Raw genomic sequence first — 96,501 nt, 5'->3', positions numbered from 1 at the left:
CGCCCCCCCGCCCCGCCCCCCCCGGGGGGCGCGCCCCCCCCCCCCCGGGGGGGGCCCCCCCCCCGGGGGGCCCCCCCCCCCCGGGGGGGGGGGGCGCCCGCCCCCCCCCCCCCCCCCCGCGGGGGGGGGGGGGGCCCCCCCCGCCGCTCATCACCGCGCGTGACGTCACCGCGCCCCCGATCTGTTCTGTGCTGCCTAGAAAGGGCTGCGCTCATGGCGAAGAAGACCAAGCCCATCCTCGTGCTCGGCGCGACCGGCAAGACCGGCCGCAGGCTCGTGCCGCTGCTGCGGGACAAGGGCCTCCAGGTGCGGGCCGCGAGCCGCACCGGCGACGTCCGCTTCGACTGGGACGACGAGACCACCTGGGGCCGGGCGTTGACCGGCGTCGGCGCGGTGTACGTCGTCGACCAGCAGGACAAGCCCGGCCAGTGGGACGCCGAGGGGATGATCGCCCGGTTCTACGACAAGGCCGTCGACCTCGGCGTGACCCGGATCGTCGCGCTCCAGGCCAGGCCCGCGGGCCTGATCGGCGGCAAGGACCTGCACGCCGGCACCGAGGCGGCACGCGCGTCCGGTGTCGAGTGGACGGTGCTGCGCCCCTGCTGGTTCAACCAGAACTTCGACGAGGGCGTGCTGCTGGACAGCATCCGGGCCGGCGAGCTGCCGCTGCCCGCGGGCACGGGCGCCGAGGCGTTCATCGACGTGGCCGACGTCGCCGAGGTGGCCGCCGCCGCGCTGACCGAGGACGGTCACTCCGGGCGCGTCTACAACCTCAGCGGCCGGGTCGCGCTGACCTTCGCCGAGGCCGTCGACATCATCGGTCACGCCATCGGCCGCGAGGTGAAGTACGTGCCCGTGTCGCAGGAGGACTACGAGGCCGAGCTGGTCGAGTTCGGCGTGCCCACCGACTACGCCCGGTTCATCGGCGAGCTGACCGCGCGGATCGACCACGGCACCAGCGGTGCCGTCACGTTCACCGTCGAGCAGGTGACGGGCCACCAGCCGATCGCGTTCGAGGACTTCGTGAAGGACGCGGCGAGCCGCGGCGTGTGGAACCCCGCCTGAGGGGTGGCTGGGCGAGGCCCGACGCCGGATCGCCGACGCGCGGGGGAGGGACGCCGATGACCGGCAGCCCTTCCCCGCGCGTCGGCGATCTCGGGCGACCACGAGCCGGTCCGGGTGGCGCGGCGGTCCCGGTGCCGCACGACGAGAACGGGCCTTGCCCCCTGGGTAACGGGGACAAGGCCCATCTGCCGTGCACTAGAGCGTCGACGCGGGCTCCGACAGCTCCGCCGGTTCCGGCGCCTGCCAGAACACGCTGCTCAGGTCCATCCCGCGCAACACCTGGACGCGCCACGGGATGAGCTTGATCAGGCCGAACTTGGGATCGGTGTGGTCGCCGCGCCAGAAGTTCGCCGGGTCGTAGCCGACGCCGGGCGGGCTGCCCTTCTTGTAGAGGTCCCAGATCTCGCGCCGGACGTCCTGGTCCTCGTCGATCCACTCGGCCGTGCAGTCGGCGAACACCGCGTTCTGCTTGGGGCTCCAGTAGGAGATCGTGGTGTGCGGGTTCCGCCGCAGGTGGGCCACCTTCACCGGCGTCTTGTACGCCGCGATCCACCCGACCGGCAGGCCGTCGCGGACCTCCCAGATCGGCAGCAGAACCCTCGAACGGGGCCGGTTCTTGCTGTCCACCGTGGTCATCGTGGCGTAGACGATGTCCTGGATGTAGGCGAGGAAAGGCTCCTGAAGGTCTGAGAACGACTTGACCGTCCTCATCGTGCCCCCTTGTTGCGCGGTGCTGTCGTGACAGCGTTGACATGCGTTTCGATCAATACTGGCGGGCATCGGGACGCTCGGTAAGGACGCACTTTGAAGTTACCGAGGCACTTCCCGATGCCGTACCCCGCCGCAATGCCCTGATCGAGTGACAAGGCGACGTCCGCGCCGCGGCTCCGGGTCACAGCGGCGTGTTGCCGTGCTTGCGCCGCGGCGCCTCGGCGCGCTTGTCGCGCAGCATGGTCAGCCCCCGGGCGATCGCGGCCCGCGTCTCCGCCGGGTCGATGACGTCGTCGACCAGCCCGTGCTCGGCGGCGTGGTAGGGGTGCATCAGCTCGGCCTGGTAGTCGGCGACCAGCGCCGCGCGCAGCCGGACGGGGTCGTCGGCCGCGGCGAGCTCGCGGCGGTGCAGCAGGTTGACCGCGCCCTCGGGGCCCATGACGGCGATCTCGTTGGTCGGCCAGGCCAAGGACAGGTCCGTGCCGACCGAGCGCGAGTCCATGACGATGTAGGCGCCGCCGTAGGCTTTGCGCAGGATGACCTGGATGCGCGGCACGGTGGCCTCGCAGTAGGCGTAGAGCAGCTTCGCGCCGTGCCGGATGGCGCCGCCGAGCTCCTGCTCGCTGCCGGGCAGGAACCCGGGCACGTCGACCAGCGACACGAGGGGGATGCCGAAGGCGTCGCAGAACCGCACGAACCTGGCGGCCTTCTGCGACGCGGTGGTGTCGAGCACGCCGGCCAGCACGACGGGCTGGTTGCCGACCACGCCGACGACCTGCCCGTCGACGCGGGCGAGCGCGCACACGACGTTGCGCGCCCAGTGCTCGTGGACCTCCAGGTACTCGCCGTCGTCCACGATCTCGGCCAGCACGGCCCGGATGTCGTAGGGCTTGTTCGGCTCGACGGGGACGATGTCGGCCAGGCGCGGTCGGTGGTCGGTGTGCGCGCCGCGGGAGGGCAGCGCCGGCGGCGGTTCCAGGTTGTTCGACGGCAGCAGGGCGAGCAGTTCGCGCACGCCGTCCAGGCAGTCGACCTCGTCGTCGTAGACGAAGGAGGCCACGCCGGAGCGCGAGCCGTGCACGTCGGCGCCGCCGAGGTCGGCGTGGCTGACCCGCTCGCCGGTGACCTGCGCGACGATGTCGGGACCGGTCAGGTACATCTGCGCGGTGTCGCGGACCATGAAGGTGAAGTCGGCCAGGGCGGGGGAGTAGGCCGCGCCGCCCGCGGACGGCCCGAGGACGACGGCGATCTGCGGCACCACGCCCGAGGCGCGGACCTGCCGCTGGAAGATGCCGCCGTAGCCGTGCAGCGCCAGCACGCCCTCCTGGATGCGTGCGCCGCCGCTGTCGTTGAGCCCGACCACGGGCGAGCCGGTCGAGACCGCGAGGTCCATCACCTTCTGGATCTTGGCCGCGTGCGCCGCGCCGAGCGAGCCGCCGGAGATGGTGAAGTCCTGCGCGTAGACGAACACGCGGCGGCCGTCGACCGTGCCGCACCCGGCGACCACGCCGTCGGTGTGCGCGCCGGTCGTGCCCCGCCGGTAGAGGTCGACCTCGACGAACGAGCCGACGTCCAGCAGCAGGTCGAGCCGTTCCCGGGCGGTGCGCTTGCCCAGCTTGTGCTGCCGGGCCACCGCTTCGGGGCGTCCCGCCGCGATCCGCGAGCGCTGCCTGTCGTGCGCCTCGCGCAAGCCCGCCATCGACCGCCCGGACGCCGGGGCGGCGCTCTCGGGGGCGGGTTCGGCGTCCGACGTGAGGCGGACGGGCACGAAGTCGAGTTCCGAGGTGCTCACCCGGACACCACCTCGTGGAAGCCGCCCTGGTAGAACAGCAGGGCGCGGTCGCCGACGCCGTTCTCGCACGCCAGCACGCGGCCGAGGAACAGCGAGTGGTCGCCCGCCACGTGCACGTCCAGCACCTCGCACTCCAGCCACGCCAGCGCGCCGGTGAGCAGCGGCGCGCCGGTCTGCGGGCCCTCGACCCAGTCGACGGCGTCGAACTGCGCCGGGCCGAGCGGGCGCTTGCGGTCGGCGAAGTAGCGGACCAGGCCCTCCTGGTCCGCGCCCATGATCGACACGCCGAACCGGCCCGATCCGCTCAGCGCGCTGTGCATGACCGCCGAGTGCGCGATGCAGCAGTGGACGATCGGCGGCTCCAGCGAGATCGAGCCGAACGCGTTGGCGGTCATGCCGTGGACGTGGTCACCACCCACGGTGATCACCACCACGCCGGTCGCGAACCGGCCCATGACCGAGCGCAGGCTCGAAGGCGTCACGGCGTCGGGCGTGGCCAGGTCGCGGTCCGCACGATCTACGACCTGTGGAGGGACGTGCACTCTCTCGGACATCTGCGGCTATCCCCTCGTCTCGGCGCGGTGCGCTCGTGCGCTGCCGGAGTCCACAAAGGACTTGATCTGGGTCCGGATGGTCCGAATGTAGCCGTGGCCGGTCGTGCTGCCTCCACCAGCGAGTAACAGCACTCTCACGCAGCGCGGCAAGAGTGTCCGGTTACCGCCCGCGACCTACCTTCCGCTGGGAACACAAGCGAACCATCGGTCAGCTGGGTCAGGAAAGGCGGTCGCCGCATGGACCACCCCACAACCGGGCACCTGTCGGCGCCGGGCGGGCACCAGGAAGCCGTCGCGGTCATCGGGATGGCGGTCCGCCTGCCGGGAGCGGACGGGCCACCGGCGTTCTGGGACCTCTTGCGCGACGGCCGCGACGCCATCACCACCGCCCCCGAGGGGCGGTGGGACCAGGCCGCTCCGGGCATCGACCGCGGCGGCTTCCTGGAGGCGGTCGCGGACTTCGACGCCGGGTTCTTCGGCATCTCGCCGCGCGAGGCCGCGGCGCTGGACCCGCAGCAGCGGCTGGTGCTGGAGCTCGCCTGGGAAGCCGTCGAGGACGCCCGCATCGTCCCGGCCCACCTGCGGGGCAGCCGCACGGCGGTGTTCGTCGGCAGCATCCGCGACGACTACGCCGGCCTGCTGTACCAGCACGGCACCTCGGCGATCACCCAGCACACGGTGACCGGCACGCACCGCGGCATCATCGCCAACCGCGTGTCCTACGCCTTCGACCTGCGCGGACCCAGCGCCACGGTGGACGCCGCGCAGGCGTCGTCGCTGGTCGCGGTCCACCTGGCGGCGGAGAGCCTGCGCGACGGGACGGTGGACCTGGCGCTGGCGGCGGGCGTGAACCTGAACCTGCTCGGCGAGCAGACCGTCAGCCTGGAGCGGTTCGGCGCCCTGTCACCCGACGGCCGCAGCTACACCTTCGACGCGCGGGCCAACGGCTACGTGCGCGGCGAGGGCGGCGCCGTGGTCGTGCTCAAGCGGCTCAGCCAGGCCATCGCCGACGGCGACCCGGTGTACGCGGTGGTGCTCGGCAGCGCCGTCAACAACGACGGGGCCACCGAAGGGCTCACGGTGCCCAGCGAGCACGCGCAGGCCGAGGTGATCCGGGAGGCGTTCGCCGACGCGGGCGTGGACCCGGCGCGGGCGCAGTACGTGGAGCTGCACGGCACCGGCACGCCGGTGGGCGACCCGATCGAGGCCCGCGCGCTCGGCGCGGTCATGGCCGGGCGCACCGACCCGCTGCTGGTCGGCTCCGCCAAGACCAACGTCGGCCACCTGGAGGGCGCGGCGGGCATCGTCGGCTTCGTCAAGGCGGCGCTGGCGATCCGCCACCGGGCCCTGCCGCCGAGCCTGAACTTCGAGACGCCGAACCCCGACATCCCGCTCGACGAGCTCAAGCTGCGCGTGCACACCGAGCTCTCGCCGTGGCCGCGCCCGGAGGAGCCGCTGGTCGCGGGCGTCAGCTCGTGGGGCATGGGCGGCACGAACGCCCACGTGGTGCTCGCCGAGGGGCCGCGCGTGCCCGAAGTAGAGACCCCGGCCACCGACCAGGTGGTGCCGTGGCTGCTGTCCGGCCGCAGCCGGTCCGCCCTGACCGGTCAGGCGCAGGCGTTGGCCCGGCACCTCACCGATGAGCGGGCGGTGGACGTGGCGTGGTCGCTGGCCACCACCCGTGCCGCGTTCGAGCACCGCGCCGTCATCGTCGGCTCGACCCGGGAGGAGCTGGACGCCGGGCTGGCCGCGCTGGCGGCGGGCGAGGCGACGGCCGACGCCGTGCAGGGCGCGGTGGGCGACCCCGGTCGCAGCGTGCTCGTCTTCCCCGGCCAGGGCTCGCAGTGGGCGGGCATGGCCGTGGAGCTGGCGGAGTCCTCGCCGGTGTTCGCCCGCGCCCTCGGCGAGTGCGCCGAGGCACTGTCCGAGTTCACCGACTGGTCGCTGCTCGACGTGCTCCGCGGGGTGGAGGGCGCTCCCGGCTTCGACCGGGTGGACGTGGTCCAGCCCGCCCTGTTCGCCGTGATGGTGTCGTTGGCGAAGCTGTGGCGGCACAACGGCCTGCGGGTCGACGCCGTCATCGGCCACTCCCAGGGCGAGATCGCCGCCGCGCACGTCGCCGGCGCGCTCACGCTGACCGACGCGGCACGCGTGGTCGCGTTGCGCAGCAAGGCGATCCGGGCGCTGGCGGGCACCGGCGGGATGGCGGCGGTGTCGCTGCCCGCGGACCGGGTGGCCGAGCGGGTCGCCGAGCACGGTGGCCGCGTCTCGGTGGCCGCGGTGAACAGCCCCACGAACACGGTCATCGCCGGCGACCCCGCGGCCCTGGCCGAGATCGTCGCCGAGTACCAGGCGCAGGACGTGCGCGCCTCGGTCATCGCGGTGGACTACGCCTCCCACTCGGCGGACGTGGAGAGCCTGAAGGAGGAACTGCTCGACGTCCTCGCCGCCGTGCGGCCCAGGACCTCGGAGATCCCGTTCTACTCCACGCTCACCGGTGGGCTGGTCGACACCGCGTCGATGGACGCGGGCTACTGGTTCTCCAACCTGCGCCACCAGGTCCGCTTCCACGAGACGGTGCAGGTGCTGCTGGCCGACGGGCACCGGACGTTCGTCGAGGCGAGCCCGCACCCCGTGCTGACGCACGCGATCAGCGACACGATCGACGCCGAGGAGGTCGACGGCGCGGCGTTCGGGTCGCTGCGCCGCGACGACGGCGGTCCGCGCCGGTTCCTGCTGTCGATGGGCGCGGTGCACGCCCACGGCGTGCCGTTGGACTGGGCGTCGGTGTTCGACGGCGCGGACCCCCGCGTGGTCGACCTGCCGACCTACGCGTTCCAGCGCCGCCACTACTGGTTCACCGGCTCCGGCTTCACGCCCAAGGAGGCGTCGGGCACGCCCCGCCCGGTCGAGCTGGAGGAGGGCGACGACGCCACGGTGGAGCTGCGCGCGAGGCTGGCCGGCCTGCCGGACCGCGAGCGGCTGCGCGTGCTGGTGGACGTGGTGCGCGCGCAGGTCGCGCCGGTGCTGGGCTTCGACGGCGCGTCCGCGGTGGAGACCGACAGGACGTTCAAGGAGCTCGGCCTGGACTCGGTCACCTCGGTCGAGTTCCGCAACCGGCTCAGCGCCGCCACCGGCCTGAAGCTGCCCGCCGCCCTGACGTTCAACCAGCCGACGCCGCAGGCGCTGGCCCGCTACCTCGACGGCGAGCTCACCGGCGGGGCGGCGCAGGTCGCCCCGGTGACCACCCGCCCGGTGGCGGCGTTGGACGAGCCGATCGCGGTGGTCGGCATGGCGTGCCGCTTCCCGGGCGGGGTGCGCTCGCCGGAGCAGCTGTGGGAGCTGGTGCGCGACGGCGTGGACGCCATCTCGGAGTTCCCGACCAACCGCGGCTGGGACACCGCCGCGCTCTACGACCCGGACCCGGACAAGCAGGGCTCGACCAACGCCCGCTACGGCGGCTTCCTGCACGACGCCGACGAGTTCGACGCCGCGTTCTTCGGCATCAGCCCGCGCGAGGCGACCGCGATGGACCCGCAGCAGCGCCTGTTGCTGCAAGTGGCGTGGGAGGCGTTCGAGCGGGCCGGGATCGACCCCGAGACGTTGCGGGGAAGCAACACCGGTGTGTTCGTCGGCGCGATGACCCAGGACTACGGGCCGCGCCTGCACCAGGGCGCGGACGGCTACGACGGCTACCTGCTCACCGGCAACCAGGTGAGCGTCGCCTCCGGCCGGTTGGCCTACACCTTCGGGCTCGAAGGCCCGGCGCTCACCGTCGACACGGCGTGCTCGTCGTCGTTGGTCGCGGTGCACCTGGCCGGCCAGGCGCTGGCCCGCGGCGAGGCGTCGATCGCGCTGGCCGGTGGCGTGACCGTGATGTCCACGCCCGGCATCTTCGTGGAGTTCTCGCGGCAGCGCGGCCTGTCGCCCGACGGCCGGTGCAAGGCGTTCTCCGCGGACGCGGACGGGACGGGCTGGTCGGAGGGCGCGGGCCTGCTGGTGCTGGAGCGGCTGTCGGACGCCAAGCGCAACGGCCACCCCGTGCTGGCCGTGATCCGCGCGTCCGCGGTGAACCAGGACGGCGCGTCCAACGGCCTGACCGCGCCCAACGGGCCGTCGCAGGAGCGGGTCATCCGGCAGGCGCTGGGCAAGGCCGGCCTCTCCCCGGCCGACGTCGACCTGGTGGAGGCGCACGGCACGGGCACGACGCTGGGCGACCCGATCGAGGCCCAGGCCCTGCTGTCGACCTACGGCCGGGACCGCGAGCAGCCGCTGTACCTGGGCTCGCTGAAGTCCAACATCGGCCACACCCAGGCCGCGGCCGGTGTCGCGGGCATCATCAAGAGCATCGAGGCGATCCGGCACGCCACCGTGCCGCGGACCCTGCACGCGGACGAGCCGTCACCGCACGTGGACTGGACGAGCGGCGCCGTGCGGCTGGCCACCGAGACCGCGCCGTGGCCGGAGCTGGACCGGCCGCGCCGCGCGGGCGTGTCCTCGTTCGGCATCAGCGGCACCAACGCCCACGTGATCATCGAGCAGGCGCCCGAGGCGGCGACGACCCCGGCCCCCGAGCGGGTGGTTCCGGCCACGCCGCTGCCGTGGGTGCTGTCCGGTCGGGGCGCCGGCTCGCTCGCCGCGCAGGCGTCCCGGCTGCGCGAGTTCGCCGAGTCCGGTGTGGACCCGCTGGACGTCGGCTGGTCGCTGGCCACCACGCGAGCCGCGCTCGACCACCGCGCGGTGGTGTGGGGCGACGACCACGAGGCGCTGCTGGCCGCGCTCGACACCGTGGCCGCCGGGAAGTCCGGCCCGACCGCGGTCACCGGCCTGGCCTCCGCCGTGCGCTCGGCGTTCCTGTTCACCGGTCAGGGTGCGCAGCGGGTCGGCATGGGTCTGGCGCTGGCCGAGGCGTTCCCGGTGTTCGCGGAGGCGTTCGAGGAGGTGTGCGCGGCGCTGGACCCGATGCTGGACCGGCCGCTGCGCGAGGTGATCGCCGACGGCGTCGACCTGGACGAGACCGGCTACACCCAGCCCGCGCTGTTCGCCGTCGAGGTCGCCCTGTTCCGGCTGGTCGACTCCTGGGGCGTGCGACCGGACTTCCTGGCCGGGCACTCCATCGGCGAACTGGCCGCCGCGCACGTCGCGGGCGTGTTCTCCCTGGTCGACGCGGCACGCCTGGTCGCCGCGCGCGGCCGGCTCATGCAGGCCCTGCCCCGCACCGGCGCCATGGTCGCGATCGAGGCCACCGAAGAGGAGGTGCGGGCCGAGCTGGTCGACGGCGTCGACATCGCCGGGATCAACGGCCCCACCGCGATCGTCGTCGCCGGCGAGACCGCCGCCGCCGAGGCGCTCGCCGCCGCCTTCTCCGCCCGCGGCCGGCGCACCAAGCGGCTGGAGGTGAGCCACGCGTTCCACTCGCCGCTCATCGAGCCGATGCTGGAGGAGTTCGCCGCGGTCGCCGAGGGCGTGCTGTACTCCGCGCCCCGGGTGCCGATCGTGTCCACGGTGACCGGCCGGCTCGCCGACGCGGCCGAGCTCACCACCCCGGGCTACTGGGTGCGGCAGGCGCGGGCCGCGGTGCGGTTCGCCGACGCCGTGCGCACGCTGCTGGACGAGGGCGTGACCGCGCTGCTGGAGCTGGGCCCGACGGGCGTGCTGTCGGCGCTGGTCCCGGCCATCGCCGCCGAGGTCGAGGGCGTGGTGGCGGTGCCGCTGCTGCGCGCCGACCGGGACGAGCCGCGCTCGGCGCTCACCGCGCTGGCGCAGGTGTTCACGGCGGGCACGGGCGTCGACTGGGCCGCGCTGTACGAGGGCACGAACGCGCGGCGCGTCGAGCTGCCGACCTACGCGTTCCAGCCCAAGCGGTTCTGGCTCACCGCGCCCACCGGTGGCGACGTGTCCGAGGCCGGCCTCGTCTCGGCCGACCACCCGCTGCTGGGCGCGGCGGTCGACCTGGCGGGCGGCGACCGGCTCGTGCTGACCGGTCGGCTCGGCCTGCACTCGCACGGCTGGCTCGCCGACCACGCCATCGCGGGCTCGGCCGTGCTGCCCGGCACCGCCTACCTGGAGCTGGCGCTGTCGGCCGGCGAACGGGTCGGCGCGGACCGCGTGGTGGAGCTGACCCTGGCCGCGCCGCTGGTGCTGCCCGCGCAGGGCGCCGTCCACGTGCAGGTCGTGGTGGACGAGCCGGACGAGCTGGGCTACCGGTCCTTGCGGGTGTACGCGCGCCGCGAGGAGGAGGGCGCCGAGTGGGTCGAGCACGCCACCGGTGTGCTCGCCGCGGCCGACGACACCGCCGCGGTGGACCTCGGACCGTGGCCGCCGACCGGCACCGAGGTCGACCTGACCGACGTCTACCCGCGGCTCACCGGGCACGGCTACGGCTACGGGCCCGCGTTCCAGGGCCTGACGAAGCTGTGGCGCTCGGGTGACGACCTGTACGCCGAGGTCGCGCTGCCCGCCGACCAGCGTGCGGCGGCCGGGTCGTTCGTGCTGCACCCGGCCCTGCTCGACGCCGCGCTGCACCCGCTGCTGCCGGGCGTCGCGGACGAGGGCAGCGGCACGTTCCTGCCGTTCGCCTGGTCCGGGGTGAGCGTGCGGGCGGCGGGCGCGCGGACGCTGCGCGTGCGGCACCGCGTGACCCGGCCCGACCCGGACACGGTGGTGGTGGCGGTCGACGCGGTCGACGGCGCGGGCGCTCCCGTGCTGACGGCCGAGTCGCTGGTGCTGCGGCCGGTGTCGCCGGAGGCGTTGCGCGACAACGGGCCCGGCAAGCTGCTGCGCCTGGAGTGGACGCCGGGCGCGACCGGCGAGCCGGTGCCGTGGACGGCGGTCGGCGCGGACGGGTTCGAGGACGTCTTCAGCCTGCCCGCCGACGCGGCGCCCCACCGCACCTACCTCGACCTGCCCGACCTGGCGCAGGCGCTGACCGGCGACGACGTGCCGCGTCACGTCGTGGCGCTGCTGCCCGAGCCGGGCGACCGGCCGGTGGACAGCGCGCACCGCGTCACCAGGTCGGTGCTGGAACTGCTCCAGCTGTGGCTCGCCGACGACCGGCTGGCGGGCGCGACGCTCGTCGTCCTCACCCGCGGCGGCAGCGGCGCTCCCGGCGCCGACCACCTGCACCACGCCGGCGCCTGGGGTCTGGTGCGCAGCGCCCAGTCCGAGAACCCCGGCCGGTTCGTCCTGGTCGACCACGACGGCCACCCCGACTCGTGGCAGGCGCTGCCCGCGGCGCTGTCCTCCGGCGAACCGCAGCTGGCGCTGCGCGAGGGCGCGGTGCTGCTGCCGCGCCTGGCGAAGGCCGCGGCCGGTGACGCGACGGTCGACTGGGCCGGCGGCACGGTCCTGATCACCGGCGGCACGGGCGCCCTCGGCGCGCTGGCCGCCAAGCACCTGGTCCGCGAGCACGGCGCACGCGACCTCCTGCTGGTCAGCCGCCGCGGCCCGGACGCCCCGGGCGCGGCCGAACTGGTCGCCGAGCTGGAGGCCGAGGGCGCACGCGTCGCGGTCGCCGCCGTCGCCGTGGAGAACCGCAAGGCGCTGGCCGCGCTGCTCGCCGACCACCCCGTCAAGAGCGTCGTGCACACCGCCGGCGTGGTGGACGACGGCGTGGTCACCTCCCTCGACGGCCGCCGCCTCGACGCGGTGCTCAAGCCCAAGGTCGACGCCGCCTGGCACCTGCACGAGCTGGTCGGCGACGTGGCCGCGTTCGTCCTGTACTCCTCGGTGGCAGGCACGTTCGGCAACCCGGGGCAGGGCAACTACGCGGCGGGCAACGCGTTCCTCGACGCCTTGGCGCACCACCGCCGCGCGCAGGGCCTGCCCGCCACGTCGGTGGCGTGGGGCCTGTGGGAGGAGACCAGCGGCATCACCGGCACGCTCAGCGAGACCGACCGGCAGCGCCTGGCCCGCAACGGCGTGCTGCCGCTGCCCGGCGCGGACGGCCTGGCGCTGTTCGACGCCGCCGTCGCCTCGGACGAGGCCGCGGTGACCGCCGCCGTGCTGGACCACGCCGCGCTGCGCGCCCAGGGCGAGCGGATGCCCGCCGTGCTGCGCGGCCTGGTCGGCACGACGCCCGCGGCACGGCGTGCGGCGGCCGAGGAGGCCGCGCCGGGCGACGGGTCGCAGCTGACGCAGCGGCTGGCCGGGCTGTCGGCCGCCGAGCGCGAGACCGCGGTGGGCGAGCTGGTGCGCGCCACCGTGGCCCAGGTGCTCGGGCACGCCGACGACTCCGGCGTGGACATGGCTGCGGCGTTCAAGGAGCTGGGCTTCGACTCGCTGACCGCGGTCGAGCTGCGCAACCACCTGACCGCCTCGACCGGGCTGCGGCTGCCCAGCACGCTGATCTTCGACTACCCGTCACCCGCCGCGGTGGCCGGCTACCTGGCGGGCCAGGTGTCCCCGGTCGAGCAGGCCGCCGAGCGGACGGCGGCGCGCGTCGACGCCGACACCGACGACGACCTGATCGCCGTGGTCGGCATGGCCTGCCGGTTCCCCGGCGGCGTGCGGTCGCCCGAGGAGCTGTGGGCGCTGGTGCGCGACGAGGTCGACGCGGTGAGCGAGTTCCCGGCCGACCGCGGCTGGGACATCGCGAACCTGTTCGACCCCGACCCCGACCAGGCGGGCAAGACCTACACCCGCAACGGCGGCTTCCTGCACGACGCCTACGACTTCGACCCGGAGTTCTTCGGCATGTCGCCGCGCGAGGCGCTGGCCACCGACCCCCAGCAGCGCCTGCTGCTGGAGGTGGCGTGGGAGGCGTTCGAGCGGGCGGGCATCGACCCGGCCTCGCTGCGGGGCAGCCAGACCGGCGTGTTCGCGGGCGTCATGTACACCGACTACACCGAGCAGTCGGGGCAGCTGCCGGCCGAGCTGGAGGGCTACCTGGCCAGCGGCACGGCGGGCAGCGTGGCGTCCGGCCGCCTGGCCTACACCTTCGGGCTCGAAGGCCCGGCGCTGACCATCGACACGGCCTGCTCGTCGTCGTTGGTCGCGGTGCACCTGGCCGGCCAGGCGCTGCGGTCCGGTGAGACGGACCTGGCGCTCGCGGGCGGCGTCACGGTGATGTCGACGCCGAACCCGTTCATCGAGTTCTCGCGGCAGCGCGGCCTGTCGCCCGACGGCCGGTGCAAGGCGTTCTCGGCCTCGGCCGACGGCACGGGCTGGTCGGAGGGCGCGGCGCTGCTGGTGCTGGAGCGGCTGTCGGACGCCAAGCGCAACGGCCACCCGGTGCTGGCGATCGTCAAGGGCAGCGCGGTCAACCAGGACGGCGCGTCCAACGGCCTGACCGCGCCCAACGGGCCGTCGCAGGAGCGGGTGATCCGGCAGGCGCTGGGCAAGGCGGGCCTGTCGCCCGCCGACGTGGACCTGGTGGAGGCGCACGGCACGGGCACGACGCTGGGCGACCCGATCGAGGCCCAGGCCCTGCTCGCCACCTACGGCCAGGGCCGCGACCCGGAACGCCCGCTGCGCCTGGGCTCGCTCAAGTCCAACATCGGCCACACCCAGGCCGCGGCCGGTGTCGCGGGCATCATCAAGACCATCGAGGCCATGCGCCACGGCGTGATGCCCAGGACGCTGCACGTCACCGAGCCGTCCCTGCACGTCTACTGGGACGCGGGCGCGGTGTCGCTGCTGACCGAGGCGACGCCGTGGCCGGAGCTGGACCGGCCGCGCCGCGCGGGCGTGTCCTCGTTCGGCATCAGCGGCACCAACGCCCACGTCATCATCGAACAGGCCCCGGCCGCCGAGCAGTCGCCCGCGCCGCAGTCGGCCCCGGTGGTGCCGTGGTTGCTGTCGGGCAAGACGCCGCAGGCGTTGCTGGCGCAGGCGGAGTCCTTCCGCGGGTTCCTGGCCGACCACCCGGAGGTCACCCCGGCCGACGTCGCGTTCACCCTCCTCACCCGCCGCACCACGCTGGAGCGCCACGCGGTGCTCGTCGGTTCCGACCTCGGCGACTTCGAGGCGCAGCTGGCCGCGGTCGACCCCGAGCGGGCCGGGCGCACCACCGGCGGTGGCCGGCTCGGGTTCCTGTTCACCGGTCAGGGTGCGCAGCGGGTCGGCATGGGTCTGGCGCTGGCCGAGGCGTTCCCGGTGTTCGCGGAGGTGTTCGAGGAGGTGTGCGCGGCGCTGGACCCGATGCTGGACCGGCCGCTGCGCGAGGTGATCGCCGACGGCGTGGGTCTGGACGAGACCGGCTTCACCCAGCCCGCGCTGTTCGCGGTGGAGGTGGCCCTGTTCCGGCTGCTGGAGTCGTGGGGCGTGCGGCCGGACTTCCTGGCCGGGCACTCCATCGGCGAGCTGGCCGCCGCGCACGTGGCCGGGGTGTTCTCCCTCTCGGACGCGGCCCGGTTGGTCGCCGCGCGCGGCCGGCTGATGCAGGCCCTGCCGCGCACCGGCGCGATGGTCGCGGTCGAGGCCACCGAGGAGGAAGTGCGGGCCGAGCTGGACGGCCTGGTCGGCGTGGTGGACGTGGCCGCGGTCAACGGCCCGCGCGCCGTCGTCCTGGCCGGCGAGGAGGAAGCCACCCTGCTGGCGGCCAAGCAGTGGGAGAACCGCAACCGGCGCACCCGCCGGCTCACGGTCAGCCACGCGTTCCACTCGCCGCTGATGGAGCCGATGCTCGGCGAGTTCGCCGACATCGCCCGCTCCGTCGACTACCAGCGGCCGCGCCTGCCGATCGTGTCCACCGCGACCGGCGTGCTCGCCACCGACGAGCTGGCCACACCCGGCTACTGGGTGCGGCACGTGCGCGGCACGGTCCGCTTCGACCAGGCCGTGCGGACCCTGGCCGCCCAGGGCGTGACCACCTTCCTGGAGGTCGGGCCGGACGGCGTGCTCACCGCGATGGCCGCCTCGGTGCTCGACGCCCTGGCCGACAACCGCGACCGGGCGGTGCTGGCGTCCGTGCGGCGCGATCGGCCGGAGGCGGAGACCGCGGTCGGGGCCCTGGCCGGGCTGCACACCCGCGGCGTGGCCGTGGACTGGTCGGCGTTCTTCGCCGGCACCGGCGCGCGGGCGGTCGACCTGCCGACCTACGCGTTCCAGCGGCAGCGGTACGCGCTGGTGGTGAACAACGCGGCCAACCAGGCGGCGGCCGCGGCGGCGTGGCAGCCGGTGACCCTCGACGCCTCCGCCGCCGAGGTCGCCGTGCTCGACCTCGGCCACGGCGTCGCCGACCTCGCCGGCGCGGCGGTGGTCACCGCGGTCGACGCCGTGCCCGCCGACGCGGAGGTGGTCGTGCTGCCGCTCGCGGTGCACGTCACGCCCGCCGAGGACGAGTCCGCCGACGACCGCTACGCCCGCACCCGCGAGACCCTCGACCTGATCCAGGGCTGGGACCTGCGCGACACCCGCCTGGTCGTGACCACCACGGGCGTGGCGCCCGCGAGGCCGACCGACGAGGCGCCCGGTGACGGCAGGCTCGCGTGGAACCTGCTGCGGGCCGCCCAGGCCGAGAACCCGGACCGCGTGCTGCTGGTCGACTTCGACACCGAGCGCGCCGACCTGGCCGCGGTGACCGCCCTGGTGGCGGCCGACGTGCGGCTGGCGGCGGTGCGCGACGGCGCGGTCCTCGTGCCGCCGCGCGTCGAGGAGCCCGCCACCGGCTCCGAGCCGCGGACCACCGAGCTGCTGTCGGCGCTCGCCGCGGCGCCCCCGGCGGGGCACCGGCCGATCGTGCTGGCCGCGGTGCGCGCGCAGATCGCGTCGGTGCTGGCCCTGCCGGACCCGGCGGCCGTCGAGGAGGACCGGGCGTTCCAGGAGCTCGGCTTCGACTCGCTGACCGCGGTGGACCTGCGCAACCGGCTCAGCACGGCCACCGGCGAGAAGCTGTCGGCGACGGTGGTGTTCGACCACCCGACGCTGGGCGCGCTCACCGATCACCTGCTCGACCTGGTCGCCCCCGCCGCGACGGACCCGACCGTCCCGCTGCACGCCGAGCTGGACCGGCTGGAGCACCTGCTGGCGGGCGTGCCCCGCGGCGGGGACGGCGACGGCGTGGCGGACCGCCTGCGCACGATCCTGGCCCGCCTCACCGAAGCGGACGCCTCCGCCACCGACACGCCGGACGCGGCCGAGCAACTGGCCGACGCCTCCGCCGACGACCTGTTCGCGTTCATCGACAACGAACTCGGCAGTCCTGGCCTGGGCCGCACCGCGGGCTGACCGCCCGACCGACGACATCCCGGAGAACCCGCATGTCCAACGAAGAGAAGTTGGTCGAGTACCTGAAGAGGGTCACGGTCGACTTGCAGAAGGCGCGTCAGCGGCTCGCCGAGCTGGAGTCCGGCCGCGAGGAGCCGGTGGCGATCGTGGCCATGGCCTGCCGGTTCCCCGGCGGTGTGTCCTCACCCGAGGACCTGTGGCGGCTGGTGTCCGACGGCGAGGACGCCATCACGCCGTTCCCGGACGACCGGGGCTGGGACGTGGACGCCCTCTACGACCCCGAACCCGGTCTGCCCGGCAAGTCCTACTCCAAGCACAGCGGGTTCATCGCCGACGCGACGAGGTTCGACGCCGAGTTCTTCGGCATCAGCCCGCGCGAAGCCCTGGCGATGGACCCCCAGCAGCGGGTGCTGCTGGAGGTGGCGTGGGAGGCGTTGGAGCGCGCCCACCTCGACCCGGCGGCGTTGAAGGGCACGAAGACCGGCGTGTTCGCGGGCATCGTGACCCAGAGCTACCTCGGGTTGGGCGGGCCGACCGAGCTGGAGGGCTACCTCACCACGGGCAGCCTCGGCAGCGTCGCGTCCGGCCGCGTCGCCTACTCGCTCGGGCTCGAGGGCCCGGCGGTGTCGGTGGACACGGCGTGCTCCTCCTCGCTGGTCGCCCTGCACCTGGCGATGCAGTCGCTGCGCCAGGGCGAGTCCACGCTCGCCCTGGCGGGCGGCACCACCGTGTACGGCAACCCGTCGGCGTTCGTCGACTTCTCCCGCCAGCGCGGGCTCGCCCCCGACGGCCGGTGCAAGTCGTTCGCCGAGGCGGCCGACGGCACGACCTGGTCCGAGGGCGTGGGCGTGGTCGTGCTGGAACTGCTGTCCGAGGCCCGCCGCAACGGCCACCAGGTGCTCGCGGTCATCCGGGGCTCGGCCGTCAACCAGGACGGCGCGTCCAACGGCCTCACCGCGCCCAACGGACCGTCCCAGCAGCGGGTGATCCGGGCGGCGCTGGCCAACGCCCGGCTCTCCGCCGGTGACGTCGACCTCATCGAGGCGCACGGCACCGGCACCCGGTTGGGCGACCCGATCGAGGCGCAGGCGCTGCTCGCCACCTACGGGCAGAACCGCACCCGCCCCGCGTGGTTGGGCTCGCTCAAGTCCAACATCGGCCACACCGTGGCGGCGGCGGGAATCGCGGGCGTCATCAAGTCGGTGCTCGCGATCCGGCACGGCGTGATGCCCAAGACCCTGCACGTCGACCGGCCGACCCCGGTCGTGGACTGGTCGGCCGGCTCCGTGGAGCTGCTGACCGAGGCGCGGCCGTGGCCCGAGACCGGGCAGCCGCGCCGGGCCGCGGTGTCGGCGTTCGGCGTGAGCGGCACCAACGCGCACGTCATCCTGGAGGAGGCGCCGGCGTTCGACGAGCCGGAACGCGAGGTCCACCCGCCGCTGCCGCTGCACGCGGTGCCGGTGTCGGCGCGGTCGTCGTCGGCGCTGACCGCCCGGGCGACCGGCCTGCTCGACTGGTGGGCCGAGCGGCCCGAGGTCGACGCCGCCGCGCTGGCCCGGTCGGCGGCCACCACCCGTTCCGCCCTGTCGCACCGCGCGGTGGTGCTCGGCGACTCCCGCGCCGAACTGGAGGAGGGGCTGCGCGCCCTGGCCTCCGGCACGCCCCACCCGCTGGTGGTCACCGGGTCGCCGGTGACCGGCAAGTCGGCGTTCCTCTTCACCGGTCAGGGCGCGCAGCGGCCCGGCATGGGCGTGCGCGCGGCGGCGGCGTTCCCGGTGTTCGCCGAGGCGCTGGCCGAGGTCGAGCAGGCGCTGCGGCCGCACGTCGACCTGCCGATCCGGCAGGTGATGGCCGGCGACGACCCCGCCGTGCTGCGCGACACCGGTTACGCCCAGCCCGCGCTGTTCGCGCTGGAGGTGGCGCTGTTCCGGCTGCTGGAGTCGTGGGGCGTGCGACCGGACTTCCTGGCCGGGCACTCCATCGGCGAGATCGCCGCCGCGCACGTCGCCGGGGTGCTGTCCCTGGACGACGCGGCGGCCCTCGTCGGCGCCCGCGCCCGGCTCATGTCCGCCCTGCCCGCCGGCGGGACGATGGTGGCCGTGCGCGCCTCCGAGGACGAGGTGCTGCCCCTGCTCGCCGGCCACGAGGCGGCCGTCGGCCTGGCCGCCGTCAACGGACCGGACTCCGTGGTGCTCTCCGGTGACGCCGAGGCCGTCGCCGCCATCGCCGACGCGCTCGCCGCTCGTGGCCGCAAGACCAAGCCGCTCACCGTCAGCCACGCCTTCCACTCGCCGCTGATGGACCCGATGCTGGCCGAGTTCGGCCGGGTCGCGGAGTCGCTGACCTACCACGAGGCGACCGTCCCGATCGTCTCCACGGTGACCGGCGCGCTGGTCACGGACGAACTGCGCGACCCGCGGTACTGGGTGCGGCACGTCGCCCGGACCGTGCGGTTCGCCGACGGCGTGCGCGCCCTGCACGAGCTGGGCGTGACCACGTTCGTCGAACTCGGTCCCGAAGGCGTGCTCAGCGCCCTGGTGCAGAACGTGCTGGACGCCGACGTGGCCGTGCCGACCATGCGCGGCGACCGCGACGAGTCGCACACCGTCGTCGGCGCGGTCGGACGCCTGCACACCCGCGGTGTCGCCGTGGACTGGCACCGGTTCCTCGGTGGCGCGGCCGACGTGCCGGACCTGCCGACCTACCCGTTCCAGCGGCAGCGGTTCTGGCTGGAGCACAGCGGCGTCGACGCCGACGTGTCGGTGCTGGGCCTCACGCCGGTGGACCACCCGCTGCTGGGCGCGGCGATCCCCATCGCGGGCACGGGCGAACTCGTGGTGACCAGCCACGTGTCCGTGCGCACCCACCCGTGGCTCGCCGACCACGCGGTGGACGGCGTGGCCGCCCTGCCGAGCGCCGTGCTGGTCGAGCTGGCCGGCCGGGCGGGCGACGAGCTGGGCTGCACCCGGTTGGACGAGCTGACCGCCACCGGGCCGCTGCGCCTGGCCCTGGACAGCGGCCTGGCGATGCAGCTGACGATCGGCGCGGCCGGTCCCGACGGCACCCGTGCCCTGACCGTGCACACGCGGTCGGGTGGCCCGGATGCCGAGTGGGAGCCCGTGGCGCGCGGCGCGTTGGGCGTCGAGCGGTTCTCCGCCGCCGTCGAGCCGGTCGGCGACGGGGTGACCGTGTCGCTGCCGGACTCGCTCCAGGCCGACGCGGCGGCCTACAACCTGCACCCCGTGCTGCTCGACGCGGCGGTGCGGGCGGTGGGCGGCGGCCTGGTGGCGGGGGACTGGCGCGGCATCCGGCTGCACGCGGTCGGGGCCACGACGGTCGTGGTGCGTAGCGTGCGCGAGGACGACCGGCTGGCGCTGCACCTGACCGACCTGGCCGGTCAGGTCGTGGCGACCGTCGACTCGGTGACGCTGCGGCCCCCGTCGATCCCGGTGCTCGACCGTGCGGCGACGGCGTTGTTCGACGTGGCCTGGGAACCGGTGGACCTGCCGGCGGCGACGGTGCCGCTCGCGGTGCTGGACATCGGGCTGGGGTTGCCGGAGCTGGACGTCCCCGTGGTGACCTCGCTGGACGCCGTGTCCGGGGTGGACGCCGTGGTGGTGCCGTTCCTCGGGACCACCGAGGACCCGCTGGACCGGGTGTTCACCGACACCCGTGCGGCGCTCGACCTGGCGCAGCGCTGGCTGGCCGACGACCGCTTCACCACCACCCGCCTGGTCGTGCTGACGTCGGGGGCCACGCCGGCGCACGCGCAGACCTCGGTGCACACCGCGCCGGTGTGGGGGCTGCTCAAGTCGGCGCAGGCGGAGAACCCGGGCCGGATCACGCTGGTGGACGCGACGGGCCCGGTCACGGCCGCCGCGCTGTCCACCGCGATCGCCTCCGGCGAGCCGATGGTGGCCCTGGGCCCGGACGTCCGCGTGCCGCGCCTGGTCCGCGTGTCGAAGGGGTCGTCGGGTGGTCGAGCGCACGCCTCGGCCCACGGCAACGGCGCGCTGCCGTTCGACGGTCCGGCGTCCGCGAACGGCCTGGGCCACGCGAACGGCTCGGTCGCCGGTAACGGCTCCGGCCACGCGAACGGCTCGTCGTCCGCGACCGGCTCGGGGTTGTCCACAGGTAACCGGCCGGGAACCCCGGAATTGTCGGACCCCGCCGGTACCATCAAGACAGGGGTCCCCTGGCGGGGACGCCTGCGCAGCGCCGGCTCGGTGCTGATCACCGGTGGCACGGGCGCGCTCGGCGCGTTGTTCGCCCACCACCTGGTCGCCGAGCACGGGGTCCGCGAGCTGGTCCTCGTCAGCCGACGTGGCCCGCAGGCACCCGGTGCGACCGAGCTCGAAGCCCGGTTGGCGACCCTCGGCGCGGTGGTCGAGGTGGTGGCGGCCGACGTCACCGACGCCGAGGCGCTGGCCCGCGTCGTGGCGGACCGCGGGATCGACCTGGTCCTGCACACCGCCGGCGTGCTGGACGACACCGCGCTCCCGACGCTCACCCCGGAACGGCTCGACGCGGTCCTCCTGCCCAAGGTCACCACGGCCTGGCACCTGCACCGCCTGCTGCCCGACGCCCACCACGTCCACTTCTCCTCCATCGCGGCCACCATCGGCGGCCCAGGGCAGGCGAACTACGCGGCGGCCAACACGTTCCTCGACGCCGTCGCGCACCTGCGGGCGGGACAGGGCAGGCGCACCACGTCGATCGCCTGGGGCCTGTGGTCCATGCCCACCGGCATGGGCGGCGGCCTGTCCGAAGTGGACCTGGCCCGCATCGCCCGGTCCGGGTTCCGGGCCATCACCGAGCAGGACGGGCCCGCCCTGCTGGACGCCGCGCTGGACACCGGCCGCCCGACCGTGGTCGTCACCCCGCTCGACCTCGCGGCCATCCGCGCCTCCGGGCAGGTCCAGCCGCTGTTCTCCGGGCTGGTCCGCACCCCGGTCCGCCGCCGCGCGGGCAACGAGGCGGCGACCGCGCCGGCGATCGACCGGCTGGCGGCGCTCAGCCCGCGCGACCGGTACGCCCTGCTGCTGGAACGGGTCGGTGCGGAGGTCGTCGCGGTCCTCGGCCTCGACGCGCCGCCCGAGCCCACCAGGCCGTTCCCGGAGCTGGGCTTCGACTCGCTGACCTCGGTGGAGCTGCGCAACCGGCTCATCGCCACGATCGGCGCGCCGCTGCCCGCGACCCTGGTGTTCGACCACCCCACGCCGCACGCGGTCGCCGAGTTCCTCCGCGACACCCTCGTGCCGACCGCCGACGCGCCGGTCCGCGCCGAGGTGGACTTCGAGGCGGAGGTGCGCCTGGCGGACGACGTGCGCCCCGCGCCGACCGTCGCCACGTTCGCCGACGACCCGCGCGAGGTCCTGCTCACCGGCGCGACCGGCTTCCTGGGCGCGTTCCTGCTCCGCGACGTCCTGCGCACCACCCGGGCCCGCGTGCACGCCGTGGTGCGCGCCGACGACCCGGCGCAGGGCCTGCTGCGGATCGCGGAGAACCTGCGGTGGTACCGGCTCGACGGCGAGGTCGACCTGACCCGCGTCGTCGTGCACCCCGGCGACCTGGCCCTGCCGAAGCTCGGCCTGTCCGACGAGGTGTACGACGAGCTGTCCCGCACCGCGGACGTGGTGTTCCACGCCGGCGCCACGGTGAACTGGTTGCAGCCCTACACCGCGCTCAAGCCCGCGAACGTCACCGGCACCGAGGAGGTGCTCAGGCTCGCCGCCGCGCACCGCACCGTGCCGGTGCACTTCATCTCCTCCACGGGCGTGTTCGACCAGCCGGTGACGGCGGGCGTGCCGCTGGGGGTGGACGACATCCCCGGCCCGCCGGAGGTGCTGTCCAACGGCTACCGCCAGTCCAAGTGGGTGGCCGAGCGGATCATCGACCTGGCCCGCGACCGGGGCCTGCCGGTGTCGGTGCACCGGGTCGACGTGGTGTCCGGCGACCAGGTCAACGGCGCCTGCCAGACCAAGGACTTCGTGTGGCTCGGGCTGAAGGGCATCCTGCAGAGCCGCGCCGTCCCCGCGGACCTGGCGGGCCTGTTCCACCTGGTGCCGGTCGACTACGCGAGCGCGGCGATCACGCACCTGGCGACGCGCCCGGAGGCGGCGGGCCGGACGTTCCACCTGTCCAACCCCCACACCGTCACCTACCGGCAGATGATCGACCACCTGCGCGACCTGGGCCACGCGCTGGAGGAGCTGCCGTGGCCGGAGTGGAGCGCCCGCGTGCGCGCCGACCGGGACAACGCCCTGCAACCGCTGCTCGACTCGTTCGAGGCGATCGCGGCGATGGGCGAGGGCGCGTACCCCGACTTCGACGTCTCCGACACCCGGGCGGCGCTGGAGGGCAGCGGCATCACGTGCCCGCCGATGACCGCGGAGCTGTTCGCCAAGTACGTCGGATTCTTCACCGACGCGGGTTACTTCCCCCGCGCGGACGCCGAGAACCTGCGTTAGGAGAGACCGTGGGCAAGATCAAAGTCCTGTTGACCGGCGGGCCGCCGACCCTGCGCGAAGCCGACCGCATCCACTTCGTCGCCGACCTGGGGGACAAGGTCAAGCTCCCCTCCGGCAACGGCTACGAGCACTTCAGCGCGAACGGTGAGTCGCTCACCGTCGACAACCTCGAACTGCCGGTGTTCGCCTGGTGCGGCCGGACGAAGATCGCCGAGTAGGAGCCCTCGATGAACGAACCGCTGCGGGTGCACGACATCCCCACCGACGACCTGACCAAGCAGACCGAGCTGTTCCTGCGCGCGTTCAACTCCGGTGACCACGCCACGATCGAGCGCATGTACAGCCCGGACGCGGTGTCGGTCTGGAAGCCGGGCGAGGAACCGGTGGCCGGCGACGCGCGGCGCGCCAACGTCGCGGAGTTCCTGGCGTTCGGCGTGCCGATGAAGGCCCGCACCAAGGGCATCTACGTGAACGGCGACATCGCGCTGCTCATCGTGGACTGGGCCATCCAGGGCACGTCCCGCACGGGTGAGCCGATCGACCTCTCCGGCACCGGCACCGACGTGATGCGCCGGGGCCGGGACGGTCGGTGGCGCTACGTCATTGACAACGCCTATGGGGGCTCGGACGCCTGACCGGAGCGCCGGCGTCGCGGGCTGCCTCAGCTGTCCGCGACGCCGGCCCGTGCGGCCGAACGGCCTGGTGCGCGGCAGCCACCGGGACGGTCCGCGGCGCCGATTCGCGCAGCGGCACGCGTGAAGCCGGACGAATGCCGGGGATTGACAGTTGACCGGTGCGCGCACGGGTTTTACCGGCCCGCGGACGTCACCGCACCCGCGGCCCGGAATTCGGGATAAGATTTAGCTATTACCTCCGCGCGCGAGGGTCCGGCCCGGTGTCGTTTTAGTCCGCCCGACACTCCGGGGGGTGCCGCGAGCACCGCGCCGACCTGTGGCCCGATTGACCACGGAGTGTGATGTCACGGATATTGTTCGCCCTTCCGGTGGGGCGGTCTGCCACGCTAAGTAATTACAACGTGCGAGCTTGCGGATTTCCGTATGTCCGGATCGGGAGGTTTGCTCCCGGGCTCCGACCAGCCCGGCCGGTCCCGGTCACGGGCCCTACCACGGCGTTTCCCCGTCTGCGCCGGTGGGCGCGCCCGTCGGGCCCCCGCCGGCCGCCGGTCTTCGGGCAAACACGCGCTCCGGTGTTGTGCGGAGCACTCTCGCTTTCCTCAAGGGCGGTGGCTATCATCACGTCGGGTAACATTGTTGGCTAAGCCATCTGAATAGCCTCGTGGCGCAGCGAAGATACCGTGAAGAATCAGACGGTCGTGAAGCGGAGGTGGCGTGTCGGGGCAACACGACACCTTCGACGTTGTTCGCTCGCAATGGGTCGCACTTCCACCGCCAGGGCCGGCACGAACGGCGTCCGCGTTCCGCGGCGGCGCCGGTATCGGGGCCGGCACCGGGTGAGTCGCCGGTGAGCGAACAACGCGCGGCGGGGTACGCAGGCGCCCGGTTGCCGGCACGTGGTCGCGCGGTGACCACGGCCCGCCGTGGCGCCTGTCACACTCCGCTGGATTTTCCGTGGCAGGTCGGGACTGCCGTGTCCCGCCGCGGTGACGGATGAATAGGAGCTGGGGGACGGTATGCGGTTTCGGATGTTAGGGCCATTAGAAGTCTTAGACGGGGACCGGGCGGTCGGGCTCGGCGGCACGCGGCAGCGGGCCACACTGGGATTCCTGCTGCTGCACCTGAACCGGGTGGTGGCCACGAGCCAGCTGCTCGACGCGCTCTGGGCGGACGAGGCGCCGGTGTCGGCGCGCAAAATACTGCAGAACGCGATCTGGGGACTGCGGGGCGCGCTGTCCTCGTCGGGCCGCACGTCGGAGTCGGCGGCCCTGATCACGCAGATGCCCGGCTACATGCTGAGCACCGATCCGTCGCAGGTGGACCTGCACGGGTTCCACCGGCTGGCCGAGCAGGGCCAGGCGCTGCTCGCCTCGCGCAACTTCGAGGAGGCCAGCCGGGTGCTGAACCAGGCGCTCGGCCTGTGGCGCGGTCCCGCGCTGGCCGACCTGGTGGAGACCGGCCTGGCGTGGCCGGAGCTCAACGTCCTGGAGAACCTGCGGCTGGACGTGCTGGAGGACTACTTCGAGGCCGAGCTGTCGTGCGGCCGGCACCACCTCGTGCTGGGCAAGCTGGAGCGGACGGTCGAGGCGAAGCCGCTGCGCGAGCGGTCGTGCGGCCAGCTGATGCTCGCGCTGTACCGGTGCGGGCGGCAGGCCGACGCCCTGAACCTGTTCAGCCGGGTGCGCTCGGCGCTGGTGGAGGAGCTCGGCCTGGAGCCGTGCCGCGAGCTCCAGATGCTCCAGCACGCCATCCTCACCCACGACGAGACGCTGACCTTCACCTCCGTGGGCCTGCGCGAGGCGATCCCGCTCCAGGTGAACCGCCGCGCCCTGCAACAGGTGCCGGAGGCGGTCGGCGTCGGCGCCCACGTGGCGTCGTCGCACCACGGCACGTCCTCGTTGCTGCTGGAGACGCCGCCGGTGCTGGTCGAACCGGTGACCGCACTCGAACCCCTGACCCCGCCGGAGCCGGAGCCGGTGGAGCGGTCGGTGCCGTTGCAGCCGTTCGCCTCGTCCGCGGTGCCCGCCCAGCGCAAGCAGGTCAGCGTGCTCATGGTGCACACGTCGGTGGAACTGGGGGTCGAGCGCAGCCGGTTCGCCGTGCTCGACGGCATCGCCGACACCGTCCGGGAAGGCGTGGAGTACTTCGGCGGCACGGTCGCGGCGTCCATCGGGTCCGTGACCATGGCCCTGTTCGACGTGCCGCGCCAGATCGACAACAGCGTGGAGCGGGCCGTGCGGGCGGCCTTGGCGATCAGGGACTGCCTGGACGCCCAGCTGGAGGCGGTGGCGGGCGCGCAGGTCGTGGTGCGGGCCGCGGTGACGACCGGTGAGGCGCTGGTGCGGTACCAGGCCACCGAGACGGGCGCGCCGCTCAGCGTGAACGGCGAGCCGGTCGAGGAGTGCCAGGCGGTGCTCAACCACGTGCCCAGCGGCGAGACGTGGATCTCCGACTCGGCGCGGAGCGAGACCCTGCTGACCGTGCTGTGCCACCAGATCGCGGAGCACCCGCAGCTGTGGCAGGTGGACGGCGTTCGGCCGGAGTCGATCCCGCACCACAGCGTGCCGGTGGTGGACCGGGAGCCGGAACTGGAGTTGCTGCGCGGCCTCATGGACCGCACCATGCACCGCGCCACGCCGCACCTGGTCACGGTGCTGGGTGACGCCGGGGTGGGCAAGACGCGGTTCCTGGTGGAGTTCCAGCGGCGCGTCGTCGGCCACCCGACGGCCGGGCAGTTCGTGCTGGCGCACGCGTACTGGCCCGACCAGGACGGGATCCGGGCGTTGCAGGCGGAGAGCGTGGCCTCGTGCTGCGGCATCGGCCCGCGCGACGACTCCTCGACGATCCGCGACAAGCTGGGCGCCACGGCGAAGCGGCACCTGCCGCCGAACCGGGCGCAAGCCGTGTGGGACATGCTCATGTGGCTCGTCGCCCCCGAGTGCCCGACCACCGCCGCGACGATGACCGACGAGATCACCGCGGCGTGGCGCGAGCTCATGGGCGCCGTGGCGCGGGACCGCGGCATGGTGCTGGTCATCGACGACGTGCAGTGCGCCGACGACCGGTTGCTCGCGTTCATCGAGGGCATCGCCGGGTCGTTCGCCGGGTCGCGGCTGCTGGTGCTCGCGGCGGCCCGGTCCGACCTCCTCGAACGGCGCCCCGAGTGGGGTGGTGGGCTGACGCACGCCACGACGTTCACGCTGGACCCGCTGTCGGACGAGGCGATAGACCGCCTCCTGGAGCTGCTGCTGACCCACGGGGAGTCCGGGCCCGACGGGTCGCCGGACGCGCCGGCCCTGCTCACCCCGGTCAGCGGCCACGAGCGGGACGCCCGACGTGAGCACGTCAGGATGCTGCTGTGCCTCGACCGCCGGATGCTGACCGATTCGGCGGCGCAGATCAGGTCGAGCTGACGGTGGTCCGCCGCCGGTAACCGGCGACTCACCGGTCCGGCGGCGCGGCTCGATTACCGTGCCGTTCCCAGCTGATTATTATCGTTTGGTTAGCATTGTCCCGACCGGATTATTTCCGCTCCGCCCCGATGCCGGAAAAATTGCGAGGACGGCAATGACCACATCAGCGATCGAATTAGCCGAACCGACGATGCTCGGCTGGTTGACCGATTACGGCCTCGACGCCGAGTACGTGCGGTCGAGTGGTAACACGCTGTTCGCGAGGCTGGCGGACGGCTCGGAGAGGCCGGTCCTCGACCTCGCGGGAGGGTACGGGTCGGTGCTGCTGGGGCACAACAACCCGGACCTGGTGGCGCTCGCCCGGGAACTGTTCGAGCAGCAGACGCCCATTCACGCGCAGTTCTCCCGCCACCCGTACGCGAACGAGTTGGTGAACCGGCTCAACACCGTGCTGCACCGCGAGTTCGGGGTGGCCGAGCCGTATTACGGGGTCTTCGCGAATTCCGGCGCGGAGGCGATCGAGGCGGCCGTCAAGCACGCCGAGCTCGACCGCGTGCTCAAGGTGCAGGCCGCGGTCGAGGCGGTGGAGGAGTCGCTGAACCGGGCGCGGGAGGCCGTCGCCGGCGGGGCGACCGTCGCGGAGGACGCCTACCGGGCGCTGGGCGTGCCGGTGGGCGACTTCGAGGCGCTGGCGGCCGAGCTGAGCCGCGTGACCGCGGAGAAGGCGGCGCGGCAACCGGTCTTCCTGGCCTTGGAGAGCGGCTTCCACGGCAAGCTCGTCGGCAGCATCCAGCTCACCCACAACCCCGTCTACCGCACGCCCTTCACCGCGCTGGCGCGGCCGTCGCGGTTCGTGGCGTTCAACCAGCCGGGCGCGGTGCGCAAGATCCTCGACGAGGAACGCGTGCAGCTGACCGAACTGGTGGTCGAGGGCGGCGTGGTGCGGCCGGCCGAGCGCGAGCTGCCGGTGGTGACCGCGTTCCTGCTGGAGCCGATCCAGGGCGAGGGCGGCATCCAGGAGGTCAGCGCGGAGTTCGCGCGGGAGATCGCGACCGCCTGCGAGGAGGCGGGCGTGCCGGTCGTCATCGACGAGATCCAGAGCGGCATGGGCCGGTCCGGCGCGTTCTTCGCCAGCTCGCAGATCGGGCTGCGTGGCGACTACTACGCGTTGTCGAAGAGCCTGGGCGGCGGCGTCGCGAAGGCCGCGGTGATGCTGGTGCGGGAGAAGTTCTACCGGGGTGACTTCGAGCTGGTGCACAGCTCGACCTTTGCCAAGGACAGCTTCTCGTGCACGATCGCGCTCAAGGCGCTGGACCTGCTGGAGGCCGACGGCGGCCGTGCCTACCGGCAGGCGTCGGAGCTGGGCGCCAAGCTCAAGGCCGTGCTGGAGTCGATCCGGTCCGACCACCCGGACCTGGTCAAGGACGTCCGCGGCCGGGGCCTGATGCTGGGCCTGGAGTTCCACGACCAGTCGGCCAACCCGATCCCGGCGGTCGCCGAGCAGGCCAAGGCGGGGATGCTCGGCTACGCCCTGGCCGGGTACCTGCTGCGGGAGCACGCCATCCGCATCTTCCCCACCGCCAGCGCGACCAACACGCTGCGCTTCGAGCCGTCGCTCTTCCTGACCGACGCGGAGATCGCGCAGGTGGACGTCGGTCTGCGCGCGGCGATCGCGGTCCTGCGCGACCCGTCGAAGCGGCTGGTGTGACGATGGCGATCGACTTCGAGGAGGCGCTGTCCCGGGTCCGCGAGTTCGTCCGCGACGAGCTGGTGACCACCCCGCCCGAGCTGGACGCGCTGGCCGAGATGCCGCTGCCGCTGTACCAGGGGTTCGCCAAGACGGGCCTGGCGAACTGGTGGCTGCACCCCGACCTGGGCGGGCACGGCATCCCGCTGGAGCAGAGCGTCGACCTGGTGTCCGAGTTGGCCTACGGCGACGCGGGCGTGGCGTTCACCCTGTTCATCTCGATCATGGCGACCAACATGGTGTGGCTGTACGGCTCGGACGAGCTCAAGCAGCGCTACCTCAAGCCGCTGGCCGAGAACGGCGGGTTCGGCGCGACGCTGGGCAGCGAGGAGGAGGCCGGCAGCGAGCTGGGCCGCACCTCCACCGAGGCCGTCCGCGACGGCGCGGAGCTCGTGCTCACCGGCGAGAAGTGGTTCTCCACGAACACCGCGTTCGCCGACTTCCTGGTGGTGATCGCGAAGTCGGCCGACCACCCGTCCGGGCACGTCGCGGTCGTCGTGCCGAAGGACACCCCCGGCGTGCGGGTCGTGAAGAGGTGGGACGTGCTGGGCCTGCGCGCCTCCGGGACCTACCAGGTGTCGCTCGACGGCGCCAGGGTGCCGGTGTCGCACGCCCTCAACGGGCCGGGCCTGCGCATCCTGGAGGTGGGGCTCAACGCCAGCCGCGTCCTCATCGCCACCACCGCCATCGGCATCTCCAGGCGCATCCGCGACCTGTCCATCGAGTACGCCAAGACCAAGTCGCTGCGCGGGTCGACCCTGCTCAACAACGCGGTCTTCGCGGCGAAGATCGGGCAGATGGAGATGGCCATCGGCGTGATGCGCAACCAGTGCGCCGCCGCCGGGCGGGACTTCGACGCCATCATGGCGACCGGGCCGTCCGCGGGCGCCGAGTTCCTGCGCCAGGGCACGCTCAAGTCGGCGCTGGCGTCGAAGATGTTCACCGGCCAGGCCGGCTGGCAGATCGCCACGGTGGGCTCGGAGCTGTTCGGCGCCCTCGGCTACACCGGTGACGCGTTGATCGGCAAGCTGGTGCGCGACATGCGGTACGTGTCGATCGTGGAAGGCGGCGACGACGTGCTGCGGGACCTGATGTTCAACCGGTACGCGCTGCCGGAGGGCAAGCGCTACTGAGCGACCCGGCGGGGAAGCGAGCGGTGCGCCGGCCGGCTCACGCGACCAGCGTCGCCGGGCCGAGGCGGAGCAGCCCGTCGTCCAGCGGGACGCACCGCTTGCCACCCCGGCCGCGCAGCGCCTTCATCGCGCCGGGTGCGATCACGGCGTCCATCCACCCGCACGGGTTGGCGGGCCGGTGCGTGCGGAACCGCACCGGCCCGTCACCCGTGTCCAGGGTGAACACGGCGTCGCGGGCGAGCCCGTCCACGTCGAAGCCGCGCAGCGCGATGTTGCGCCGCACGACCAGCGGGCTCGGCGTGACGTCCAGGCCGAGCCCGTCGGCGACCTGCTCCAACGCCTCGACGGCGAAGACCGTGACGGCGGCAGTGCGGTGCGCGGGGTGGTTGAAGTAGCGGTCGCCGACCAGCCCCAGGCCCGCCCGGACCACGACGTGGTCACGCGAGACCGGCCCGGGGTCGGGTCGTGGTCCGTCGGCGGGCCGTCCCTCGTAGGCGTGCACCGGTGAGACGTGCAGCGCCACGACCTCGACGGCGGTGGTCACCGCTCGCCGAGCTGCCACTCGGGTCGGACGTAGTGGCAGGTGTAGCCGTTCGGGTAGCGCTCCAGGTAGTCCTGGTGCTCCGGCTCCGCCTCCCAGAAGTCACCCAGTTGGGCGACCTCGGTGACGACCTTGCCCGGCCACTTGCCGGACGCGTCGACGTCGGCGATCGTCGCCTCCGCGACCCGCTTCTGCTCGTCGTCGGTGTAGAAGATCGCCGAGCGGTAGCTGGTGCCGATGTCGTTGCCCTGGCGGTTGGGCGTCGTCGGGTCGTGGACCTGGAAGAAGAACTCCAGGATCTGCCGGTAGCTCAGCTGGGCGGGGTCGAAGACGATCTCGATCGCCTCGGCGTGGCTGCCGTGGTTGTAGTAGGTCGCGTGGGGGACGTCGCCGCCGCTGTAGCCGACGCGGGTCGAGACGACGCCGGGGTGACGGCGGAACAGGTCCTGCATGCCCCAGAAGCAGCCGCCCGCGAGGACGGCCTTCTCGGTCACGGTAGCCATGTGGTCGCTCCGCTCCTCGGTCCGATGGATGTGCACCTGGGTGAACGCTCTCACGTCCCGATGTCATCCCGGTACCGCTGTGAGCCACGGCTCGGGCCCGGTGCGCAGGCTCGTCGACCTGCGCACCGGGCCCGTGGGGTGATCCGCGCGACTACCTGGCCGCGCAGGTCGGCGTCATCCCGGAGCCGCTGCCGGTGGCCTGGTAGCCGAACTCGGTCGACTGGCCGGCGGCGAGGTTGCCGTTGAAGCTGACGTTGGTGAAGTCGACCGCGCCGGTGTTGCCGCTGCGGTTGACGTTCCACGCGTTGGTGATGGTGGCGCCCGACGGCAGGGTCATGGCCACGGTCCAGCCGGTGACCGGCGAGGAGCCCGCGGTGACCTTCACCGTGGCTACGAAGCCGCCCGTCCACTGGTTCAGCGACACCGTCGCCGTGCAGCCACCGGGCTGCTGCGACGTCGTGGTGGTCGTGGTCGTCGTGCTGGTGGTGGTGGTCGTGGTCGTGTCACCGGTGGTGGTGGTCGTGGTGGTGGTGGTGGGGCTGTCGGTGAGTGTGGGTGTGGTCCAGTCGCGCCATTGGGTGAGGTTGCCGGTGGCTTTGGTGTGCATGGTGATGGTGCCGGTGTGGTTGCCGGTTCTGGTGAGGTATTTCTGCACGGTTTGGGTGATGTGGGTGCGCCATTCGGTTCGGTTGGCGCAGTGGTTGCCGTCGGTGACGTTGGAGTGGTAGGTGATGTTCGCGCCGGCGCCCAGCGCCTTGTACACCTCGGCGCCGCCCAGTGCCGCCACGCTCGCCGACCGGGGGCCGAGGTTGGCGATGTGGGGGTTGTCCATGATGAGCAGGCCGCGTGGGGCGACCATGGCGACCAGGGAGTGGGTGTCGATCGGGGTGGCGTTGGGGTTGGCGGTGTAGGGGCTGAAGGCGTCGCCGAACCAGGGCTGTTCGCCGTAGGCGCTGGCCAGGGTCTGGCCGCCTTCGGCGTTGACGCCGCGGTAGATCGGCACGCCGGCGGTGCCGGACTCGATCGGCATGGTCAGGGCGACGCGTTGGTCGAACACGCCGGCGGCGAACGCGCCCTTGCCGAACCGGGAGCAGCCGGTCACGCCGATGTCGGCACGCAGGACATTGCCGCCGGAGGCTTCGATGACGTCGATGATCCGTGACACGCCCCACGCCCACGCCATCAGCAGCCCGGTCGGGCTGGTGTTGCCGTACAGGGTATAGAACGCGCCCTGCTTGTTGGTGCGCGGCGTGCCCTCACGTCCCACCGAGTACGGGTCGAAGCTGATGATCGCCGCGCCCGCGGCGCGGATGGTGGCCGTGTCACCGCCGAACCCGCCGTAGACGATCACCGCCGGGAACGGGCCCGAACCCGACGGCAGCTGCACGCTCGCCGAGAAACTCGCGCTACGGCCGTTGTGCGACACGTTCACCGTGACGCTACTGGCCGTCACCGTGCCCGTCACCGACGCCGGTTTCGCCGGCTTGTCGCCGAACACGTGCCGCTCCGCCAACTCGCGGATCTCCGCCCGACGACAACGCCACTCCGACCGCGACCCGACCCGCTGACCGTTGAGCTTCGTGAACGGGTCCGGCAGACGCGAGTTCGACGGGAACGACCCAGGGAGACTCACCGGGCAATCCGCCCCGTCGTCCTCCACACCCGCCAACGCCACCACACCACCCGCCGCGGCGTCGGCGGCCGTGGATCGCGCCACCGCGGTCAACGTCCCGGCCAGCGCCAACGCCGCGACCGCCAACACGAGCACCGCCGAACGAACTTTCAAGCGGCCTGAACTGATGATCACCAGGGCTCTCCTTTGAGACAGGGTGGTGGAGACGGCGACACCGCACGACGACCGGTACCGGGTCGCCTAAAGTTTCGATTAGGATCTCGAAACGTGTCAATGAATCCGCGGGGTCCGGTTCAGGTCGCGGTCTCACTTGGCGATCGGACCAACGCCGGCGGGACGGGTCCGCCGCCGCGCTCAGCTCCGGCCGGTGAGCAGGTAGCGGAGGTAGCGGCGGTAGGTGATCGGGCGGAACGCGTCGGCCCGCGTGACGCCCTCCGCCTCGGCCCGCTCGGCCCGCTCCCGGCGCACCTCGGCTTCGGTGACCGCGCGTTCGTGGTCGACGCGGGTGCGGGCGGTGCGGGTGTTCGCGCTCTTCATCTCGTCCGCGAGAGCGACCTGTTCGGCCCGGAGTGTCGCCCGCAGGTCCCGGATCGCCGCCTCGGCGTCGGCCAGCACCCGCTGGTGCTCGGCGTCGAGCCTGGCCCGCTCCGCGGCGAACCAGGACTGGAGCGCCTGCTGCTCCACCGGCGTCAGCGTGGTCGGCCGATCGGCCTCGATCTCGGCGGTCAGGCGTTCCCGCCACTGGTCGATGAGCACCGCCGACACCTCGCCGACGCCCGCCGCGCTCACCCCGCGCCCGTCCACGAGCACGAAGATCGCCACGCGGTCGAGGCCGTCCGGCTCGTAGCGGACGCCGACGAAGTCGGCCGCGGTGCGGATGCCGACGGCCTGGAGGTTGGCGACCTGCCGAGGTCCCACGCCTTCGATGTCGGCAATCGCGAGGCGGAACTTCCCCAGCTGCCCGCGCAGGTGCGCCTTCTGCCGCCGGACGAGCAGCCGCTGCTCCTCCAGCCGCGTGCGGGTCGCCGCCGCCTGCCGGTCCCGCTCGATCCGGTCCAGCTCCAGCTTCACGGTCCGCTGGTGCGCGCGCAGGCGCTCGTCGTGCCGGTGCTGGAGGTCGCGCCGCCGGCGCTCCTGCTCCGCCTTGGCCACCTCGGTCGCGGCGGCGATCGACCGGGCCTCGCGGTCGACCCGCGCGGCCTCGTCGGCGGCGGCCTGGCGGGCGTCGCCGAGCCGTTTGCGCTCGTCCCGCGCGGCACGGGCCTGCTCGCGTTCGGGTTGGCGGCGGTAGCCCGCGGCCGTGGCCGCCACCCACGCCAGCACCGCCGACACGTCCGCGACCGCGATGACCTCGTCCACGAGGACCGCCGCCGGCACGCCGAGCGGCAGCAGCACGGCCAGCGCCCACGTGAGCGCGGTCAGCACCGGACCGCGCCGGCCGAACCGCACCAGCGGCGGTGCCGCGGGCCGGTGCGGCTCCACGCGGTCGACCATCCACGACGGCAGACCGGGAGCCCGCGCCCCGGCGCCGGAATGCTCCACGCCGTCGGATGGCTCCACGCCGGTGAGCGGTTCAAGCGGCGGGGGAGCGGCGCGGTGGTGGAGCAGGACGTCCTGGAAGCGCTCGGCGAGACCGCGCAGCCGCGCGTCCGGGTGGCCGGTCAGCGTGGCCAACCGGAACGAGCCCGCCGGGTCGGCGAAGTCGGGTTCGGCGAGCACCAGGTGCTCGGCGTCCTCGTCGCGCAACTGCCGCCACAGCGCGGGGTCGGTCGCGAAGGCCACCAGCGACAGGTAGATCACCCAGGACGAGAACCGGTCGACCTCCGGGCCGAAGTCGGCCGCGGTGCGGTCGGGCGACTGGTAGTTGCGGTGCCCGGTCTCGGCGGCGGGCAGCCCGGCCAGCGCGGGCACGTACATGCCGTCGTAGTCCACCAGCTTCAGCGAGCCGTCGGCGGTGACCAGGAGGTTGCCGTGCTGGAGGTCGCCGTGCCCGACGCCCGCCGCGGCGAGCCGGTCGACCAGGTGCGCGAACCGCTCGGCCATGCCCGCAACGGCGCGCGAATCGTCCACGTGCCGGTCGAGCCAGCGCAGGAGGTTGACCGCCTCCACCCACTCCATCCGCAGCACCGGGTGCCGGACGCCGTCCACGAGGATGCCCTGGTCGAGGTAGTCGAAGCCGACGGTCCAGTCGTCGTCCAGCCCGGCCAGGTGCGCGCCGACGGCGCGGTAGCGGGTGGCCTGCTCGGGCGCCTCGCGGGTGAAGCACTTGATCGCGTAGCGGGTGCCGTCGGCGACGGTCAACGAGAAGACGCTGGCGAAGTTGCCCGAGATGGCGCGCGGACGCCCCAACGCGTCGACCCGCACCTCCGCCCCGGCGAGGTCGGTGTCCCGGAAGCACAGCGCGGTGTCCTGCAACGCCTCGACGTAGGTCGCGCCGGAGGGTAACGGGCGGGCGGGGTCGTCACCCGAGGTCGACGTGGACGACGGTGACGTCGTCATTGCGCATCAACCCCTCCGATCGCGCGGTCGCCAACCACGCGGTGAACCCGTCGACATCACCGGATCGCGTGAATTCAGCCAGCACCTGCCACGGTCGGTCACCCCGTTCCGCCGCCCGCAGGAACCACGCGGCGAGCGCGTCCGTGCAGAGGAAGAACCGGTCGCCGGGCACCGCCGCGCCCGACGCCGTCCGCACGTGCCGCGCCAGCAGTTCCCGGTCGCGGTTGAACGCGTTGACCAGCCCCGGCGCGTTGTCGAACGCCTCCGCCGACTCGATCGGGAACGCCTGGAGCAGCCGGTCGTCCCGGGTGTGGAACAGGCAGCTGTCACCCAGCGCGGCGACGTCCCACCGGGTCCGCCCGGACTCGCCGGTGTCGAACCGCGCCGCCAGCACCGTGGCGTGCGGACCCCGGTCCAGCTTGGGCTGCTCGTACCACGCGATCGGACGCCCGTCCGCTTCGCGCTCGGCCACGTAGCCGTCCAGCCACTCGCGCCACGCCTCCCCGGCGCGCACCAGAGCCGACGCGAAGGCGTCCACGTCACGCAGGACCGAGTCGTCCCGCGCGGCGTCGGCGACGGTCCTCGCCAGCAGCTCGGCCCACTCGCCCGCGAGCAGGCTCTCCGACGCGCCGTCGGCCACGGCCGCCAGCACGGGCCCGTCGGGCACGACGTGGGCGGCGTCCTCGCACTCGCGCGCGGTGTTGCCCTGCTTGGGCACCCGGAGGGTGAAGATGGCCATGCCGCTGCTCAGCGCAGGTCCGTCGCACGGGTCCCGATGTCCAGGAACTGCACGACCGAGGTGATGTCGGCGTTGTAGACGAACCCGCGCGCCAGGTCCTCGGCCGGCACGCCCTGCTGGAGCGCGTAGAAGCGCATGTGCGGCGGCAGCAGGCTGGACATGCTGAACAGGGTTCGCGCGTAGGTGTCCGGGAGCGCCACGTCCGTGTCGGGGAACGTCACCGGCACCGCGGTGGCGGCGGACACGTGCAGGTTGAACAGCAGGGCCGCGCCGTCGGCGGTCACGTGCGTCTGCACGGCCCAGGCCGCGCCGGCCGGGTCGCCGTCGGTGGACTCGCCGTCGGTCAGGTTGAGCACGATCGGCGGGAAGCTGTCGGGGTGCCGCGCCACCCAGTCCGACACCAGCGACTCGGCCGAGGCCAGCGCCCGGCACATCGGCGTGGCCCCGTGCGCGACCGGGTCGACCCACACCGGGAACCGGGTCGTGGTCTCCACCAGCCCGCCCGCGCCGTCCGGGACCTTCTTCGTCCGCTTCTCCACCCGCGCGGGCTGCTCCGCGACCTGGCTGAGCGGCACGAGGTCGCGTCCGGCGAGCGGCCCGGTGAACGCCGACCCGACGGCGTGCCCGTAGCCGATGACCGCGACGTGGAAGTAGTCGCGGACGCCCTCCTCCTTCGCGCACTTCACGCTGAGCTCGGCGAGCAGCCGGTTCAGCGCGTCGGCGACCACGTCCGCCTTGCGCTGACGCCCGCCGCCGATCGGGTCGTTCATCGACGCCGACTGGTCGACCAGGAACACGAAGCAGGACGGGTTGGCACGGCTGATCTCGGCTGCGTAGGTCACGAAGGGTGTCCGCCTCTCCTGCGGAACGGCGTGTGGATCACCCGAAAGGCTAGCGTGGACAGCGGCGGCCTCACGGACCGTCCGGTCATTACGGCGGGATCCCCCCGGCGGAACGGCTCGACGCCGACGACGTGCCGCCCACGACGTGCGCGCCGTCGAGGTCACCCGCATGGGTGTCACCTGCGGCGAGCCGTCCGGGTCGAGCGAGGCCGGGTGCCGGGTGCCGGCGGTTCGGGGCCGGACCTCCGCGTCCGACTCCACCACCGACCTCCCGCCTCAGGCCGCGAAGTGCGCCTTCACGCTCGCGATCTCCTGGGCGAAGAGGGCTTCGAGGTCGTCCAGGAAGCCGTCCGGCGCGCCCGGCACCAGGCGGAACTCCCGGTGCCAGTCGACGAAGCTGCGGCCGGGCTCGTCGGTCACCGGCCGCACCCGGTAGGTCGCCAGGTAGTCGACGATGAACAGCACCTGCTCGACCGAGCGGTAGGTGAGCGAGCGGTCGGTCTCCGAGCGGCCGACGACCTCCTCGCGGGCCACGTCGTGGTTCGGCAGGAGGGTGAACTCGAACCGCGACGGGACCTTCTTCGCCGAACCGCCGTGCGTCCAGTGCGCGTTCTCGACGCCCGCGCCGAACACCACGTCGAGCAGCACCATCATGTCCCGGACCTGCGCCCACACCTCGTCGGGGTCGGCGTCGACGACGGCGGAGTGGTAGACGGAGTACTTCGGCGACAGCGCCATGGTCGGGCCCCTCCCGCTGCGTTCGGGCCGCACGTGGTCGCGCGCCCCACTGCACCAGGTCGCCCCGTGCCGGGGTCGTGTTACCGGCGTCGTGCTCAGTTCACGCAGTCGACTGGCCGGTCCGGGCCCGGGTCGGCCACCGCCGGGCAGTGGACCCGGGTGCGGGCGGGGCTCATCGTCCAGGTGGTCGTCGCGGGCCAGTACCCCATGCCGCCGCCGTCCTCGGTCGCGAAGAGCACGTCGTCGTCGACGGGGACCATGCGGAACCCACCGCCCTCGGTGACGCCGACCTCGACGCGGTAGGCGAACGGGCCGGTCGTGCCCGTCAGGTCGACCAGCACGTCGAACGCGGCGTCGGCGTCGGGCCCGACCTGGCGCCGCTCGCCGAAGGTCACCGGCCGGGGGTCGTCGTGGACCCGGAAGTCGACGTCGGCCGGGTTCGGGAACGCGGGTACGGCACCGGCGTGGGGCAGGCACCGGAGCCGGACGACGGGGGCGCCGGCGTCGGCGGGGTAGGGCGTCGGATCGGGGACGACCCGCACGTACGTGCTCTCGATCGCCGTCACGCGGTCGGTCGAGAGCGTGATGGTGTGCGCGGCCACGCCGACCGGGAGCGCGCCTTCCCGCAACGCCCAGGCGTGCAGGGCGCGGCAGTCCGCGACGTCCTCGGGCGGGGTCCGCCGGGCGAGGACCTCCGACGCCATCAGCAGCCACCCCCGGTCGGTGTCGCGGTCGCCGACCTCGACGCGGACCCGGACGACCGGCTCCGCCGGGACCTCGGGCACGGACCGCCGCCACACCAGCAGACCCGCGACGAGACCGGCTGCGCAGCACGCGGCGACCACAGCGGCCGTTCGCCCGTTCACCGGATCACCTCCTCCGGCGCTGGTCACGGCCGGGAGTACTCCGACATCATGTCGCCGACCCGTTCGGCCCGCCCGGTCACCGCTCGCCGCATATCGCCGGCATATCGAAAACCGCATACGTGCCGGCAACACCGCCTGGTTTTGGCTTGCGGCATGACCGACCGCGAACCGGCAGGACTGTCGGCCCGCCGCACCCGATCGCCGGCACCCTGGTCCACCCCGATCGGCCCGACAACGGGCATCACGGTGTACGGCTGCGAACCGGACGAAGCCGCCCTGTTCCGGGAGATGGCACCTCGCTTCGGCGTCGTGCCGGCCACCACCGAGGAGGCGGTGTCCGAGGCCACCGCCGGGCTCGCCGCGGGGAACCGGTGCGTCAGCGTCGGCCACAAGACCCGGATCGCCGATTCCACCCTCCTCGCGCTCAGCCGGGTCGGCGTGGAGTACATCTCCACGCGCAGCGTCGGCTGCGACCACCTCGACGTGGCGTACGCCAAGAGCGTCGGCATCTCCGTCGGCACCGTCGACTACTCGCCCGACAGCGTGGCCGACTACACCCTGATGTTGGTGCTGATGGCGTTGCGAAACGCCAAATCCGTCCTCAGGCGTGCGGACGTCCACGACTACCGGTCGCCCGACGTGCGCGGCCGGGAGCTGCGGGACCTGACCGTCGGCGTGGTCGGCACGGGTCGGATCGGCGCCGCGGTGATCGACCGGCTGCGGGGTTTCGGCTGCCGGAAGCTCGCCCACGACCTGCGTCCCAGGACCTCCGCCGACTACGTCCCCCTCGACGAACTGCTCCAGCAGAGCGACATCGTCACGCTGCACACGCCGCTCACCGCGGACACCCACCACCTGTTGAACCGCCGGCGCATCGAGCAGCTGAAGCACGGTGCGTTCGTCGTCAACACCGGACGAGGTGCGCTGGTCGACACCGGTGCCCTCGTCGAGGCCCTGGAGAGCGGCCGGCTGGGCGGTGCGGCGCTGGACGTCCTCGAAGGGGAGGAGGGGACGTTCTACGCCGACTGCGGGAACCGGGTCGGCCCCGACCTGCTGTCGCGGTTGCAGCGGCTCCCGAACGTGATCATCAGCCCGCACATCGCCTACTACACGGACCACGCCCTGCACGACGTCGTCGAGAACTCCATCGTCAACTGCCGCGAATTCGACCGCAGAAAGCAGCACTGGGTATGAAGATCGGTATTCTGTTCGGCGGGCGCTCCGAAGAGCACTCCGTCTCCGTCAAGTCCGCGCAAGAGGTGGCGAAGCACCTCGACCCGGACAAGTACGAACCGTTCTACATCGGCATCACGAAGAGCGGCGCCTGGCGACTCTGCGACGGTCCCGGCGCGGGGTGGGAGAACGGCCCACTCCGGCCGGTCGCGCTGTCGCCGGATCCCGGCGTGGGCGGGCTGCTCGTGCTGGAGCAGGGCCGGTACGGGACGATCGGCCTGGACGTCGTGCTGCCCGTCCTGCACGGCAAGCTCGGCGAGGACGGCGCGGTGCAGGGCCTGCTGGAGCTCTCCGGCATCCCCTACGCGGGCTGCGACGTCCAGAGCTCCGCGCTGTGCATGGACAAGTCCCTGGCGTACGTCGTCGCGCGCAGCGCGGGGATCGCCACGCCGAACTTCCGGATCGTCACCGCGGACGAGCAGGTCGACCCCGACGGGCTGACCTACCCCGTCTTCGTGAAGCCGGCCCGTTCGGGCTCGTCCTTCGGCGTCGGCAAGGTGACCCGGGCCGAGGAGCTGGCGGGCGCGGTCGAGGTGGCCCGGCAGTACGACTCGAAGGTGTTGATCGAAGAGGCCGTGGTCGGCAGCGAGGTCGGCTGCGCCGTCCTGGGCGACGAGCTCGACCTGGTCACCGGCGAGGTGGACCGGATCGCGCTGTCGCACGGCTTCTTCCGCATCCACCAGGAGGACGCGCCGGAAACCGGCTCCGAGAACTCCACGCCGATCGTCCCCGCCGACATCCCGGCCGAGTCGCGCTCGCTGGTGCAGCAGACCGCGAAGGCCGTCTACCGCGCCCTCGGCTGCCGGGGCCTCGCGCGGGTGGACCTGTTCCTGCTGGCCGACGGGACGGTGGTGCTCAACGAGGTCAACACGTTGCCCGGCCTGACCTCGTACAGCCGGTACCCGAGGATGATGGCGGCCGCGGGGTTGTCGCTCGGCGACGTGATCGACCGGGTCGTGACGCTGGCCGTGACCGGGAAGGTCCGATGAACGGCGACTTCGTCTTCCTGGACGAGCTCGTGCCCGGCATCCGCTGGGACGCCAAGTACGCGACCTGGGACAACTTCACCGGCCGACCCGTGGACGGCTACGCGGCCAACAGGGTGCTCGGCACGAGGGCGCTGTGCGAGGCTTTGGCCGACGTGCGGGAGAAGGCCGCGGCCAGGGGCTTCGGCCTGCTAGTCTGGGACGGTTACCGACCCCGGCGCGCCGTGGACCGCTTCCTGCGGTGGTCACGTGAGCCGGAGGACGGCCGGACCAAACGGCGGCACTACCCGAACATCGACCGCGCCGAGATGGTCGAGAAGGGGTACGTGGCCGCCCGGTCGGGCCACAGCCGGGGCAGCACGGTCGACCTGACCCTCTACCACCTCGATACCGGGGAACTCGCCGCCATGGGCGGTGACCACGACCTGATGGACCCGATCTCCCACCACGGCGCACCGGGCCTCACACGAGCCGAAGCGAGGAACCGCGGACACCTCCGCTCGGTCATGGAGGCTTGCGGTTTCCGCTCCTACGAGTACGAGTGGTGGCACTACACGCTGGAGGACGAACCGTACCCGGACACGTACTTCGACTTCCCGATCACGTCGAGCGCACCGCGGCACGACCCCTGAGCGGGCACCCGCGCGCCTCACTTGCCGGTGTGCCGCGGCGCGGCGCGCAGGGTCACGGTGATGCGAAGCCCGCCTTCGGCGCGCGGGGTCAGGGTGAGGGTCCCGTCGTGGGCCTGCACGATGCTCCGGACGATCGCCAGGCCGAGCCCGACGCCCGCGTGGTCGGTGCGCGTGCGTCGGGTGCCGCGCTGGAACGGTTCGGTGAACGTCGAGACGAGCTGGGGCGTGAGCTTCTCCCCGGTGTTCTCGACGGTGAGCACCGCCTTCCTGCGCTGCACGGCCGTCCTGACCCACACGGCCCCCTGCTCGGGCAGGTTGTGGACGATCGCGTTGTGCAGGAGGTTCGTCGCCATCTGGAGCAGGAGCGCGTGCGAGCCGGTGGTGGGGGTCATGTCGCCGGAGGTCTCGATGGTGAGCCCGCGCTTCTCCGCGAGGGGGAGGAGCGTTTCCGCGGCTTCTTCCGCGACGAGCGAGAGGTCCACGTGCTCGCGGGTGAAGGACCGCTGGTTGGCCCGGCTGAGCAGGAGCAGCGCCTCGGTCAGGTCGATCGCCCTGGTGTTGACGAAGTGGAGGCGGTCGACGAGCTCGCCTGCATCGCGGTCCGGGTCGCTGCGGGCGACGTCGAGGAGCGTCTGCGTGATCGCCAGCGGGGTGCGCAGCTCGTGGGACGCGTTCGCGGCGAACCTCTGCTGCTCGGCGTCGTGCGCTTCGAGCCGCGCGAGCATGGTGTCGAAGGCGTCGGCGAGTTCGCGGAACTCGTCCTGGCGGCCCTCCAGCCCGATCCGGTGGGAGAGCGAGCCGTTCGCGGCCAGGCGGGTGGCGTGGGTGATGCGGGTCAGCGGCGCGAGCATGCTGCCCGCGAGCAGCCACCCGCCCAGCAGGCCGAACAGGAGGAGGAACACCATCACCAGCGCCGCTTTCGGGACGAAGGCGTCCTCCAGGGCGTTGCGGTCGGGCATCGCCGGGCCCGGCCGCCAACTGTCCGGCGGCTCGATGTGGATGACCTCGGGCACGTAGCGCAGCAGGAACAGCCACACGACCGTGAGCAGCAGGCCGCCGGCGACCATGAGGAACCCGGCGTAGCTGAGGGTGAGCTTGAGGCGCACGCTCATCCCCGGCCGCCTATCCACGCCCGCGTCCCTCGCGCCCGGTGGTGGCCGCCGGGTCGATGCGGTAGCCGACGCCCGCCACGGTGGCGATGATCCACGGTTCACCGAGGCGTTTGCGCAGTGCCGACACGGTGATGCGCACGGCGTTGGTGAAGGGGTCGGCGTTCTCGTCCCACGCCCGTTCCAGCAGCTCCTCGGCGCTGACCACACCCCCTTCCGCGGCCACGAGGACTTCCAGCACGGCGAACTGCTTCCTGGTCAGGGCGACGTACCGGCCGTCCCGGTAGACCTCGCGGCGGAACGGGTCCAGCCGCAGCCCGGCGATCTCCCGCACGGGCGGCCGGTTGTGCGCGCGCCGGCGGTCCAGCGCCCGGAGCCGGAGCACGAGCTCCCGGAGCTCGAACGGCTTTGTGAGGTAGTCGTCGGCGCCGAGCTCGAACCCGGTGACCTTGTCGTCCAGCCGGTCGGCGGCGGTCAGCATCAGGATCGGCGTGCCGCTGCCGGACGCGACGATGCTCTCGGCCACCTCGTCGCCGGAGGGACCGGGGATGTCGCGGTCGAGCACGGCGATGTCGTAGGAGTTGACGCCCAGCAGCTCCAGCGCGGTGTCGCCGTCACCGGCGATGTCGGCGGCGATGGCCTCCAGCCGCAACCCGTCGCGGATCGCCTCTGCCAGATAGGGCTCGTCCTCGACGATCAGCACACGCATGCCCCGATGCTACGGGCGGCCCCATATCGCCGGCATATCGAAAAACGCGAACGCGCGGGCAACACCGCGTTGCGTTCAGTGGGGGCATGCGCTACAGCGAACCAACGCGAACCGCGGTCCGCCGTGCCTCATTGTCCGACTCCGCCGCCCGACGCGCGCACGGCGCCGTTCCGGTGCCCGTCACGGTTTTCGACGACGAGTCCGCCGCCGTGGTCAACCTGCGTCTTGACCTGCTCGGTGCCCTGCGCCGAGCTGCGGAGGACGCCGCGGTCGACGGGGTCGAGTTCCTCGTCAACGGCGGCTGGCGTTCACCGGAGTACCAGGAACGGCTATTCCGGGAAGCGGTCTCGAAATACGGCTCCGAAATGGCGGCTGCCCGCTGGGTGGCCACTCCCGACACTTCCGCCCACGTGTCCGGCGACGCCGTCGACATCGGGCCGGCGGCGGCGCGGGCGTGGTTGTCCGAGCACGGCGCCGGGTACGGGCTGTGCCAGATCTACCGCAACGAACCGTGGCACTTCGAACTGCGTCCGGAGGCCGTCCACCACGGCTGCCCGCCGCTGTACCCGGACCCCACGCACGACCCGCGGATGCGCCGGCGACCCGTGGACGCGGCGACCTCCTCCGGATGAGCCGGTGGTCACCTGCCGGCGCCGGTCAGGAGCGGTTCTGGCCGGAGGGGGCGGCGCGGATCGGCTTGGGGCGCAACGCGGTCAGGTAGGCGCGGAAGTTCGCGCTGTCCTCCTGCTGCTCCGCGCGCCAGCGGGCCAGGTCGTCGGCGGTCACCGGGCGGCCGGTCAACCGCGACAAGTGCTCGATGAGCACGCTGTCGTCGTCGGCCGCGTCGAACACCACCTTGTGCGCGGAGATCTCGAACTTCCGCATCAGGTCCATGCGCAGCGTCGAGTAGATGAAGGAGTCCTTGCCGAAGCGGTAGGTCTCGGGCATCTCCATGTGCGCCGACTGCGCGCTGTGGTACCACGACACGTACACCGACTCGTCCAGCATCACGTACCGGTAGACGGCGGTGTCGTCGTTGTAGAGCACCTCGACCGGGCAGAGCCTGCGGCAGTCGAACAGCGAGACGAGGTTCATCAGCAGCTCGTCCTCCAGCTCCCGCTCGACCTGCTCGATCGTCATCCCCGCCGACTTGGGCCACGACATCCGGTCCCACGCCCGGCGGCTGATGGCCCGCCGGTTGCCGGGGTTGATCATCGCGATCCGGATCTGCTGCGGGTGGTGGTGCGCCACCAGCAGCCGTGCCGCCACGTACCGGGCGCTGGGCCCGTAGAACGCGAAGAAGCCGCTCTCCTCCAGCTCCACGGTGAGGTCTTCGTTGTACTCGTCGCCGAAGCCGTCGGTCGGGTTGAGCGCGTCGTAATGCTTGGACGGCAGGAACAACCTGTTGGTGCGGGCCATGTTCTGCGTGATCCGCTCGGCGACGCCCTCCAGGCTCTCCGCGATCGTCTCCTGCGTGTGGCGGTCCTGGATCCAGTTGGCCAGCGCGGCGAACATGAGCGCGAACACCACGCTGGCGAACAGGTTGAGCCCGATGGACGAGGAGATGTCCGCCGCGGTCAGCGCGTCGTCCTGCATCACCAGGATGACGCTGATCAGCAGCCCGACACCGCACGCGGTGAAGAACGAGTAGCGGACCAGCGTCCGGCGCAGGCGGCCGGCGGGGGTGGGGCCGGTGCCCTGGTGGTCAGACGCCATGGCGCTCCCGGTCCGACCCGGTCAGCGCCCACCGGACGACCTCGGGCAGCCCGCGAGCCACCGGCACGCCCAACGCGCGCACCCGCTCGTGGCTGACCAGCGGTCGCTCCGCCGGGTGGTACAGCAGGGCGCGGACACCGCACGCCCGCGCGGCGTGCACGTCGTCCACGCTGTCCCCGACGACCAGCACGTGCGCCGGGTCGACGTCGAGCCGGTCCAGGTGCCGGCGCAGGTGCGGCTCCTTGCGCGGGCCCTCGTCCGCGCGCATGCCGTCCACGTGCGAGAAGAAGTGCGCGATGTCGGTGAACTGGGCGAGCGCGACCAGCCGGCCGTGCGGGAACATCGACAGCAGCGACTGGGTGCGGCCCGCGTCCCGCCACTCGGTCAACGCCGCCGCGGCCTGCGGGTGCACCGCGGCCTGCGCCAGGAAAGCCGTGTAGGAGTCGTGGAAGTGCCGGTCGAGGACGAGCTGCTCCGCGGCGGTGAGCACCCGGCCCGCCAACCGGTTGTAGAACTCGCTGATCGGGCGGGTGAAGTGCTGCTGGTAGGCGGTCAGCGTGACCTCCGACAGCCCGCTGCGCGCGAACGCGTCGACGGTGGCGCGCACCAACGCGTCACCGTCGTCGAACAGGGTCCCGTTCCAGTCCCACACGACGTGGTCGATCCGCATGCGCCCGGGCCTCTCCCCACCCGTCGAGCGTGAAGGTGCGCCGCCACTGAATCACGTCGCACGGGGCGGCGCGCGGCGTTCGGCGGGGTGGCGGGCCAACTTCACCCGACTGGCAGCGCCGTTTCCGCAGGTCTGCGATCATGGCCCGGTGCGGCGAGCGGGAGCGCGGGTGCTGGCGGCGAACCGGCGGCTGTACTCCGGCGACGAGGTGGCGGGCTACCTGCGCGACCCCTACCACCGGCGGCGGCTGGAGCTGGCCATCGGGTTGCTGCGCGCACGGCTGCCCGCCGGGTCCCTGGTGGTCGACCTCGGCGCGGGCGGGGGAGAGGTCGGCACGCTGCTCGCCGCGCGCGGGCTGCGGCCGGTCGCGTGCGACGCGGTCCTCGACGCGGGCCGGTCCGCCCTCGCCGCCGGGCTGCCCGCCGTGGCGCTGGACGTGGGCGACGAGCTGCCGTTCCGCGCGGCCTCGGTGGACGGCGTGTTCGCGGGCGAGATCATCGAGCACGTCTACGACCCGGCGTTGCTGCTGCGGGAGTGCCGGCGGGTGTTGCGGCCCGGCGGCGTCCTGGTGCTCACCACGCCGAACCTGGCCACCGCGCAGGACCGCCTGCGCTTCCTCGCGGGCCGCGCGCCGCGCCAGGTCGACCCGTTCCACGAGTACCTGCACGTGCACATCCGCCCGTTCACGCACGGGCTGCTGACCACCGGGCTGCGCGCGGCCGGCCTGGCGCCGACCGCGTTGCGCTCCAACTACGTCCTGTGGCGCACCCGGTTCGGCGAGGTGCGCTCGGCGTGGGCCGCCCGCCGCTGGCCCGCGCTCGGCGGCACGCTCGTCGTCGCGGCGGTCCGCCCGGCGGGCTAGCGGTCAGAACGGCTCGTCCAGCGGCACCGAGTGCACCCCGCTGAGGAACGCGTCCAGCTCGCCCACCTCGAACCGGCACAGGCCGATCACGTGCCAGAACTCGCTGCCCAGCGTGCCCTCGAACTTGTAGCGCCCGTGGGGGGTCAGCGCGGCCCACACCTCCGGCAGGCCGATCAGGGTCAGCCCGAGCCCCGGCCCGGACGGGCCGGCCAGGTCCCACAGCCGCGCGGTGCCGTCGTCGCCGCCGCTGGCCAGCCGCCGCCCGTCCGGGCTGAACGCGACCGACCAGATCCGCCGGGTGTGACCCGGCAGCACGTGCGTGCGCTCACCGGTGGCCACGTCCCACAGCGACACCACGGCGTCGTCGCCCGCCGTCGCCAGCGTCCGGCCGTCCGGGCTGAACGCGCCCGTCCACCACCGACCCCGCTGCGACCGCAGCACGTGCACCGGGTCACCGCTCGCCACGTCCCACAGGATCGCGGTGCCGTCGTTGCTCACGCTCGCCAGCCGCGTGCCGTCGGCGCCGAAGCCCACCTCGTACACGCGGTCGGTGTGGCCGAGGAGCGTGGCCAGGCACTCGCCGCTGTCCCGGTCGAACACGCGCACCTTCGAGTCGTCGCACCCGGTCGCCACCCGGCGGCCGTCCGGGCTGAACGCGATGGAGCGCACGCGGCCGCGGTGCTCGCGCAGGGTGACGACCTCGCGGCCGGTCGCCTGCCACCACAGCCGCACGGTGTCGTCGTCGTTCGCAGTGGCCAGCACGTGGCCGTCGGGCGAGAACGCGCTGGCCCACACGTAGTCCGTCTCGATGTCCAGCTCCAGGTCGGCCCGCCACGTCGACAGGTGCCACAGGTGCACGCCGCCGTCGTTGCTCGCGGTGGCCAGCAGCGGCGCGGCCGGGTTGAACGACGCCGAGATCAGCTGGTCGTCGACGCCGGTGAGCGCCCGCACCTGCCGACCGGTGCCGGGGTCCCAGATGCGCACCACGCCGTCGTTGCCGCTCGCGGCCAGCAGGTCGCCCGTCGGGTCGAAGGCCACCCGGGTCACGCGGCGGCCGTGCCCGCGCAGCTCGTGCCGCTGCCGACCGGTGACCGGGTCCCACAGCCGCAGCGTGCCGTCCCGTCCCGTGGTCGCGAGCTGCGCCGAGTCCGGGCGGAACGCCAGCGGCCACACCGGACCCCGGTGCGCGGCCAGCTCGTGGCGGTCCTGCCCGGTCCGCCCGTCCCACATCCGCACGGTGCCGTCGCTGTCGCCGCCGGCCAGCGTCGAGCCGTCCGGGCTGAACGCCAGGTGGTAGACGGCGGTGGCCTGCCGGTGCTGCAACGCCGTCCACGTCGGCCGCTCGTCGTCGGAGTCGGGCAGCCGCCACAGCCGCACGCCGCCGGTGGTGTCGCCGCTGGCGAGCAGCTTCCGGGTCGGGTGGAACGCGGTGGCGTACACGTGGCCGCCGTGCGCGTCCAGGTGGTGCCGGCACTCGCCGGTCACCGGGTCCCAGATCCGCAGGTCCGCGGCCTGCCCGCCGGCCGCCAACCGCGAGCCGTCCGGGCTGAACGAGAGGGTGTAGACGGCCGTGCCGCCCGGGTTGCGCAGCCGGTGGGTCTCCTGCCCGGTGGTGAGGTCCCAGATCCGCACCGCGCCGGACTCGTCCGCCGTCGCGAGCACCGGCACGTCCGGGTCGGGGTGGAAGGCCAGCGCCCACACCCGGTCGACGTGCCCGGACAACCGCCACCGCACCTCGCCGCCAGGCACGTCGCGCACCCACACCACACCCGCCGCGTCGCCGTAGGCCACCGAACGCCCGCGCGGGTCCAGCCGCAGCGGCCACACCGGCGCGGTGTGGTCGGTCAGCACCGCGCCGGGGTCACCGGTGAACGGGTCCCAGAACCGCACCGTCCCGTCGGCGGACGCCGTGACCAGGGAACTGTCCTCCGGTCCGAGGTCCACCGCGTAGACCCGGTCGAGGTGGCCGTTGAGGGTGCGCACGGCCACGCCCTTGCCCGTGTCGCACACCAGCACGCCGCCGTCGGCGCTGCCCACCACGAGCAGCGAGCCGTCCTCGCTGTAGGCCACCGGTCGCGGCAGCCTGCCGTCCTCGAAGCCGAACGGCACGCCCACGCCCGCGGGCGGCAGACCGGTGAGCACGGGCTGTCCCGGCGTGATCGCCGCGCCGGCCAGCTCCGGCGCCGACCACAGCACCCGGTCCGCGGCCACGTTGATCAGCGCGGCCCGCGCCCACCTGCTGCCGTCGACCCGGGCGCCGCGCAGGTCGGTCTCGGCCAGCCGGGCGCCGCTGAGGTCGGCGCCGGTCAGGTCCGCGTCGCGCAGCACGGCCTGGTCCAGCCGGGCCCGCCGCAGCCGTGCGTCGCGCAGCACCGCCCGGGACAGCTTGGCCCCGACCAGCAGGGCGTCGCCCAGGTCGGCGCCGGTCAGGTCCACGCCGCTGAAGTCCCGGTGCGACAGGTCCTCCCCGCGCAGGTCCGCGCCGCGCAGGTCGGACCGGACCGGCGCGCGCAGCCGCTTGCCGATCTTGAGCGCGTTGGTGTTGGCGACGTCGTCGGCCGCCCGCGCGGTCCACGCCTGCAACGCCGCCGGGTCGCCGAGGTCGCACAGGAAGTCGACGGTCAGCTGGGACAGCACGGTGCGGCTGAGCAGCGGCACGGACCGCTGCCCGGCGGCGAGCACGCGCGCGATCTCCTTGGCCACCAACCACTCCATCACCGAGCGGTGGATGAAGCCGAACATGTCGTTCTCGGTGCGGACCAGCAGGCTCCCGGCCCCGACGGCGTGCGTGGCCTGCGGCGGGGACAGCTGCGCCTCCGCCATGCCGCTCAACGCCTCGGCGACCTCGGCCACGTCGACCAGTTGCAGCAGCACCTCGTTCGACTCGAACATCCGCAGCGCCAGCGTGGTCACCGCGTGCCACAGGTCGTCCACGGACAGGCCGACCGGCGCGCCCGGCGGGTTCGCCCGCCGGTGCTCGTGCGCCAGCCACGACGACAGGATCTCCTCGTACAGCTCGGCCGCGCTCATCGCGTCCCGCGCCGCGACGGCCGCCAGCCGGTCCGCGTCGAGGTCGGCCACGAAGCTGAGCATGCGGGGGTTGCGGGACAGGCCGCCGAGGTCGTCGATGCCGTTGATCAGCCGGGCCCGCTCGTCGGCCACGGCCCGGTCCGGACCGAACCGGTTGCGCAGGTAGGCGTGGATCTGGTCCGGGGTGAAGTCCTCCAGCATCAGCACGCGCCGTTGCGGCAGCACGCCGACCCGCTCGCCCAGCGCCGTGCGCACCTGCGCGTCGTTCTGGAAGTGCTGGGTGCGGCTGGTGACCACGATCTTCGCCTTGCCCTCGGCCGCCTCCAGCAGCGTGTTGAGGTGGTCGGCGGCGCGGTCGTAGCTCACCCGGCTGGCCAGCTCGTCGAAGCCGTCGAACAGCAGCGCCAGCCTGCCCTGCCGCAGCAGGTACCGGAACGCGCTCAGGTCGATGCGGGACTCGCCGTGGTTGGCCAGGTGCGCGGCGACCAACCCCTCCACGGTGTGCGACTTGTCCAGCGCGTGCAGCTCGATCAGGATCGGGGTGACGCCGGGCAGCCGCGTGGGCAGCGTCATGGCCAGCGTGCGCATCGCGAACGTCTTGCCGCGCCCGAAGTCGCCCATCAGCAGGATGAACCGGCCCTCGTCCGCCGAGAGCAGCTCGACCAGCTCCGACACCACGTCGTCGCGGACCGCCGCGGACGCCGCCCCCGTCTCCCGGAAGCGCTGCGTCACGTACAGGTCCGGCGGGTACACGCGGTCCTGGCGCAGCCGCTCGGTCTGCGCCGCCACGTAGCCGCGCAGGTCCAGCAGGCCCTGGAACTCGGTGAAGCTGCGCACCCGCACGCCGTCGCGGGCCGCCTCCGCCGGCAGCGTCACGCCGGGGTGCGGCCCGAGGTAGACCAGCTCGGCGGCCAGCTCGTCGCCGTTGCGCCGGCGCAGCAGCACGAGGTCTTCCACGTCCGCGGCGGTGGGCGCGCCCACGTGCGCGGCGATCAGGAACTGCGGCACCGCGTCGCCGTCGGGGTAGCTGACGAGCAGGGCGGCGGGACGGCCGGGCAGCCGCCGGATCCGCGCGCCGGGGTGGCGGACCTCGCAGACCTCGGCGATGCGCCGCAGCAGCCGGTCGACCGGGTCGCGCGACTCCGGGTCGTCCTCGACCGGGCGGAGCCCGTCCACGATCAGCGGACCCGACCCGGTGGGCGCGGTGAACGGCCGGGAGTCCCGGGTCCAGGTCCGGCGCGCCCGCGTGGCGGCGGTCGCGTCGTCCGGGAGGGTCCAGCTGTCCAAGCCCTCGTGGGTGACGTGCACCAGGCGCGTGCCGCCCGACGCCGGCGCCACCAGGGCGGCACCGGACGGCAGCTCGCCGATGCCCTCCTCGGCCGCGTCACCGCCGCCCGACAGCACGAGGTCGAGGTGGTCGCCGAGCACCCGGTCGAGCGAAGCCGCGTCCGCCAGCGCCCAGCCCGCGTCCGCTCCGGGCGCGGGCACGTGGGCCACGACGCCGATCCGCAGGTGCCCGGCCCGGGTGAACGGGTCGAGGTGGCGGGCGAACCAGTCCACCTGCGACTCGCCGAGCACGCCGGGTTCGGCGAGCGTCAGGTGCGAGTGCGCGACGGTGGAGTTCAGACCCGCCACCACGACCCGCAGGTCCGGCACGGAGAACAGCGACCACGGCTGCCCCTGGTCGAAGCCCGGCCCGTCGATGTCGGGGTGCAGCTGCCCGAACAGCCGCGAGAAGTGCCGCCACTTGCGGAAGTACGGCGGTTCCGGCTCGATGCCGTCGGCCCGGCAGTCGGCGAAGTACGCCTCGCACGCCGGGGCGGTGATGTCGCCGACGCCGGGCACCACGACCACCCGGTCGCCTTCCAGGCCCAGCAACGACCGCAGGCCGGTGACGAACCCGACCACCTGGTCGAACTGGTCGGGCGTGCCGGACTCGGTGAGGCTGCCGCTGAGCACCACCAGCTCCGGCGCGGGCGGCCCGTCCCGCGTCACCTCGCCCAGCGCGGCCTCCAGCGCGGCGAGCCGCTCCACCGGCCCGGGTCGGCCGGGGCCGAAGCGCGGCGCGGCGATGTGCAGCAGGCCGAGCTCGTCGCGCGGGCGGGCGGACTGCGACACCGACGGCGGGTAGGCGACCGGGTCGCGCCGGGGCGCGGCGAACGTGCGCGGCGCGCGTGCGGGGGCGGTGAGGGTCGGCGTGGTGGCCTCGCCCGCGAGGGCTCCCGGGTAGTGCGGCGTGGCCTCGCTCGGCTTGGCGCGGCCGGTCAGCGCGTGCCCGAGCCGGTCGAGCAGCCGCTGCCTGGCCCGCGCGGGGTCGTCGATGCCGACCAGGTCCACGAACGTGATCGGCGCCAGCAGTCCTTCCGGGAACACGTTCTCGACGCGCACCGGGAGCAGCAGCTTCGTGCTCGGCTGGTCGTGCGCGGCCTGGAGGGCGGCCATCCACTCCAGCCTGCCGTAGCGCGAGGCGAGGTAGTTCCGCGACAGCACGGCGATGACGGCGCTGGACTCGCGGATGCCGCGGTCGATGAAGTCGAGGAAGTGCGTGCCGGGCACGAAGTCCCAGCTCTGGATCATCACGTCGTAGCCGGCGTCCTCCAGCTCGTGCGCGATCCAGACGGCCCACTCCACGTCCAGCAGCGAGTAGCTGATGAAGAAGTCGACCGGACCCGACCTCGGCGGCCGCGGACCCCGGGCCGGCGGCACGCTCTCGCCCTGCACCGGACCTGGGAGCTGTCGCACCGGGCCTCCTCGGCGGTTCGGTGTGAAAAGAAATAACCGTCGGGCACCCGGCGAAGCGCCGGCCGGTGTGCCCGCTGACCGGGAATACCCGCCGCGTTCCCGCTATTCCTCGGCGGCCGCGGCAGAGTGGCTGTAGAGCGTACCGGCCGCATTTCCGCCGCTCGATCCCCCGAACGGGGCGAGACCGTAGAGGGTGGTGCAAGTGCCGCACGGGCTCATCCCGTAAACGGCCAAACCCGGCAGCGTGCCGCGGAAACCGCTCGCCGCGGGCAGCCCGCCGAGGTCGACCCGGAAGCGCGGGTCCTCCGGCCAGGCGAGCGTGACGTGCGGGTTGAACCGGTCGTCGCCGACCGGCGGCCAGGTCTCGGTGACCTCGTCGTAGCCGAACCGGGACAGTTGGCGGCGGCGCGCCGGGTCCGCGCCAACGTCGGCGAGCACGTCGGCGATGCGCTCGCCGGCCGGGTCGACGTCGCGCAGCCGGCCCCGGCGCAGCGGCTCCACCGCGTCCAGCACCGCCCGTTGCAGCCCGATCCAGTCCGCAGTCCTGCGGAAATACAGCTCGGGCGCGCCGACCGGGTTGTGCCGGTACTCCTCGCCGACGGCCGTCAGCGCGGGCAGCCCCGCCGCCACGTCCCGGGTCGCGTCGACCACCGCCCCGATCTCGTCGGCGTCCACAGCGAGCATGAACAGCGACACGTGCGGCGCGCACGGTCCGGGCGGACCGCCGTCGAACGGCTCGCCGAGGCGGAAGCGGGACCGGTGGCCGCCCGCCCGCATGTCGCGGGCGAGCCGGTCGCTGAGTTCGAGCGCGATGTCGTTCAACCGCGGTGGCAGCAGCGCCACGACGTCCAGGGTTTCCCGCGTCATCGACGATTCCCTCTCGTTGCGCACAACGGGGTCGAACGAGAAGTCGTTCGCGCATTGTGCTCGACCGCCCGACAGCGTAGTGGTGCGTCCGGTGTTCGGGAATCGAATGCGACAACCCGAGGTGCGCATTCTTTCCATCGACGGGTGATGCATCCACCCGAATGGGGTACGCGAGATAAGGCCGATGGTGACTGTGGCAGCATTGCTCGCATGTCCGACGAGCGGCTCGAAGCCGGACGCGCCGACCCGACCCCGACCGACTCGGCCCCGCCGGAGGACCGCCGGTCGCGACGCCCGGCGCGGTGGCTCGCCCGGCTGCACCCGCTCGACCTGGTGGCGCTCGGCCTGCTGTTCGTCGGCCTGATCTGCGTCCTCGCGGGCGCGCTGCCGGTCGAGCAGGCGGGCGCGACGGTCGGCAGGCTGGTGCCGCTGCTGCTGTTCCTCGGCTCGGTGATCGTGCTGGCGGAGCTGACCGCCGAGGCCGAGGTGTTCAACGTCGTGGCGACCCGGCTGTCCATCCTGGCGCGCGGCCACTACTCGTTGCTGTTCCTGCTGTGCGTGGCCCTGGCGGCGGTCACCACCATGGGGCTCAACCTCGACACCACCGCCGTGCTGCTCACACCGGTGCTGCTCGCGCTGGCCGCCACCCTGCGCATCGCGCCCCTGCCGCTGGCGATGACCACGGTGTGGCTGGCGAACACGGCGAGCCTGCTGCTGCCCGTCTCCAACCTCACCAACCTGCTGGCCGCGGACCGGGTGGCGCTGGCGCCGGCGGAGTTCGCGGCCCGGATGTGGGCTCCCCAGGTGGCCGCGATCGTCGCGACCGGCGTGTTCCTGTGGGTGTTCTACTGGCGGCGCGGCCGGCGCGGCGGTGACGCCACCTACCTCCCGCCCGCGCGCCACCGGCCGGCGGACGCCGTGCTGTTCCGGGTGGCGGCGGTCGCGTGCCTGCTGTTCGTCGCCGGGATCGTGGTCGGCGTGCCGATCGGACTGGCGTCGGCGGTGTCGGCGGGGCTGCTGGTGCTCGCCTTCGCGGTGCGGCGGCGCGCGGCGCTGCGGCCGGGCCTGATCCCGTGGCGGCTGCTGGTGTTCGTGATCGGCCTGTTCCTGGTCGTGGAGACGGTCAACCGGCACGGCCTGGCCGGGATCGTGGGAGCGCTGATCGGTGTGGAGGACAGCGCGCTCGGCGCCATCCGGGCGGCGGGCACCGGTGCGGCGCTGTCGAACCTGGTCAACAACCTGCCCGCGTACGTGGCGGGTGAGTCGGTCGTGCCGACCGGGAACCACGGGCAGCTGCTGGCGCTGCTCATCGGGACGAACGTGGGGCCGATCATCACGCCGTGGGCGTCGCTGGCCACGTTGCTGTGGTACGAGCGGTGCGTGGCGAGCGGGGTCCGGGTGCCGATGGTCCGGTTCGTGTGGACCAGCGCCGGGCTGGCGGTCACCGCGCTGGCGGCCTCGATCGGGGCACTGCTGCTGGTCGGCTGAGGGAACGCCGGTCCGGGCGGTCGGCGGGTCGGTGGTTGGTGCTGCCGGGTGGTGTTGCGTTGCCGGTTGGTCGGCCCGGGTCACTCGCCCGCGCCGGCGGACTCCGTGACGCGGGTGCCGCCGAGCGCCGCCCGTGCCGCCCGCACCACCCGCGTGGCGACCTCCGGCGGGCACGACTCCCGCCGGGTCCGGTGGCGCGCGGTGTCCAGGCCGCCGAGGGAGAGGTCCGTGCCGCCGGGCGTGGTCAGGCCGAGGGCGACGGTGGCGACCAGGCCCTGCGGCTCGGGCACGAGCGTCTGGTGGAACACGCCGGCCCGCTGGGTGTAGCCCTCGCCCGCGCGGTGCGTGGTGACGGCGTCGACCTCGGTCCGGACGAGCCTCCCGGTCGGGTGCAGCACGTCGCCCTCGGCGGAGCTGCGCACCTCGAACACCTGGTGCGTCGGCGCGTCCGGGTCGTCCACGAGGCGGACCGTCTGGTTGCGCAGCACGCCGGTGAGGACCCAGCTGTCGAGGTCCCAGCTGTGGCAGTGCGTGGGTGAGGTGGTGAGCGTGGCGCGCCGCCACTGCGGGCCCCACAGGTGGAGGCACACGCCCTCGTCGCCGGACCGGTGCGCCGGGACGCACAGGAAGCCGAGGGGGTGGCTCACCACGGTGGTCGGGGCGGTTCCGGCGGCGATCCCGTCCAGCAGGGCGCGGGCCCAGTCGGTGATCGACTCGCCGTCGCCCCGCCCGATGGCCGCGGACAACTCGGAGTAGAGCGTCATGGCACGCCTCCGGCTGGGTTCGGGCAACTCAGAGTACCAACGCGCGGGCGGCGCAGGTAGATCACGCGTGCAGTCCCGATAACTGCGGACTGCGGGCCTGATGTGACAGTGCGCGTGGAATCTGTCGGTGGCACAATGGAGTTGCAAGGTCCACTGTGGATTTATCGAGTCCACATCGGACGGATTTGGTGATCGAACCCTGATCCGGGACGCCTGGTTGTCCCAGGTGGGCGAGCGACTACGCACTGCGCACGTCGGAGTGAGGCGTTAACGCGATCGGGTGATGGGCCGTAACTCCACCTGGAGCACGCGCGACCTCATCGGTAAGCGGCCCGCGGGGAGGGAGCCGCGTGTCCGAAACGAGTGGGTGAACCCATGTGGACGCGTTGATCGAGATCACGCAAGGCGGCCAGGACGCCGACTACCGGGTCGACCTGTACCTCGGCGACGACGGCGTGTGGCCGTCGGAGCCGACCGCCTCGGCCACCGTGGCGGCCGACCTGGGCCTGGGTGGGCTGCCCGCGCCGCTGGCCGGTGCCGCCGACGTGCCGGACGCCGTGGTCGGCTTCCTGCACGCGAACCCGGAGTCGCAGGCGTTCACCGACGTCGGGCTGCACCTCGGCGGACTGCTCCTGCCGCCCGCGGTGCGCGAGCACTGGTCGCGGTCCGGGGTCGGGCGCACGTTCCTGTGCCTGGACCAGGGGCTGCGTCGGCTGCCGTGGGAGTCGGCGAGGTCGGCCAGGGCCCTGTTCATCCAGCCCGACCACCCGTTCGTCCGGGTGCACCGCCGGGTGCCGGAGGACGACCCGATCGCCGACTCGCTGCCGATCCGCGTGCTGGTCGTGCGCGGCGATGACGACGACGACATCGGCGCGCGCGACGAGATCCGCGAGATCAAGAGGGTGGTCGGCGGCGCGCCGGGCCGGATCGAGGCGGAGTTCCTGTCCCGGCCGACCGAATCGGACCTCCAGTCGGCCTACGAGCGCGTCACGCCGCACGTGCTCCACTTCATCGGGCACGGCACGCGCAAGGCGAGCACCGGGCAACCGGCGTTGCGGATCTCGCCGCCCGGGCGCGAGGCGTGGCTGCTCACCCCGACCTACGTCGCGGACCTGCTGTGCCGTCCCGCGCCGCGCCTGGCGATCCTGAACGCCTGCCGCTCCGGGGAGACGGCGGACGCGATCGCGTTGACCGACGTGTTCCTCGACAGCGGGGCGGCGGCGGTCGTCGGCATGCAGGGCGACATCCGCGGCACGGCGGCGGCGCTGTTCGGCGGCGAGCTGTACCGGGCGCTGCTGGACAACGACCCGGTCGACCGGGCGGTGGCGAAGGCGCGTGACGCCGTCTACCACCACAGCGGCGTGTCGGAGGGCGCGCGGGACTGGATCCTGCCCAGCCTCACGACTCGGGCGCGGCCCGACGACGTGCTGCCCGACCTGTCCGCCACCGGCGCGCGTGCGGTCCGCATCGAGCAGCAGTTCGAGAACGAGGTCGGCGCGTTCGTCAACCGCGTGCACGAGCGCCACAAGCTGCTCAAGGGCGTGGACCCGGGCGCGGGCGAGCCGCTGGAACCGCTGCTGCTGGTGGTGGGCGAGTCCCAGGTCGGCAAGACGCGGCTGCTGAACTGGCTGCGGCGGCGCTGCGCGGTGCGCGGGCGGCGGGTCAAGTACGTCAGCTTCGACCGGCCCAACCCGGTGGACCTGCTCGGCGACCGGCCGGCGCGGTTCGACTTCCTGGAGGTGCTGTACGCGATCCGGGACGTCGCCGAGGACCTGCCGAACCCGCCGGAGGGCGTGGCGTCGGCGTTCGACCGGTTCAACCACGACGTGCTGCACCTGGCCGAGGGCCGGTTGCCGCCGGACCCGCCCGTGCCGACGCCGGAGCCGGCGCGGTGGCCGCGGATGACCGGTGGCACCTCGCACCACGTCGCGGCCACGTTCGAGTCGTTCCGGGCGTGCCTGGGCCGCGCCGCGCAGCCCGAGCCGCTGCTGCTGGTCTTCGACCACGTCGGCAACGTGCTGGACTCGGCGTTCCGGCAGCAGCTCTACGACCACCTGATCCGGCACGTCGCCGACGGCGAGGTGCCCAACCTGAGCCTGGTGGTCGTGATGACGAACGAGCAGTACGCCACGCACTGGCCGGAACGGGGCGGCGGCACGCGGGTCGACCTGGACCGCATCGAGGCCGAGGAGTTCAGCGCGCTGGCCGAGGACGTGGTGCTGGCGGTCGGCCGCTCGATCGGCGGCCCGCACCTGCAGCTGATCCAGGCCATCGGCGCGGGCGTGGCCACCGGCAAGTGGAGCCCGGCCGTGCTCGGCGACCTGGAGAACATCGTGAGGCGGATGGCATGAAGCCGATCGACGCCGAGCTGCTGCGCCGGCTCGCCCGGGGCGACTCCCTGGACGCGGTGCTGGCGTCGCTGCGCCCGGCCGAGCAGTGGGACGTGCTGCGGCGGTGCGCCGCGGTCCGCGCGTTCGACCGCGAGCTGTACGAGAAGGTGCTGGTCGCGGCGGTGGAGGGCGCGCCGCCGTTCGACGAGGTCGTCACCGCGTCGGAGGTCGAACCCGTCCCCGGCGCTCAGGGGGTGCACCGGCTGCGGTCGAGCGCGAGGTCCCGCTACTGGAACGGGTGGTGGCCCGACGGCACCGACCCGCGTGCCCTGCCGGACGACCTGCGCGCGCTGGCGACCCGCCTGGCCCGGTACTACCGGACCACGCACAAGCCCCTCGACCTGCTCGAACAGCTGGTGCTGATCGACCACCGCGCCGCCGTCGAGCTGTTCGTCCGGCTGTACGCCAAGGCCGACCACCGCCACGACCTGGCGCTGTGCCAGGCGCTGATCGACGTGCTCAGCGCCGAGGACCGGGCCCGGCTGATCGGGCCGGAGCTGGCCGCCCTGCGCAACGACCGGGCCGCCTACCTGCGCACCCGCGGGCTGTGGTCGACGGAGTACCTGCAATCGGCCACGTTCCTCGAGACGGCGGGCACGAAGGCGACCTACCAGCGGCTCGTCCGGGGCGACGGGCCGCGGGTCGTCGTGCTGCACGGCCCGTCGGGGCGCGGCAAGACGACGGAGCTGCGCTGGCTGGTGTCACGGGTGCTGGTGCCGAGGCGGGTCCCGTGCGCGCTGGGCGACTTCGAGGTGCTGGACCCGGTCAACGTGGCGCGCTACCCGTGGCTGCTGCTGGTGGAGGCCGCGGCGCAGCTGGACCAGCAACTGGCCGAGGCGCCGTTCACCGAGTTCCTGGAGCGGTACGCGTGGACCGGGTTGCTGTCGCGCCGCGAGGTGGCCGACCCGAGCCGGGCGGCGGCGGCGAGCAGGCGGTTGTGCGACGAGCGGCACCGGCTCGGCCCGAGCGTGACCAAGGACTTCGTGCGGACGCTGAACGGGGCGACGGCCGGCCGGCCCGCCGTGATGGTGCTCGACGCGCTGGACCGGGTGTACGCGAACCGGTCGCCCGAGGAGCTGGACGGTCTGCTCCGGCAGTTGTTCCGGCTGCACCACGACTGCCCGGCGGTGCGGTTCGTGCTGGCCGGCCGCTACCCGCTGACGGGACCGGTGCTGCCGCCCGCGGTGGCGCGGCACCTGGTCCCGTTCACGCCGGAGGACGCGTCGCGCTACCTGGCCGACCTGCGCCGCATCACGCGCGCCGACCTGCGGCAGGCGATCGTGGCCAAGGCCGGGGGAGAGCCGGTGGTGCTGGCCCGCCTGGCCGACCTGGTGCAGCAGCGGCCCGACATCACCCCGACCGAGGTCCGCGAGTACCGGGCGGACCTGACCGCGCTCGTGCTCCAGGTCCTGCGGCCGATCGACGACCCCGGGCTGCGGTGGCTGCTGCGGTACGGCATGGTGCCGCGGGCGCTGAGCCCCGACTTCGTGCGCGAGGTGGTGGAGCCGTGCCTGCGCGAGGCCCTGTCCGGCGGGTCCGACCTCGACGACCCGGGCGCGGACGTGGTGCCGGGCGGTGAGCCGGGGACGCTGTTCCCGCCCGTCGAACGGCTGGACGTCGACGGGCTGTGGGCGCGGCTGACCCGGTTCGCGGGCACCACGTCGTGGGTGGTGCCGGTGCCCGGCGAGCCGGACTCGCTGCGGTTCGCCGACGCCGTGGCCGAGCCCATGCGCCGGCTGATCCGGCCGCACCCAGTGCACGACCGGCTGCACGCCGACGCGGTGGCGTTCTTCGAGCGCAAGGCGGAAGCCGACCCCGACCGGTGGGACCGGTGGACGCGGGAAGCGGTCTACCACCGGTTCCGGCTGGAGGGTCCGGCCGCGGTGGGCTACTGGCGCGCCGCCCTGGACAAGGTGGAGCTGGGTGAGGCGCACCGGCGGGCGGCGCTGGCCGAGGAGGTGCTGGGCCCGGACTACGTCGACGCCGACGGCGACCCGCGACCGTGGGACGGGCACACGCCGATCGTGGCGCGGGACACCGTGGTGGAGGCCCGGTACGAGTTGGCCGCGGCGCTCACGCAGGTGGCCCGGGTGGGTGGCGCGGAAGCGGCGGACCAGCTGTGGAGCCGGGCCGAGGAGCACTTCGCCGCCGTCGTGCGCGACACCGCGGGTCCCGGCGCGGATGTCGTGCCCGACTGGCGGCTGGCGTACGTGCGCGCCGCGCTGGCGTTGAAGTCCGGTGACGTGACGACCGCGCGGGCGGAGCTGGAACGGGCGCTGCCGCGGTCCGCCGGCACCAAGGACGCCGTGCGGCTGCGCGTCCTGCTCGGCGACGTGCTGATGCTCCTGGGCGACCGGAACGCCCCCGACGAGTACCGCCGCGCGACCGAGGACGCCGTCCGGGTCGGCTCGCGCCGGTGGGAGCCGCCGCTCCGGCTGCGGGTCGTGAAGGCGTACCGGCACTTCGGCCGCTTGGACGAGGCGATCCGCGAGCTGATCGCCGCCCGGCGCGGCGGACCGCTCGACGCCGAGCAGCAGCGGCGCTGCGGCCTGCTCGCGGTCGAGCTGGGCTTGGCCGTGAACCGGTTGGGGTGGGCGGCCTACCACGCGCGCCGCGTCGCCGGGGCCGACCGCGACTGGGAGGGCCTGACCGGCGGTGCGAAGGTCGCGCTGGCCGCGCGAGCGCCGCTGCACGCACTCGACCTCGCCCACCGCGCCGAACGCGTCACCGACGACAGCGCCGCGAGCGCGCTGGGACGTGAACTGGCCGGTCTCGCCGAAGGCATGGTGGCGCACTACGGGAAAGCCCTGCACGCCCTGGAAACCGCGCGGTCCCGGTGGCGTCGCGAGGGTGACCGCGCGGCCGTCGCGCGGTGCCACGTGCACTCGGCGGTGCTGCTGATGCGCGAGGTCGGCAACCTGACCCTGGCCGAGCACCACCTGGCCGAGGCCGCGGAGCTGACCACCCGCGGCGGCGACGCCTGGTGCCGCGCCGAGCTGGCCCGGGTGGAGCTGCTGGGCCACACCGCCCGGCCGCACGAGGCGCTGGACGCGGTCACCGCCGTCGTCGAGGAGCTGCGCCGCCGCGAGCGCCCGCCCTGCCTGGTGGTACGCGCCGCCGTGGAAGGGCTGGCGATCGACCTGCCGGACGGGTTCCGGTGGCTGCTGGACGAGCTGGTGGCGCGGCTGCGCGAGATCACGCCCGCGTCCGCGCGGCTGGTCGTGCTCGACGAGCTGCGCCGCGTGCCCGACCCGCACGACGACGCCGGCCGTGAGGCGTGGCGCGAGGTCACGCCGCTGGTGTCGTCGGCGACGGACCGGCCGCGCGCCGCGGACCGCGCCCTGCTGCACCTGACGCCTGCGGAGCTGGACCGGCTGACCGGTGACCGGGCGGCGGCGGAGCGGAAGCTGGAGGTGGCACGGCCCGGCCCGTCGTTCGCGCTGCGGGAGTGGTCGCGTGCCGCGGACCGCCTGGGACTTCCGGTGCGAGCCGACGTGGAGCCGTTCCTCCGGGCGTTCGGCGGCCACCCGATGCTGTGCGCGGCCTTCCTGGTGGAACGGGCGGAGGCCCTGATCGCGCGGGACGAGCCGGACCGGGCCGACGCCGTGCTGCGCCGGGCGGAACCGCTGCTCGACGCCGCCGGCGAGCGGGAGACCCAGTGGCACGCCCGGCTGCACCACGCCCGCGGCGTGGTCGCGGAGAGGTCCAGCCGGGAACCGGAACCGGAGCTGGTGCGGGCCGGGGCCGCGTTCGCCGTGCTCGGTGACGCGCGCCGCGCGGCGGTCGCCTCCCGGTTCACCCGGGGCCGGATCAGCAGGTCGTTGAAGAGCTCGCGCGGACGTGTGCGGCTGGCCGTGGCGGACCGAGTCCTGGTGGCGCAGACGTCCGTGCCGCCGGACGCGGAGACCACCGTCCGCCACGACAACGCCCTGGTGGACGCGATCCTCGGCGCGCGCCGGGGACGGGTCGGCTCCGAACCGCTCGCCGAACGGCTGCGCGAGGACTGGCAGGCCACGTGCGCCGGGCTCGGGTCGCTGCTCCTGCCCGACCCGGCGTTGCGCGGGCTCGGCGCGGCGGGCCCGTTCGACCTGCGGTGCGACGTGGAGGACCGCCGGCTCGACCCGGTGCCGTGGGAGCTGGCCCTGCGACCGGACACGCGGCGGCTGGTCGCGCTGGACCCGGCGGTGGCCACGTTCTACCGGGCCGTCTCGCGGGAGGTCGCGTACTCCGACGAGATCAGGTTCGTCCAGGTCGGCCTGAACCGGGTGGTCGACGCGGGGCTGGCCGCCGACGGCGACCTCGGCCCGCGCACCGAGGACGCGGTGGCGCGGTACCAACGGGCACGGGGCCTCACCCCGGACGCCGACCTCGGCGCGGAGCTGCTGGACCGGTTGCAGCGCGACCTCGCCCCGGCGGCCCGGCCGCTGGTGGTGCTGGCCCAGCCGAGCGGGTCGTTGCAGATCACCTCCGCCCGCGGCCACCTGAACTCCGGCGTCGACCTGGCGCGCATGTACGGCCGGCACGGCTTCGACGTGGAGCAGGTGGAGAACCCGACGTTGGACCGGCTGGCCGGCGCGGTGGCCCGCTCGGTCCACAGCGGACGCACCCCGGCGGTGGTGCACCTGGCGGGCGGGCTGCGCGAGTCCGGCGGCGGGGCCGCGCTCACGTTCCTGGCCGGCGGGTGGGCGACGGAGGCGTTCAGCGCCACGCCCACCGCCGAGGAGATCCCGGTGACGGCGCTCAACCGGGTGCTCGCCGCCATGCCGCGCGACGAGTTCCGCCCGCTGGTCGTGCTCGACGTGAACCGGCCGTGGGGCTCGGAGGACGCGATCTCGTACCTAATGCTGCGCAACGCGTTCGCGGGCGACCTGTTCGCCCTCGGCCGGTGCGCGGGCGTGCTGGGCACCGGGCTGGCCGGCGACGGCGGGTACGAGCTGTGCGACGCCATGATCGCCGCCCTCGCGGCCGGCCGGGCGCTGGGTGACGTGGCCGCGGCGCTGCGCGCGCCCGCGCGGCACGCCACCGGGCTGGACCGGGTGCTGCCGTCCGCCGGCGTCGCCCTGCACACGCACCTGCCGTGGCTGCGGCTCGTGCCGGACCGGGAGGACGGCCATGACCACGGTTGACCGCAAGGTCGCCGAGCTGCGGCACAAGCTCGCGGGCATCGGCGCGGACTTCGCCCGGTGGCGCGCGGAGACCGAGCCGGGCCGGCCGCTGCGCAAGCACCACACGCAGGTCGTCCGGCTCACCGACCGGCTGGGCGGCGTGGTGCAGCGGATCGGTGAGGAGCTGGACGTCGTCGCGGCCGGCGGCCGCGACGACGTGCTGAGGGAGTGCCGCCGGCTCCAGCTGCGGATGCTCGAGGTGCACCGGCTGTGGGACTTCTACCGCTCCAAGCTGAACCTGCGGTACGTGGAGTGGTACCGACCGTTCCTCACCGCCGTGGACGAGTTCGCCTGGCTCTGCTACGCGCCCGCGGCGGCGGGCAGCGACCGCGAGGCTCCGCTGGTCCACCTCAGCGGCGAGTTCAGCCCGTTCACGCACCTGCGCGAGACGCCGTTCGTGGTCGAGGACGTCCCGGACGCGTTGAACACCGCGGACTTCCTCGGCGTGGTGACCAGGCTGCCGATCCCGGTCATCGGCCTGCCGTGGTACCAGCTCGTGCACCTGCCGGACGCGGCCGTGGTCGCGCACGAGGTCGGGCACGCGGTGGAACGCGACTTCGGGCTGCTCGGCACCGTGCGCGCGGTCACCCGGCCGGTGTTCCGCACCATGCCCGAAGCCCGGCGCGACGCGTGGGACACGTGGCTGCCGGAGGTCTTCGCCGACCTGTACGGCGTGCTCGCCGCCGGACCGGCGTTCGCCTCGACGCTGGCCGACCTGCTCGTGGTGGACGACGCCCGGATGGCCGCCGAACTGGCCGGGCCGGTGCAGGTGCACCCGCCGGCGGCGGTGCGGCTCGCGCTGGCCGCGCGGGCGTTGGCGGAGACGGGGTTCCCGGCCGAACCGGTGGCGTGCGGGCCGTTCGAGGACGACGTCGCCCCGATGACCGCGGCCCTGCTGGCCGGGCCGTACCCCGGGCTCGGCGACCGCCCGCTGCGCGAGGTGATCGCGTTCACCGCCGCGCAGCAGGCCAACGCCGTCACCGCCGCCGACGGGCTGGTGGACCACCAGCGGCCCGAGACCAGCGACGTGCGGTGCCTGGTCGCGGCGGCGCGGCTCGCGTTCGACCGGCGACCCGCCCTGTTCGCCCCGCCGCCGCCCGGCGAGGTCAACGCCCAGGACCTGGTCCTCGACAAGGTCGCCACGGCCGTCGGGGACAGCTCGCGCGCCGACCACGGGGACGAGGCGCCGGCGGCGGACGACCGGGCTGCGGGCATGCGGCTCTACGACCTGATCGACGAGATGATTGCGAAGGGCTCACGATGACCACCACCACCACCGAACGACCACAGGACCCCATGGCCGCCGTGGCGCAGCTCGCCCGAGCGGTCGCGGGCGACGACGAGCAGCGGTTCGCGCTGGTGTACCACGCGTTCGCCAACCAGGTCGACGGCTTCCTCACCGGCGACGGCGCCGACGGCTACCGGCTGGCCCGCTCGCTGCTGCGCCGCGGCGTGTCGCCGCTGACCAGGTCGGCCGTCGGCACCGAGCAGCCGGCCGACAGCATCTACACCGACCCGGTGTACCTGGCCAACATGCGCGCCGTGGTCGCCGACCGCGCCCGCATCATCGGCGGCGTGCCCACGTCGGACTTCCCGGACTGCGTGGCCGTCGGCAACGCCACCGGCTGGTGCTGCTCGGGCACGCTCGTCTCGCCGAACGTCGTGGTGACCGCCGGCCACTGCGTGCACGGCGGCTGCGCGGCCCGCGTGTTCACCGGCAAGGACGTGGGGTTCCCGGAGGACGGCGAGGTGATCCCGGTCCGGACCGCGCTCGCGCACCCCGAGTACCGCCCGCCCCGCCCGACCGGCGACCTCGCGGTCCTGGTGCTCGCCCGCCCCGCCGCGGTCGAGCCGCGCCCGATCGCGACGCCCGCCCAGGTCGCCGCCGCCACCTTCGTGCGGCTCGCCGGCTACGGCAACACCGACGTGCACAGCAGCGGCGGCTACGGGCGGCGGCGCGTGGTGGACGTGCCGATCGCGAGCGACGACCCCCGGTACGGGGCGGAGAAGGCCACGGAGTTCGTGGCCGGCGCGCCGTTCCTGGACCGGGACAGCTGCAACGGCGACAGCGGCGGGCCCGCGTACGTCCAGGCGGGTGGTCGGTGGTTCCTCGCCGGTGCGACGTCCCGGGCCACGGCGTCGTCACTGCGCCCGTGCGGCGACGGCGGCGTCTACACGCGCGTGGCGTCCTACGAGGAGTGGCTGTGGACGGTGCCGGGGGCCGTGCGACCGTAGATCACCCCGAACTATTGTGGGCGCATGGCGTCGGTCAAGCAGTTCCAGGTCACCTTCGACTGCGCGCGACCCGAGCGCGTCGGCCGGTTCTGGTGCGAGGTGCTGGGGTACGTGGTGAAGCCCCCGACGGGGTTCTCCACTTGGGACGACTACGAGCTCTCCCTGCCGCCCGAGCGCCGGGGCGAGTGGTTCGCCTGCGTCGACCCCACCGGCGTGGGGCCGCGGCTGTTCTTCCAGCGCGTCCCCGAGGGCAAGGTCGCCAAGAACCGGGTGCACCTCGACGTGCGCGTCGGCACCGGGCTCGTGGGTGCGGAGCGCCTCGCCGCGCTGCGGGCCGAGTCCGCGCGGCTGGTCGCGCTCGGGGCCACCGAGTTCCGGGTCCTGCTCGCGGACGAGGAGAACGAGTCGTGCATCGTGATGCAGGACGTCGAGGGCAACGAGTTCTGCGTGGACTGACCCCGTGCCGGGTCGCCGGTCCCGCCGCCCCGGTAATCCACTCGCCGCGCCGGCGGGAATGCCGCTGTAATCCAGGGTCATGCGGATCACCTCGGAAACCGTCGCCGACGGCGTTCGTGAACAGCTCTTCGCCATCGGGGACATCCCCGGGGTGCTCTGGACGCCCGCCGAGAGCTCCGGGCCGCGTCCCCTGGTCCTGATCGGGCACGGTGGCGGCGGGCACAAGAAGGGGTGGGACGTCGTCTCCCGGGCCTTCCCCTACGTCACCTCGTGCGGCTTCGCGGTCGCCGCGATCGACGCGCCGGGCACGGGGGACAGGCCCGCGCACCCCGAGATCCGGCGGCTCGTCGCGGCCATCGGGGAACGGGAGGCGGCAGGAGAGCCCTTCGGACCGGCGTGGCCCGCCCTCAACGACACGGTGGCGGCGGAACTCGTGCCCGACTGGCGGACCACGCTGGACGCGCTCCAGGAACTGGACTCCGTCGGCGAAGGCGGACCCGTGGGGTACTACGGCCTGTCCCAGGGCGGCGAGATGGGCATCCGCCTGATCGCGGCCGAGCCCCGGATCACGGCCGCGGTCCTCGGCCTCGTCGGGAGCGACTGGCTCGCCGACACCGCGGCGCGGATCACGATCCCGGTCGAGTTCCTGCTGCAGTGGGACGACGAGGGCACTCCGCGGGACTCCGTCCTTAAGCTGTTCGACGCGCTCGGCTCCGCCGAGAAGACCCTGCACGCCAACCCCGGCGGCCACTTCCGGGTCCCGGCCTTCGAGATCGACAGCTCGATCCGGTTCTTCACCCGGCACCTGCGTGGCCCCGGGGAGGTGAGCGGCTCCTGACGCGCTAGTAAGCGGAGGCGCGGACGGCGAACACCGAGCGGCTGCCCGCGTACTCGGTCAGCGACCAGAGCTGGCCCTTGGCGGGCCAGTACGAGAAGTCCTCCGGGCCGATCGGCAGCGCGTCGTAGTGCATCACGACCGAGCCGCCGGGCTTGAACGTGGCCAGGTCGCCCGCGTTCCCGCTGCCGTCGCTGGTGGACAGGTAGAACTTGCCGTTGATCGCGGTCGCGCCCTGCATGCTCTGCACCGACACGTCATAAGCCTCGCTCGCCCGGGCGTAGCCGTCCGAGGACGTGGTGAGCATCCGGGTCGTGTAGTCGATCGGGAAGCGGAACAGGCGGCTGCCCGCGCCGGGGTTGGCGTACTCGCCGACGACCACGCTGTCCGGGGTGCTGGTGCGGTCCAGGGAGGCGAACGAGAACCGGATGGCCGCCTGCCCGTTGGCGGTCGACTGGTTGTAGGCGAAGACCTGCGGCAGCACGTACTTGTAGCCGTAAGCCTGGTAGCTGCCGTCGGCCTGGCGGCCGATCGCGGAGCCGTTCGTGGTGCTGGTCTGCCAGAGGTGCCGCAGGTCGAACACCCGGAAACCGCTGCTCGTGGACGCGACGTACAGGTAGTGGCCGTACCAGAACATGCCGCCCGCGTGCAGGTTGATCGGCCGGAACGACGCCTGGCCCGCGCTGGTGGTGTACGGCTCGACCAGCAGCACGTGGCGGTAGGTCGGCGCGGACGGGGTGGAGTAGTCGACGAACGAGACCCGGATGCCCCGGTCGACCCCGTCGGTGCCGTTGTCGTACCAGCTGACCAGGATCGCGGTCACGCCCTCGTAGGTGGCCTCGCCGTACGCGTCCGCCGTGGTCGTGATGCCCTGCGGGATCCAGTAGGCGACGTCGTCGTCCCCGCTGTTCCAGCAGAACGCGGCGACGCGGTTGGCCGCGGCGGGCGAGCACGAGGTGGCGGCGCGGTTGCCGTCGCCGACGACGGTGGGCACGCTGACGTTGGGCAGCGCGGCGTCGAGGTCGTCGATCAGCCCCGAGTACGCGGTGGCCTTGAGCCGGAAGTCGGCCGCGGGCAACGTCGTGGCCGCGTGCGCGGCGGGCGTGATCGCCGTGAGCAGCGCTGCCACCAGACCGACGACCGCGATTCGGTACTTCCTCACCAGACCACCGCCACTGTTGGTTGAGTACTGACCAACCGTCATCATGGCGGTGCCCGGTCGGCGGGGCAATACCCCGCGGTGTGTGGGCTCAGACTCGCGGCTTGGCGTCCACGGGGACCCAGTCCGGGTACTTGCCGGTCGCGTCGTCACCGGAGGAGATGCCCCGGATCCGGCGGTTCACCCACGGCAGCACGTGCTCGCGGTAGTAGCGGGTCTCGACGCGCAGGCTGCGCCGGGCGGCCGGGGCCGGGTCGACGGCGTGCGCCTCGGTGGTGTGCCCGAGTGCCCGGAGCACGAGCGACGCGATCCGCCGGTGACCTGCGGCGTTGAGGTGCAGCCGGTCCGGCGACCAGTACTCGGCGCGGCGGACCTCCAGGTCGTTGAACCCGTCCACGAACAGCACGTCGTGCCGGGCGGCCAGGTTCGCGATGGCCGCGGTCAGCACCTCGCCGCGGCGGTGGATCATGCGGCCGAACGGCAGCCGCTGCGACGGGTCGGCCCCGCTGAGCAGCACCAACCGCACCCCGGCCGACAGGCAGCGGCGGACGGCCTGTTCGGTCAGGTCGACCAGTCGGCCCAGGTCGATGCCGGGCCGCATCATGTCGTTGCCGCCGCCGTTGAGCGTCAGCATCGTCGGCGCGGGCGAGAGGGCCAACGCCGCCTCGAGCTGGGTCGTGGCGATCGGTTCGAGCAGGCGACCCCGGACGGCCAGGTTGGCGTAGTGGACCGTCTCGCCGAGCGCCGCGGCGATCCCCTCCGCCACCAGGTCGGCCCACCCCCTGGGCGTGCCGTCGGGACGCTCGTCGCCGACCCCCTCGGTGAAGCTGTCGCCGATGGCCACGTATCGCACTGCCGGTGCCTCCCTGCTGGAACGTCACAGCCAGCATATGAGGCGTCCGCCGCGGCTCGGCCGAGGTGGCGTCCGACGTGACTCAGCACACCTGCTTGGCCGTGAGCACCCGGTGGACCGCCTCGTCCACGCGTGCGGCCGGCAGCGCGCCCGACGCCACCGCGCCCTCCAGGTGGGTCAGGACCTCCGCGACGCGACCGCCGGACGACCACAGCGCGATGTCCGCGCCGGCCGCGAGCGCCTGCGTGACGGCGTCCGGCAGGCCGACCCGGTCCGTCACCGCGCGCATCGCGCCCAGGTCGTCGGTCATCGCCGGACCCGTGAAGCCGAACTCGCCGCGCAGCAGCGCGTACGCGGCCGGGCTCAGCGTGGCGGGGACGCCGCCGGTGAGGCCGGGCACGTCGATGTGCCCCAGCATCACCACCACGTCGCCGAACTCGGGCAGGTGCCGGTACGGGACCAGGTCGGCGTCGCGCAGCGCGTCCAGCGGGGGAGAGGTGACCGCGCCGAGGTGCGAGTCGCCGGTCGTGTTGCCGTGCCCGGGGAAGTGCTTGACCACCGGCGTGACGCCCGCGTCGTGCAGCCCCCCGGCGAACGCCAGCGCGTAGCCCAGGGCGGTGTTCGGGTCGGGGCTGAACGAGCGGTCGCCGATGACCGTGCGGTCGGGCTGGCCGCTGGTGTCGAGCACCGGCGCCAGGTCGGTGGTGACGCCGCGCTCGCGCAGCGCGATCCCGCGCTTGCGCGCCACCGCGCGCACCTGCTCCGGCGACAGGTCGGCCGCCATCCGGCGGGCGCTCGGGATCGAGCCGTCGAGCGCGTCCAGCCGCTGCACGCGGCCACCCTCGTCGTCCACGGCGACCGTCAGCGGCAGGGCGGACGCGGCGTGCACGGGTGCCAGGGCGCCCGCGCTGAGCAGGCCGACGTCGTCACCCCCGATGAAGATGCCGCCCACCTGCTCGTTCTGCACGACGGCGAGGGCGTCGGCGGGTCCGCGCGGGTCCACGCCGACGACCACCAGCTGCGCGAGCCGGGCCCGCAGCGGCAACGCGGTGATCTTCGCCGCGCACGGGTCCACGGCCGGTGGCGGCGGCTCGACCGAGGTGGCGGACGAAGACGACGGCGACTGTGACGGGGACGGTTCGGAGGACGACGTCGGGGGCAGGGCCGCGGTGTCGCTCGTCCGGTCGGTGCCCACGGACGTCACCACCGCGCAGGACGCGGCGACCAGCGCCCCGAGCGCCACGAACAGCAGCAGCGTCGACGTGCCCACCCGTCGGGCGCGCCTCATCGGCGGTCGGTCCCGTCGTCCGACGGGTGCTGTCCCGCGTGCACCGTGCCCACTCCCACTTCCTCGCCCGGTCGGCGGTGAGTCGCCCATCGTGCGGGCGGCCTTCGCGCGCCGCAACCCCGGCGCGACCCGGCCCACATTTCCCATTCCGCGTCACGAAGCATCACGGACATGATATCCGCCGTCCGGATCGCGCGCGCCGAGCCGCCTTTACCGCGAGTCGGATTCGCCGAATGTGAATCTCCATCCGAAACATCACGGTCGGGTGATGTTTATCGCCGTCGCCGTCGATCAGCGGTGCCACCAGCGCCGTTTCCGGCGTGCGGCCGGAGCGGTCGGGACGTGCGCGAGAGCCGCCGCCAGGTCGTCCTCGCCGATCGCCGGCGGGTCGACCAGGGCCTGGCGGCCGATCAGGTCGCACGCCTGAGCGGCCCTGGGACTCACCGGCCCGTCGGCGGCGCACTGCGCGGCGCGGGTGCTTGGCGAGAGCTATTGCGCTGGAGTGCGCCCCTGGGGCCGATCCGCGCCACAGGCGCCCGAACGCGGCGTAGTCGCCCCGGGTGTCCTGTGCCCGGAACACCTCCGGCGGCACGCGCGCAGTGCGGACCAGCGGGAAGTCCTGCGGGAACCGGATGACCAGCGGCCGCGTCCGTCCGGCACGGCGCTCAGGCGGCACCACCGCGTCGCGCTCGTCCACCGCGACGAGGTCCTCGCCCTCACCGCGCCACAGGTCGTCCAGCCGGACGCAGCACCACCGCGGGCCGAGCGAGTGGGTCAGGGTCGCGGGACCGGACCAGCGCGCCGGGTCCGCGTCCGGGAGCCGTTCGCGCGGTTCGCGCCAGTCCACCGGGCCGGACAGCACCACGATTCCGTCCCGGCCGACGACGAGTTCCACCACCAGCCGGAACAACTCGAACGGCGGCGCCTGCCGGCGGCGCGCGGTGATCTCCGTGAGCGGGGTGGCCCGGCCCGGCAACGCCGAGTCCACCCGACGCGCGGCGAAACCGGAATCGCTCATTCACGCATGCCGGCGGCTGTGATTCCGGCCACGCGGGCGCGGTAATTGGGCAAGATTGTTCCGCCGCGCCGCGGTGAAACCGTTCCGATCACGACACTACTGTTCCGGCCATGACGAGAGGACGCGTCACCCGCGAGGACTGGACGATGGCGGCGCTGCGCGCCCTGGCCCGGGGCGGGGTGGCGGCGGTGTCCGTCGACGGCCTCGCCGGGGAGCTGGACATCACCCGCGGCAGCTTCTACTGGCACTTCAAGGACCGCGAGGCGCTGCTCGTGGCGGCCGTGGAGCTGTGGGAGCAGCGGACCACCGCCGACCTCATCGCCCGGCTCGCGTCCATCGAGGACCCGGAGGGGAAGCTGCGCGAGGGGCTGCGGACCGCGCTCGGCCCCGAGGTGGTCGCCGGGCTGGAGCCCGCGCTCGTGGCGCACGCCGACCACCCCGTGATCGCGCCCGTGCTGACGCGGGTGATCGAGCGTCGCGTCGCGTACCTGGCCGAGCTGTACGTCGAACTCGGGCTGACCCCGGCGGTGGCGCGGCGGCAGGCGGTCGTCGCCTACGCCGCCTACCTCGGGTGGGCCGAACTCCGCCGCGTCGCCACCGCCGTCGTGCCGGAGGTCTCCGCCGAAGGGCAACGCGGGCGCGCGGCGTTGAAGCACCTGATCGACCAGCTCACCTCGGTCACGTGACGGCGGGCGGTCGCGGCCACGACGTCGTCCGGCCCGATCGCGCACCGGATCGCCGTAACACGGGGGCGGATCCCGTGGATATGGCCGGGTGGTGCGACCGCGATCATGCCGCCGCGGTCAGTGAGGAAGTGCGTCAGTGGGGGCCACGACCCGTCGGGAACAGGGCGGTCGACGCGTCGGTCCGCGGGGTGCGGTCCGCGACTACGACGCGTTCCTCTTCTACAGCCACGTCGCGGACAACGCGGGTCGTGGTCGTGAGCGACCACGGCGAGGTCGACGTGCGCGCCTTCACCGACGGTGCCGTGCTGTCGAGCGCGCCCGGCGAACCTCACCCCGCCGACGGGAGCCGAGGGCTCCCGGCCATCAGCGCGGACCTGTCGCGCGTCGCCACCGTCCGCGCCGACGGCGAGGTGTGGCTGACCGAGACGGCGTCCGGGCGGCAGCACGGCCTGCAGGGCGCCACCGCGTCGGCGGTCGCCTACGTCGAGGACCGGTTGCTGCTCGCGCGCGTCGACAACAGCCTCGAGGTGTGGGACTCCGCTGGTGAGCGGCTGCTGCGCACCATCCCCGCCGACGCCGGCTACACCTCGGTCATGGTCGGGATCGAGGGGCGACGGCTCGTGGCCCGCCTCACCACCGTCGGCACCGTGGAGCTGTGGGACGTCGACACGGGAGACCACGTCGGCTCGCTCCCGCTGCCGGACAGCAGGACCGACCTCAACACGGCGCTGGCCGCCGGTGCCGACGGCCGGGAACTGCTCGCCGCCACCGGCAACGGCACGATCACCCGCTGGCGGCTCCACCCCGACGCCTGGATCGACGCCGCGTGCGCGAGCGCGGGCCGCGACCTGACGCCCGAGGAGTGGACGAGCACCGTGGGGACCGAGGCGCCCGAGGACATCGTCTGCGAGCGGTGACCGCACCGCCCACACGGCATTCGGCAGCCGACGCGACCGCGTGGAACGGAACTGGACCGGCGTTCATCCGTTGACCATGCACAGCTGTATGGTTCTTCCGTACAGCTGTGCATGGTCGACTCGGAGGGCGGTCGCAGCCGTGGCGCACGGGGCGTTGAGGGGTTTCCGGATCGGCGCGTGGGCGTGGGTCGTCACGGGTGTCGGCCACCTGGCCATCGCGGCGGCGATGGCGGCGCGGCCGGAGGATCCGGCGACGAGCCGTGCCCTCACGGCGATGCGGGAGCACGGCGTCGAGATCGCCGGCCTCCGGCGCAGCCTGCTCGACCTGGACCGCGGCATGTCGCTCGTGATGGCCGCGGCGCTGATCTTCGGCGGCGTGGTGTGCCTGCTCGTCGCGCGGTCCGCGCCCGACCTGGTCACCCGGGCGCGAGCGGTGAGCGGGCTGGGCGTGGCCGCGTCGGCGGTCGTCCTCGGCCTGTCGCTGTGGCTGCTGCCGGTGCCGCCCGTCGTCCTGTTCGCGGTCGCCGTCGTGGCGTTCGGCTCAGCCCTGGTCAAGGCCCGCCCGGAAGTTTCCGCGCAGCCCGCGTGACCACCCGAACGGGCCGCGGTCGCGTGTTATACCTGAAGTGCCACAAGGAGAACGACTCCGGCTGATCGAGGAGGCACTCGGCATGGTCGCGCACGTGGTCGTCATCGGTGCGGGTGTCTACGGCGCGGCGGTCGCCGCTTCGCTGACGCGCGGAGGGGCACGGGTCACCGTCGTGGACGCGGGCGCGCCCGCCGGCGGCACGTCCGGTGCGACGTTCTCGTGGACGAACTCCTGCGGCAAGCAGCCGCGGTCCTACCACGACTTCAGCGTCACGGGCATGCAAGCGCACCGGCGGCTGGCGGCCGACGTGCCGCACAGCGACTGGTACCACGAGACCGGCAACCTGGAGTGGGCCGACACCGACGCCGACCGGGAGGCGTTGAGCCGCAAGGTGGCCACCGTCCTCGCCTACGGCTACGAGGCCCGGTGGCTCGACCGGGCGGAGGCGCTGGAACTCGAACCCGACCTGGACCCCGCCGCGCTGCCCGACCACGGGATCGCCTACTTCCCGCGCGAGGGCTGGGTCGAGCCGACCCGCCTGGTCGCCCACCTGCTGGCCGCGGCGGTCGCGGCCGGCGCCGAGGTCGTGCGTGACGACGCGGTGACCGGCTTGGACGTGACCGGTGGCGGTGTGCGCGCGGTCCGGCTCGCCTCGGGGCGGCGGCTGGACACCGACGCGGTGGTGGACTGCGCCGGACCGCAGGCGGCGCGGATCGCCGCGCTGGCCGGGTTGGCGCTGCCGATGCGCAACACCCGCGGCGTGCTCGTCTACACCTCGCCGGTCGCGGTGGCGGTGGGCCGGGTCGTCCACGCACCGCGCGTCCACCTGCGCCCGGACGGCGGGGGACGGCTGCTGCTGCACACCCCGGAGGTGGACGACGCGGCCCGCGTGTCCGACACCGGGGAGGTCAGCGTCGACCGGGCGGCCGTGGACGTGGTGGTCGAGGCGGGCCGCGCGCTGTACCCGGGGGCCCGCGGGGCGACCGTGGAGAGCGTCCGGGTGGGCGAACGGCCCATTCCCGCCGACGGCCTGCCGGTGCTGGGCAGGGTGGCCGCACTGCCCAACTTCCACTTCGCCGTCTCGCACAGCGGCGCGACGCTGAGCCTGCACGCCGGCGACCTGGTCGCGGCCGAGGTGCTGGGCGAGGACCGCGGCGACGCGCTGGCCCCGTTCCGGTTCGAGCGGACCGCCGTCCACTGAGGACCGGGCGCTTCGGTCGGCCGTATCGGCGATCCTCGCGGTGATGGCGCGCGCACCCCGCGCCTGGCAGTGTCGCGCTGCCCGCGGATCGCGCGACCTGGAGAGTGCCTTGGCCGACCACGAGAACGGCGGGCTGCTCCGGCAGTTGACCAGCCGCCAGATCGGCATGATCTCGCTCGGCGGCGCCATCGGCACCGGGCTGTTCCTCGGTTCCGGCCTCGCGATCTCCCTGGCCGGACCGGCGGTGGTGCTGGTCTACCTGGTGGGCGCGGCGGCGGCGGTGGCGGTGGCCTACGCGGTGGCCGAGATGGTGGTGGCGCACCCGGAGGCGGGCGGGTTCGGCGCGCGGTACGCCGGGCCGATGGTCGGGTACGTGGTGCTACTGGGCCACGCAGGTGATCACGGTCGGCGGCGAGGTCGTCGCGGCCGGGCTCTACGTCCGGTACTGGTGGCCGCAGGTGCCGCTGTGGGCGTCGGTGTGCCTGTTCTCGCTGGCGATCCTGGGTGTCAACTTCGCGGCCGTGCGGCTGTTCGGCGAGGTCGAGTACTGGTTCGCGATGGTCAAGGTGACGGCGCTGGTCGTCTTCGTGGTGCTCGGCGGGCTGTACGTCGTGTTCGGCCTGCCGGGGCGTGACGCGGCCGGGTTGTCGGCGTGGACCGACCACGGCGGGTTCATGCCCCACGGCCTGGTGGGCGTGCTGCCGGCGGTGAGCGTAGTGACGTTCGGCTACGGCGGGGTGGAGTCGGTGGCGATGACGGCCGCCGAGTCGCGCGACCCGGCTCGCGACATCCCGCGCGCGGCCCGGCGGGTGGTGCTGAGGTTGGCGCTGTTCTACGTGCTGGCCACCGGGATCATCGTGGCGATCGTGCCGTGGACGGAGGCAGCGGCGGTCGACGGCGTCGCGGAGAGCCCGCTCGTGACGCTGTTCGCCTCGATCGGCGTGCCGGCCGCCGCGGGCGTGATGAACCTGGTCGTCCTCACCGCCGCGCTGTCGCCCGACGCGGCGTTCCCCGTGCTGCTCGGCATCGCGCTGTTCAGCGGCATGACGGCGTGGCTGCTGATCTTCGTGAGCCACCTGGCGTTCCGGCGCGCCCGCCGCGACCTGCCGCCGTCGCCGATCCGGCTGCCGGGCGCGCCGGTCACCGCCGTGCTGAGCCTGCTGTACGTGGTGCTGGTGCTGGTGGCCACGGCGTTCACCGAGGCGTTCGGCCCGGCGTGGCAGGTCGGTGTGCCGTTCGTGGCGCTGGTGCTGCTGTCCTACCCGGTGGTGCGGCGGCGCCGGTCGGCGCGCGACCGGCGGGCCGAGGACTACACCGAGTCGGTGTAGCCGTGCGCCACGATCCGCCGCGCGGACACGGCGTAGCCGTCGGTCTGGTCAGGCGCGAACGTGCCCAGGCCGTCGACGTACCGGTTGAACATGCAGAACGCCGCCGCGATCAGCACGGTGTCGTGGATCTCGACGTCGGTCGCGCCCTGCGCCCGCGCCGCGTCCACCAGTTCGGTGGTGACCGCGCGGCCCGACCGCTGCACGGCGGCCGCGATCCGCAGCAGCGCCCGCAGCTTCTCCGACACGGGCGCGGTGTCGAGGTCCGCCCGCACCTGGTGCACCAGGGTCATGCCCTCGTCCAGTTGCGCGGCGGCGAACGCCGAGTGCGAGTCGCGGCAGAAGCGGCACTCGTTCAACGCGGACACGGAGGCCGCGATCAGCTCGCGCTCACCCGCGGGCAGCGAGTTCGGCGCGCGCAGCAGCACCTCGGCCAGGGCGTTGAGCGGCTTGGCCGTCTCGGGCCGGAACTTCATCAGCCCGGTGATGCCGGGGAACAGGGTCTCGTCCAAGCCGAGGTCGATGTGCGCCATGGGAGCACGCTAGCCGTTCACCGACCACTCGGGGGGTGATCGGTGAACGGCCGCGCTGCGTGATCCCGCAGCGGGCGGCCCGGCCCCGCCGCGAGGGGTGCGGCGGGCACCGGGCGCTGTGGTTCTACTTGGCGTGGCCGCGCTGCATGAGCAGCACGGCACCGGTCGTCATGCCGAACCCGACCACGTGGCCGAACAGGCTGACCCACTGGGCGCCGCCGACCACGAGCACCATCTCGCTCATCATCGGGTCGGCGGTGACGCTCAACCACAGCGGCATGATGATCAGCGCGCCGAGCACCCACAGGACCGCGCCGTAGACCATGCTGGCGGCGTACACCGGCGGCACGGCACCGAGCTTGCGGGTCAGCAGGCCGAAGCCGGCGATGGCCGAGATGACCATGTGCACGAGAAGCCGACCACGGCGTTCTCAATGCCGATCAGCATGCCCACCACGGGCAGCATGCCGACGCCGGCCATCAGCAGGCCGAACACGAGGCCGCCGGCGAGTCCGGCCAGCGCCCCGGTGCGGACGGGGGACTGCGACCTGGTGGTCATCGGGACAGCGATTGTCGCGGACACGATCAGATCCTTCGTCAGTTGTAGGGCATCGTCGGGAACCAACCGAACCCGAAGATCGACGGGACCCGGACGTCCCAGTACACGAGCAGGAACACGCCGAGCGCGATCAGCAGCGCCGCGCTGACCGCGGCGGAGCGGCGGCCGTTCCCGCTGAACCACCGCAGGAAGCGGCCTCTGGTGCCCACGGCGAGGGCGGCGAACGCCGCCGTGACGAGCACGACGTTGCCGACCGACTGGAGCACGAACGTGCCCGCGCCGAACAGCGGGTTGCCCGAGTCGACGGCGGAGCGGAACAGCTTGATGAACATCGGGTACGGCCGGCCGATCAGGAACGCGCCGACCAGTGCGCCGAGCACGACGACCCGCGCCACGGGCCGGCCGCGGAACGGGTCGGGCAGCACGCCCAGGGCGGCCAGCCCGAGGTAGGCCATCGCCAGGCCCACCACGCCGAACACGATCGCCGACTGGAGCAGCCGCACCGGCATCGTGCCGACCATCGCGCTCGACAGCTGCGGCATGCCCGGACCGACCAGCACGCCGACCGCTCCGTAGACCGCCGACACCGCGACCATGCCCGCCGTGAAGAAGCCCAACGGGCGCAACAAGGACCGCGCCGTGCCCGTCGACGTCCCGCCGGCTTCGCTCATCGGCCCAACCGACGCCGCCATGGCGATGTTGCACGCGGTGAACGTGCCCGCCAGCCCCGAGACGAACGCGAACACCAGGCCCGCGGCGGTGCCGGCGATCGAGGCGGTCGCGGCTTCCTCGCCCAGCAGGGCGTTGGCGACGTTCGCGCCGATCACGTGGTCGACGAACTCGTAGGACCACAGCACGGACAGCAGCACGCCGGCGATGACGCTGCCGACGATCAGCCGTCCCGATCCGGTGGTGCGGTCGGTCCCGATGACGGGCCGGACGTGGGCCATGGGCGTTCACCTCGTTGCGAGTCGGAGCGCGCTTCGGTCGACTCAATGTCCTGGGCGACGCGCCCCTCCGACAACTTCCATGATGCTGTCCTGCGCGATGAGCCGAGGGGGCCGGCCCACCCACCGGCGGCGGGGCCGTTCGGCGCGCGGCGGACACCCGCTGGAACCAATAGGGTGAGCGCGAATGCCAGTGCCGCGGATACCGGGATCAGTACTGGTGCGCGTGTTGCCGGCGGTGGCGCGGCATTGAAGCCGAATCACGTCGCCGGTGCCAGTGGCACGATCGGAAACCCGATGCGCGGTCGGCGGAAAAGCGTTTCACCCGTAGCCGGGCCGCGCGTAACCGAGGTACGTTCGAGTCGTCTTCAACCGCTTTCCGGGGAACGACGCTCGACCGCGCGGTGGTCGTGGGCCGCACTGCTTTCGTCCGGGAACCGACTCGAATTCTCGCGAGCGGAAGAGGTGACCCGATGGGTGGGAAAATGGCGCGCGCGGACGACCGGATCGCGATCATCGGAATGTCCTGCCGGCTGCCCCAGGCGCCGGACCCGGCCGCGTTCTGGCGGCTGCTGCGCGACGGCCGTGACGCGATCACCACCCCGCCACCCGGACGCGCGGGCGAGCTGCCCGCGGGCTTCCTCGACGAGGTCGACGCGTTCGACGCGGCGTTCTTCGGCATCTCGCCCCGCGAGGCCGCCGCGATGGATCCGCAGCAGCGGCTGGCGCTGGAACTGGCGTGGGAGGCGTTGGAGGACGCGCGGGTCGTCCCCGGCGCGCACGCGGGCGGCCGGGTCGGCGTGTTCCTCGGCGCGACCTGGGACGACTACGCGACCCTCAGCTACCCGGCGCACGTCACCCCGCACACCATGACCGGCACGAACCGGGGTGTGATCGCCAACCGCGTGTCGCACTTCCTCGGCCTGCGCGGCCCCAGCCTGACCGTGGACGCGGCGCAGTCGTCCGCGCTGGTCGCGGTGCACCTGGCGGTGCAGAGCCTGCGCCGGGGCGAGTCGTCGCTGGCGCTGGCGGGCGGGGTGAACCTCAACCTGGCCGCGGGCCGCGAGGCGAGCGGGGTCGAGTTCGGCGGGCTGTCCCCGGACGGCCGCAGCCGCACCTTCGCCGCCGACGCCAACGGGTTCGGCCGCGGTGAGGGCGGCGGCGTGGTCGTGCTGAAACCGCTGGCCCAGGCCCTCGCGGACGGCGACCGGGTGCACGCGGTGATCCTCGGCAGCGCGCTGAACAACGACGGCCCCACCCGCAGCCTCACCGTGCCGAGCCCGGACGCGCAGGCGCAGGTCATCCGGGACGCCTTGGCCGACGCCGACGTCCGCCCGGACGAGGTGCAGTACGTGGAGCTGCACGGCACCGGCACGCCGGTCGGCGACCCGGTCGAAGCGGCCGGGCTGGGCGCCGCGCACGCCGGCCGCGCGACCGAGCTGCTGGTCGGGTCGGCGAAGACCAACGTCGGCCACCTGGAGGGCGCGGCGGGCGTCGTCGGCCTGCTGAAGGCCGTGCTGAGCATCCGCCACCGGGCCCTGCCCGCCAGCCTGCACCACGTCACGCCCCATCCGGACATCCCGTTCACCGAGCTGAAGCTGCGGGTCCAGACCGAGCTGACCGCGTGGCCGCGCGCCGACCGGCCGCTGATCGCCGGGGTGTCGGCCTTCGGGATGGGCGGCACGAACGCGCACGTGGTGGTCGCCGAAGCGCCGGACCGGAGCCAGGTCGGGCCGGCGGGCGGGTCGGGCGCAGGATCCGATGCCGGGTCGGGCGTGGCGTCCGGTGCAGCGTCGGGTGCGGCGTCAGATGCGGGGTCGGATGCGGGGTCAGGTGTGACCGGTGCGGCCTCCGGTGTGGTGCCGTGGGTGCTGTCGGGGAAGAGCGAGCAGGCGTTGCGCGCCCAGGCCCAGCGGCTGCGGGACCACCTGGGCGACCACCCCGGGCTGACCCCGGCCGAGGTCGGTCACGCGTTGGCGACCACGCGCACGCACTTCGCCCACCGCGCCGTGCTCCTGGGCCGGACGCCGCTGACCGCGCTCGCCGCGGGTCGTCCCGCGCCCGACCTGGTCACGGGCCGGGCCGCCGACCCGGGCCGGGCGGCGTTCGTGTTCCCAGGCCAAGGCGCGCAGTGGGTCGGCATGGGCCGCGAGCTCTACGCGTCCGAGCCGGTCTTCCGCGAGTCCATCGACGCTTGCGCCGCCGCGCTCGCGCCCCACACCGACTGGTCGCTGGTCGACGTGCTGCTAGGGGACGCGCTGGACCGGGTCGACGTGGTGCAGCCCGCGCTGTTCGCGGTGATGGTGTCGCTGGCGGCGCTGTGGCGGGCGCACGGCGTCGAACCGGACGCGGTGGTCGGCCATTCCCAAGGCGAAATCGCCGCCGCGCACGTCGCGGGCGCATTGTCGTTGGCCGACGCGGCCCGCGTGGTGGCGTTGCGCAGCCGTGCCCTGGTGGCCTTGGCCGGACAGGGCGGAATGATTTCGGTCACACTTCCGGTCGATGTGGCCGAGCAATTCGTGGCGCGCTGGGACGGCCGTTTGACCGTCGCGGTTGTGAATGCGCCCGGCGCGGTGGTGGTGTCCGGTTCACCGGCTGAGCTGGCCGAGTTGTCGGCCGCGTGCGCGGCGGAGGGCATTCGGGCGCGCGCCATTCCGGTGGATTACGCCGCCCATTCGGCGCAGGTGTCGGCCATTCGCCGACGGCTGCTGGACGACCTCGCCGACGTGCGGCCGCGGTCGGGTGAGGTGCCGTTCTACTCGGCGGTCACCGGTGGCCTGCTCGACACCGCCGCCCTCGACGCCGACTACTGGTATCGCAACCTGCGCGAGCCGGTCCGGTTCGACCTGGCCACCACCGCGCTGGTCGACGCGGGCCATGACGTGCTCATCGAGGTGAGCCCGCACCCGGTGCTGACGCCCGCGCTGGACGTCGTGGTCGCCACCGGCACCTTGCGGCGCGACCACGGCGGCCGGGACGAGTTCCTGACCGCGTTGGGCCGGGTGTTCGCGGCGGGCGGGCACGTCGACTTCACACCCGCGTTCCCGGCGGACGTCCGGCCCGTCGACCTGCCGACCTACGCGTTCCAGCGCCGCCGGTACTGGCTGGGCGACAGCGACGTCACGCCCGTGCCCGCCGAACCGTCGGCCGATCCCGCCGAGCAGGTCACCGCCGCCATCGCGGCCGTGCTCGGGCACGCCGACACCGCCGACCTCGACCCCACGCTCACGTTCAAGGACCTCGGTTTCGACTCGGTCATGGGCGTCGCGTTGCGCGACCGCATCAACAACGCGCTGGGCCTGCGGCTGTCGTCCGGCCTGATCTACGACCACCCGACGCCGGCGGACCTGCTGGCGCACCTGCGCGACGGCGCGGTGGACGCGCCGGAAGTCGCCGCCGCGGTGGCCGACGACCCGATCGTGATCGTGGGCATGGGCTGCCGCTTCCCCGGCGGCGTGACCTCACCGGACGACCTGTGGCGGCTGGTCACGGCCGAGGTCGACGCGATCGGCGACTTCCCGACCGACCGCGGCTGGGACCTGGGCCGGCTGTACGACCCGGAGCTGCGCAGCGGCGGCACGAGCGCCGTCGGTCGAGGCGGGTTCCTGGCGGACGCGGGCGGGTTCGACGCCGGGTTCTTCGGCATCTCGCCGCGCGAGGCCGTGGCGATGGACCCGCAGCAACGCCTGGTGCTGGAGACGGCGTGGGAGACGTTCGAGCACGCGGGGATCGACCCGACGTCGTTGCACGGCAGCCGGACCGGGGTGTTCACCGGCATCTGGTCCTCGGGGTACGCGGTCGGCACGCCGGTGCCCGAGGACGTGGAGGGCTACCTGGTCACCGGCACGGCGACCAGCGTGACGTCCGGGCGCGTCGCCTACCACCTCGGCCTGCGCGGACCGGCGCTGTCGGTCGACACGGCCTGCTCGTCGTCGTTGGTCGCGATCCACCTGGCGGCGCAGGCGCTGCGGTCGGGGGAGTGCGACCTGGCGCTGGCCGGCGGCGTCACGGTCATGGCGACGCCGGTCATCTTCACCGAGTTCTCCCGCCAGCGCGGGCTCGCGCCGGACGGGCGCAGCAAGCCGTTCTCCTCCTCCGCCGACGGCACGAGTTGGGGCGAGGGCGCGGGTCTGGTGCTGCTGGAGCGGTTGTCGGACGCACGTCGGCGTGGCCACCGGGTGTTGGCGGTCGTGGCGGGGTCGGCGGTGAACTCCGACGGCGCTTCCAACGGCCTGACCGCGCCGAACGGGCCGTCCCAGGAACGGGTCATCCGCCAGGCCCTGGCGAACGCGGGCCTGGCACCGTCCGATGTGGACGCCGTCGAGGCACACGGCACGGGCACGACGTTGGGCGACCCGATCGAGGCCCGGGCGTTGCTGGCCACCTACGGCCAGGAACGGTCCCGATCGCTGTGGCTGGGTTCGGTCAAGTCCAACATCGGCCACACTCAGGCGGCGGCGGGTGTCGCGGGTGTGATCAAGATGGTGCTGGCCCTGCGGCACGGCCGGTTGCCCAAGACCCTGCACGTGGCCGAGCCGACACCGCACGTGGACTGGACGGCGGGGGACATCCGCCTGCTCACCGAGTCCTCGGACTGGCCCGAGACCGGACGGCCCCGGCGCGCGGCCGTGTCCGCGTTCGGCATCAGCGGCACCAACGCCCACCTCGTGCTCCAGCAGTCGCCGGACGAGGCGGAGGCGGTGGTCGGCGAGGACCGGGCCGCGCCGTGGCTCGTGACCGCGAAGACCGAGGCGGCCCTGCACGCCCAGGTGGAACGGCTGCGCGAGTTCGCGCGCACCCACCCGGACGTGCCGGCCGCCGCCATCGCCGCCGAACTCGGGGGCCGAGCCCGGTTCCGCCATCGCGCCGTGCTGGTCGGCGCGGACCACGCCGAACTGGTCACCACCCCGCCGGTCACGATCGGCAAGTCGGTGTTCGTGTTCCCGGGTCAGGGTGCGCAGTGGGTGGGGATGGGGCGCGATCTGTACGCGTCGGAGCCGGTGTTCCGTGAGGCGGTGGACGCGTGTGAGCGTGCCTTGGCTCCGCATGTGGACTGGTCGTTGGTCGAGGTCTTGACGGGTGGCCTGCTGGACCGGGTCGATGTGGTGCAGCCGGCGTTGTTCGCGATGATGGTCTCCCTGGCGGCGTTGTGGCGTTCTTATGGCGTCGAGCCGGATGCTGTGGTGGGGCATTCGCAGGGTGAGATCGCGGCGGCGTACGTGGCTGGGGCGTTGTCGTTGGACGACGCGGCCCGTGTGGTGGCGTTGCGCAGCAGGGCTCTGGTCGCGATCAGCGGTCAGGGTGGCATGGTGTCGGTGTCGTTGCCGCCGGACTCGGAGTTGCTGTCACGATGGGGCGACCGGCTGACGGTCGCGGTGGTGAACTCGGCGTCCACAGTGGTCGTGTCGGGCGAACCGACGGCGCTGCACGAACTGGTGCAGCTGTGCGAACGCGAGGGTGTGCAGGCCCGGCGAATCCCGGTGGACTACGCGGCGCACTCGGCGCAGGTCGAGGCGGTCCGGGAACAGTTGCTCGCCGACCTGGCGGACATCACCCCCCTGCCGGCGCGGATTCCGTTCTACTCGACCGTGACGGACGGGTTGGTCGAGTCCGTCGATGCGGCCTACTGGTATCGGAACCTGCGCGAGCCGGTCCGGTTCGACCGAGCCGTCGAGGCGTTGACGCAGGCCGGGCATGACGTGTTCATCGAGGTCAGCCCGCACCCGGTGTTGACACCGGCGCTGGAGGTCACGGTCGCCACCGGCACCCTGCGTCGTGACCAGCCCGACTTCACCGCCGCTGCCGCACGGCTGTTCGTGGCGGGCGTGGACGTCGACTGGTCGTCCGTCCTGCCGCCGGCCGGTGGCGTGGACCTGCCGACCTACGCCTTCCAGCACGAGCCGTACTGGCTCACTGCCGCCGCGCCCGCGACGGACCCGTGGCGCTACGAGGTCACCTGGACACCGGTCACGCCCACGTCGACTCCCGCCGGCCGGTGGCTGGTTCTGCGCCCGGACGACGGACACGCGTGGGCCGACGCAGCGGTGGAGGCGTTGCGTGACAGCGGTGTCGACGTGGTCGACACGGCCGACCGGGTCGACGGCGTGCTGTCGTTCCTGGCGCTGGACGAGTCACCCCACCCCGACCACCCGGCCCTGACCGTCGGCCTCGCGCGGACCATCGACGCGGTGCGCGAGCTGGACGCGCCGCTGTGGTGCGTGACGCGCGGCGCGTTCGGCGACCGTCCCCTCCAGGCGCTGGCGTGGGGGATGGGCACGTCGGCCGCGCTGGAGTTCCCCGACCGGTGGGGCGGGCTGGTCGACGTGCCGGCCACCCCGGACGCGCCGGCCGTGCGCCGCCTGCTCGCCGTGCTCGGCGGCCGGGAGGACCAGGTGTCGATCCGCGCGGACGGCGTGTTCGCCCGCAGGCTGCGCCGGGCCGGGCCGATCCCACCGGTTCGGACGTGGCGGCCGGAGGGCACCACCCTCGTCACCGGTGGCACGGGTGCGCTCGGCGCTCGGGTGGCGCGCTGGCTCGCCGGGCAGGGTGCCGAGCACCTGGTCCTGGTCAGCCGCGGCGGGCCGGACGCTCCGGGTGCGGCCGAGCTGCACGACGAACTGACCGCCTCCGGGACCCGGGTCACGATCGCCGCCTGCGACGTGGCGGACCGGGCCGCGCTGGCGGCGTTGCTCGACGAGGTCGGCGACGTGCGGTCGGCGTTCCACACGGCGGGCGTGATCAGGTCCGGTCGGCTGGCCGACGACGACGTGGCCGGGTTCGCCGACGTGATCACGGCCAAGGTCGCCGGCGCGACGCACCTCGCCGACCTGCTGCCCGACCTGGACGCGCTGGTCCTGTTCTCGTCCACGGCCGGTGTCTGGGGTGACGGGCACGGTGCGGCCTACGCGGCGGGCAACGCGTTCCTCGACGCCCTCGCCGCACGGCACCGCGCCCGGGGCAGGGCGACCACGTCGGTGGCGTGGGGCATCTGGGCCGAGGGCGGCATGGCCGCGTTGGAGTCGGTGCAGCGGCAACGGCGACTGCTCGGCCTGGGCGAGATGCCGTCCGGGCGGGCGCTGGCCGCGTTGCGGGACGTGCTCGACCAGGACGTGCCGCACGCCGTGGTCACCCCGGTCGACTGGGCGCGGTTCGCGCCCGCGTTCACCCGCGTGCGGCCGAGCGGGCTGCTCGCGGACCTGCCCGAAGCCCAGGTCCGGGAGGAACCGGTCGAGCCGGGCGTGACGTCCGGCGTCGACGTGCTCGACGTGATCGCCACGCACACGGCCGCCGTGCTGGGGCACACCTCGCCGGAGGCGATCGACACCGGCCGCGCGTTCAAGGACCTCGGGTTCGACTCGTTGACCGCCGTCGACCTGCGCAACCGCCTCACCGCCGCGTTGGGCCGACGGCTTCCGTCCACGCTGGTCTTCGACCACCCGACGCCCGAACGGCTCGCCGCGCACCTGCGCGGGGACGGCGCGCCGGCGACGCCGGTGCCTGCGGTGGCGACGGACGAGCCGATCGCGATCGTCGGCATGGGCTGCCGGTTCCCCGGCGGGGTCGAGTCGCCGGACGACCTGTGGCGGCTGGTGTCCGAGGGCGTGGACGCCATCGGCGGGTTCCCCGCCGACCGGGGGTGGGACCTGGACCGGCTGTTCGACCCCACTTCGACCCGGCCGCGCACGTCCTCGACCCGGCACGGCGGGTTCCTGGCCGACCCCGCGGGCTTCGACGCCGCGTTCTTCGGGATCTCGCCGCGTGAGGCTTTGGCGATGGACCCGCAGCAGCGGGTGTTGTTGGAGACGGCGTGGGAGACGTTCGAGCACGCCGGGATCGACCCGACATCGTTGCAGGGCAGTCGGACGGGCGTCTTCACCGGGATCTGGTCCACCGGCTACGCCGCCGGGCCCGTTCCCGACGACCTGGAGGGCTACCAGGTCACCGGGACGGCGACCAGCATCGGCTCGGGCCGGCTGTCCTACCTGCTCGGACTGGTCGGACCGGCGTTGTCCCTGGACACCGGGTGCTCGTCGTCGCTGGTCGCGCTGCACCTGGCCGCGCAGGCGCTGCGGTCCGGCGAGTGCGACCTGGCGCTGGCCGGCGGCGTCACGGTCAACGCCACGCCGTCGTTGTTCACCGAGATGTCACGGCAGGGCGCGAGCGCGCCGGACGGCCGCAGCAAGTCCTTCGCCGCTGCCGCAGACGGGGCCGGGTGGGCCGAGGGCGCGGGTCTGCTGCTGCTGGAACGCCTGTCCGACGCCCGCCGCAACGGTCACCACGTTCTGGCGGTCGTGCGGGGGACCGCCGTCAACCAGGACGGCGCTTCGAACGGTCTGACCGCGCCCAATGGTCCGTCTCAGGAGCGGGTGATTCGTCAGGCTTTGGCGAACGCCGGCCTGTCGCCGTCCGATGTGGACGCTGTCGAGGCGCATGGCACGGGTACGACGTTGGGTGATCCGATCGAGGCCCAGGCTCTCCTGGCGACTTATGGCGCGGACCGTGCGGAGCCGTTGTGGTTGGGGTCGGTGAAGTCGAACATCGGCCACACGCAGGCAGCCGCAGGCGCGGCCGGTGTGATCAAGATGGTGATGGCGCTGCGACACGGCGTGCTGCCCAAGACCCTGCACGTGGACGAGCCCACGCCGCACGTGGACTGGACGGCGGGGAACGTCCGGCTGCTGACCGACTCCGCCGCCTGGCCGGACACGGACCGTCCCCGGCGAGCGGCCGTGTCGGCGTTCGGCATCAGCGGCACCAACGCGCACACGATCATCGAACAGGCACCGGAGGACGTGCGACCGGTGGACACCGAGCAGCTGTGGCTGCTGTCGGCCCGGACACCGGAAGCGTTGCGCGAGCAGGCACGCCGGCTGCGGGACTTCCTCACCGAGCACCCGGGGGAGAACGACGAGATCGGACGCGTGCTGGCTGGTCGGACGCGGTTCGATCACCGTGCGGTGGTGTTGGACCCGGCTGGTCTGGGTGCGTTGGCGGAGGGTCGTGAGCATCCGGGGTTGGTGACGGGCACGGCGTCGACGTTGAACAAGTCGGTGTTCGTGTTCCCGGGTCAGGGTGCGCAGTGGGTTGGCATGGGGCGTGATCTCTACGCGTCGGAGCCGGTGTTCCGTGAGGCGGTGGATGCGTGTGAGCGTGCCTTGGCTCCGCACGTGGAGTGGTCGTTGGTCGAGGTTTTGAGTGGCGGGTCGTTGGATCGCGTGGACGTGGTGCAGCCGGCGTTGTTCGCGATGATGGTGTCTTTGGCGGCGTTGTGGCGTTCTCGTGGTGTTGAGCCGGATGCTGTGGTGGGGCATTCGCAGGGTGAGATCGCGGCGGCGTACGTGGCCGGGGCGTTGTCGTTGGACGACGCGGCGCGAGTGGTCGCTCTGCGTAGCAGGGCTTTGGTCGCGATCAGCGGTCAGGGTGGCATGGTGTCGGTGTCGTTGCCGCCGGACGCCGAACTGTTGTCGCGGTGGGGTGATCGGCTGAGCGTTGCGGTGGTGAACTCGGCGTCCACGGTGGTGGTGTCGGGCGAGCCTGGCGCGTTGGACGAGTTGGTGGAGCTGTGTGAACGCGAGGGTGTGCAGGCCCGGCGGATCCCGGTGGACTACGCGGCGCACTCGGCGCAGGTCGAGGCGGTCCGGGAACAGCTGCTCGCCGACCTGGCGGACATCACCCCCCTGCCGGCGCGGGTTCCGTTCTACTCGACCGTGACGGACGGGTTGGTCGGATCGGTCGATGCCGCCTACTGGTACCGCAACCTGCGTGAACCGGTCCGGTTCGATCGGGCGGTCGAGGCGTTGACGCGGGCCGGGCATGACGTGGTCATCGAGGTCAGCCCGCACCCGGTGCTGACGCCCGCGTTGGACGTCACGGTCGCCACCGGCACGCTCCGCCGCGACCGGAGCGACTTCCGCAACGCGCTCGCCGCCCTGGTCGTCAACGGCGTCGAGCTGCCCCGCCCGGCACCGGGCCGACTCGCGCTGCCGACCTACCCGTTCCAGCGCACCCACTACTGGCTCACGCCGAGCACCGCGGACTCCGCGCTGGGCCACCCACTGCTGGACGCCTCCGTGGACCTGCCGGACGACCAGGGCTCGGTGCTCACCGGACGCCTGTCGACCCGCACGCACCCGTGGCTGGCCGACCACGCCGTCAACGGGACCGTGCTGCTGCCCGGGACGGCGTTCGTGGAGCTGGCCGCCGAGGCCGGACGTGCCGCGGGCTGCCCGGTGGTGGCCGACCTGGTGCTGCACGTGCCGCTGACCGTGACCGAACGCCCCACGCACGTGCAGGTGTCCGTCGCCGCGCCGGACGCCGCAGGCCGCCGAACGGTCACCGTGCACTCGCGAGCCGACGGCGAGTGGGTCCGGCACGCGTCCGGCACGCTCGACCACGCCAGGCCCTCGGCCGGGTCGACGTGGGAACCGACGGGTCAGCGGGTCGACCCGGACGGCTTCTACGACCACCTCGCCGGCCTCGGCTACGAGTACGGCCCGGCGTTCCGGGGTGTGCGGGCGCTGTGGCACGGCGACGACGAGGTCTTCGCCGAGGTGCAGGTGCCCGACGCCGGCAGGTTCGGCCTGCACCCGGCCCTGCTCGACGCCGCGCTGCAACCGGTGATCCTGCTGCACCCGGACAGCCGCGTGCGCCTGCCGTTCTCCCTCGCCGGCGTCGCCGTGCACGCCACGGGAGCCGCGACGGTCCGCGTCCACCTCGCCCGCAGGGGACCGGACGCCTTCGCGGTCGCGTTGACCGACCCGACCGGCGCGCCGGTGGCCACGATCGACGCGCTGACCGTGCGCCCGGCCACCGGCGCGACGACGACGCTCCTGCGCACCGAATGGGTGCCGCTGGTGGAGTCCGAGCCGACCCCGGTCCGCGTCGCGCCGCTCCTGTCCGGGGCGGAGGACGCCGAGTCCGTGCACGACCTCACCCGGCGGGCACTCGCGCTGGTGCAGGAGTTCCTGGCGTCCGACGAGCCCGCGCGCCTGGTCGTGCCGACCAACGACGACCCGGCCGGTGCGGCGGTGCGAGGGCTCGTCCGCAGTGCCGCCGCCGAGCACCCCGGCCGGTTCGTGGCGGTCGAGCTGGACCGGGACGTGCCGGTGGCGCGGGTGGCGGACGCGGCGGCCGTGGCGGGTGACGAGGTCGAGCTGGCGGTCCGGGGCGACGAGGTCGTGGTGCCGCGGCAGGTCCCGTTCACGCCGCGGCCGTCGTCGGTCGACGGCGCGTGGCGGCTGGTGGAGCCCGGCACCGGGAGCCTGGACGACCTGGAGTTCGCCGAGGTGGCCGAGCCGCCGCTGGAACCGGGCCAGGTGCGGCTCGGCGTGAGTGCGGCGGGGCTGAACTTCCGGGACGTGCTCATCGCGTTGGGCATGTACCCGGACGAGGCGTTGTTGGGCGGTGAGGCGGCGGGCACGGTCCTCGAAGTCGGGCCCGGCGTCACCCGGTGGCAGGTCGGCGACCGGGTGGTGGGGCTCGCCTCCGGCACGTTCGGGCCGCGGGTCGTCGCCGACCGGCGGCTGCTCGCCCCGGTCCCGGAGGGTTGGTCGTTCGCGCAGGCCGCGGCGGTGCCGGTGGCGTTCCTGACCGCGTGGCACGGGCTGGTGGACCTGGGCCGGGTCCGGCCGGGCGACCGGGTGCTGGTCCACTCCGGCGCGGGTGGCGTGGGCATGGCGGCGGTCCAGCTGGCCCGGCACCTGGGCGCGGAGGTGTTCGCCACGGCGAGCCCGCGCAAGTGGGACGCCCTGCGGGAGCTCGGCCTGGCCGACGACCACCTCGCGTCGTCGCGCACGCTGGAGTTCGAGCAGCGGTTCCCGCGCGTGGACGTGGTGCTGAACTCGTTGGCCGGTGAGTTCACCGACGCGTCGTTGCGCCTGCTCGCGCCCGGTGGTCGGTTCGTGGAGATGGGCAAGACCGACGTCCGCGCCCCGGAGGGCGTGGACTACCGGGCGTTCGACCTCAACGACGCCGACCCCGCCCACCTGGGTGACGTGCTGGCGAAGGTGTTGCGGCTGTTCGAGGACGGTGTGCTGCGGTTGCCGCCCGTCGCGACCCACGACGTGCGGCGGGCCGTGGACGCGTTCCGGCTGATGAGCCAGGCCGGGCACGTCGGCAAGCTGGTGCTCACCGTGCCGCGACCCGCCGACGGCACCGTGCTGATCACCGGCGGCACGGGCACGCTCGGCCGGGCCTTGGCGGCGCACCTCGTCGCGCGGCACGGCGTGCGGCGGCTGGTGCTGGCGAGCCGCAGCGGTGGTGAAGCGCCGGAGCTGGACGCGGACGTGCGCGTCGTCGCGTGTGACGTGTCCGATCGGGAGCAGGTCGCGGCGCTGGTGGCGTCGATCCCCGACCTGACGACGGTGGTGCACGCGGCCGGCGTGCTGGACGACGCGGTGGTGCAAGGGCTCACGCCCGACCAGCTCGCGGACGTGCTGCGGCCCAAGGTCGACGGCGCCTGGCACCTGCACGAACTGACCACCGACCTGGACGCGTTCGTGCTCTTCTCCGCCGCCGCGGGCGTCCTCGGCAACGCCGGACAGGCCAACTACGCGGCGGCCAACGCCTACCTCGACGCCCTGGCACGGCACCGGCACGCCCTCGGCCTGCCCGCCGTCTCGATGGCGTGGGGCCACTGGGCCGAGGCGTCCGGCATGACCGCGCACCTCACCGCGACCGACAAGGAGCGCTTCGCCCGCGCCGGCATCGCGCCGATGACCACCGAGCACGCGTTGGCGCTGTTCGACGCCGCCTTGGCGAGCGGTCAGCCCGCCGTGACGACCGCGCACCTGACCACTCGCACGCCTCGCGCGCTCCCGCCGCCCGCCGCGCCCGAGGCCGACCTGTTGTCCCTGGTCACGGCCCACACCACGGCCGTGCTCGGGCACACCGACACGTCCGCGATCAAGCCCCGGCTGGCCTTCCGGGACCTGGGGTTCGACTCGCTGACCGCCGTGGAGCTGCGCAACCGGCTCGCCACGGCCACCGGCCTGCGGCTGCCCGCGACGCTCGTCTTCGACCACCCCACCCCCGCGGAGTTGGCCGAGCACCTGAGGCTGGAACTGTCGGGCACGCGTGCCGCTGTCGTCGAGCCGGTCGTGCGCGCGGTGGATGACGACCCGATCGTGATCGTGGGCATGGGCTGCCGGTTGCCGGGCGGGGTCGGGTCGCCGGACGACCTGTGGCGGCTGGTGTCGGACGGCGTGGACGCCATCACGGACTTCCCGACCGATCGAGGCTGGGACCTGGACCGCCTCTACCACCCCGATCCGGACCACCCCGCGACCAGCTACACCCGTTCCGGTGGGTTCCTGACCGACGCGGCCGGGTTCGACGCGGACTTCTTCGGGATCTCGCCGCGCGAGGCGTTGGCGATGGACCCGCAGCAACGGGTGCTCCTGGAGACGGCGTGGGAGACCATCGAGCACGCCGGCATCGACCCGACGTCGTTGCGGGGCAGCCTGACCGGTGTGTTCACCGGGCTGTGGTCGTCCGGGTACGGGGGTGTGGTCGACCAGGCCCCGCGGGACGCCGAGGGATACCTGGCGACCGGCATCTCACCGAGCGTCACGTCCGGCCGCGTCGCTTACCTGCTCGGGTTGCGCGGCCAGGCCGTGTCGGTCGACTCCGCGTGTTCGTCGTCGTTGGTGGCGATGCACCTGGCGGCGCAGGCGTTGCGGTCGGGGGAGTGCGACCTGGCGCTGGCCGGTGGCGTGACGGTGATCGTGAATCCGTTGGGGTTCACCGAGTTCTCGCGGCAGCGCGGCCTGGCCGCCGACGGCCGCTGCAAGCCGTTCTCCGCCGCAGCCGACGGCACGAGCTGGGGTGAGGGCGCGGGCCTGGTCCTGTTGGAACGGCTGTCGGACGCTCGCCGCAACGGTCACCGGGTGTTGGCCGTCGTCCGGGGCAGCGCGGTGAACCAGGACGGCGCGTCGAACGGTCTGACCGCGCCCAATGGTCCGTCTCAGGAGCGGGTGATTCGTCAGGCTTTGGCGAGCGCCGGTTTGTCTCCGTCCGATGTGGATGCTGTCGAGGCGCATGGCACGGGTACGACGTTGGGTGACCCGATCGAGGCCCAGGCTCTCCTGGCGACTTATGGCGCGGACCGTGCGGAGCCGTTGTGGTTGGGGTCGGTGAAGTCGAACATCGGCCACACTCAGGCGGCGGCGGGTGTCGCGGGCGTGATCAAGATGGTGCTGGCACTCCAGCACGGCCGGTTGCCCAGGACGCTGCACGTGGACCAGCCGACACCGCACGTGGACTGGACGGCCGGAGCCGTGCGGTTGTTGACGGATGCCGTGCCGTGGCCCGCTGTCGACCGCCCGCGCCGGGCCGGTGTGTCGTCGTTCGGTGTGAGCGGCACGAACGCGCATGTGATCATCGAGCAGGCTCCTGCGACCGCTGTGGAGCCCGACGAGCCGGCCGGCCACACCCCGTGGGTGATCACGGGCAAGACCGCGCAGGCGCTGCGCGACCAGGCTCGCAGGTTGCGCCAGGTCGACGGCAGCGCTTCCGCCGTGGCCCGAGTGCTGGCTGGTCGGACGCGGTTCGATCACCGTGCGGTGGTGTTGGACCCGGCTGGTCTGGGTGCGTTGGCGGAGGGTCGTGAGCATCCGGGGTTGGTGACGGGCACGGCGTCGACGTTGAACAAGTCGGTGTTCGTGTTCCCGGGTCAGGGTGCGCAGTGGGTTGGCATGGGGCGTGATCTCTACGCGTCGGAGCCGGTGTTCCGTGAGGCGGTGGATGCGTGTGAGCGTGCCTTGGCTCCGCACGTGGAGTGGTCGTTGGTCGAGGTCTTGACCGGTGGTCCGCTGGACCGGGTCGATGTGGTGCAGCCCGCGTTGTTCGCGATGATGGTCTCCCTGGCGGCGTTGTGGCGGTCTTACGGCGTCGAGCCGGATGCTGTGGTGGGGCATTCGCAGGGTGAGATCGCGGCGGCGTACGTGGCCGGGGCGTTGTCGTTGGACGACGCGGCCCGTGTGGTGGCGTTGCGCAGCAGGGCTTTGGTCGCGATCAGCGGTCAGGGTGGCATGGTGTCGGTGTCGTTGCCGCCGGACGCCGAACTGTTGTCGCGGTGGGGCGACCGGTTGTCGATCGCGGTCGTCAACGCGGCGGACTCCGTGGTCGTGTCAGGCGAACCGGACGCGCTGGCCGAACTCGTAGCGGCGTGTGAGGCCGATGGCATCCGGGCCCGTGCCCTCCCGGTGGACTACGCGGCGCACTCGGCCCAGGTCGAGGCGATCCGGGAACAGCTGCTCGCCGACCTGGCGGACATCACCCCCCTGCCGACCCGCGTGCCGTTCTACTCCACGGTGACCGAGGGCTTGGTGGAGACGGTCGACGCCGCTTATTGGTACCGGAACCTGCGTGAGCCGGTGCGGTTCGATCGAGCCGTCGAGGCGTTGACGCAGGCCGGGCATGACGTGGTCGTCGAGGTCAGCCCGCACCCGGTGCTGACGCCCGCGTTGGACGTCACGGTCGCCACCGGCACGCTCCGCCGCGACCAGCCCGACTTCACCGCCGCTGCCGCACGGCTGTTCGTCGCGGGCGTGGACGTCGACTGGCCCGTGCCCGCCGCCGGTCACGCCGACCTGCCCACGTACCCGTTTCAGCACGAGCGCTTCTGGCTGGAACCCGTGCCGGGACCCGCGGACGTCACCGCGGCCGGTCTCGACCCGACCGACCACCCGCTGCTCGGCGCGGCCGTCGACCTCGCGGCGGGCGAGGGCGTCGTGCTTACCGGCCGGTTGTCGACGGCCACCCACCCGTGGTTGGCCGACCACGCGGTCCACGGCTCGGTGCTGCTGCCCGGCACCGGTTTCGTGGAGCTGGCCCTGCGGGCGGGCGCCCAGGTGGGCCGGCACGTGCTGGACGAGTTGCTGCTGGAAGCCCCGATGGTCCTGCCCGCTCAGGACGCCGTGCCGGTCCAGGTGGTGGTCGAGGGTGCGGCGGTCACCATCCACTCCCGGGTCGACGGCGACTGGGTGCGCAACGCCACCGGCACGCTCGGCGTCACGACACCGGCGTCACCCGCGCCGGCGTGGCCGTCGGAGGCACAGCCGGTCGACCTCGCCGGCTTCTACGACGACCTCGCGGCGCGCGGCTACGAGTACGGGCCGGCGTTCGAGGGCGTGCGGGCGGTGTGGCGGCACGGTGACGAGCTGTTCGCCGAGGTCGCCCTGGCCGGCTCGGACGGGTTCGACCTGCACCCGGCGTTGCTGGACGCGGCGTTGCAGCCGCTGGCGCTGGTCGCGGCGGGTCGGCTGCCGTTCTCGTTCGCCGGGGTCGCCGTGCTGCGGCCCGGCGTGTCGGCGGCCCGGGTCCACATCACCCCGACCGGACCGGAGACCTACCGGGTCCTGCTCTCCACCCCAGACGGCGAGCCGGTGGCGGTGGTGGACGCGGTGACCGTGCGGCCGATGACGGCGGACTTCCAGACCCGCGACCACCGGGTGTTCCGCCTCGACTGGGTTCCCGTCACGGCTTCGACGCAGGACACCGCCGTGCACCACGTGACCGGCGCGCCGGGAGCGGACCCGATCGAGGCCACGCACGCCGCGGTGGCCGAGGCGTTGGCCGCCGTCCAGGACTTCCTGCGCACGTCCGACGACGGGAGGCTGGCGATCGTCACGCGCGGCGCGGCCGGTCCGGGTGAGGTGACCGACCTGCCGGCGGCGGCCGTCTGGGGGTTGGTGCGGGCGGCCGAGACCGAGCACCCCGGCCGGTTCGCGCTGGTCGACGTGGACCACGACGGCGAGGTCCGGGTGCCGGCCGACGAGTTCCAGGTGGCGGTCCGCGATGGCCGGGTGCTCGCGCCCCGGCTCGACCGCGTGCCCGGGTCGGCGGTCGCGCTCGACCTGGACGGCACGGTGCTGATCACCGGCGGCACGGGCACCGTGGGCGTGCTGGTGGCCCGGCACCTGGTGGCCCGGCACGGCGTCCGCCGGCTGGTGCTGCTCAGCCGGGGTGGCGGTGAGGTGGCGATCGAGGGCGCGGACGTGCGCGTGGTCGCCTGCGACGTGACCGACCGGGCGGCGCTGGCCGACGTGCTCGCGACGATCCCCGACCTGCGCGCCGTCGTGCACGCGGCCGGTGTGCTGGACGACGCCGTGGTGACCTCGCTGACCCCGGAACGCCTGCACGCCGTGCTGCGGCCCAAGGTGGACGCCGCGTGGCACCTGCACGAGCTGACCCGTGACCTCGGGCTGGGTGCGTTCGTGCTGTTCTCCTCGGCGGCCGGGGTGCTCGGCGGGGCCGGCCAGGCCAACTACGCCGCCGCCAACGCGTTCCTGGACGCCCTCGCCGCCCACCGGCACGCCCTGGGCCTGCCCGCCGTGTCGCTGGCGTGGGGGCAGTGGGCGCAGACGAGCGGGCTGACCGCTCACCTGACCGACGCCGACCAGCGCAGGTTGGCGCGGTCCGGGATCGTGCCGATGTCGACGGAGCACGCGTTGGCGCTGTTCGACGCGGCGTTGGCCGACGGCGCCCCCGCGCTCGTGCCCGCACGGCTCGACCTCACCGCGCCGTCGTTGCGCGGGTTGACGCGGCGGGCGCGTCGGATCGCGGACACCGACCTGGCGCACCGGATCGCCTCGCTGGCCGAGGCCGACCAGCACGCCGTGGTGCTCGACCTGGTCGGCACGCACACGGCCGTGGTGCTGGGACGCACCGACGGGGTGGCCGCGCACCGGGCGTTCTCCGACCTCGGGTTCGACTCGCTGACGGCGGTGGAGCTGCGCAACCGGCTGGCCGGGGCGCTGGGCGTGAAGCTGCCCGCGACGCTGACGTTCGACCACCCGACGCCGAACGCGCTCGCGGCCCACCTGCGCGGACTGCTGCTCGGTCGGGAACGGCCGACCGTCGCGCCGGTCACCGTGGCCGCCGCGGACGACCCGGTCGTGGTGGTCGGCATGGGGTGCCGGTTCCCCGGCGGGGTCGGTTCGGCGGCGGAGCTGTGGCGGCTGGTCGCCGACGGCGTCGACGCGATCGGCGAGTTCCCGACCGATCGCGGGTGGGACCTGGACCGGCTGTACGACCCGGCGGGCGGGCCGGGCACCAGCTACACGCGATCGGGTGGGTTCCTGCGTGACGCGGCTCGGTTCGACGCGGCGTTCTTCGGGATCTCGCCGCGCGAGGCTTTGGCGATGGACCCGCAGCAGCGGGTGTTGTTGGAGACGGCGTGGGAGACCTTCGAGCACGCCGGGATCGACCCGACATCGTTGCAGGGCAGTCACACCGGCGTGTTCACCGGCATCTGGTCGTCCGGGTACGGCGGCGGGGCGCAGCCGTCCGATCTTGAGGGCTACCTGGCCACGGGCACGGCGACCAGCGTGACGTCGGGGCGGGTGTCGTACTTGTTGGGGTTGGAGGGGCCGGCGGTGTCGGTGGACACGGCGTGTTCGTCGTCGTTGGTGGCGATCCACTTGGCGGCGCAGGCGTTGCGGTCGGGGGAGTGCGACCTGGCGCTGGCCGGCGGCGTGACGGTGATGGCGACACCGTCCGGGTTCGTCGAGTTCTCGCGCCAGCGGGGTCTGGCGGCGGACGGGCGGATCAAGTCGTTCGCCGACGCGGCCGACGGCACCAGTTGGTCCGAGGGGGCCGGGTTGGTGCTGTTGGAACGGTTGTCGGACGCGCGTCGCAACGGTCATCGGGTGTTGGCGGTGGTGGCGGGGTCGGCGGTGAACCAGGACGGCGCGTCGAACGGTCTCACCGCGCCCAATGGTCCGTCGCAGGAGCGGGTGATCCGACAGGCTCTGGCGAACGCTGGTTTACGACCATCCGATGTGGACGCTGTCGAGGCGCACGGGACCGGTACGACGTTGGGTGATCCGATCGAGGCCCAGGCTCTGTTGGCCACTTATGGCGCGGATCGTGCGGAGCCGTTGTGGTTGGGGTCGGTGAAGTCGCACATCGGCCACACGCAGGCCGCCGCCGGGATCGCGGGCGTGCTCAAGATGATCATGGCGATGCGGCACGGCACGCTACCGCGCACGCTCCACGTCGACCGGCCCACCACGCACGTCGACTGGGAGGCGGGCGAGGTCCGGCTGCTCACCGAGCCGAGGCCGTGGCCCGCCGTCGACCGCCCGCGCCGGGCCGGGGTGTCGTCGTTCGGGATCAGCGGCACGAACGCGCACGTGATCCTCGAACACGTGCCCGCCGAGCCGGTGGAGGTGACCGAACCGGTGCCGTGGTTGTTGTCGGCGAAGTCGCCGCAGGCGGTGCGGGCGCAGGCACGGCGGTTGCGCGAGTTCGCGGACGACCCGGCGGTGGGTGCGGTGCTCGCGACCCGTGCTCGTCTGCCCTTCCGGGTCGCGCTCACCGACCGGGGCAGCCTGGCTGCCGACCTCGACGCCATCACCCGTGGTGACGCGCCGATCGGCGAGGCCGGCACCGGGAAGACGGCGTTCGTGTTCTCGGGTCAGGGTTCGCAGTGGCGTGGCATGGGGCGGCGGCTTTACGCCGCTTATCCGGTGTTCGCTGCGGCGTT

At 73.5% G+C, this 96,501-nt stretch carries 51 protein-coding genes and 2 pseudogenes; 27 read left to right on the top strand and 26 right to left on the bottom strand.

Translation table 11 applies throughout. From position 1 onward, the window contains the following. Window positions 1–213: 213 nt before the first annotated feature. On the top strand, window positions 214–1,065 hold the full coding sequence (locus tag ACIQMJ_RS33880; protein ID WP_499765067.1) for an NAD(P)H-binding protein: 852 nt from the start codon (window positions 214–216) through the stop codon (window positions 1,063–1,065). A gap of 195 nt (window positions 1,066–1,260) precedes the next feature. On the opposite strand, the gene ACIQMJ_RS33875 is transcribed toward ACIQMJ_RS33880, so the two are convergent. From ACIQMJ_RS33875 to ACIQMJ_RS33865, 3 genes are all read right to left on the bottom strand, one after another. Continuing rightward, complete coding sequence (locus ACIQMJ_RS33875) at window positions 1,261–1,776, bottom strand: pyridoxamine 5'-phosphate oxidase family protein (protein WP_499765066.1); 516 nt, start codon at window positions 1,774–1,776, stop codon at window positions 1,261–1,263. Between the two features lie 181 nt (window positions 1,777–1,957). Further along, a complete protein-coding gene (locus ACIQMJ_RS33870) occupies window positions 1,958–3,475 on the bottom strand; it encodes an acyl-CoA carboxylase subunit beta (RefSeq protein ID WP_499765165.1) in 1,518 nt (505 codons plus the stop codon). An 89-nt stretch (window positions 3,476–3,564) separates the two neighbouring features. Beyond that, complete coding sequence (locus ACIQMJ_RS33865) at window positions 3,565–4,122, bottom strand: flavin reductase family protein (RefSeq protein WP_499765065.1); 558 nt, start codon at window positions 4,120–4,122, stop codon at window positions 3,565–3,567. Window positions 4,123–4,359: 237 nt separating this feature from the next. On the opposite strand from ACIQMJ_RS33865, the gene ACIQMJ_RS33860 reads away from it, so the two are divergent. The 7 genes and pseudogenes from ACIQMJ_RS33860 (at window position 4,360) to ACIQMJ_RS33830 (ending at window position 29,688) form a co-directional block, all read left to right on the top strand. Beyond that, window positions 4,360–16,290, top strand: a complete 11,931-nt coding sequence (locus tag ACIQMJ_RS33860; RefSeq protein WP_499765064.1) for an SDR family NAD(P)-dependent oxidoreductase — start codon at window positions 4,360–4,362, stop codon at window positions 16,288–16,290. Between the two features lie 41 nt (window positions 16,291–16,331). Further along, window positions 16,332–22,760, top strand: a pseudogene (locus tag ACIQMJ_RS33855) (type I polyketide synthase); the annotation flags it as partial. A gap of 8 nt (window positions 22,761–22,768) precedes the next feature. Further along, complete coding sequence (locus ACIQMJ_RS33850) at window positions 22,769–22,978, top strand: DUF5988 family protein (RefSeq protein ID WP_499765063.1); 210 nt, start codon at window positions 22,769–22,771, stop codon at window positions 22,976–22,978. A 9-nt stretch (window positions 22,979–22,987) separates the two neighbouring features. Next, window positions 22,988–23,395 carry a YybH family protein gene (locus tag ACIQMJ_RS33845; RefSeq protein ID WP_499765062.1) on the top strand — a complete coding sequence of 136 codons (408 nt, stop codon included), beginning with the start codon at window positions 22,988–22,990 and terminating at the stop codon, window positions 23,393–23,395. 1,028 nt (window positions 23,396–24,423) lie between these two features. Continuing rightward, a complete protein-coding gene (locus tag ACIQMJ_RS33840) occupies window positions 24,424–26,808 on the top strand; it encodes an ATP-binding protein (protein WP_499765061.1) in 2,385 nt (794 codons plus the stop codon). Window positions 26,809–26,962: 154 nt separating this feature from the next. Continuing rightward, window positions 26,963–28,516, top strand: coding sequence for an aspartate aminotransferase family protein (locus ACIQMJ_RS33835; protein WP_499765060.1), 1,554 nt, complete (start codon window positions 26,963–26,965; stop codon window positions 28,514–28,516). A 2-nt stretch (window positions 28,517–28,518) separates the two neighbouring features. Beyond that, the gene (locus ACIQMJ_RS33830; protein WP_499765059.1) at window positions 28,519–29,688 is read left to right on the top strand and encodes an acyl-CoA dehydrogenase family protein; all 1,170 of its coding nucleotides are present in this window, start codon (window positions 28,519–28,521) and stop codon (window positions 29,686–29,688) included. Window positions 29,689–29,725: 37 nt separating this feature from the next. Here the strand turns inward: ACIQMJ_RS33830 and ACIQMJ_RS33825 are convergent, their stop codons facing one another. The 8 genes from ACIQMJ_RS33825 to ACIQMJ_RS33790 all read right to left on the bottom strand — a co-directional run bounded on the left by ACIQMJ_RS33825 (window position 29,726) and on the right by ACIQMJ_RS33790 (window position 38,049). Next, window positions 29,726–30,232 carry a molybdenum cofactor biosysynthesis protein gene (locus ACIQMJ_RS33825; RefSeq protein ID WP_499765058.1) on the bottom strand — a complete coding sequence of 169 codons (507 nt, stop codon included), beginning with the start codon at window positions 30,230–30,232 and terminating at the stop codon, window positions 29,726–29,728. After that, window positions 30,229–30,732 (bottom strand): peptide-methionine (S)-S-oxide reductase MsrA, encoded by a 504-nt coding sequence (gene msrA, locus ACIQMJ_RS33820; protein ID WP_499765057.1) that lies wholly within the window; start codon window positions 30,730–30,732, stop codon window positions 30,229–30,231. The genes ACIQMJ_RS33825 and msrA overlap by 4 nt, the downstream gene beginning before the upstream one ends. Window positions 30,733–30,883: 151 nt before the next feature. Next, a complete protein-coding gene (locus ACIQMJ_RS33815; RefSeq protein WP_499765056.1) occupies window positions 30,884–32,539 on the bottom strand; it encodes a glucuronyl esterase domain-containing protein in 1,656 nt (551 codons plus the stop codon). A 180-nt stretch (window positions 32,540–32,719) separates the two neighbouring features. Then, window positions 32,720–34,864 (bottom strand): serine/threonine-protein kinase, encoded by a 2,145-nt coding sequence (locus tag ACIQMJ_RS33810; RefSeq protein WP_499765055.1) that lies wholly within the window; start codon window positions 34,862–34,864, stop codon window positions 32,720–32,722. Beyond that, window positions 34,827–35,603, bottom strand: a complete 777-nt coding sequence (locus ACIQMJ_RS33805; RefSeq protein WP_499765054.1) for a protein phosphatase 2C domain-containing protein — start codon at window positions 35,601–35,603, stop codon at window positions 34,827–34,829. The genes ACIQMJ_RS33810 and ACIQMJ_RS33805 overlap by 38 nt, the downstream gene beginning before the upstream one ends. Window positions 35,604–35,611: 8 nt before the next feature. Further along, a complete protein-coding gene (locus ACIQMJ_RS33800; protein WP_499765053.1) occupies window positions 35,612–36,445 on the bottom strand; it encodes a vWA domain-containing protein in 834 nt (277 codons plus the stop codon). A gap of 276 nt (window positions 36,446–36,721) precedes the next feature. Beyond that, the gene (locus tag ACIQMJ_RS33795) at window positions 36,722–37,183 is read right to left on the bottom strand and encodes an SRPBCC family protein (RefSeq protein ID WP_499765052.1); all 462 of its coding nucleotides are present in this window, start codon (window positions 37,181–37,183) and stop codon (window positions 36,722–36,724) included. Window positions 37,184–37,278: 95 nt separating this feature from the next. Then, window positions 37,279–38,049 (bottom strand): hypothetical protein, encoded by a 771-nt coding sequence (locus tag ACIQMJ_RS33790; RefSeq protein WP_499765051.1) that lies wholly within the window; start codon window positions 38,047–38,049, stop codon window positions 37,279–37,281. A gap of 288 nt (window positions 38,050–38,337) precedes the next feature. Here ACIQMJ_RS33790 and ACIQMJ_RS33785 point away from each other — a divergent pair, with 288 nt between their 5' ends. Genes ACIQMJ_RS33785 through vanX form a run of 3 tightly spaced genes read left to right on the top strand, consistent with a single transcriptional unit; the run spans window position 38,338 to window position 40,900 of the window. Beyond that, entirely contained in the window at window positions 38,338–39,243 is a 906-nt protein-coding gene (locus ACIQMJ_RS33785; protein ID WP_499765164.1) for a D-isomer specific 2-hydroxyacid dehydrogenase family protein, read from the top strand. Beyond that, complete coding sequence (gene vanA, locus ACIQMJ_RS33780; RefSeq protein ID WP_499765050.1) at window positions 39,240–40,271, top strand: D-alanine--(R)-lactate ligase; 1,032 nt, start codon at window positions 39,240–39,242, stop codon at window positions 40,269–40,271. The genes ACIQMJ_RS33785 and vanA overlap by 4 nt, the downstream gene beginning before the upstream one ends. Then, window positions 40,268–40,900, top strand: coding sequence for a D-Ala-D-Ala dipeptidase VanX (gene vanX / locus ACIQMJ_RS33775; RefSeq protein WP_499765049.1), 633 nt, complete (start codon window positions 40,268–40,270; stop codon window positions 40,898–40,900). Before vanA ends, vanX begins: the two co-directional genes overlap by 4 nt. A gap of 17 nt (window positions 40,901–40,917) precedes the next feature. Here vanX and ACIQMJ_RS33770 read toward each other — a convergent pair whose 3' ends face one another. Together ACIQMJ_RS33770 and ACIQMJ_RS33765 are read right to left on the bottom strand one after the other, a co-directional pair. Continuing rightward, window positions 40,918–42,030, bottom strand: coding sequence for a sensor histidine kinase (locus ACIQMJ_RS33770; protein WP_499765048.1), 1,113 nt, complete (start codon window positions 42,028–42,030; stop codon window positions 40,918–40,920). Next, window positions 42,023–42,718 carry a response regulator transcription factor gene (locus ACIQMJ_RS33765; protein WP_499765047.1) on the bottom strand — a complete coding sequence of 232 codons (696 nt, stop codon included), beginning with the start codon at window positions 42,716–42,718 and terminating at the stop codon, window positions 42,023–42,025. The genes ACIQMJ_RS33770 and ACIQMJ_RS33765 overlap by 8 nt, the downstream gene beginning before the upstream one ends. Window positions 42,719–42,891: 173 nt before the next feature. Here ACIQMJ_RS33765 and ACIQMJ_RS33760 point away from each other — a divergent pair, with 173 nt between their 5' ends. After that, window positions 42,892–43,350: a M15 family metallopeptidase gene (locus ACIQMJ_RS33760; RefSeq protein ID WP_499765046.1), complete on the top strand. Its 459-nt coding sequence runs from the start codon at window positions 42,892–42,894 to the stop codon at window positions 43,348–43,350. 25 nt (window positions 43,351–43,375) lie between these two features. Here the strand turns inward: ACIQMJ_RS33760 and ACIQMJ_RS33755 are convergent, their stop codons facing one another. Both ACIQMJ_RS33755 and ACIQMJ_RS33750 read right to left on the bottom strand, forming a co-directional pair. Continuing rightward, window positions 43,376–44,434, bottom strand: coding sequence for a hypothetical protein (locus ACIQMJ_RS33755; RefSeq protein ID WP_499765045.1), 1,059 nt, complete (start codon window positions 44,432–44,434; stop codon window positions 43,376–43,378). Beyond that, window positions 44,424–45,104 (bottom strand): HAD family hydrolase, encoded by a 681-nt coding sequence (locus tag ACIQMJ_RS33750; protein WP_499765044.1) that lies wholly within the window; start codon window positions 45,102–45,104, stop codon window positions 44,424–44,426. Before ACIQMJ_RS33750 ends, ACIQMJ_RS33755 begins: the two co-directional genes overlap by 11 nt. 148 nt (window positions 45,105–45,252) lie before the next feature. On the opposite strand from ACIQMJ_RS33750, the gene ACIQMJ_RS33745 reads away from it, so the two are divergent. Next, window positions 45,253–45,966, top strand: a complete 714-nt coding sequence (locus ACIQMJ_RS33745; RefSeq protein ID WP_499765043.1) for a class I SAM-dependent methyltransferase — start codon at window positions 45,253–45,255, stop codon at window positions 45,964–45,966. Between the two features lie 3 nt (window positions 45,967–45,969). Here the strand turns inward: ACIQMJ_RS33745 and ACIQMJ_RS33740 are convergent, their stop codons facing one another. After that, window positions 45,970–51,738 (bottom strand): WD40 domain-containing protein, encoded by a 5,769-nt coding sequence (locus ACIQMJ_RS33740; protein ID WP_499765042.1) that lies wholly within the window; start codon window positions 51,736–51,738, stop codon window positions 45,970–45,972. A gap of 102 nt (window positions 51,739–51,840) precedes the next feature. Continuing rightward, window positions 51,841–52,605, bottom strand: coding sequence for a hypothetical protein (locus tag ACIQMJ_RS33735; protein ID WP_499765041.1), 765 nt, complete (start codon window positions 52,603–52,605; stop codon window positions 51,841–51,843). A gap of 210 nt (window positions 52,606–52,815) precedes the next feature. Between ACIQMJ_RS33735 and ACIQMJ_RS33730 the strand changes: the two genes are divergently transcribed. Continuing rightward, entirely contained in the window at window positions 52,816–54,093 is a 1,278-nt protein-coding gene (locus ACIQMJ_RS33730; protein WP_499765040.1) for an ArsB/NhaD family transporter, read from the top strand. An 80-nt stretch (window positions 54,094–54,173) separates the two neighbouring features. Here ACIQMJ_RS33730 and ACIQMJ_RS33725 read toward each other — a convergent pair whose 3' ends face one another. Next, window positions 54,174–54,857 carry a hypothetical protein gene (locus tag ACIQMJ_RS33725; RefSeq protein WP_499765039.1) on the bottom strand — a complete coding sequence of 228 codons (684 nt, stop codon included), beginning with the start codon at window positions 54,855–54,857 and terminating at the stop codon, window positions 54,174–54,176. Between the two features lie 377 nt (window positions 54,858–55,234). On the opposite strand from ACIQMJ_RS33725, the gene ACIQMJ_RS33720 reads away from it, so the two are divergent. The 6 genes from ACIQMJ_RS33720 to ACIQMJ_RS33695 all read left to right on the top strand — a co-directional run bounded on the left by ACIQMJ_RS33720 (window position 55,235) and on the right by ACIQMJ_RS33695 (window position 65,941). Beyond that, window positions 55,235–57,208, top strand: a complete 1,974-nt coding sequence (locus tag ACIQMJ_RS33720; protein WP_499765038.1) for a CHAT domain-containing protein — start codon at window positions 55,235–55,237, stop codon at window positions 57,206–57,208. Beyond that, window positions 57,205–62,373: a peptidoglycan-binding protein gene (locus ACIQMJ_RS33715; RefSeq protein WP_499765037.1), complete on the top strand. Its 5,169-nt coding sequence runs from the start codon at window positions 57,205–57,207 to the stop codon at window positions 62,371–62,373. Before ACIQMJ_RS33720 ends, ACIQMJ_RS33715 begins: the two co-directional genes overlap by 4 nt. Continuing rightward, window positions 62,360–63,676, top strand: a complete 1,317-nt coding sequence (locus ACIQMJ_RS33710) for a hypothetical protein (protein WP_499765036.1) — start codon at window positions 62,360–62,362, stop codon at window positions 63,674–63,676. Before ACIQMJ_RS33715 ends, ACIQMJ_RS33710 begins: the two co-directional genes overlap by 14 nt. Further along, window positions 63,673–64,647 (top strand): S1 family peptidase, encoded by a 975-nt coding sequence (locus ACIQMJ_RS33705; protein WP_499765035.1) that lies wholly within the window; start codon window positions 63,673–63,675, stop codon window positions 64,645–64,647. Before ACIQMJ_RS33710 ends, ACIQMJ_RS33705 begins: the two co-directional genes overlap by 4 nt. 24 nt (window positions 64,648–64,671) lie before the next feature. Further along, window positions 64,672–65,103: a VOC family protein gene (locus ACIQMJ_RS33700; RefSeq protein WP_499765034.1), complete on the top strand. Its 432-nt coding sequence runs from the start codon at window positions 64,672–64,674 to the stop codon at window positions 65,101–65,103. Window positions 65,104–65,182: 79 nt separating this feature from the next. Beyond that, complete coding sequence (locus tag ACIQMJ_RS33695; RefSeq protein WP_499765033.1) at window positions 65,183–65,941, top strand: dienelactone hydrolase family protein; 759 nt, start codon at window positions 65,183–65,185, stop codon at window positions 65,939–65,941. A 4-nt stretch (window positions 65,942–65,945) separates the two neighbouring features. On the opposite strand, the gene ACIQMJ_RS33690 is transcribed toward ACIQMJ_RS33695, so the two are convergent. The 4 genes from ACIQMJ_RS33690 to ACIQMJ_RS33675 all read right to left on the bottom strand — a co-directional run bounded on the left by ACIQMJ_RS33690 (window position 65,946) and on the right by ACIQMJ_RS33675 (window position 70,256). Then, complete coding sequence (locus tag ACIQMJ_RS33690; RefSeq protein ID WP_499765032.1) at window positions 65,946–67,100, bottom strand: hypothetical protein; 1,155 nt, start codon at window positions 67,098–67,100, stop codon at window positions 65,946–65,948. 88 nt (window positions 67,101–67,188) lie between these two features. After that, a complete protein-coding gene (locus ACIQMJ_RS33685) occupies window positions 67,189–67,950 on the bottom strand; it encodes an SGNH/GDSL hydrolase family protein (protein ID WP_499765031.1) in 762 nt (253 codons plus the stop codon). An 82-nt stretch (window positions 67,951–68,032) separates the two neighbouring features. Continuing rightward, on the bottom strand, window positions 68,033–69,238 hold the full coding sequence (locus ACIQMJ_RS33680; RefSeq protein WP_499765030.1) for a glycoside hydrolase family 3 N-terminal domain-containing protein: 1,206 nt from the start codon (window positions 69,236–69,238) through the stop codon (window positions 68,033–68,035). Between the two features lie 163 nt (window positions 69,239–69,401). Beyond that, window positions 69,402–70,256: a hypothetical protein gene (locus ACIQMJ_RS33675; protein WP_499765029.1), complete on the bottom strand. Its 855-nt coding sequence runs from the start codon at window positions 70,254–70,256 to the stop codon at window positions 69,402–69,404. Between the two features lie 110 nt (window positions 70,257–70,366). On the opposite strand from ACIQMJ_RS33675, the gene ACIQMJ_RS33670 reads away from it, so the two are divergent. The 6 genes and pseudogenes from ACIQMJ_RS33670 to ACIQMJ_RS33645 all read left to right on the top strand — a co-directional run bounded on the left by ACIQMJ_RS33670 (window position 70,367) and on the right by ACIQMJ_RS33645 (window position 74,977). Then, the gene (locus tag ACIQMJ_RS33670) at window positions 70,367–70,942 is read left to right on the top strand and encodes a TetR/AcrR family transcriptional regulator (RefSeq protein ID WP_499765028.1); all 576 of its coding nucleotides are present in this window, start codon (window positions 70,367–70,369) and stop codon (window positions 70,940–70,942) included. A 248-nt stretch (window positions 70,943–71,190) separates the two neighbouring features. Next, window positions 71,191–71,859: a WD40 repeat domain-containing protein gene (locus ACIQMJ_RS33665; RefSeq protein ID WP_499765027.1), complete on the top strand. Its 669-nt coding sequence runs from the start codon at window positions 71,191–71,193 to the stop codon at window positions 71,857–71,859. A gap of 139 nt (window positions 71,860–71,998) precedes the next feature. Further along, on the top strand, window positions 71,999–72,448 hold the full coding sequence (locus ACIQMJ_RS33660) for an LIC_13387 family protein (RefSeq protein WP_499765026.1): 450 nt from the start codon (window positions 71,999–72,001) through the stop codon (window positions 72,446–72,448). Window positions 72,449–72,530: 82 nt separating this feature from the next. After that, on the top strand, window positions 72,531–73,649 hold the full coding sequence (locus ACIQMJ_RS33655; protein ID WP_499765025.1) for an NAD(P)/FAD-dependent oxidoreductase: 1,119 nt from the start codon (window positions 72,531–72,533) through the stop codon (window positions 73,647–73,649). Window positions 73,650–73,692: 43 nt separating this feature from the next. Continuing rightward, window positions 73,693–74,584 (top strand): annotated as a pseudogene (locus tag ACIQMJ_RS33650) (amino acid permease); the annotation flags it as partial. Window positions 74,585–74,611: 27 nt separating this feature from the next. Further along, entirely contained in the window at window positions 74,612–74,977 is a 366-nt protein-coding gene (locus tag ACIQMJ_RS33645; RefSeq protein ID WP_499765163.1) for a hypothetical protein, read from the top strand. On the opposite strand, the gene ACIQMJ_RS33640 is transcribed toward ACIQMJ_RS33645, so the two are convergent. From ACIQMJ_RS33640 to ACIQMJ_RS33625, 4 genes are all read right to left on the bottom strand, one after another. After that, the gene (locus ACIQMJ_RS33640; protein ID WP_499765024.1) at window positions 74,959–75,507 is read right to left on the bottom strand and encodes a carboxymuconolactone decarboxylase family protein; all 549 of its coding nucleotides are present in this window, start codon (window positions 75,505–75,507) and stop codon (window positions 74,959–74,961) included. The two genes, ACIQMJ_RS33645 and ACIQMJ_RS33640, sit on opposite strands and share 19 nt — an antisense overlap. A gap of 124 nt (window positions 75,508–75,631) precedes the next feature. Then, entirely contained in the window at window positions 75,632–75,916 is a 285-nt protein-coding gene (locus ACIQMJ_RS33635; RefSeq protein WP_499765023.1) for a hypothetical protein, read from the bottom strand. Beyond that, window positions 75,874–76,089 carry a hypothetical protein gene (locus ACIQMJ_RS33630; protein WP_499765022.1) on the bottom strand — a complete coding sequence of 72 codons (216 nt, stop codon included), beginning with the start codon at window positions 76,087–76,089 and terminating at the stop codon, window positions 75,874–75,876. Before ACIQMJ_RS33630 ends, ACIQMJ_RS33635 begins: the two co-directional genes overlap by 43 nt. Window positions 76,090–76,103: 14 nt before the next feature. Then, the gene (locus tag ACIQMJ_RS33625; RefSeq protein WP_499765021.1) at window positions 76,104–77,015 is read right to left on the bottom strand and encodes a hypothetical protein; all 912 of its coding nucleotides are present in this window, start codon (window positions 77,013–77,015) and stop codon (window positions 76,104–76,106) included. Between the two features lie 470 nt (window positions 77,016–77,485). On the opposite strand from ACIQMJ_RS33625, the gene ACIQMJ_RS33620 reads away from it, so the two are divergent. Then, on the top strand, window positions 77,486–96,501 hold a 19,016-nt coding region (locus ACIQMJ_RS33620), incomplete at its 3' end, for an SDR family NAD(P)-dependent oxidoreductase (RefSeq protein ID WP_499765020.1).

Source organism: Actinosynnema sp. NPDC091369, from assembly GCF_044757065.1.
In the GTDB taxonomy this organism is placed as follows: Bacteria; Actinomycetota; Actinomycetes; order Mycobacteriales; family Pseudonocardiaceae; genus Actinosynnema.
The sequence above is the reverse complement of the archived record's forward strand: the minus strand, read 5'-3'. Positions and strand labels throughout refer to the sequence as shown.

Bases quoted from the DNA above. Each gene is read 5' to 3' on its own strand.
- ACIQMJ_RS33670 (WP_499765028.1), top strand. From the start codon at position 70,367: ATGACGAGAGGACGCGTCACCCGCGAGGACTGGACGATGGCGGCGCTG.
- ACIQMJ_RS33785 (WP_499765164.1), top strand. From the start codon at position 38,338: ATGGCACCTCGCTTCGGCGTCGTGCCGGCCACCACCGAGGAGGCGGTG.
- ACIQMJ_RS33640 (WP_499765024.1), bottom strand. From the start codon at position 75,507: ATGGCGCACATCGACCTCGGCTTGGACGAGACCCTGTTCCCCGGCATC.
- ACIQMJ_RS33805 (WP_499765054.1), bottom strand. From the start codon at position 35,603: ATGGCCATCTTCACCCTCCGGGTGCCCAAGCAGGGCAACACCGCGCGC.
- ACIQMJ_RS33755 (WP_499765045.1), bottom strand. From the start codon at position 44,434: ATGGCGTCTGACCACCAGGGCACCGGCCCCACCCCCGCCGGCCGCCTG.
- ACIQMJ_RS33870 (WP_499765165.1), bottom strand. From the start codon at position 3,475: ATGGCGGGCTTGCGCGAGGCGCACGACAGGCAGCGCTCGCGGATCGCG.
- ACIQMJ_RS33865 (WP_499765065.1), bottom strand. From the start codon at position 4,122: ATGTCCGAGAGAGTGCACGTCCCTCCACAGGTCGTAGATCGTGCGGAC.
- ACIQMJ_RS33625 (WP_499765021.1), bottom strand. From the start codon at position 77,015: ATGGCCCACGTCCGGCCCGTCATCGGGACCGACCGCACCACCGGATCG.
- ACIQMJ_RS33675 (WP_499765029.1), bottom strand. From the start codon at position 70,256: ATGAGCGATTCCGGTTTCGCCGCGCGTCGGGTGGACTCGGCGTTGCCG.
- ACIQMJ_RS33715 (WP_499765037.1), top strand. From the start codon at position 57,205: ATGAAGCCGATCGACGCCGAGCTGCTGCGCCGGCTCGCCCGGGGCGAC.
- ACIQMJ_RS33840 (WP_499765061.1), top strand. From the start codon at position 24,424: ATGTTAGGGCCATTAGAAGTCTTAGACGGGGACCGGGCGGTCGGGCTC.
- ACIQMJ_RS33880 (WP_499765067.1), top strand. From the start codon at position 214: ATGGCGAAGAAGACCAAGCCCATCCTCGTGCTCGGCGCGACCGGCAAG.
- vanX (WP_499765049.1), top strand. From the start codon at position 40,268: ATGAACGGCGACTTCGTCTTCCTGGACGAGCTCGTGCCCGGCATCCGC.
- ACIQMJ_RS33735 (WP_499765041.1), bottom strand. From the start codon at position 52,605: ATGACGCGGGAAACCCTGGACGTCGTGGCGCTGCTGCCACCGCGGTTG.
- ACIQMJ_RS33695 (WP_499765033.1), top strand. From the start codon at position 65,183: ATGCGGATCACCTCGGAAACCGTCGCCGACGGCGTTCGTGAACAGCTC.
- ACIQMJ_RS33845 (WP_499765062.1), top strand. From the start codon at position 22,988: ATGAACGAACCGCTGCGGGTGCACGACATCCCCACCGACGACCTGACC.
- ACIQMJ_RS33645 (WP_499765163.1), top strand. From the start codon at position 74,612: ATGAACCTGGTCGTCCTCACCGCCGCGCTGTCGCCCGACGCGGCGTTC.
- ACIQMJ_RS33730 (WP_499765040.1), top strand. From the start codon at position 52,816: ATGTCCGACGAGCGGCTCGAAGCCGGACGCGCCGACCCGACCCCGACC.
- ACIQMJ_RS33710 (WP_499765036.1), top strand. From the start codon at position 62,360: ATGACCACGGTTGACCGCAAGGTCGCCGAGCTGCGGCACAAGCTCGCG.
- ACIQMJ_RS33795 (WP_499765052.1), bottom strand. From the start codon at position 37,183: ATGGCGCTGTCGCCGAAGTACTCCGTCTACCACTCCGCCGTCGTCGAC.
- ACIQMJ_RS33765 (WP_499765047.1), bottom strand. From the start codon at position 42,718: ATGCGTGTGCTGATCGTCGAGGACGAGCCCTATCTGGCAGAGGCGATC.
- ACIQMJ_RS33835 (WP_499765060.1), top strand. From the start codon at position 26,963: ATGACCACATCAGCGATCGAATTAGCCGAACCGACGATGCTCGGCTGG.
- ACIQMJ_RS33875 (WP_499765066.1), bottom strand. From the start codon at position 1,776: ATGAGGACGGTCAAGTCGTTCTCAGACCTTCAGGAGCCTTTCCTCGCC.
- ACIQMJ_RS33860 (WP_499765064.1), top strand. From the start codon at position 4,360: ATGGACCACCCCACAACCGGGCACCTGTCGGCGCCGGGCGGGCACCAG.
- ACIQMJ_RS33705 (WP_499765035.1), top strand. From the start codon at position 63,673: ATGACCACCACCACCACCGAACGACCACAGGACCCCATGGCCGCCGTG.
- ACIQMJ_RS33830 (WP_499765059.1), top strand. From the start codon at position 28,519: ATGGCGATCGACTTCGAGGAGGCGCTGTCCCGGGTCCGCGAGTTCGTC.
- ACIQMJ_RS33750 (WP_499765044.1), bottom strand. From the start codon at position 45,104: ATGCGGATCGACCACGTCGTGTGGGACTGGAACGGGACCCTGTTCGAC.
- vanA (WP_499765050.1), top strand. From the start codon at position 39,240: ATGAAGATCGGTATTCTGTTCGGCGGGCGCTCCGAAGAGCACTCCGTC.
- ACIQMJ_RS33810 (WP_499765055.1), bottom strand. From the start codon at position 34,864: ATGACGACGTCACCGTCGTCCACGTCGACCTCGGGTGACGACCCCGCC.
- msrA (WP_499765057.1), bottom strand. From the start codon at position 30,732: ATGGCTACCGTGACCGAGAAGGCCGTCCTCGCGGGCGGCTGCTTCTGG.
- ACIQMJ_RS33700 (WP_499765034.1), top strand. From the start codon at position 64,672: ATGGCGTCGGTCAAGCAGTTCCAGGTCACCTTCGACTGCGCGCGACCC.
- ACIQMJ_RS33725 (WP_499765039.1), bottom strand. From the start codon at position 54,857: ATGACGCTCTACTCCGAGTTGTCCGCGGCCATCGGGCGGGGCGACGGC.
- ACIQMJ_RS33655 (WP_499765025.1), top strand. From the start codon at position 72,531: ATGGTCGCGCACGTGGTCGTCATCGGTGCGGGTGTCTACGGCGCGGCG.
- ACIQMJ_RS33680 (WP_499765030.1), bottom strand. From the start codon at position 69,238: ATGAGGCGCGCCCGACGGGTGGGCACGTCGACGCTGCTGCTGTTCGTG.